This is a genomic window from Akkermansiaceae bacterium (assembly GCA_024233115.1).
In the GTDB taxonomy this organism is placed as follows: Bacteria; Verrucomicrobiota; Verrucomicrobiia; order Verrucomicrobiales; family Akkermansiaceae; genus Oceaniferula.
In genome coordinates this window covers 230,686-346,028 of sequence record JACKQB010000005.1, presented here as the reverse complement: position 1 = coordinate 346,028, position 115,343 = coordinate 230,686, and the positions used below count along the sequence as shown (strand labels likewise).

The following is a 115,343-nucleotide window of genomic DNA, read 5'->3' as shown; positions in this document are numbered from 1 at the left end:
GTGATTTGGCGATAAGGAGATCATTATGTGTTCATGAGAACATTGGAAGTGCAGTTCGTCAAACCATTTTATAGGTCACAGTGGCACTAGTCTAGACATTCCCTGATCTATATCTATTAAAGCGGAGAGAGGAGGAGTAAATTACGATTCATGAGGAACAATGTTCCCGCACGGCAACAAATAAAGCGTTCGTAAAGGGGACCGGGAAAGGGCCAGGTCAAAGAAATGGATCATTCACATTGTGCCTCTCCTTGCTTCCTCCGGTAGCCATTTTGGCTGGCTTCCCAAAGAGGATGGATACTCATACCCTGCCGCCAGTTGAAAACTGGCACTCCAAAAATTCACAGCTCACGCATGATTTGGTGCACGGCGGTGGCGGCAGGGAGGGTGTTGTCAGCGACTTGTTGCTCAATGCCAGGGAGCAGGGCCTGGATGTGTTTGCTGCGGAGGAAACGGTTGCGGAGTTCTTCCTCGATCATGGCGTGCATCCACTCGATGGATTGCTGTTTGCGGCGCGCAAAAAAGGCACCGGATTGCTGGGTGGTGGCGCGGAACTCTTCGATGGTGTCCCAAAGAGTTTCTAGAGTCGGTGGTTCAAAGGCGGAGCAGGTGACGGCACGGGTCTTCCAGCCTTGGGTGGCGGGTTGGAGAAATTCCAGCACCCTGCCGTATTCGGCGGCGGCGAGTCGGGCCGGGTGCAGGTTGTTGCCATCGGCTTTATTGACGGCTAACAGGTCGGCGATTTCGATGACACCTTTTTTCATCCCCTGGAGCTCGTCCCCCGCCCCGGCGAGCATGACGAGGAAAAAGAAATCCACCATCGAGCGCACGGTGATCTCGTTTTGGCCGACGCCTACGGTTTCGACCAGGATGACATCGTAGCCCGCGGCTTCGCAAAGCAGCATGGTCTCACGGCTTTTGCGTCCGACCCCGCCGAGCGAACCACTTGAGGGAGACGGCCGGATGTAGGCGTTGGGTTCGCGGACCAGGTTTTCCATCCGGGTTTTGTCACCGAGGATACTACCGCCGGTGACCGAACTGCTGGGATCGACGGCTAGAATGGCAACGCGGTGGCCTTTTTCACAAAGCATGCAGCCGAGCGACTCGATCAGCGTGCTTTTGCCGACACCGGGAACGCCGGTGATACCGACACGGATGGAGTTTCCAGACTTGGGAAGGACGCGCTGGAGTAACGACTGGGCAAGCTCCTCATGCTCGGGATGGTTACTCTCCACCAGAGTGATCGCGCGGGAGAGGATGGTTTTATCCGAGCTAAGGATGCCGCGCTCGTAATCGTCGAGGGTGAGCTTGCGGCGCTTTTTCAAAGGCGGCTTAAAGTCACCGGAATCATCGACCCCGGGGGAGACAAACCCGGCGTAGCAGCCGTGGTGGTCATCACCGTCTTCAGGTTGCCATTCTGGTTTGATCTTCTTGGGCATGGATAACGTAAATAGGTCTTATAGGACATATAAGACCTATTTGTTAAATTCCAAGCTAGTCCTCAAGCTGCTCAAGCAGAAGGTTGAGTACCTTGCGGGCTGAATCCGGAACGACGGTTCCAGGGCCAAAGATGGCGGCGGCTCCGTTTTGATAAAGGTAATCGTAGTCCTGGGCGGGGATCACACCGCCGCAGACGACCATGATGTCCTCCCGGTCAAGCTTCGCGAGTTCCCCGATGAGTTGGGGAAGGAGTGTTTTGTGTCCGGCAGCCAGGGAACTCATGGCGATGACATGCACGTCGTTTTCAACGGCTTGTTTCGCTGTTTCCTCAGGTGTCTGGAAGAGCGGTCCTATATCGACATCAAATCCCATGTCCGCGTAGGCGGTGGACACCACCTTGGCGCCGCGGTCGTGGCCGTCCTGCCCCATTTTCGCGATCATGATGCGTGGGCGGCGTCCTTCCTTGGACTCGAATTTCTTGATCAGGTCGGGGATGTCTTTCATGTCACCTTGGTTGCTGAATTCGTTTCCGTACACTCCGGAGATCGAGCGGATGGTTGCTTTATAGCGACCAAAGTGGTCTTCGCAAGCATCGGAAATCTCACCGAGTGAAGCTCGGGCCTGGGCTGCCTTGACGGCGAGGTCCAGGAGGTTGCCTTCGCCGCCCCCAGCGCAATCGCGCAGGGCGTTGAGACTGGCCTGGCACTCTTGCTCGTTGCGGTTGGCGCGGAGTTTCTTGAGGCGTTCTATCTGGGAAAGCCGGACCGCCGTGTTGTCGACATCGAGGATGTCGAGCGGATCTTCTTTTTCCAAGCGGTACTTGTTGACGCCGACGATGGTTTCCGCACCGGAGTCGATGCGGGCCTGACGGCGGGCGGCGGCTTCCTCGATTCGCATCTTGGGTATACCCGCTTCCACGGCCTTCGACATACCGCCGAGCTCCTGGGCTTCCATGATGTGGGCCCAGGCTTTTTTGATCAGCGCGTCGGTGAGAGCCTCGAGGTAATACGAGCCGCCCCACGGGTCGATGACACGGCAGATCGACGTTTCGTCCTGCAGGAAGAGCTGGGTGTTGCGGGCGATACGGGCGGAGAAATCCGTCGGCAGGGCAATGGCTTCGTCGAGCGCGTTGGTGTGCAGCGACTGGGTGTGGCCGAGCGTCGCGGCCATGGCCTCGATGCAGGTGCGGGAAATGTTGTTAAACGGATCCTGCTCTGTTAGACTCCAGCCGGATGTCTGTGAGTGGGTGCGGAGTGCGAGCGACTTGGGATTCTTCGGATTGAAGGTCTTGACGATCTTCGCCCAGAGCACACGTGCGGCGCGCATCTTGGCGACCTCCATGAAGTGGTTTTTTCCCTGGGCCCAGAAGAAGGAGAGCCGGGGAGCGAAGGCATCGATGTCAATGCCCGCCTCGATCCCGGTTTTCAAATACTCCCAGCCGTCGGCCAGGGTGTAGGCCATTTCCAGGTCGGCGGTCGCCCCGGCCTCCTGCATGTGGTAGCCGGAGATCGAGATCGAGTTGAACTTCGGCATTTTCTGGGAGGTGAACTCAAAGATGTCGGCGATGATTTTCATCGATGGCCCGGGCGGGTAGATGTAGGTGTTACGCACCATGTACTCCTTGAGAATATCGTTCTGGATCGTGCCCGCGAGCTGATCGAGGGTGGCCCCCTGCTCCAGTGCCGCGGTGATGTAGAAGGCGAGGATCGGCAGCACCGCACCGTTCATGGTCATGGAAACAGAGACCTTGTCCAACGGAATATTGCCAAACAGCACCTCCATATCGAGGATGGAGTCGATGGCGACACCGGCCTTGCCGACATCCCCGACCACACGCGGGTGGTCCGAGTCGTAGCCACGGTGGGTGGCGAGGTCGAAGGCGACGGAGAGCCCCTTTTGACCCGCTGCCAGGTTGCGGCGGTAAAAGGCGTTGGACTCCTCGGCGGTGGAGAAGCCGGCGTATTGGCGGATCGTCCACGGGCGGAAACAATACATGGTGGCGTAGGGGCCGCGCAGGAAGGGCGCGATGCCCGCCTGGTAATCGAGGTGTTCCACCTCTTCCATGTCGTCCTCAGTGTAGAGTGGCTTGACCGGGATTTGCTCCATGGTGTTCCATACGATTTCATCGATGGGTTTACCTTGCTCCTTCTCGAGTTTGGCGCACCAGGCTTCGTAGCTCAGTTTTTTCTGAGTCGAGTTATACGGGATGTCTTTAAATGATGGGCTGCTCATGAGATTACTCCTGCTCCTTTCAAAAGTTGTTGGTTCATTTCGTAGTTATTGACGCGGACGTTAACGAAGTCATCGACACCAGCCTCACGCCAGGCGGCTTCGTTATCACCGGGTGCTCCGGCGACTAACAGAGTGACACCAGGCTTGGCAGCCTTGACGGCTTTGGCGAGTGGGGCGACACATTCATCGTAACTGGCATCGTCCGAGGTGATCACGGCGATGGTTGCCGGTGATGCTTGCAGGGCGGCAACGGCGGACTCGGTATCCTCGAAGTCGGTGGCACCGTCGACCTTGAAGCCGCCGGCCTCGAAGAAGGAGGCTGTCCAGTCGGCCCGCAGGCGGTAGCGGCGGGACGGCCCCATGTTGAGCTGAAGGATCACCGGTGGTGAGCCGGTTTTTTCCTCGTAGGCGGCGGAGGCATCGCGCAGGGCTTCGTATTCCTCCGCAGCTCGGCGCTGCGGAACCAGGTGGATGTTAAAGGTGCGTCCTTCGTGGACCCCGGTGGCTTCGCCGATCTGGCCAACGGTCGCCCCCTGCTCAGCGGCGGCGATGGCTTGCTCGACCATTTCGGCCTCTGTGGAGGGTGTGATGGCGGCGAGAGCGGGGACATCGATGCGTTTGTTAGGCTTGTCAGCGCCACAATGGCCCTTGGATTTGTCAGAGGTAGTGAGCCTGCCTCCCTTGAGATCGGGATACATGTTAGCACCTACGATGCTGTCTTTACGGCGACGGACGTTCTGGCGTTTCTGCTGATAGGTAACCTCGATTTGTTTTTGGATCGAGCCGTCCTCCAACATCGATATGATGCCGCCAGCTTGGTCAATCCCCTGGAAAATCTCCCAGGATTTACCGGCAATCTGGTCGGTGAGCCACTCGATGTAGTTCGAGCCGCCTGCGGGGTCGATGACCTGGTCGAGACCACATTCCTCGCGCAGGATGATGTGGATGTTGCGCGCGATGCGGCGCGAGAACTCATCGGTTTTGCCAGCGACCTCGTTATACGGGCCGATGTGCATACCATCGACACCGGCGACGACGGCGGCGAAGGCCTCCGAGGTGACACGCAGCATGTTGGTGTGGGCATCGTAACAGGTTTTGTTCCAGAGCGAGGTGCGGGCGTGGATGTAGACGCTGGCATCCTCCACGCCGTAAGCCTCGGCCATTTTACTCCAGAGCCAGCGGGTGGCACGGATCTTGGCGATCTCCATGAAGTAATCGGAGCCCACGGAAAGGCTGACGCGCATGTGGGGCAGCAGGTCAGCGGGTTCGATACCGCGTTTTTTCATCTTCTCGATGTAGCAAACGGCGGTGGCAATGATGTAGGCGAGCTCCTGGGTGGCACTGGCTCCACTGTCGTGGTAAAGATTTCCCTGCACGCAAATCGTCTGCATCTGCGGAGCATGTTTGATGGCGAACTTGGTGAGTGCCGCCATGTGGTCGAGGCGTGTTTTCAGGTTTTGCCGAAGGTGACCGTGCAGCCCCAGCTCGGCGAGCGGATCGATATCGAAGCATCCGCGCAAGTCCTTGAGCGCGATGCCTTGTTTCTTGGCGGCGGCAAAAAAGAGAGCCGCTACAGAAACTGAGCCGGCGCCCGATCGCCAGAAGGTGGAGATGGAATCGAGTGCCACCCCATCGAGGGCGACTTCCATGTCCTCAAGATTCTCCAGGTCAAGACCGCGGACTTTTTTCTCCGTCTGATCCTTGTCGTAACCATTCGCGGTGACATCACTGAGAACGATGTTGAGTTCCGTCTGGCCACCGTTCAAACCTTGGTGGATGAGGGCGTTTACCTTTTCAGGTTTGCACTTGCAAAGCTCCTGGGACACTTCCCATCCGGCTTTGAGAAATCCACCGGGCCGGCTTCCCCTGACCAGGGTTCCAGCGCCGGGCATATCCTTCCGGTGTTCGAGATCGGCGATATCCTCGCGGCGATAGATCGGCTGGATGGTGATATCCTCGTAGGTTTTGCTAACAAGGAGTTTTTCAAAGGGTGCTCCCTTCAGGAGGGCTTCCGCAGCCTCATGCCACTGGTCGTAGGTATGAGGTGGAAACTCTGCAAGCAAGCCATCGGTTTGTGGTTCGGTGCTCATGGATTTATTGGATGAATAATGTTGATTACAGAATGAGTGGTTATTTCTAACAATACCAATGACGGACTACAACTTCGCGTCCTGCATGTTGCCGGTTTCGATAAATGCCTTGTGGAAGGCAAAGGCGGAATCGAGCGACTGGTGGGTATGGCCGGATTTGGCACTGTTGTAATACTGGTTGAGCAGGCCCTGGTATTCGGGAGCCGCACAATTGTTGATGATGAGGTGGGCGCGCTCTTCAGGGTTTTTGCCACGAAGGTCTGCAACTCCATGCTCGGTAATGAGGACCTGCACAGAATGCTCGCTGTGATCCATGTGCGAACAAAGGGGGACAATCGCCGAGATGGCGCCACCTTTGGCTGTGGACGGGCAGGTGAAGATGGAGATGTAGGCGTTGCGGGTAAAGTCGCCGGAGCCACCGATGCCGTTCATCATTTTCTGTCCCAGCACGTGGGTGCTGTTGACGTTGCCGAAGATGTCGGTTTCGAGCGCGGTGTTGATGGAAATGATGCCCAGGCGACGGGCAATCTCCGGATTGTTGGAAATCTCCTGGGGTCGAAGCAAGAGCTTGCCCTGGAAATCCTCAAGGCTTGCATAGATCTCCAGCAACACCTCGGGGGAAACGGTCAGTGACGAGCCGGAGGCGAATCCGATGGTCCCTTCTTTCATCCCCGCGATAACGGAGTCCTGAATCACCTCGGTGTAGAGCTGGAAAACCGGGATATCCGGGTGGGCGCCCATGGCGCCCAGGACGGCGTTGGCGACGTTGCCGACACCGGACTGGATGGGCAGGAAGGACTTGGGCACGCGACCAGCGGCCATCTCAGCAGCTAGGAATTCCGCGACATTTTCACCGATTTTCTGGGTGATGTCCGAGGTCGGGGTGAAGCCTCCAATTTCATCAGCCAGGTTGGTTTCGACGACGCCGACGATTTTTTTAGGGTCCACCCATACCCGCTGGCTCCCGATGCGGTCTTCCGCGTTGCAAATGGGGATGGGGCGCCGGAAAGGAGGGTCACGGGGTTCGTAGATATCATGGAAACCGAGCAGCTGTTTGGGGTGGTAGCTATTGAGTTCGATGATCACCTTGTCGGCTTTATTCAGGTAGGTCGGTGTGGCGCCGACGCTGGAGGTCAGCAGGACTTTCCCGTCGGCCGCAACATCGGCGGCCTCCACCACGGCGAAGTCGATGTTTCCAAGAAACCCGTAGCGAACATTCTGTTGGATTTGCGACAGGTGCATATCGAAGAAGCGGGTCTCTCCATCGTTGATGCTTTTCCGCATATCCGGGTTGGATTGATAGGGAGTGCGGAACTTGACGGCCTTGGCTTTGGCAAGCTCCCCGTCGAGGGAGGCACCGGTGGAGGCACCGGTCAACACACCTATTTTGAAGTCGCGGCCTGCGTCGTGTTCGCGGATCGCTTTGCGTGCGAGGGCGGTAGGAACCGCTTTGGCGGCACCAGCGGGGGTAAATCCGCTGAAGCCAACATTTTGATCGTGTTGAATGAGTTCGGCTGCTTCATCTGCAGTGAGTGTTGGGAATGGATAGCTCATGGTCGGTCTTCGGTTTAAAAAAAGTGAAAGTGGGAGCGTGGACCGGATCACAAAAAATCCGGATTCTCGAATATGGTTAAGGTGTAGGGGTGATTAGTTTCCAAACATGGCAAGGAAGTAACCTGCCGCCAGGGCACTACCGATGACACCAGCGACGTTGGGGCCCATGGCATGCATGAGGAGGTAGTTCGAGGAGTCCGCCTTCTGCCCTTCAGCGTGCGAGACGCGCGCTGCCATGGGGACAGCCGAGACACCTGCCGAGCCAATCAGCGGGTTGATCTTATTTTTGCTGAACAGGTTCATCAACTTGGCCATCAGGACACCGGATGCGGTGGCGATGCCAAAGGCTGCAATGCCCAGGGCGAGGATACTCAGGGTTTGTCCATTGAGGAACATGTGCTGGCCTTCGGCGTTATGCCCGCCCATTTTCAAGCCGACGCAGAGGCCGAGGAAGATGGTGACGATATTGATGATCTCGTTTTGGGAAGCCTTGACCAAACGCTCGGTGACCTTACATTCACGAAGCACATTGCCGAGGAAAAACATGGCGATCAGCGGGGCTGCGGCAGGGATGACCAGGAGGCAGAAAATCATCACAACCACCGCGAAAATCATTTTTTCCAACTGGCTGACCTTGCGCATGGTTTTCATCTTGATCTTGCGCTCCTCGACGGTGGTCAGGGCACGCATGATCGGAGGTTGGATCAAGGGGACCATGGCCATGTAGCTGTATGCGGCAACGGCGATGGCACCCAGCAAATCCGGTGCAAGCTTGGATGCGACGTAGATTGAAGTAGGCCCGTCAGCTCCCCCGATGATGCCGATGGCCGCCGCTTCAGCAAGATTGAAGCCCAGCAGAGGCGCGGCAAGGAAGGTGAAAAAGATGCCAAACTGAGCCGCAGCGCCTAGCAGCAGGGTGCGGGGGTTGGCGATGAGCGGACCAAAATCGGTCAGAGCCCCGACTCCCATGAAGATGAGCGGCGGAAAGATCTGGAGTTTGATCCCCAGATTGAAGTAGTAGAACAACCCACCGGCCTCCTCCAAATGACCATCAACATAGACCGGCTCGTTCATCAGAAAACCCTCGATGGGAAGATTGATGATCAAAGCACCCATGGCGATGGGAACCAGTAGAAGGGGTTCAAATTGTTTGGCGATCGCCAGGTAAAGCAGAACGACAACAATGAGCCACATGACCAACATTTGCCATTCGAGATTTACGAAACCTGTAGTTTGCCACAGTTCTTGTAGTGCTTGCATGAGAGTGAGTGTAGTTTTCTACTGATGGCAGGGATGATTGCCCGTATTAGTTAGGTTGTTAGGGGAGTAATGGACTCGTTTATCCAATCGTGTAAAGCGGCTGACCTTCGTCAACAGCATCGCCTGCCTTGCAGTGAATGGCTGTCACAGTACCATCGCTGGGAGCGTTGATCTCGGTGAACATTTTCATGGCTTCAAGGGTGATGATCAAATCGCCGGCTTTGACGGATGCCCCTGCGGCAACAGCCACGGACTGCACAACGCCTGCCAAGGGGCTGGTGATGTCACCATCGGCCGCGGCCGGTGCCTGGGCAGGAGCAGGAGCAGCCACCGGAGCGGCGGCAGCGGCCACGGGAGCCACTGGTTGGATGGTCGGGGAACCGGCGCCCTCATCGAGCACTTCTACTTGGACATCATAGGCTTTGCCTTCTACTGTGATACGGAGTTGTTTCATGGTATTAAAATGGATAAATGGATGGATGAATGATTGTTGGGAATCGAGAATAAGAGCGTGTTATCGGATATTGTGAGATGTCTGGATTTGCTGACGACCCGCCTGGCTCCAGGAGGAGTTTTTAGGCCGGATGGACAAAATCCTTGGCTTACCGCCCAGTGTGGTCGACACAGCTGCCGCGATCACTGCGACCACTTCTGGCGGAACCGTATCATCGGCGACGGGTGCGATGGGGGCGGCCGATTTGGCGACGGGGGCGGGGGCGGCCGGTGCGGGGGTCAGCGCCTGCAGGATTTTGCTCACCGCCATACAGACACCCATCAGAGCGGCCAGGGTGACGAGCACCACCAGGAAGCCCGCAAGGTAGGGAGCCGCCTCTGATACGCTGGTACTTTCTGCGGCGGCGGATGCGAGGATGGATGAAGCTAGACTCATCATGGTAGTGGGTGGGGGTGGTATGTTGGCATTATGGCGATAACAGCGATGGTGGCAGATGGACGATGTGGCATTTTAGAGCGGAATGTTACCGTGTTTCTTCGGTGGGCGGCTCTCCCGTTTATCGAGCATGCCACGGAAGGCCACGGCGAGCGTAGAGCGGGATGCGCTTGGATCGATCACGTCGGTGATCATACCATTACTGGCCGCCTGATAGGGAGAGGCGAATTTCTCCGAATAAGCCACGCGAAGCTCATGCTCCAGGGCTTCCGGGTCTTCGGCTGCCTCGAGTTCACGGCGGTAGAGCACCTTCATGGCACCCTGGGCACCCATCACGGCGATCTCAGCGGTGGGCCATGCAAAGACGAAGTCGGCCCCGAGGTCACTGGGGCACATGGCGAGGTAGGCACCACCGTATGCCTTGCGGCAGATCAGGGTGATCTTGGGTACCGTGCCGGATGCCCAGGCAAAGAGCATTTTAGCTCCGTGACGAATTATTCCTCCACGCTCCTGGGCCAGCCCGGGCATAAAGCCGGGAACATCCACCAGGGAGAGGATAGGAATCGAGTAAATGTTACAGACGCGGATAAACCGGGCGGACTTGTCGGATGCATCGATATCGATGCAGCCAGCTTTCACTGTCGGCTGGTTAGCCACGATTCCGATGACCATACCTTCGATACGGGCAAACCCGATCAGCATGTTAGGTGCAAAATCAGGCATGATTTCAAACCAGCTGCCAGGATCGGTGATGCGGGCGATGACCTGCTGCATGTCCAGCGGGCTCCTGGAATCGGCGGGGATGATCTCCCTCATGCCGGGATCCTCGCTGAGGGCAATCTGCTCCGTCAAACAGTGGGGCGGATCGGCCGCATTGTTAGAAGGCAGATAGGAGAGCAACCGTTTGCCAAGGTCAAGCGCGTGCTGGTCGTCATTGGCGATGAGGTGGATATTACCGCTGACCTGCGCATGCGCATCGGCACTGGCAAACTGGTCAAGTGAGGCGGTTTGCCCCGTGGCGGCCTTGATCACGTCGGGACCGCAGATAAACATATTCGCGTTCTGACGGGTCATGATGAGAAAGTCCGTCAGCGCGGGAGAGTAGGCAGCGCCACCGGCGCAGGGGCCAGCGATAATGGAAACCTGCGGCACTACACCGGATAGAAGCACGTTGCGAAAGAATACCTGGCCGTATCCGGAAAGGGCATCGATCCCTTCCTGGATCCGGGCTCCACCAGAGTCGTTGATGCCGACGACGGGCATACCCGCCTTGACCGCGAAGTCGAGCAAGTCACAGATTTTCTTGGCGTGAATACGTCCCACGGCACCACCACCGACAGTGAAATCCTGGGCGAACGCGGCCACACTCCGGCCATCAACCGTCCCAGTGGCACAGACGACACCATCACCGGGCATCTTGCGTTTTTCCAACCCGAAGTTGGTGCAGGAGTGGTGGGCGTGCATGCCGAATTCAATGTAGTTGCCCCCGTCAAAAAACGCGTCGAGCCGCTCACGCGCGGTGAGTTGACCTTTTTCGTGCCGTTTGTCGATTCGGTCCTGCCCCCCGCCTAACAGAGCTTCTTCTCTGCGGTCGTGGAGTTTTTCTAGTAATGCTGGTTCAATGGCCATGGTGGTGATTGTTGATGAGTTAAAATGGAAAGCAAGTGGTATTATTTGGCATCCTGGCAGAACTCGGTGAGAACTCCGAAAGTGGATTTAGGGTGAAGGAAGGCGACGAGTTTGTCCCCTGCCCCGGCGAATGGCACTTCGTGGATCAGGCGGGCGCCCTTTTCCTTGGCCTGGTCAAGCTGGCCGGTGATATCGTCCGTGGCAAATGCTATGTGGTGGATGCCCTCACCGTTTTTCTCGATGAATTTGGCAATCGGGCTTTCTTCAGAGGTAGGCTCAAGAAGTTCGATATGGACATCACCAGCGGCGAAAAAGGCGGTGCGGACTTTCTGGGATTCGACTTCCTCCCTTCCTTCACACGTTAATCCCAATACATCCTCGTAGTATGGAATAACGGCTTCCAACGACTTCACGGCGACTCCCAAGTGGTCTATTTTTGTAATCATGTCAGATAGGCAGTGGTGTGCTGCTGGACTGAACATATACCTATCTCAGTCCACTTGGCAATGCCCCCCCTGTTTCATACTCCGCATATTTTGCGCAAATGGCTCAACCCGTCCTACTACACAAATTCCCCCTCCATGGGAAGGATATTTTTGGCGCAACACGAGGGTACCCTGATCGTTAGCGAGGATTGGGCTGGATTAATTTTTGTGTGATATTCATGCTGAGGGGTTGTAAATCCATCGCGTTGATCGCTTACGGTGATGGAGCAACGATGTTCTGGCGTTTTTACCTGCTCATTCTCAGGCTGGATTGCTCCCAACTCCCAGTCGACGGCGTTGTCCTTCCTCCTCCCCGGCACGGGAGGTCTTCAACCGGAACTTTTTGCGCAAGGCGGCTTCAGGCCTTTGGATACATCAGCCGGTGATCCGGCATCCATTCCTCAAAGATCTGCCGCCAAGCTTTCATCCTCTCATGACAGATGTAAACCACCGCCTTGAGTTGGCGGGCATGACGCTTGATTTCCATGGGCAATAACAACAGCCGCTGCATCACCGTGCGCGGACGCTTGGCCAGGTCTTTTTCAGGCAACACCAACAGCTTGAGGGCCCCGAGGATGTTGTAGGCCAACGCCCCGAGGCTATACCATCCGTCGTTGGCGCTGAGACTGTGGCAGGGCGGCCTGTGAAGCCCTAGATCACTGAGCACTTCGCCAAAGCGGCGTTCACACTCACCCTTGAGCCGGTGACGTTCAAAGGCTGCCCTGGATTGGGCCGCTGTGTGACCCCGTCCTTCTTCAACTTCGACGAAGCAGTAGCTCCAGAACATGTCGTCTTCCCGTTTGTGACGCAGGGCCGCAAAGTTATGCGCTTGCCTACAGCCCGAGGGCTGGTGTCTTACCCAGCTGTAGGATACGAGATGTTTGATTCCTCCACGCCAGTGGGTAAGTTCGGACTCGCCCCAACTTTCCTCGGGAAGTCCTCCGGCCATGCGTTCCAGGGGACTTGTCCATTTGTTGTAGCTGATGCTGTGGCGGGTGAAGTGTTTGGCCGCGTGTTCAAGATCCTCCCCGTCACTGCTGCCGCTGTCGGCGTAGAGATAGTGTTTTCCTTTTTTACGCAGCTTACCGCTGTTAGCGCAGAACCTGCCGAAACACTCGCTTACTCCGCGCTGTCCCCCGAGTTCGCATTCGAGGATGAGAGGCCCGGCCCACAACGTCTGCCAACCAAGCGATACATCCCCCTTGTAGTTGATTGCGGCACCTTCAAATTTTTTACCGCTGACTTCGATCTGGGTATCATCGAAAAACCATTCGAGTTCGTTGCCACCGTAGCTGTATGTATTGGCCGGAGCCGTCTTGAGCACCCATGTGCAAAACCGGCGGTTGATCGCCTTGAGGGCATCAAGGCCCGCGGGGTCCAGAGCCCGGAGCCATTCGCCCAGGGCGCTCTGGTCGGGCAGTTTTTTTATTCCTAACAGCCTTAGCAGTGCCTTGTCTTCATTGAGAGCCTCCGCATCCGCCAGGCTGCTTCCTCCTGTGCAGAAGTTGTAGAGAAAGGTGCTGATGTAGACTTCGGGATCAAAGCCCCGGTTGCGGTTCTTGCGGTGCTCGAGCTGCGGGTAATCACTGATCCAGCCCATTAGTCCGCTTTGCCGGATCAAGCCGACAATGGCCAGTTGCCCTCCATGCACCGAGCATGATTCCGAGGTTCTTAGCTCCATTGCAAACTTGCGCGGCTTCAGGGAGTAGTGTCGTGACATGCCCCCTTATACACAATATCAGTCAAAGTTGCAAAATCACCTTCAGGGTGAATCATCCCCAGCGTCGCTAATGATTAGGGCGAGGGTAGTCTGAACGACTTTATCAGGACGACCTTGCTTAAACCTGGATGGAGGAAATGTGATAGAGTGCTAACAAACTATTTTTCAAACTGACAACATCATGGTCACTGGTCCCATTGATCCTGCAGGCCCTACTCGTCTCACTGGCGGGGATTGCATCTATTCATGATACGATCCCTCCTAGTGGAGCTACCGGCTTTCGACATGCACGGCGTTGAACCCGATGGTGAAACCCTCCTTGGGGCCGGACGCAACTGCGAGTATTTTAAAACTGTAGAAGCCACCCGCCTTGGGTGCTGTTATTTCCAAGGGGATTTGAACAACCCCGGGGGCTTGTTGAGGAACAGAGAACTTGATGACCTCTTTGCCATCGGGCATGGCTACGGCGATATCAAAGTCATTTTTCCTCTGGGTCATATAAAGGGTGACAACGACCGGCCCCTTGTGCTTGGGGGGGATACGCAGTATGACCTCCCATCCATCGCCGGGTTTGGCTTTATGGCCTTTGAGCGTATCAGTCGCGGCCTTGGGAATCAGCTCGATCTCGCCGGACGCAAATTTGACCGGCACATCCTTCATCGCGAACTCCTTGAAATTACCTACCGCAAAAATACTCTGAATGTAGTGCCCGGCCTCTTTTTCCTTTCTGTTCGTCGCGGCCGGGGCACCGGTGGCCACTATCCAGTCGAGCGTTTTTTCCGTATCGAGTGCCACGGTTACAGGATTTTTCCGATTGGCCATTGTGTTCACCAACCCGACCTCGTGTAGATGGACCTTCACTCCTGCCGGGACAGCGGGAAGGACTCCATCAGCAACCGACGGGACCGCCGAATCCTTAGCCGGATTCTTGAAGACCACTAACAACAGCCCCAGCAGAATAAGTGCACACAAGGACGCGATGACTATGATTGTTTTTTTAGGCTGTTTCTTTCCCTGACCGGCCCGCTGCAGGACGGGAACATCTGCGTCAGCAACAACGACCTGGGCGGTCGTCCGCATGGAGGGAGTAGGCAGGGTTGTTTCCACGGCATGCGTCTTTCCGGGCACATTGGGCTCGGGCTCGTCAATGGCGATCTTCTGCAGCGACTCCATAGCCTCCTTGATCGAGCCCGGTCGCTGGCTCCGGTCACCCGCTGACAAGTGCATCACCCATGCTTCAAAATCAGGCTGTATATCCGGGGCGAATTCACTCAACGGCGGCAGCTCGCCGGCCAGATGGGCACGGGCACACTCCGCAGGAGATTGCCCCGCAAACGGGTGACCACCAGCCAGCGCGGTGTAACAAAGCTGACCTAACATAAAAAGGTCCGCCGCGACATCGGGCGAACTCTCATCATCATGCAGCTCGGGTGCCAACAACACAGGGTCAGCGATATGGATATCCTCACCCTTGACCATCGTCGCCAGTGTATTCAGCCCGAGGTCAACCAGCAGATAGCGATGGCCACCGGTCGCCTTGGGCAATCTTTTCACCGAGCCCGTGTGCAGGGCACCATGATATACACCCGATTCGTGAGCCGCATGCAAACCCTCCAGAAGATCCGAGGCCATGCGATAGGCTCCCATTTGTTTTAATGGCCCTTGTTCAAGGCGTTCGGCCAGCGACTGCCCCTCGACGTACTGGGTAACGATGGAGACGCCGTCATCATCCACACTAACGTCATAGATCGTGAGCAAATTTGGATGTTGCAAGGCACACAACTTCCCTGAAAAAGTGGCGAATTCCTTCGCCCACGACCTTGGTCGATCATCGTTGTGATCCGCATCAATATGCCGGAATACCACCTTGCGCTCCAACGTGGTGTCCTGGGCAAGGTACATCCCACCCGCAGGATCCTTGCTGATAAGTTTGATGATTTCGTATCGGTCCGTCATTGTCGTCGTTTGATCAGTAACCTTGAACGTTGCCCACGCTAACAAAGGAAACGGCCTATGGCACGAATAAATGTGGCTATGATTACTTCTTGGCAGGAAGTGCGGAGTATTCGAGTCCGTCAGGCTCACTGACGCACGACCTTCCGGCGTTCGGACTGATCATCTGTGTGGCCGGGGAGGCTGGTGGTGGCCGATGTGGTGGTCGCTCATCCATCGACACTGCACACAAGCGGGGTGGATCGCTGGGTGGGGTTATTTTGTAACCACTTCAGGATGCACGCATGTGATTTTTTATCATCCACAACAAGTTTTTGGTTGAAACATTGTTTGAATTGTGTACATTGCAATCAGTTGTCGGGTGAACGTCTCGATGTTTACTGCGATGGCTATGGTGCTTGAGGATATTCATGCCGCTTATCCAAGGGCCTCATTTTTTCATTATTCTTGTGTTTCGTTTGGCCCTTCTGGAGTTCGCTCCAGAAGGGTTTGCGCTTTCGGCCCTTTCGCGCCTTTCGGAGTGCGGAGATGCATTCTCCGCTTTGGATACTCCATTCGATGTTGCTGCGGCTGATGTCTGTGGACCACCTCTGCCACTTTACCAAATCATTCAACCCATCGAGGAGGAACGGGGAATGGTGTCCAGCAGGTACGGGGAGGAGTCGCACGCCAGGGAGAAGACAAAGCGGAGAATGTATCTCCGCATTCCGAAAGCCCTCTACTTGCGGCGCTCATTTTCGATGTCGTTATCACGCACTTCCTTGAGCTTGTTAGCCAGACGGGTTTGGAACTTTTTTACCAGCTCCTTGTATTCGGGGTTCTTTGCCAGGTTGGTAAACTGTTTCGGGTCTTTCTCCATATCAAAGAGCTGGATTCCCTTGGAGGCATTTTCCGCATGCTGGATGTAGGCCCATTTTTTGGTACGCAGTAGAAAGGAGTTCTGGTTCACACAGAAGGCGGCATCCCTAACACTGTAGGAGGGCTCATCGAGGGTTTTCACCAGACTCTTTCCCTGCAAACGGGATGGGACCTCCAGACCGCAGAGTTCGGAAATGGTGGGATACAGGTCCACCAGCTCGGTGAAGCTATCACAGACGGCTGGTTTTTTACCGGGCACTTTGATGATCATCGGTACGCGGGACGACTCTTCCATCAGCCCCACCTTCATCCAGAAATCATGTTCACCGAGGTGGAAGCCGTGGTCACTGGTGAAGATCACGATGGTGTTATCCTCCAGGCCCTCGGACTTGAGAGTTTTCAGCACCTTGCCCACCTGCGCGTCCATGTAGGAAACGGAGGCGTAGTAGGCGGCGACGGCCTTACGCTCCTGGGTGACGTTGAGCTTCAGGTTTTTGCTGGTCTTGTAGTTGATACCCGCCTTCGGGATGTCGTCCCAGTCGTCTTTTACCTTCTCCGGCATGGTGATGGACTGATGGTCGTAGGGTTCGTAGTAGGCCCGGGGAGCCACGAAAGGGACGTGCGGTCTGACAAAACCCACCGCCAGGAAAAAGGGTTTGTCTTTGTGCAGCTTGAGGAGTTCGCAGGCTTTCTTCGCTGTTTTCCCATCGGCATGCACCAGGTCATCACCATCGGCCTTGACCAGCTCAAGGGTGTTACCGGCTTTGACGGGTTTGGTGCCACCGGGGTTGTTTTCCAACAACTCCCCATCACCCGGAGCCATCCACTCCGGCCCCTGGCTGTTGAATTTCTCCGTCCATGACGCGGGATCGTCGGTGCCATCTGATCCTTTGACGATATCGCCCGGCACGCCCATGTGGTAGATTTTACTGACGCGTGCGGTGTAGTAACCGTTGTTCTTGAAGTGCTGCGACCAGGTAACGCGGTTGCCAATCTGCTTTCGACCGCTGGCGTAGCCAAACGCACGGGAGCCATGCGGGTAATATCCCGACATGAATGAAGCGCGTGATGGCCCGCAAACTGGGAACTGGCAATAGCTGCGCGTGTACCGCACACCCTGTGCGGCCAGGGCATCGATATGAGGTGTCTTGCAGGCTTTGTTCTCGTAACAGGACAGCGCTGTCGCAGTCAGGTCATCGGAGATAATAAAAAGCACATTGTATTTCCCAGCGGCGAATCCGCTATCCAATGACAGCAGCAGCATGACTAACAGACAGAGGCGGGATTTCATCATCATTTTTTCTTTTGACGTGCCCTGGGAGCATATTGCTCATAACTGGGGGCATCGTATTCCTTACGAAGCCGGTCATACTCAGCGGTGAGTTCTTTTCTGATCGTTGCGTATTCAGGATTCTCGGCAACGTTGGTCATTTCCTGTGGGTCCTTTTTCAGGTCAAACATCTGCCATTCCTGGGTGGATGGAATGTAAAACAGCTTGTGTGTTGCTGTTCTAACACCAAAATGCTGCGGCACGGCATGCTCTCCGACCTCGTAGTATGCGTAGTAGAGTGACTCCCTGACTGACTTCGAAGGGTCCTTGAGTATGGGGAGAATGGATTTGCCCTGAACTTCATCCGGAGCGGACAGGCCAGCGGCGGCCAGAAAGGTCGGTGCATAGTCGATATTCTGAATCATCGCCTCGGGGCGGGAGCCGGCTTTGACAACACCCGGCCAGCGGATCAGGAAGGGCATTTTAAATGACTCTTCAAACATCCAACGTTTATCAAACCAGCCATGTTCGCCGAGATAGAACCCTTGATCGGATGAATAGATGACAATGGTGTTTTTTGCTAGATCGTGTTCATCGAGGTACTTGAGCATACGACCTACACTCTCATCGACCGCTTTGACCGTGCCCAGGTAGTTGCGCATGTAGCGTTGGTATTTCCAGCGCACGATGTCTTTGTGGCTGAGTTTTCCTGCTTTGAAATCCTTGAGAAACGCCTGGTTCTCTGGTCCGAAGTGGTCATTCCATTGTTTTTTTTGGGTGTCGTTCATCCGACCGTACTCAACCGTGCCGTGTTGGTCGGGGCCGGGAAGATCAACTCCCTTGCGCTCGTCTTTTCTCAGTTTCAGGTCGTAGGTCCAATGAAAGTGACGATCAATCTCCATCTCGTTTTTGGGGAGGGTCTTACTTCGGTTAGCGTAATCATCGAACAAATTCCCTGGCTCGGGTATGTTCACCCCGTCAAATGATTTCAAGTGACGGAGGGCGGGTGAAAACGTGCGGTGGGGTGCCTTGTGCTGGCACATCAGGAAAAAGGGTTTGGTTTTATCACGCTGATCTAACCACGCGATCGCCTTGTCGGTGGTAAGGTCTGTAGCATAGCCTTGAAACCGCTTCGACTTCCCATCCATCTGGATAAATACCGGGTTATAGTAGTTCCCTTGTCCGGGGAAGATCTCCCAGTAGTCGAATCCGACGGGATTTGTTTTGAGATGCCATTTCCCAATCACGGCGGTGGTGTAACCTTCCTTTTGCAGGGCTTTGGAAACTGTCCACTGGTTTTGGTCAAGCCCCTTGCCCGAATTACGTAAAAAACCGTTTTTATGACTATGCTTTCCAGTAAGAATACAGGCACGGGATGGACCACAGATTGAGTTGGCGCAGAACGAGTTTGTAAAAATCGCCCCCTCATTGGCGAGCCGGTCAATGTTGGGGGTGGGTGCCACTTTTTCCAACCGGCCACCATAGGCGGAAATCGAATTGAGTGCGTGGTCATCGGAAAAGATGAAAAGGATGTTAGGCTTCGCCTGATCCGCAGCATGGGCAGCCAAGGTCAGCGATGCAGCAAGGGCAAGGGTGGGTAGCTTGGATTTTTTCATGTGCATTGTAGTTTATAATTATTGCATGACTGCTTGATAGTGATTTTTTTGCTCGTTGTAGGTGTTTTTCATCATCCTGCGCACTTCCGCATATTCCGGATCGTTATAGACGCTACGCATCTCGTCGGGATCTTTGACAAGGTCGAACATTTGCCATTCCTTGCTCTGGGGAAGGTAAAAAAGCTTATACCGCTCCGTCCTGACACCGTCATGTCTCGGCACATTGTGCGTGCCTGGGTTCATGTAGTAGGCGTAGTAAATGCTTTGGCGCCAGTCCTTGTCCTGCACTTCTCCCTTGAATAGGGGAACCATGCTTTTGCCCTGGATCGACCCGGGTATTTTGACACCGGCAACCTCGAGCAATGTCGGTGCATAATCGATGTTCTGAATCATCGCCATGGGTCTTTGTTTGGCTTGGATCACACCTGGCCAGCGGATGACAAAAGGCATTTTAAGCGACTGCTCGAACATCCAGCGTTTGTCATACCAGCCATGCTCGCCGAGGTAAAACCCCTGGTCGGAGGAATAGATCACGATGGTGTTGTCAGCCAGACCATTGTCATCGAGATAATCCAACATCCGTCCGACATTTTCATCCACGGCCCGGATCGTGCGCAGGTAGTCTTTCATGTAACGCTGGTATTTCCACTTCAGGATCTGCCCGTCACTCAAATTGTTAGATCTGAGCTGGGCCAGGAAGAAGTCATTCTTCGGCCCATAGGCAGCGTCCCAGGCTTTTTTCTGTTGATCATCCATACGCATGTATTCGTCATTTTTCATGCCATCCATGATTTTTCCAGGCACGATGGATTTCCCATGCAACTTGAGATCGTGCTCCCAGTGGAAGTGATGCTTGAGCGTCATCTCGTTTTTCTTCAGCCACGACGAGCGACCCGAGTAGTCGTCGTTCAGCGTCTTCGGCTCGGGGATTTCGATATCGTCAAACAGCGTCAGGTGGCGCGGTGCAGGCGCCCAGTTCCGGTGGGGTGCCTTGTGCTGGCACATCAGGATGAAGGGTTTGGTTTTATCCCGCCTTTCAAGCCAGGCAATCGAGTGATCCGTGATGATATCCGTGGCGTATCCGTGGAAACGCTTTGTCTTGCCATCCATCTGGATGAAGTCGGGGTTGTAATAACTTCCTTGTCCGGGGAGCACTTCCCAAAAATCAAAACCCTGGGGGTCAGACGACAGGTGCCATTTCCCGATGAGGGCAGTCTGGTAGCCGGATGCTTTCAGCAACTTGGGAAACGTCATCTGGTCGCCGTCAAACAGGTCACCATTGCGCATGAAGCCGTTTTTATGTGAGTGTTTACCCGTGAGGATACAGGCGCGTGACGGCCCGCAGATCGAGTTGGCACAGAAGGAGTTCTCAAAAATGGCACCCTCGTCGGCAATCCGGTCGATGTTCGGGGTCGGGGCGATCTTCTCCAACCTACCCCCGTAGGCCGAAATCGACTGCAGGGCGTGGTCGTCCGAGAAAATAAACAGAATATTCGGACGCTCCGTTGCAAAAACCTGCAACGTGCAGAGCACTAGCAGTGGAATCCTGGACACGAAATGCATGGGGAACAACTATCATACTAATTATTGGTCGACTAGATCAATCGAGCTATGCATTGTCAGGAACCTTGTAGTATGCGCGCAGTCTCTGCAGTTCTTTTTTAAGGCGCCTCACCTCGGCTTCATACTCTGGATTGGTATATTCGCTTTTCATTTCCGACGGGTCTTTTTCCAGGTCGAAAAACTCCCACTCTTCGTCATCAGGGACACCCTTTCCGTAGTAGCGGATCAGCTTGAAGCGTTTTTCTGAAACCCCCTCGTGTTTTCTAACACTATGCGCACCAGGATACTCGTAGTAATGATAGTAGAGTGACTTCCGCCAGTTGTCCGAGGTCTTTCCTTTCATCAATGGCACAATACTCTCGCCCTGCATTTCCTCAGGAGCCTGGACACCGGCCATATCGAGGAATGTTTCCGCAAAATCAATATTCTGAACGAGATCATCATTGGCCGAACCCGCTTTTACGTGGTCGGGCCAGCGCACTAACAGCGGTGTGCGGAATGACTCCTCATACATGAAGCGTTTGTCAAACCAGCCATGCTCACCCATATAAAAACCTTGATCCGAGCAGTACATGACGATGGTGTTTTTACTGAGACCCGACTCGTCGAGGTAGTCGAGCAAACGGCCCACGCTCTCGTCGACCGCCCAAATGCAACGGAGGTAATCCTTCATGTAGAGCTGGTATTTCCACTTCACCAATGCCTTGCCCGTGGGTTTGTTTTTTGCGTAGTATGCATTGCGCGCCTTGAACTGCTCGCTGGTGGCGAATTTGCCACCCACTTTAAGATCCTGCACCATGCGCATGGTTTTATCGATCGTCATGTCCTGTTTGTGAGCCGCCGTGCCGCGACCCGTGTAATCGTCAAATAGAGTCGGTGGTTCAGGAATGGTTACGTCGGCGTATTTGTCCATGTGACGTTTGGCGGGCGTCCAGTTCCGATGAGGGGCCTTGTGATGCATCATCAGCATAAATGGCTTCGACCTGTCACGCTGGCCTTTCAACCACGCCAGGGTCTTATCGGTGATGACATCACTGACGTAACCGGTGTTTTTCTCTTTGCCCTTTTGAGATATAAAATCGGGATCATTGTATTTTCCCTGCCCTGGCAAAACGTCCCAGTAATCGAAGCCCTGCATCGCTCCGTTGAGGTGGATTTTACCAATCAGCGCCGTTTGATAACCGTTTTTCTGGAGAAGCTTGGCAAAGTTCATCTGGTCGTGGTTAAAGCCGCCATGGTTATCCAATTTGCCATTCAGATGACTGTGTTTGCCCGTAAGTAGAACCGCCCGGCTCGGACCACAGATCGAGTTCGAGACGTAACACCGGTCGAATCGCATCCCCTCATTGGCCAGCCGGTCAATATTGGGCGTCATGTTCAGCTGCTGCAATCGCCCCCCATAGGCACCGATCGTCTGATAGGAATGGTCATCCGAAAAAATCCAGATGATGTTCGGTTTTTCTACTGCGGATGCATAGTGGGACCCCAACAACGTGAAGAGGAGAGAGATGAGGAAAAATCGACTGGTCTGTTTGATCATGATATTAAAAATGCTGCATTCCAATGCTCCCTACTAATAAGGCCGAAGGATGGATATCTTGCAGAAAAAAGACCCGGCCTTAAAAAATCCACGCGATATCACTTGCAAATTTATCAAACCGGGGCAGCTTGCAGCATCTCCTCGGAGAGAAATACTGAGGGGGGCGTAATGGTTTCGACTGGATATTGAAAGCATAGGCCGCATGTAGAGGTTGATCGGTTGGCCTCTTTAAAAAGCCGTTCAAACAAATTAATTGCAGACTCTAACGAGCTCGCACTTGCTGCTTAATTGACGGCAACGTCTATCTTCCTGACGTCCACTAGGGGAGAAGGCGACCAAACAGTGGGCTGGCCGGAGACCGGGTGACCGGGTCAAAGGTAAGACTCAACAGGTCAATCGGAGTGCCCAAGCCGCTGGTGAGCGACTGCCCTCCTAAAACCCTTATCACCAGCTAAACATGTAGACGCTTAAGTAGCAGGTATCCAGGACAGGGGTTCGACTCCCCTCGCCTCCACCAATTTAAAAAGGCTCAGGATCACTCCTGAGCCTTTTGTTTTATAGGTTTGTGGCGTTTTTGTGCGAGCTGGAAAAAATCTTGTCCCGCTTCAGGAATGCACAAAAATGCACGTTTTTGCGCTGTTTGAAGCGGCACACGAAACGGGACAAATATTCTGTCAGTTTACCCCTCGTCGTTTGCGCTGCCGTCATAAAGGACTTCCCCGCTCGACTTGGAAACCATGATGATGCGTGATGAGCGCAATACTTCTCTGTCTCTTCCGTCAAGCCAGGGAGCATAGATCAGCCAGCACGGCTCGGTCGGCTTGCAATAGATATTGAGTTGGTCGATGGATGCGCTGCAATGCTTGAAACTTTCCAGCTCCGGCTGGCAGTGTCTCATGGCGATCCTCATAGCTCTGCGTTTACCTAGGGGCGGGAATAGTCGGTGTAGGATATTCATGGAAATAGAATCAATCTGATTATCAGGTGAAAAAAACACTAGTTATCTGAGTGCACTTTGTGCGAATATGATATGCAAAGATGAGCTTGGGTAGAATATCCGTCATGGCTATGGAGTCGAGGTTTCGAGGAGTTGAATACATATTCGATGACTCAGAAACAGCTCTTCGCTACCGGAGGCACATTGTAGCGAAAGCTCGTAGCATAGGAAAAGAGGTGTTTGATGGTGGGTATGTACCTTTCAAGGAATTAGAATGCGCATTGATTGACTGTTTGCAGGTGATTCCTGAATGGGATTTTAACCTATTTAACGATACTTATCATGATGGGGACTTCTTTACCCTGCTGAGCAAAAACCGACACAGTTCAAAATTTATTTTTCAAACACTGGTCAACTTGCATGATGCCGAAATTACAATTCTCAAGAAGGGTTATCATTGGAAGGGTTTTTGGCAGAAGATGGATGAGATTAAGAAAGAACAAGATGCGGAAAAGCTAATCAAGAGAAACCTGTTCATTCGCAATTGTAAGCTAGCTGTCCAGAGTTACGGCTGGCATTGCGCCATCGCGATGACACTAATAGCTGCGATCCTTGGAAATATACTTGGCATAAATTTTCACTCAGCCTTCTTCATGTTGCTTCGTTTTTGTGTTGCTTCGGCCTTCGGATTATGGGCGTGGAAAGCGCATGAAGAAAAAAGCTCAACTTGGCGTAACGCCTTTATGTTGCTGGCATTGTTGTATAATCCATTCTTACCCGTCGAGTTGGGAAACCCTGCTGTGTGGAGTGTAATCAATACAGTCACTTTGGCAGTCGTTATTGCGAGTGCGCTGGTGTTGGTAAAAAATCCAGCAGCAAAAAGCAGAACCAGTTTACCCCGCAAAGACCAACCCGCTAAGCCCTCAAGAGACAAAGGCAATACAAAGCCAACCAAAAACACAGCTGCTAACAATACAGTTCAAACGATAAAACTTGAACTAGAGAAGCTGCGCAACCTACTTGATACAGACTATGCCAAGAAACATCTTGAAAGTGTTAATCCCATATTATTCAAAAAGGCTAACTGGTTGGTTCAAGCTGAATTAGAAAATCACGATGCCAACACCCTCTTGAAGATTGTAAACATCAAGAGCAGTATCATCCGTGAGTTAAGGATGGCATCTCAGACAGAAACGTTCACAGTCCCTTTGTTAGATGGCGGCGGCAGCATGCGAATTGCTCCTACTGCTGAATTTTGTAAAGAGCTGTTCCGTGAGTATGTATTTCGCCCTGATAAGCAGGCTGAAAACAGGTCTAGGAAGGGTAGCGGCCTTTGAAGTAGTTCTGGATTTGTTCAAGATAGGTGGCTGTGATGCATGGGTCTTGCTTACCTTCTGAGCGTTTGGTGAGTGCTACCAGCATTGGCGAGGCAGGGCTGTTGAAGCGGTCGAAATCCTCGAAGCTGACGCCAAGCGTATCGAGCCATGTATTTCTGGCCTCGATGATGGATGCACATTCTGTGAGTGACTGCCTGATGACCTGGTCAACCACCTCGAATGTGCGATCTGATGCAAAATCCGTATTATCCAAGGTTTGCGCCAAGAGCCACTTCGCAAGGCAGTTCATAAGATCGAGGTTAATGGTCATGCTGATGGTGAAGAAATCTGATAGACGCGCATTGAGCTTGTCGATGGTGTATTCACCTTCTTGTGATGTCTCGGCAAGACGGTTGACTTCTTCCATGTCATCCCTGCCAAAAGCGGCAACTGCGGCGCGTAGGCGTTGGCGCATGGTGAGGTTGTTGTAGGCGGTATCTGTAATGGTTTTCATGGTGCGGATGTCATTGTTTCTTCAAGGCGCGTTCGAGGGCTTCGAGGCGGGGCTTTATTTCTTCGAGTTCGATGATTCGTGTCAGATTGGCGGTGGCAGTGATGAGTTGGGCGGCGGTGTCTGCGGGAATGTACCCCTGGGCGGCGGCTGTGAGGATGGCTTGGGCTGTGTCGGTCTGGCTGGCTCCATGTGGCAGAGGGACGGTTACAGGGGCAACTGTGGGGCGTAGCGGGGGCAGGATGCGGTCGAGGATGATTTTGGCGGCGGTCATGTCGCCTTCCATGGCTTGATCGATGACGGCTTGAATGATCTTTTCCCCGTCCTTGGCTAGCCTTTGGCGTAGCTCGGCGTTGGCTGATTTGGGTCTGCCCGATGGGTTGCCAGATGTGCCGGGTGGATAGGTTCCGTCCTTGCGGCGGGGTGGGGTGTCTTTTATGCGGGTGGGCATGGCTTTGATGATGTGGGTGTTTCTATTTTGGAGATTTTGGAAACGGTGCTACCTCCTGTCGTTTCCATGATTCTGATTGCTCGTTTCCTTCATGTTTCTGGGAAACTATTGATTTAGATAGGTTTGAGTCTGTCGGTTTCCGTATCCGTTTCCATCGGTTTCCCGTTTCCCGCCCTAAAGGGGGGAAACAGGAAACGGGGTGTTAATTGCTCGGTAAATAGCGGCCATTTTTGATCATGATTTTCGCGTCAGCTTGCGCTTTGTGCGCCCATTTTGAGATAGTCCCCTTCCCCTTTCCTAATTCACTAGCAATCTCTGATGCGGAAGTGCCCCCCCCGGCTACAAGCTCAAGGAACTGGTCGTAGAGGTCGATTGCTCTGGTTTCCGCTATGATGCCTTGCTCGGTATGAATGAGCTTCCATGCCAGCGAGGGGGCGTAGGATGGGGCGCAATTACGGCACTTGGTAAACTTGGTTTTGAACTGGTGGCACCCATCTTCATCAAGGCCGTCCATATCTTCCAGACTCAGTATCCAGTGCGCGGGATCTTCCCGCTTGCTTGTGCCTCTAATTTGTCCGTTACGTCCTGCATGGCAAACCAGGATGACGGCAATCCCCCTGCGGCGGAGGTCAAGAATCCAAGGGCTGACCTGCTCCCATGAATCGCTTTCGTTTTCTTTCAATCCTCTGAATGCCGTGGATAAGTTATCAAGGATAAGCACATTAGTTTCCATTTCTTCGCAGTAATTCAGAATCGCTTGCTGTTGGGCGGGTTCCGTTAGGTTTAGCGACAAGCTATCACCCGAGGCACTGAACAGCACTTCATGGCTTAGGATACTGAAGTTGTCGCTGGTAATGGCGAGCATTCGGCAACGCTCTTGCAGGTCATACAGATTCATTTCTGAATCAAGATAAAGTATGCGCTGAGCCTCCTTGCCCTTCCAGTGTGTGCCCATCATAGAGCTTTCTGATAGAGCTTTGCCCATGAGTAGGGATAGCCAGCTCTTACCTACGCCTCGCGGGGCGAAAATGATGCCATAGTCGCCTTGTTTGAAAAATGGGTCTAGCAGTGTCGGACGTTCTGGTATGTCCATGCCTAGAAACGCGGACGATGAAAGAACCGAAGCGACAAGGGTTTGCTTGATCAATGGTAACGGGTTTTTGATTTCCTCGCTGATACCCTGGAGTTCTTTTTCTGCGGGGTGAAGTTCTTTGATTTGTTTTGGTGAAGTCTGGTTCATTGGGTGATAGGATTGAGGTAAAGAAGGCGTGCGGGGTGGTTTGTTTTTTCATGGATGCAGTGGGGCATACGTAGGGGGGCTGCTTGGCAGCTATCGAGCACAGCTTTGTCTATGCGGAGTCCTGCGGCCATTTTGTGGATGGCGTTCATGGCTGGTTCCGGTGGGCGGTCATACCATGCGTGAAGCGAGCGATTCCCTGTGTCGATGACTGCGCGGAGTGTCAGTCCTAGCTTGTCCTTCGCGTAGCCTATCAGGGCACTACTCAGGGCTTTGTTCCTCTCCCGTTCTTCCGGCGTGCTTGGTTTGCGGCCTATCAGTTCATCGCTTTCCAGCAGGATGAAGGGGGATGATTTCACGTATTCCTTGCATCGGCTGATGGTTCCGGGGTGGAATGTCCCAGCGGCGATGCGGTGCGGCAGGCGGGCGATTGTGAGCCAGTCACGGCACGTTTTGAAGTTGGCCGCGTGTTCTGGCTTCCCGGTGTCGTAGGTGTCGCCTAACCATAAAACATCATCGGGCTTGAATAGCGAGGCGATGAAGTCGTGCGGTGCGGCTTCCGAGTGGTCAAAGCGTATGGGTGATGCATGCCATAGATCGGCCTGCCAGTCGTTTGAGAGATACGGGGATAGTTTACCTTCCAGAATCTCCTGGATGCGCTCTGTGAGCTTCTCTTGCTTGGTGATGCGGAGTTTCTCCCTGCGGCGTTGCTCTGCCCACTGGCGTTTTGCCTCCGGTGTCAGTTCCTGCTTTTCGAGGATTCCAGCCAAGGCGAATATCTCCTTGCGGTGTGCGCTATCGCCGTCATGAGCTGCGCATCCAAATTTTCCGTTGTCGTAGATGACCAGATGATTGCCTTGCTTGTCGCCACCTGCGGCGCGGCAGGCGGGACAAGCGGCGATGGTCTTGCCTCCGCGCTGTTGGACGTTTGGGAGCTTGGAAAGATCTAGCATGGCTGCGCCTCCTTTCCGTGTTCAAGCTCGCTGAGAGAGTCGGCAAGTATTTGCATGGCTTCCCTGATGAAGCCTTCCATCATTTCATCCGTGAGGGGTGCTGATGGGTTTTGGTAGATGCTTGGAACGTCGATGCGTTCCGGTCGGTCTTCGATGTGGTGATGCATAATCGTTTGTTGGATTATGCCCTTGATGAAAACAGTGATTGGAGTAGTCTTGTGTTGTCCAGCTAAGACAATTTTTGAGCCGTTCCGTGTTTCCATACGCGGGCGGTTCTTTTGTTAAATGGCTTCGATGGTGAAGCGGGCTTCTAGTGCCTTGCGGGCTTGCACGGGGTCTATCCATACCCTTTTGCCAATTTTGACATAGGGGTAAAAATTCTTCGATCTCCAACTATTCCAGGCTCTAATGCTTGGACGGGTGGCGGGATCGGGAAACACGGCGTTGCGTGCTGGTTCAATGCCTAACAATGTCGGCTCGTTATGCTGCTCTGCAAATGCAGTCGCTGAGTATTTGTTGCTCATGGCAGCAAATACATGCCAGAAAGTACAAAAGCGCGGATGGGTCGAAGGTTAGTTCACTTCCATACCACCTTTTTCAAAATCTAATTCCAAGCCTTTTCCTTGCCTCGTTTACCTTGAGGCAACCACGAAAATCCTAGCCTATTACGGACATCTCTGAAGACATCGTAATCGTTGTAATCCTCACCGTCCTCCCATAGATCAAAAACCGTTTTCTGTGTTGGCACACCACGAAACGCTTCAGTTGCCAATTTCACAGAATCTATGAAATGCTTCTCGTTATCAGTCAGTTCTGACTTGTTTTTCTTTTGAGCGATTTTGATTACCTTGGTGACCGTTTCCAACTCAGGCAAACCACCTTCTCTGAAGGCTTTGGATAGTGCTTCCCCAACAATATTCTCGAAAAAATGAGTTGAGACGAGACTTCTGTCCAAACCAAAACTTAAACAGGCTGAATCAATCACATAATTAGAAATAGTCCTTAAACCTTCGCAATCTTGGCACAGCTTGTCAGTGTCCTTGAGGTGGCATATGAATGCTGCTTTCACTAATGGCTCTAGGTCTCCTTTACACCTAGCTACAAGCTCCTTGTCTCTTAGTCCCTGTGTTATCTTTGACAATGCGCTGTAAGCCGATTCAATCACTACAGCACCTCCATCATGCCCTAGGATGATCACGCCAGAGCCAACTCTGCCACTACTATAAATTGTGCAAATATCCGCCTCCTCTTTGGTGTAACTCATGACTAAACGACTTTAAATTTTTCCTCCTGCTCTTCCTCTTCGATTTCTAAGAACACAGCTTGCCCTTTGTCCATGTCTGGCACGATGGAAAAGAAGGCTTCGCCTTCGCCCTTGGGTCGGTGGTCGAGGTAGTGCTTTTTGATCATGCGCTCGCTGTTACCCGCTTCCTGTGCGGTGCCCCCAATAGAACGGTGCAAGGCGATGTGATAGGAAATGAAGCTGTGCCGTGTTTCATCGGGTTGAAGGTCAAATTTCTGCCTTACATGCCTGTAATGATTCTTGAGATTCGCTGGCATGATAGGCTTATCAGCATATGCTTCCAGCCATAGCTTAAGATTGTCACTAATCATTATCGGGCGGCTGTCCTTGGTCTTGGTCATGTCAGCCGGAAGCAATATTCTACCCGTAGTCAGGTTGATTAGATCGTCCTCACGCTCTGCCAGTTTAGCCAGCTCCCCCTGATCAGTCGAAGGGCGAATGCCAGCGAAATAAGCCAAAGCAAACCACTTCACCAAGCAGCCTTCCTTGTAGTTCATCACGTAGGTAAAAAGCTCCTTAAGAGTCTCTGGTGACGTTGTGGCGATGTCAGGTCGTTCCTCTGCAACTCTCTTGTTGGAATGCGCTGGAACGTTCTCCAAGGGATTCTGGAAAGTCCAAGGGCGATTGGTGGCGAGGTCTTTCTTTCCTGCCCACTTGAAAAAAGAGGCCAACTCGTTGCGGTGATTATTCCAAGTCTTCTTCTTGGCCATGCTCACTCCATCTTGCCCCCTGAGTGATTTCAGATAGGCGATGACCCGGCTTTCTGCCACGGTATGCACAAGAGGATTCTCCGCATAATCCGCAAACCGCTCGATGATAGTTCGCGTCTTCTTGCGTGTCGGCTCCCTCACTCCTTCCCTCTCCTTTTCATCGAGATAGTGCTTTAGACCATCGGTAATGGAAATAGTGAACTCAGGCGGGCGGTTGTGCTTGAGAAAGAACTCAACGGCTTCATCCATCGTGTACGCGTCACCAAGGGCATTGAATGCATTCTCAGCCTGTTTGATCTGTTCTTCCTTGAGTGAGGTCAATACGAGGGCTTGCCGTCTTCCTGCGTTCTTGAGATTCACATTGATGGAGTTCGCGTAGGCATCGGCTAGAGCTTTGTCCTTGAGCTTATATTGCTTTCTCTGCCACTTGCCGTTTTCCTTCCAACCCCTAACAATCCAACCGTGATACTCCTTGCCCCGCTTTTTGTAGGTGAAGGGATAGACCTTGGCTTCCTCATCCTCCCCCCTGGCATCTGGCTTCTTTTTCAGAGTAACACGCTTCTTGCTCATGGGTGCAATATAAGTGCATTTACATGCATAAAACAAGCTTTTAAAACGGGACAAGAGACAGGAAAATGTTTAACCCCTTTAATTTCAATAGACTTCTAGAGGTTCGACTCCCCTCGCCTCCACCACTTTAAAAAGGCTCGGATTCACATCCGGGCCTATTTAGATGTCTGGGTCAGGTGGACAGTCTGGCCAGTCAGGCGCGCCACTTCCGAAGCAAAGGCAATCCGGTGCCCTTCGATCGAATCCTTGAGCAGGGATGCCCGGCATTCGATGGCCCCGGTTTCCTTGAAGGTCGGGTAGAGCGTCTGTACCAAACCTTGGTCCCCGCCGCCGTGGCTTTCATATCCCGATTGCCCGGATCCATCATCGATGCTGAGGATGTCCGTATCACCGGTGAAATGATCGCGGATACAGAGTTTGTAGGGCACTCCGTCGATGTGTAAACCGCCTTGCAGATGGGCCTTGGTTCCCCGGATGTTGATCCGTCGACCTGCATCAAAGGCGGTCAACAGCAGGGATGCGGTCACACCGGATTCAAAGGTCATACTGGTATTCTGGTGATCGGGCGCATCGTTATCACACCGGAAGACACAGCGACCCCATTGATGGCCTGCCACCCAGTCCAGCACTTCCTCGGCCGTTGCTTCCTGAGGGGCCGGCATGATTTGTGGGAGCCATGGCTCGCGTTTATCCGAGGCATAGCGGCGGGCATCGTAAGGGCATTGTTGACTGTGCTCGCAGCCGTCCGTACAACGCTGCGGCGCATTGGCGGGGGCGTGGGCAAGATTAAAATAGCCCGTCTCCCCGCTGCTTGAGAGACTCGTGCAGCGACTTCCAACCAACCAGCTCATAATATCCGTGTCGTGACAACACTTGGCCACCATCAAGGGGGTTGAATCCGCGGATTTCGCCCAGTGACCACGGACAAAGGAATGCGCAAAATGCCATGGCTCCACCCCCTCGACCATCTGGATGTCGAGAATCTCACCCAGCCTGCCCGAATCGACGACCTCCTTGACCTTTTTGTAAAAGGGCGTGTACCGAAGGACAAAACAAAGGATCACCTTTCGGTTCAATGCCGAGGCGAGGCGGCTTAATTCCGCCACCTCTTCGATACTGCCGGCCGCAGGTTTTTCCAAAAGAACATCATAACCACTTTCCAAAGCCATGCGGGCTTGCCCGAAGTGATCCCTGTCCTGGGTCGAGATCAGAGCCACGTCCGCCAGCTTGGGACCCGCTAATAATTCCTCGCCATACTCGAAGGATTTCACCCCGCCGCGCTGCTCCAGGCTCGCGATGAACCCACTCCTCGCCGCCACCGGATCCGCTACGGCGGTAATCCGATGAAGCTCCGGTTGCTGCATCGCGAGTTCCATATAAGCACGCGCCCGCGCGCCGCATCCGATGACCGCAAATGTGAGTGGTGTCGTAGTAGCCGGTGACTGCATTCCTGACATTATGGTTACGTGACTACTCTGATTGTTGTATCTCCCAACAACAAGAACAAACTTAACATTTCTGATTGACCCAACCAGCGCGGTCGATCCTCTTGCCAAGCGTTTCCTGCGGATAATTTTCTAGCTAGATCACCCATGCTTGTGTATTACACCGCCTAGTTTCGTAGCTACATGGGTTCACACCCTGGGCGAGCTGCCCTCACCCTACCCTCCCTAGTACCATGAGTATCCAAGAAGTCCATCTTATCCACCACAGTCACTACGACATCGGCTACACCCACCCCCAGCCGATTTTACAAAACCTGACGTCGCGCTTTATTGACGATGCCATCGAGCTTTGTGAAATGACGGCTGACTACCCTGTGGAGGCGCAGGCGCGTTGGCTCTGTGAAGTGACCATGCCAGTAATGAACTGGTTGAAAACCGCCGCGCCCGGGCAGACCGGACGTTTTCGAAAACTGGTGCAGCAAGGGCGGATCAGCATTGGTGCCATGCCTTATCATGTGACGGCACTGCACAACCTCAACGACCTCACCGAGGGTTTGCAGGCGGTGAAATACCTGCGTGAAACACTCGGTGCCACCATGGACTTCGCGGTGCAGCACGATGTCAACGGCCTGCCCTGGCCGATTGTCGGTGTGCTCAAGGACATGGGCATCGACCACCTGTTCATGGGCATCAACGTCCACTTCGGCGGCGCGCCCTTCGCCCGCCCCGGTTGCTTTGATTGGCAGGGTCCCTGCGGCAAAACCCTGACCACCTGGAATGGACTCCATTACAACACCTTCAACCGGGAAACAGGTCGGGTGCACGGCGAAACCCGACTCGATGCCATGGTGGAAAAATTCGCCTGTTTCCTGAACACCCTGGAGAGCCAGGGGTATCCGCATGACTTTATCATGCTGACCGCCACCCACCCGGACTTTGATGACAACAATGCGCCCGACTTCGAGCTGCCGGAGATCATCCGCGCGTGGAATGACGCCGGTCACCGCCCCAGGCTCCGCTTTAGCAGTCCGCAGATGGTTGCGGAAAAACTGGCGGCGCTCGATACCCGCCCTGTCCACCAGGGTGATTGGAGCGACTACTGGACATTCGGCGTGGGGTGCAGCGCGGTGGAGACTTCCGTGGCGCGCATGGCCCGGGCCAAAACCGAAGCGGCGGACCGCCTGCAAGTGCTTGCCAACAACCATGCCCCGGGCACCCGACGGGAAGCCGTCCACCATCAGCACCTCTATCAGGAACACACCTTCGGCTCATGGGCGGCGGCGGGTGCCTTTTTTGCCCCCAAAGACATCGAACCCATACCGGTGCGCGAACAGACCGACCAGAAAAGCAACTTCGCCTGGGTCGCACACAGCCACGCCACGATGTATCTGCGCGATGCCCTGGAATGCACGGCATCCAACCCGAAACGCGCCCGGGGTTGCCAGGGACTGATGCTCTACAACCCGTCGGAAACCGCAGTCCATAAACCCCTATTCATCCCCAACGAACTCACCGGCGGGCAGTGGCCCCATTTCAGCAGCACGATACACCGGCTCGACATCTCCCGGTGGTTTCTTACCGATGAGACAGCCACATGGATGGACGTTGGCGAGCTACCACCTAACAGCATCACATTCATCCCCATCGACCAGCTCAAAACAAGCCTTACGGCGGATCATGTCACGGCGGATGAAACACAGCTGGAAACGGCATATTACCAACTTCAATACGATGGAAGAAGCGGCAGGGTCACCTCCCTCACCGACAAAGCATCGGGTCAACAACTGATCGACCGGGATTCGTCCTATGAATTCTTCGGAGGGATCCAGGAATCAATTGCACAACCCAGTGGATGGGCCGTCGAATCGGGTGACATCCGCCAGACATTTTCCGAGTTCCACTTCGACCGTGTGCATGCGGGCGACGACTGTTGGAATCCCGACTGGCAAGCCCGCCGGCGTGGTCCCTCGGCGCTGCTCAGCATCAGCGTCCACACCGATCCCGCCGGGGCGCACCTGACACGCGCGTATGACATGCCGGGTTTTGTTTCCTTCAGACAAACCATCACCCTCGCTGCCGACAAGGCCGCCGTGGAGTGCTCGCTCTACGCGGTAAAAACGGAAAACTCCGAGCCCGAGGGTATCTATCTGATGTTTCCGTTAGATATTGAAAACCCCATCGTCACCTTTGAATCCGCCGGGCAAGCTGTTGTCTACGACAAGGAACAACTGCCTGGAAGCTGTCGCGACCACATTGTGGCGGACTCGTGGATTGCCTGCCATAACGACAGCCAAAGTATCGTCCTGTCCTGCCCTGACGCGCCCCTGTTCCAGATCGGCGGATTCACCTTCGCGCGGCACCTTCAATCGGCGGTCCCCCAGGAAAAGGCCTTGTTGCTCGGCTGGCCGATGAACAACTACTGGAACACCAACTTCAAGGTATCCCAGCCCGGCCCCATCCGGCTCCGCTACACCCTGACATCGTCGCCAAAACTCGACCCCGCCAAAGCCACACGCGAGGCCAGGGAGCAGACGATCCACTACCACCCGGTGGTTTCTAACATCGATCAGGCCAGGACCGAAACTATCGTCCATCTCGAAGGCGAAAACCTGAGCCTGTTGCATCTCGGGCCACATCCCGAGGGGGGCGGCAAGTTTATTTGCCGTGTCATCAACCATGGGAAGCAAGCCAGCACAGCCATCCTGACTGTGCCGCAACTGACAATCCGTCGCGCCTGTTTCGCAAACCCGCTTAACGACCCCGGCGACGAGATACCGGTGCAAACGGATGGCTCACTGACCTTCGTGACTTCGCCTGCGGGGCTAACCCAATGCATCATCCATACCCAGCCGTAGGTCATCGCTTCCTCATCATTTCATCTACACATGTCCATACAACCACTCGTTGCCAATACCGGTATCCATCTGAACGGAACGGATTACGGGGTGATTGTCGTATATGTGTTAGTATTGTTAGGTGTTGGATTTTTTGTCAGCTGGCGGCAGCGGCATTCAGATGACTTGTTCCTTGCGTCCCGCTCCCTGGGCTGGGGTAATGTGGGACTCAGTATTTTTGGCACCAACGTTGGCCCGGCATTTTTAATAGCGAGCTGTGGCGCGGGCTACACAACCGGGATGGCAACGGCTAACTATGAGTGGATGGCGTTTGTTTTCCTCTTCTTTCTAGGGATGTTTTTTGTGCCCTACTACCTGCACACCAAGGTATCGACCATGCCCGAATTCATGCGCAAGCGCTTTGGCAATCGATGTTACAGCTTTATGAGTTGGTATGCGTTGTTTAGCACCGTTGTCATGTGGTTAGGTGGCACGCTTTTTGCGGGAGGAGCCCTGTTTAGCCAGCTCACCGGGTTGGAACTATACACGAGTATTGCATTACTGGCATTGATTGCCGCCAGCTTCACGGTGGCAGGCGGCCTCGCCGCCGTGGTATGGACGGACTCTTTTCAATCGCTGTTAATGATCGGCGGCGCATCCGCACTCGCCGTCATCGGCCTCGTCCAGGTGGGTGGGTTCGGGGAGGCGGCGACCATCGAGGTGGGTAGTAACCCTGAGATGACATGGAAGCTCTTCCATGGCAATGGCGCGGAGACCCCATGGTATGTCTATTTCCTGGGTTATCCCGTGCTTGGATTCTGGTTTTGGTGTACCGACCAAACCATCGTCCAGCGCGTGTTGGGAGCCAGGGATTTGAAACAGGGGCAGGCAGGCACCCTGTTTGCCGCTTTCCTGAAAATACTTCCACCGTTCATCTTCCTGATACCGGGGATTTTTGCCGCCAGACTGCTGCCGGGGATTGATGACGACAAAGCAGTCTTCACCACAATGGTCGCCACCTACCTCCCCCACGGGATGATCGGTTTGATCATGGCCGTGCTGGTGGCCGCAGTGATCAGCACCCTCGACTCGGGACTGAACTCCTTCAGCACCATTTTCACACTCGATATCTACAAACGTCATATCAACCCGGGAGCAAGTGATCATCTGCTGAAGAAAACCGGTCGGATCATCACTGTGTCAGCCGCCGTTCTTGCCGTGGGAATTGCTATCTTCCTCGCTAACAACAAAGGCGAGAGAAACCTCTTTGACCTCTTCCAAAGTCTGATCGGGTTCCTGGCTCCGCCCATTGCAGCGGTATTCCTGTTAGGTGTTTTCTGGCACCGGGCCACGTCGAAGGCTGCCTTCCTCACACTTGTCCTGGGAACACTGTGCTGCATCTCCGTGGGCATGCTGAACCTGCTCGAGGTCGACCAGCTCACTATCGGTGGAAAAACACTCGTCACGATCACGCCGTGGCCGCACTTCCTGATGATCTCGTTCTACTTGTTCGTTTTCAACCTTCTGCTCATGGTGATCTCCTCACTACTCACCCGCCACAGCAAGGAGGAAGCCAACTTCCCCAGTCTCCGGGAAGCCTACCAAAGTAACCATCCGCTTGGAAAACCAGGTTGGTATCTCTGGGGGGGGGTGTTTGCCCTCATGATCGCCATTTACTGTATTTTCAACTAACCCATCCCGCGAACCAATGCATACCCGATTATCCATCCCCATCCTGCTGCTCACACTGCTGATCTCCGGATGCCATCAAACCAAATCATCCGACGATTCTGGTGAAGGCAATCCAACAAACCGGCAGCGACCGGAAAACGTGACCCGGCTGGGCATGGTCGTGGGGATCAAGCCGGAGAAAATCGAGGAATACACCAAACTCCACGCCGAGTGCTGGCCGGGTGTGCTTGATGCAATGAAGGAATGCAACTTCCGTAATTTCTCCATCTACATCGCCGAGATCGAACCGGGGAAACACTACCTCTTTGGATACCTCGAATACTGGGGCAGCGATATGGCGGCCGACCAGAAAAAGGCGGAGTCCTACGAGATCAACCGCAAGTGGTGGAAACTCACGGACGCCTGCCAGGTCAAGGTGCCCAGCCACCAAGGCGACGGCCTCTGGATGTCCATGAAGGAGGTTTTCCACACGGATTAAACCCACGCAGCAACACATGATGTCCGGACGAGACGACGGCGGCAGGCAGTGCGATTTTTATGATCCCCTCGCAACTTGAAACCGGCTAAACTGTGACGGCCCGACCCGATCAAGAAATTTCCTATGACCAGCAACAACACAACACAATTGCTCATCGGCTCCATCAACATTGCCGGCGATTGGTTTCGCGCCACAGGCTGCGGGCTGACGCTGTGCACGCTGGACGAGATGTCGGGCCACCTTTCCGCGGTGGCGCAATTTCCTGAGGTAGAAAATGCCATCTGGATGGCAAGAACGCCCAGGCATCTCCTGGTAGCGCATGAACGTTTTATGGAGGATGGCGAGATCTCGGTCTATGGGCTGGAGGAAGGGCAGCCCCGCACCCTGGCCTTCCCGGCGCAAAAAAGCAGCGGGGGCGCGATCTGTCATCTGGAACTCTCTGCCGATGGCGCGACTCTCTATGCGGTGAGTTATTTGGCTGGTGTTTCGGTTCATGCGTTGCGTGCCGACGGAGAGATCCTGCCCGCCCATCAGGTGATCAGCTATCGCGGCTCGGGCCCTAACAAAGAGCGCCAGGAAAAACCCCACCCGCACCAGGCCACCCTTTCGCCCGATGGCAAGCAGGTGTTGGTTTGTGATCTGGGCAGTGATGCTGTCTGGGTTCATGCGATCGAAGGAAAGAGGCTTGGAGAAGCGCGTTCCCTTTCTCTCCCGGCGGGTTCCGGTCCGCGTCATCTGGTTTTCCATCCGCGTCTTCCGGTATTTTATCTCATCGGCGAGCTGGATGCGATGGTGCGCGTCTATGCGTCAGGGGGGAAAGAAGATTGGCAGCTGGTCGATTCGCTGTCTGCCCTTCCACCCGGTTTTGCAGGCGTTCCTGGGGGGGCGGCGATCCGCTTGCATCCATCAGGAAAATCCCTGGCCGTCTCGGTACGCGGGAGTGATACGGTTGCCGTATTTGTGATTGATGCATCGGGCTCCCTTTCCTTGCACAGCCACTTTTCAACCGGCGGCAAGAATCCGCGCGATGTTGTTTTCTCTCCTTCGGGGCGTTGGTTGATAGCACTCAACCAGGATTCCGATACGGTGATTTCCTTTGCCTTTGACCCTGCCACGGGTTTGCCAACGGGGGGCTCGGGCGCGACTCTTTCGCTGGGCAGCCCTGTTTGCGCCATATTCCAGCCCTAACATATTTATTCTCCAACCCAAACCACAATGTCAAACCCAGAAAGTAACATTCCCATCCCCAAGCCGTCCAAAAAAGAAGCGACGCTTTTCGAACAGGTCAAGCAGCTCTACACACCCGTCGTGGGAGACATCCTGGACGGCCTGGGTTGTTATCACCAGTTCCTGCCGCAGGAAATCCAGCCCATGCGCACGGAGATGAAGCTGGTGGGCCGCGCGATGCCGGTGCTGATGATCGATGTCTATGGCCCGCAGAAAAAGCCCTTCGGCTACCTGACCGAGGCACTCGACCAGCTCAAGGCGGGCGAGATTTATGTCTGCTCGGGCGGCGATATGCGCTGCGCCTATTGGGGCGAGCTACTCACTGCCACCGCGCGCACGCGGGGGGCCATGGGGGCGGTGGTCAACGGCTTTCATCGCGACACACCAAAAGTGCTTGAGCAAAATTGGCCGGTGTTTTCGCGCGGGCGCTGCGCGCGCGATTCCCGCGTCCGCACCCAGGTAGCCGACTATCGCTGCCCCATCGAGGTGGGCGAGGTATGGATCAACCCCGGTGATTTGATTTTCGCCGACCAGGATGGTATCGTCGTTATCCCTAAAAAACATGAAGAGGAAGTGATTGCCCAATCCCTTGAAAAAGCCATGGCGGAAAATGTCGTGCGCAAGGCCATTGAAGCGGGCATGAGTTCTACAGAAGCCCTGCGCAAATACAAAGTCCTTTAACCTTCCAACACATGATGACCATTGACCTCAAAGACAAAACCATTCTCATCACCGGCGGCTTGGGTGCGATTGCCGAATATGTATTGAAAGCGCTGCATGCAGCGGGAGCCACACTCATAGTGACCGACATCACCCCCCAAGCGCAGGCGCAAAAAACCCTGGCGCAATGGGAGGTGTCCGCCGACTACCATGAGCTCGATGTGACCGCCCCCGATGCCGTGGAGCGCGTGGCGGCGGCGGCCTTTGCTGCCCATCCGGATATCAACATCGCGCTCGGGCACGCGGGCGGCACGGGTATCTTTCCCTTTGCCACCTGTTCGCAGGAGGCATTTGATGAGCTGGTGCGATTTAACTTCCTGGCCCAGACTTACTTTGCGCGCGCGGTCTTGCAGCAATGGCGCGCACGGAATTGTCAGGGGCATTTGATTTTCACGTCGTCCTATGTTTCCAGCATCCCCATGGATGGCATCAGCGCCTACGTCGCATCCAAGGCCGCGCTGGAGATGTTCGCCAAAAACCTGGCACTGGAATACGCGCCGCATGGAATCAGGGTCAACTGCGTCAGCCCGGGCAATGTGGCCGCAGGAAGCTCGAAGCTGGTTTATGAAACCGATGCCAGCTACCGCGCATGGGTCGACCGCGTCTCCCCGCTCGGTAAACGCAATTCCCCCGAGGCCATCGCCAACGCCTTTCTCTACCTGTGCTCACCGCTGGCGGATGAGGTCGATGGTCTCACCCTGCGGGTGGACGCGGGCGTGGGACTTCCGAAACTGGGATAACCCCCGCTACATCGTGTCGGATGGTGGCATCCGCCGCCCCCTGAGACGCGCTTATTGCAGAACGAAACTGGCGGGAGCGTGGTGCGGGAGATCGATGGTGAAGGTTCCTGTGTTTATGGGAATCGCCGGGCCTTGTACCTCGCCGCGCAGATTGACGGGTTGGGCGTGAGTCCATGGCGCGTTGGGTGGCAGGGTGATGGTCATCGGACCCGAGAGTCCCGCCTGCTCCCAGAGGCGGAGGACGGTGCCCTCGCCATCGGGGTTGGGGCCGAAGGTGGTGACGAGCACGCCCGCGCGCGAGACGCTGATGCCGTTTTGGCTGGTGGGAAGTGGTCCTGCGGAGCCATCGGCGGCGGCGGCGAGCAGGGGCAGGCGCGCCTCCCATGAAGGCGTGCAGATGGCGTCCGTTTTGCTATTTGCTACGGGCCAGATTTTGACCTCCGAGCTGAGGTCGCCCTCGATCCAGTAAGGGAAGTTGGTGTTCCACATGTTGTTGTAGAGATGCACGAATACGGCAGGTTTGGTTGGCAGGTAAGTGAAATCGTATTTCCAGAGACCTGGCTCGCCAAAGCTCATCGTCGGCGCGTCCATAGCGCATACGCCCATGCCTTTGCCATCGGGGGCGAGCAGATTGACGCCCGACTCGATGCCGTAGAGGTAGCGGTTGCCGCCGGGCAGCTGATCCTTGGCGAGATCCATCACCCCTCCAATGCGCCCGAGCAAAAAGCGCGGGTCCTTCACGGCGAGGGGATAGCAGAGCCAGCCGCCTTCCGGCAGGGTGTCGGCGTGTTTGTCCGTCATTTTCCAAGCCGTCTGCATGGTCGCCTCGTGCTTGGGAAAGGTGAAACTCAGCGTGATGGTTTCGGCGAGTCCCTTGGTATCACCTGCACTCAGAATCACCCTGTCGCCCAGCGTGCTGCGGTGGACCTTGGCCTTCCACGCGCTCGGGCTGATGGCGGCGTAGGGCACATCGCGCGGCATGTCGGGCTTCACCGACGCATAGAACGAGTTGTTCATGGTGTTGTAGCAATTGTAGTAGTGCAGCGTCTGCTCGTAGCTGAATTGCTCGTGGAGAAATTGCCCCAGCGCGTAGGGACTGCTTGTGTCGACGAGCTCGCGGCCGGTGGATTTTTCAATGAGAGAAGTTATGCCGCCGCGGCTGAGATCGAAGGTGGCTTTGAAATGGACGGTTTCCAGGGTGTTGTTTTTTAGGTCGGTCAGATCGGTCGGATCGGTCGGATTTTTAATCGTGATATAGCCGCCGGCGGGGACGTCGTTGGCAAAGTAGCGCTTGCCGTCCAGCTCGACGATCCCCGAGCGTTTCCAAGGAAGCGCGTTGAATACGACGATGCGTTTGCCCTCGGTGTTCACGGATTTGGCGAGGGAACTGAGGCGGGCTTGCAGGTTGGTTTCCGTTATGTTTTTGAGATCGATAGCGAATTGGCGTTTGTCATTAAAGCTCGCTTCGAAGGAGGTGTAGAAGCCTTTTTTGCGCGCATCGCGGAAGGCGTCGCCGTAATGGTAGCGGCTGGGCAGCTTGTAATCGGTGATCCAAAAGCCGCGGCCCGGGGATAAGGGGCCGTAGGTGTGCTCGCCATAGAGCAGGCTTTTTTCATACGCCGCGCCGAGGGTGGGCGCGACGTCGGCGGTGGGGATGTTCCAAGTTTTCAACTCGGTATCAAGGATAGCCAAAGCAGAAAGCAGCGGGCGGGTGGCGCGTGCCATGCGGGCGGCATTGGGCATGGAACTGAGACCGTGAATCCAAGAATCCACCATGTCTCCGCGGACGACTTGCAGATCGGGTTTTTCGGCGAGCACGGCTTTGGCAAAATCATCCATCGTCGCCATGTGGAGCGTGACCCCGGGCATGCGCGCCACGGCATCGCGCACCGCCTTGACCTGCGCGGCGGAGGGAGGCCCCACGTTGTCGTGGGTCATGATAACAGCGAGGTAGTTTTTGGCGGGCCAGTCTTTGGGAGGAGTGATGTCCGAGCCGTATTTGGCGCTGTAATGGCAAAAAACGCGGGAGCCGTCAGGGCCCTCCCACCAGAAAAGTCCCGGCAGGCGCATGGAGTTACAGGCGTAGTTGCAACCGAGTTGGAGGAACTCCACCCCCGCGTGGTGGAGCAGGCTGGGCATAATCCAGGCGTGGCCTGGGACATCGGTCATTTTTCCCGAAATAGACAAGGGCAAGCCATAAGTGCGCGCGACGCGTGAGGAGTAGGAAAAGCCGCGCACAAGATCCTCGAGATCCATGGACTCGGGGTGGATGGTGGCGGGAAGGGCATGCACGGCAAAAGCGCCGTCGCGCAGGCCCTGCTCGATTTTCTCCTTGCGAGCGGGGTCTTGCAAGGGACCGAGGATATTGGCCTGCATCGGCCAGCCCGCAATGGTCCACTTGAAGCGCTGGTCGGCGGGTTTTTCGCGATCCGCTTCGTAGAGACGGATGGCGTTATCCATCATGGGGACGCGGTAGTCGGTGTTCACCGCTTCGGCACTCTTGGTGTAGCCGAGGTCGCAGTGGGTTTTAAACACCACCCAGATATCGGTGACCTGCGGCGCCTTCTGCCCCGGCTTCAGGCTGGAGGGCATGGGAGGGGCAACAAGAGGCGACTGCGGCTGGGGCGGCACGCCAAAGGCCAAGGGGGCGGCGAGAAAAAGCAGGAGCAAAAAGTGAAGAGATACGTATCTAGCTGTCATATCTCTATTACGCCAGTCGTTCACTCTTTCTTTCAGATTATGAGCCAACAAATACCGAAAATCATTCGCAATAAGAACATGAAGTCGCTTATAATACCCATCCTCCTCACCTTTTCCTTGGGTCTCAGCCACGCCGCTGAGCTGCGCATCCATAGTCCAGAAAAAAACTCACCCTCAGCCTGAGCATCACTCCGGAAGGGCAGCCGCAAGTTGCGCTCGCTCAAGATGGCGTGGCACTCTTAGCCCCTTCGCCCTTGGGGATTGTCGCCGATGGGATTACTTATGGCGCGGAGTCGGCAAGGGCGTGGTGAGGGAGATCGATGGTGGAGGTCCTTCCTTTATTAATGGAAAGAACCTTCATCTTGTAATTCGCTGCATGGGTAGAAGGCTCGGGTAAGAAGACCTCGACACGTCTTCCTGTGTGCGAGTGGGCGAGACTTATGCTTGCGTGCCGCGTATTTCCTCATGTGGGCTGCCGGTGCTGCAACGCATCCCGACAAACCGACGGGAAGCGATTTTCGCGGCCCAAACCCCAGCCGGCCACCGGTTAAACTCCGGCGGCCCGACCCACCCCACAAAACAACTCCATTTTCCTCTTGACCCCGGTTATGGACCTGTTAAGCGTGGCACGTATCTACTGCCATGTAGAAACGACCCTATGTGTATTCTGGGCTGACCCGACGATCGGGAACGGCCTGATAACCAGTAAAATCAAACCATAAAAACACCATGAAACCAAAAACAATCGTCACCATGCTCGCCTTGCCCAGCCTCCTCGCAACCGGGCACTTGTCTGCGGCTACTATTACCACGGATGTAACCTATTCGACGGATACGACCATCACGGACTATATCTTCATATCGTCCAGCACTCCCATCACCCTCACTGCGGAGAACAGCTCTACTGTCACCTTCACCAACGGTGGATCGGGTAACGACGGACGCTTTTTTGTCGCCATAGGAGATCAATTGGACAATTCATCCACCACCCTGAATCTCACCGGCAATGGTAGCTTCAATCTGGTCTCCCCTGCCTATGATCAGATTGCCCGCTTCGGCCACAGCACGGGAAGTGTGGTCGCAACCATCAACCTCGACGGAGGGGTAACGCTCAACATCGGCACAGGAACCACCCACCCCCTTTCCTATTCCGGAGGAACCAACACCATCAACATCAATGATGGCACCCTGAGTTTTGCGAATTTGGGTGGTTTTTGGAACCAGGGTGGCAGCATGTTGTATAATGTTGGCGCTGATGGCGCGTTTGTGGTCCCCGCAGCAATCACCTCGACAGCCGAATACGCTACCTGGGCGAACGGCATAGGAGGCGGCAGCCAAACGCTGGCATTGGCCAGTGGACTTACGGGTTATGAACTCGTATTCACCCCGGACGGTGGCAACACCATCGTTACCGCCAATCTGGTTCCCGAACCCAGCGGAGCAATGCTCGCCTCGCTGGGCGGACTCCTGATGTTCCTGCGCCGCAGACGCTAGGCCCGCTCTAATCCATGCCGGACTGACCATCTAGGCCAGAACTACGAACCACCTACCATAAAAACACCATGAAAATAAAAACAATCGTCACCATGCTCGCAACGGCATCCTTCGGGACGCTTGCCAATGCCGCCATTGTGGCGCAATACTCCTTCGAGGGTAACATAAACGATACCGCAGCGGGCGGCGGCACCGCCGACAATCTCACCTATGTCCAAGCCTCCTCGGGGAGCAGTGCCCCGACCTACACGGCCGGGCCCCTCGGACTCGGTGGACAGGCCGCCGTCTTCGACGGCAACTACTTCTCCGCAGCCGATTCGGCGGATCTGTCCATCTCTGGCAACACCTGGACGATCGAGGCCTTCGTGCACGTGGATGACCCAGCAAAGGACTGGAATCGCCTTGTCATGAAATGGGCGAACCCCTATGAATACCACTTTGCTTTGGCGGCGGGAAATCTCGATCTCTACGATAGCAGTGTCACCAACGCCGTGGATAGTGTGAATACAGCCCCTGCCACCGATTTCGCGGACGGCTGGCACCATCTCGCCATCACCAGCTCCGCCGCTGGTGCGGAGGCGTGGATCGATGGCACATCGGTTTGGACCGGCAGTGCGATCTCTCTCAACGACCAAGCCGCCACCTTTGGGCTGGGAGACAATCCACTTGAATCCTCTACTACTAGACGCCTCTTCGGCATGATGGACGAAGTCCTGATCCACGATAGCGCGGTGGACCAAACCTACATCAACGGTCGTGCGGCCCTCCTGGTTTCAGTTCCCGAACCCAGCGGAGCAATGCTCGCCTCGCTGGGCGGACTCCTGATGTTCCTGCGCCGCAGACGCTAGGCTGGCATCAACCGCTCCGATCAGCCCGGACGGTTTCTGCCGTACGGGCTTTTTCGCGGGGGCATGTAAAGTCATACTTACGCAAAAGAGGTCTTTACCATCCATGATGACTACACCGGCACCGCCATAGATGACAAAGGAACAGCATCCGCATATTCACCCTACCAACCCTACCAACCCAAACAATGACACGCTATGAAAGCATCAAAACAACTACAAGGAGTCCTCGCCGCCCTTACCCTGACCGCAACAAGCACCCAGGCTGTTAGCCTCGCCCTCATCAACCCCTCCTTTGAGGACAGCACCTTGACGGGTGGTTGGAACGGCACCACGCCCAACGGCTGGACCCTCGCCTCGGGAAGCTGCGGTGAAGAGTGGGACGGAGGAGTCAATGTCGATGGCAATATCTTTTGTTATCTCCAGGAAAGCGCTGGCAATCCCAGTATCATCGGTCAGGAAATCACCACCCTGCTCCCCGTTTCCGGCACGCTGGCGGTAGGCGACGTAATCGACTTGTCGTTTATTGCCCGCAACCAGAATGCCGCACCCACGGTTTTCTGGGATATCGTCGATGCTCCATCCGCGGTGGCCAACAGCCTCATTGGCGGCACGCGCTACGTTTCCATTTCGGACTGGTCCAACCCTCTGTTTGATTCGGTAACCATCACCAGTGCCTACTCTGGAAATGCCTACTTCGCGATCGGCACAGACGGTGCCCAGGCGCGGGTGGACAAGATTGGCCTCGACATCACCCAGGTTCCGGAGCCCTCGACCATTGCCCTTGTCTCACTCGCATGGTTAGCCCTCCTGCCCAGACGGCGCCGCAAGTAAAATGCCACAATGAAAAAACCCCACCTGGTTGCCCGGGTGGGATTTTTTTTGTGTTCTGAGAACCCTCTTCCTGTCCGGAGACCCCCATTAGGAAAGGGGATATGGCGGCGTTCATCAGCAGAAGGTCCTTATCTCGCGAGTCCCCACTTTTTGTTCGGTTTGGGCCCCAGTGTGAGTTCCAGCACACCGCCCCCGACCAGCTGTTTGTGGGCAAGCAGGGAGGTATTGAGGGGTTTGCCGTTCCATTGTGCCGACTGGATGTAGATGTTCTCCGGCCCCTGGTTCCTGGTGACCAGGGTGACGGTTTTACCATCGTAATACTCCGGGCTGAGCCTGATGGTCACCTCGTCAAAGACCGGTGCCGTGATGTCGTAGTGGGGATCGGGACCGGCGCCGCCGTCGAACTGGAAAAGACCGATCGCCATCAATGCGCTCAACGCCCCCATCTGCCCCTGGTCCTCATCGCCGTTGTAACCGCTGTAGGGATCGGTGCCGCTGAAGGTTGCGCGTTGCACGGCACGCACCCATTTCTGGCTGAGCCAGGGGTAGCCGATGCGGTTGAAATAGTGTGCGGCTCCGGTGCCGTCCTGGTTGGCGTAGTCGATCCAGGCACCGCCGTGCCCCCGGCCGCGCAGGTGGAATTTATCCTTAACGGCCTTTTCGAATTGTTTGTTCAGCTTGTCCGCCGCAGCTTCCGGACCGCCCAGCATCCCGGCAAGCCCGGTGGGATCATGCGGCACAAAAAAGGTGGTCACAGCCGCGCTGGTTTCACAGAATCCCTTCTGCTCAAAGGCGTTCTGATTCGGCTGGTAACCCGGCATCCAGCTGCCGTCTTTCATCCTGACCCAGGCCGACTGTTTTTCCGGCCAGATGACGTGTCGGTAGTTGCGTGCTCCGGGAATGAATTTCTGATAGATTTGTTCTTTGCCCATTTCTTTTGCCATCCGGGCGATACACCAGTCGTGATAAGCGTTGTAGAGTGTCAGGCTGGTGACGGCCTTGCCGTGGCCCCCGGAAAGGGGGGTCTCCCACGGCACAAACCCCCTGGTGGTGTATGGCTCGTAGGCGGCGGGCGTGGGTTTGCGCGCGTAGCCGCCGTAGTAACGGCCTCCCGTGGGGCCGGTGTTCCTCACCAGCCCTTCAAGCGCAAGCTCGCCATCAAAATCCCTGATACCCTTGGCGTAGGCGGAGGTGATGAAGGGAGCCGATGAATCGCCGATCATCACAAAGGTGTAGTTACCCCCGGATGGCCCGCGGGGAAGCAGCCCGCCGTCTTTGTACATCTGCACCATGGTCTTGCAGATATCGCTGTAGCGTTCGGGACAGAGAAGCGGCCACAGGATGTTGAGGCTCCAATGACTTCCCCAGAAGCCGTCGAAATTATGTATGGGAAAGAGCGGTCGCCCTTTTGCATCAAGAGGGACTCTACGGACAACGCGCTTTGCCCCGGTCATATCGCTATAACTGCCGTCAACATCACTGAATATCCGACGACCCAGCAGGGCATGCCAAATATCCGTGTAGAATTTCACCTGCTGCGCATCCGTTCCGCCCTTGACCGTGATTCGGGAAAGCTGCTCATTCCATTCGGCCTTCGATTCCCTGACAACGCGGTCAAATTCCCAGTGCGCCAGCTCCGCGTCCAGGTTCCGGCGGGCACCCTCGATGGAGGTGTAGCTGACCGCCACCTTCATCAAAAGCGGCTGGTCGGGAGCAAAGCCGACATACACGCCGGCGTTCCGACCGTTGATTTCCCCGGTGTTGTCCAGCACCTTTTTAGGTTCGTTTTTCCTCTGCGGCAACCAGCCGCCGAAGGATTTCATCGGGCGGTCAAAACGCGCCACAAAATAAACCGCGGTATCCTTGGGCCGACGGCTGCTCCGCCCCATCACGGTCATCCCTTCGATTTCCCTGTCGTTGACCTTGCGGCACTGCGTGTCCACGGTGGGCGAGTGCGCCAGGGTGGCACCGAGGTCGAAGAGGACATAGGCAGGCCTGGCCTTGTCATCAAAGCGGTAACGATGAAATCCTACGCGTGTGGTCGAAGTCAGTTCGACATTGACGGCATAGCGGTCCAGATAAACCTGGTGATAGCCGGGACGGACGACTTCCTTGTCGTGTGAAAACGCCGATTTGTAGGCATTCATACCCTGATGCCCGGTCATCTCACCTGTGATGGGCATGACCGGGATACCCGACAATTGCCAGGCGTGTATGTGGCTGAAGCAGCGAATCTCCTTGTCCCCATACAGGTAGCCCGAATGCCAGGAGCCCTCTGTCCGTGTATCCGGACTGAGATTGACCATGCCGAACGGACGCGACGCCGAGTTGAAATAAAACCAGCGCGAGTCATGTGTATCGATCAGCGGGTTCACCCAGTCCACGGGCTCCTTGGCCGTGAGGTTCTGCGATAGCCCCGGTAACAGGGCGGCGACCAGCGTTAATGTTGTCAGTTGTTTCGTGTTCATGTGTATTTCTTTTTGAGCCCGGCTGCTAGAAATTTATATTTTGTGTCAGCAGGGTATGAGCGTTGTATTGAAGTGGGAGCAAGGAGGGAGCCACCGATGGGTTTGGTTGATGTTATTCGAGCAGGAAACTTGCGGGGCTGTCGTGTTCGAGGTCGATGGTGATTTTACCAGCCACGACGGGAAAGGCGTTTCCGAGAGGCTCGCCACGCAGGTTGACGGGGGTTGCCTTGGTGCACTTCGCGCCTTGCGGCAAGGTGATCGTCAGCGGACCCGAAACGCCCGCACGCTCCCAGACGCGCAGGTTCACCCCCTTGGTATGCAGGTCGGGGGAAAAGTCCACCAAACGCACACCCGCGCGCGAGAAGCTGAGGCCCGCCTGGGTCTTGGGCAGCTTACCGCCCGCACCGTCAGCCGTTGCCACAAAGACGGGGAAGCGCGCTTCTATCGCGGGGTTGATGAGGTTTTCACTTTTGTTATTCTTCACCGGCCAGACACGCACGCGCGAGTCGATGTCGCCGCCAATCCAGTAAGGGAAGTTGGTTGTCCAGAGGTTGTTAAAGAGACTCAGCTCGGCGACGGGGGTCTGCGGGATGTAGTTCGGGTCGATGGTGAATATCCCTTTTTCGCCAAAACTCATCATGCCGTGATCCAGCGGGCAAATGGCGAGTCCCGCGCCCGCGCCCGCGGTGATCATCGCGCCGTTGACGACGTAGCCGTAAGTGCGGTTGCTGTGCACGGCGAAGTCGGTGACGGGGTTGACCACGCCTCCGTTGCGACCGATGCGGAACTGGGGCTGCCGGGCGTTGACGGGAAAGCGCAGCGTGCCCGACTCTGGCCAGTAGTTGGGCTTTTTGTCGGCGAGCTGCACCTGTATTTCAAACCACGGCGCGTCGTCGGGCAGCACAATGGTGGTGGTGACCTTGGACTCGACAAAACCTTCCGGCTCGGCGCGCAGGACGGCCAGCTGGCTCGCGCCTTCGCGTTGGGTGCTCAGGCTCATGTAAATCGGCTTGGTTTCGGAGTAGCTCGGGGTATTGGGCAGGTCGGCGCGCACATTCCAGCCAAAGCAGATCTGGGCGTTGGACTGATAGACGGTGTCGAGGTGGACGCAGCCGATTTGAAAATCCTCGCTCTGGGCGCGGTCGAATTTTTTGATCATATACGCGCCAAAGGCATCTTTGGAGTTCGTGTCGACCAGCTCGCGATTGCTGGCTTTTTCAATGATGGAAACAATGCCGCCGCGTTCCTTGTCGATGGTGATTTTCAGATGCTTGTTTTCGAGAACCGCTCGACCCTCGGCAGCTGCCTCCTGTGCGGCTGGGCTTGCGTCGGGCAGCGGGATGGTCGTGTAGCCCGAGGGCGGGAGATCCTTGACCCAGAAGGATTTGCCTTTGAGGCTCACCAGCGCATCGCGCTTCCACGGAAGGGGGTTGTAAATGACGGCGCGCGGACCGGAGGTGGCGACCTGCGCGGCGAGCAGTGCCATGTCCTTGCGCTGAATGTTGTCGGTGATCTCGGCGGCCTTGGCGATGTAGTCGGCGTGGTCCTTCCAGGTGCCTTCGAGATAGCGTGCGGTCTCATCACTCTTGATGTAGGCAGCAAGGTCAGTCATCGCGTAGGCATTGCGGCCTTCGAGGTTTTTTGCCGAGCCCCAGGTGTGCTCGCCATACATGAGGCTGCGCTCGTGGGCGTTGAAAAAATCCGCGCGGTGGTCAGCGGTGCGCAGACCCCAGATTTTGAGATGTGTGTCGAGCGACTCCACCCCGGTAATCGCGCCGCGCACTCGGTGCGCCAGCGCATCCGCCTGCGGCATCGACGCCGCACCGTGAATCCACGCGTCGGGCATATCGGCGCGCACCACGGGGATCTCGGCTCCCGCCTTTTGCTCGGCGCGGATAGTAGCGGCAAATTGATCCATGGTGCCCAGGGTCACTTTCACTCCCGGGAGATTTTTTTTGGCTTCTGCCAACAGGTTGCGCACGGCATCGGGGGAGGGCGGACCGGTGTTTTCACAACTCGTCATAACGGCCAGCCAGTGATCGTAGGGCCAGTCCTTGGGCGGATAGAGTCCGTGGCCAAACTCGTTGTCCGAGCCGTAACCCTGATTGTGCATGACCAGAATGTTAGAGCCGTCCGCTCCCTCCCATTGGTAGAGCAGCGGCAGGTCGGGCTTTTCATTGCCCGGGTTGGCGCCAATGTGCAGGAAGTCGATGCCCGCGTGGTGGAGCAGTGTCGGCAAGACCCACGAATGACTCGGCACATCGGTCATTTTCGCGGAGCGCGAGAGCGGGATGCCCACCTTGCGGCAGACCTCGGTGCCGATATTGAGTCCCGCCACGAGGTCGGGCAGATCGAGGGTCTCGGTGTGCACGGTGACGGGAAAGCCGTGGACGACGATACTGCCTTCCTTGATGGCTTTTTTCACACGCGTCAAGCGCACGGGGTCCTGCCCCTCCCAGAGGATCTGGTAGGCGACCCAACTCGGAATGGTCCAGGCAAAACGCTGCTCCTTGGGGAGCTTTGCCGAGTCGTCGATGAGTTGCAGGGCACTGTCGATCATGCTGGTGCGGTAGATATTGACAATCTCGGGCGCGGCGTGGGTGAAGCCGATGTCGAAGTGCTGCTTGTAGGAGACCAAAACCTCTTTGAGCTGCGTGCCCGCATAGATGAAGTCGCCCGCCTTGGGCAGGGTGGCCGGCGTGTGCACATCGAGTTCGGCATACCAGGTGTTGGACCACTCGGGGTTGGTTTGACCGACCTTGAGACGGTGGGTTTCCTTGGGGATGGGGATGGTGCAGCGCACTTTCCAGACGATCCAGCGGAAGTTGCCCAGGAGCTTGCCCTCGCTGTCGCGCACATTGACACCCCAGCGGCCCGTGCCATTTTCGGCACTGCGGGTATCGACCTCGGCGATTTTCAACCACTGCGAGAGATCGGTCAGCGAGGGATTTGCCTCCGAACTTCCGTAGAGGGTATAGACCTGCGGGCCGCGCACCCCGTTGAACTCGGACGCCCAGGTGGTGCCGCCGACCGGGCCATGCGCCGAGTAGGAGTTGACCTCGGCAATCGGCATGACCTTGCCCAAGTCCATGGCAATCACGCCTCCATCGGTGCCGTTGGCAAAGGTAAAGAAATCCCGACGCTGGCGCGTTTGCTGCGGCATGACACCATTGGTCAGCGCGGTGGCCGGCAGGCAGGAGTAATCCGACATGCCGACGGTTTTGACCAACGCGCCATGCGACGCCGCCGACTTCGAAGGCCGGTGGATGGTTTGAAAATCCCACGCCGGCCTGTTCCAATCGTCCCTGGTCTTACCGATATGCTCGACCTTGACTTCGGTTGCTGCGCCGAGGGAAAGCGGGGCGAGCATACCCAGCGAGAGAACGGCGGCCAATGCGTCTTTGATCGAAATACGGCTAGACTTTTGCTTATTATTCATGGTTGTCATTGTATGGATCCTATTCATTGATTTCAAGTAGTCAGGGTTGTAATTGTGAGGGGTATGGAGTGGCTGTTTGTTTTGTTAGGCGTGTTACCAGTTCTCCGCTGGGGGCGGCGGAAGCTGGGGGGTGGCACTGATGGTGCCGAAGCAGTTGGTGCCTCCGACGGGGGTGACTTTGCACACAACGACGAGTGGGGCGGCTCCGGGTTTCGGGGTGCGTCTGCTGAGATCGACGCGCCCCTTGTAAGTGGGGGCTTCCTTGCTGAGGGTGACGTTGGGGGTCAATGATGTTAGTAGTTTGTCACCTTCGAAAATCTCAATGGAAGTGATGGTGAGTCCGTTCGGGGATTTTTTATCGAGGGTAAACTGGATGTCGTGAGGTTCCGCCGTGTAAAACGCCTTGGCGGTATCGAGATCGATTTTCCAGGTGTTTTCACCTTCCTTCAGGTGCCGGGCTTTCCATCCGTAGGTAAAGGTAACGGGGCCCTCGTCGCCTTTCCACAGCAGCATGCCACGGGCACCGATACCCCGTCGGGTATGGGGGAATTCCGTGGCCAGTTGTCGTAACGCCTGCCAGGTGAGTTTCTTCACCTCCGCTGATTTGGAATTTTGGCAGATGCTGAATTTTTTCATCATGATGGTTTCACGCATCCCCGGAGTCAGGGATTTGGTCAGTTCAAAATCAAGGGTCGAGAGCGCCTTGGCCTCATTCCCCTCCCTAACGAGGTCGTTGACAAAGGTATCGACCGCCTTCCAGTTGTAAAAATACCGTGTGGTGATCGGGTGGGTGGCGGGTAGCGCCAGCTTTTTGATTTCGTCAAACACGGGTGCGTACCCGGCCCATGCTCCCTTGGTGGTGTGCTGGCTGCAGCCAATGGCATCGAGCCCCTGAGAGAGCAGTTCCGCTTTTTTCTCACCGGTCGCTTGTCGGGCCGCAGTCCATGCCGCGTCACGTGCGATACGTTGTTTGCGAAAACCCTCTATAAATCCGGCGAGATCACCGACGGTGTGTGATGTGCGCAGGGCGTCCTTTTTGCCGATGTAGCGGCCCTTGGAATCGACGTAGACGATGGCAGGGTAGTTGTTAGTCCCGGCGGGGATGCCTCTGTTTTCAGATAGAATCCTGTAGTAGTCGAAGATCCGCCGGGTCTCGGAGACCAGGGTATCGTATCCCTTTGCATTGGCCGCCAGCTCACTAACAGCCAAGCGGGTGCCCATCTGACACCATGGTTTGCCCTTGAAATCGAGTTCGATGGTAAGCTCCGTGTTGGCGGGGATGGTTTTCTCCGGCATCACCAAGATGTGCAGAGCCTCACCCCGGTGCTGGATGTAGCTTGCGTAGCCGCCGGAGCCGTCAAAGGCGAGCATCAGCCTGTCCATTGATTTGTTGGAACTGGCGGCCACCACCTTGACCGGCTGGTCCGCCGTTTTCAATCGCAGCCCGGAAACGGCGTAAACGGCATCGGGCTGGCGTGGGTCCTTGAGCACACTGACAAATACACCTCTCACCGGACTGGCCATCGTGGTCAGCTTGATAACGGCTGTTTCCCGGCGCGGTTTGCGCTTGAGATCGATGCCCCAGCTCTCGTCATCGAGCTTGCTGTAAGTGGTCCCCTTCATCGTCACCGAGCTGAGCCGGGACATCGGCGGCAGTTTTTCGAAACCGGGTGCCAGCTGGTTGTCCGCTATGGCTGCCGGCATGCCGTCGGGGTGGTCAACGGCGGTGAGGATGACCCCCTCGCCTATGGCGGCGGCCAGTTCCTTGTTGTCCCAAAGCTGTTGTTTGACGAGGTTACCGACGCGGTTCCAGTTGCTTCCGTAGAGGTAGCAGCAGATATCCTGACCGGATTCTTTAGCAACTTCGAGTGCCTGTTGGTAGCTGGGCACGCTTGTCTGGGCCATGGCGGCCACGCTAGCAAGGGTGAGGAAAAACAGAGGGGTGATCGATTTCATTTTGTAAAGTGTTATAATTTCGCGCGTCCTTTAAAATGGGCAGCGGCGGTATCAGTAGTTGGTTTTTCCGAAGACGAGGAACTGCCTCAAGACGATCTGTTTTTTGGCCGCCTTGTCGACGCAGGGCGACTGGAGCCGCAGGTATCTGGCCTCGATGTTTTTGCCTTGCAGATCGATGCGATGGCTTGGCTTGGCCTCGTCCGACCGATAGATCTCCGTCCAGGTTTTCAGGTCGTTGGATGCGGAGAGAACAACGGGATTCATCGCCTTGATCCAGTTAGGGTGTTCATAACCCGATGTGATGATCACGCCGGAGAGGTGGCATTTTTCCGGCAGGGAGAAATCAATGGTCGGGTTGTTGACATTGCCGGTCTGGCAGGTGCCGCCGCCTTCGATACCGTTCAGAATGCCGGGGTAGGAAAGCACGGCGTTGCCCTTGCCGGCATTGGTCGGCCAGATCATGCCGCCCTTGGAGATCATTTTACCGGGGAACGGCTCATGTTTCGGGCACTTGGTGATCCAGTTGCCGACGTGACGCTCCTTGGCGGAGTTGAGGTCTACGATGTTGCCGATGAGTTTGACGCTGTTTTTGTAGCCGGCGAAATCACGTTTTTTGATGTTATCCACCAGGCAGTTGGTGATTACGGCCTTGAGTTCGTTGCCTTGTGCCGATGATGATTTTGTATAACGGGCCAGCAGCTCGTTAAAGGGTTTGATGAAGTCCTTCTTTGCCGAGAAACGTTTGCGTGCCGTTTCAAACACAGTGAGAAAATCCCGGTTGGATTTGTTAGCCATCGCGAGCTTCAGCAGACCGGAGTAGAGCTCGAAGACGCTTTTGTCATTGTTGTCTAGCAGCTTTTCAAACATGGCGATATCCGCCGACAAGTTCTGTCCGGTCCGGGGTTTTTCCAGGGTGTAAATAAATGCCTGATAGGCCAGGACCTCCCTGAGCCGACCGTCGAGCGGGGTTGTTTTTTTGAGGTTCGGATAGAGGTATTTTCCGTGGAGGTAGGAAATGACGTCGGGGAATGCCCGGTAGGACTCCATGCATCCCTTTGAAAATGCATGCCATTGGCTGGTGGTCTGGTCCGGCCTAGCAGCCAGCCAATCTCCATACTCCTGCCAGATTCCCAGATTGAGTGGGTTGGCGCGGATGGCGGATTGAAACAGTGGCTCGAGATTAGCCCTTTCGTGTCGGGTCCGGGCGATCCAGGTATAATGATAGCCCGTCCTAACAGCCTCTTTATTCCTAAAGGCCTGTTCCATGAGGTGTAGATCGGAGTAGACAAACCCCCGCCAGAAACATCCGTGGGGGCGGGTGTGGCCGGTCACACTGTATGCCGTGCGCCAATCGTCAGGCTTGATGCGGAGGACATAAGCACAGTGACCCGGCTCGCCGGCGGTATAGGACGGGTAGCCATGGACTTTGCTGGAATAGGAGCCGTAAGTGGAGCAGGAGCCACAGACCCCACCAACCAGTGCAAGACTCTGGAATCGGTGCCCATACCACTCCCACGGCGTGTAATAACCATGCGCATGGATGGAGTGGTTGAAGTCGTTTCTCAAGCGATACGCCACAGCCCAACAGGCGCCGAAATAGGTGCTGCCCTTGTTGTTGCGCTCATTGAGTATGAAGTCCCAGTCTTGTTGCGGAATCCTGGCGATGACATGACGCAGCTCCCACACTTCGAGCTTGTCGAAGTCCCACTGCAGCAGCCCGTGCTCGTAGGCGTTACGATAGTTTCTGAACGCATGCACGAGCTGGTAGTCCGAGCCGCCGGCGATGGCGCCGGCGGTGGCGATTTTCCGGTAAAGGGGGGTGTTGATCGATTTCCTTTCGTAGCGCCAGACGGAGTAGAGGCCTTTCAGCGCATTGGACACATTGACGGGGCCGGAGCAGAGCAGGTCTTGCATCCACTCGGCATTGGCTAACAGCTCAAGCATGAACTGGCCCGCCTGGTCCTTTCCCCGGATCGATTCGGCATCGTTGCTGGCGAGCAGGAGTTCATGCTGGCAGCACAGCAGCACCAACCCGGCGCTGAGCGACTCGCCAGCGGTGCCGGGCTTTACCCTGCTGATCTTTTTTTTCAGTTCCGCCCTCAGCTCCGTGTATTTTCCCTCCCCGACGCACCGGACCACATCACGGTCCAGGGTTTGCAACGATACCGCGCCCGGCACGGGACTGCAGGGCACATTGTCGCGCGTGCGAGCCAGCAGGGAGTCCTGGAAGGCGAGCGCCGCCAGGATGACCGCAGCAAGGTTCAGGCATACTACAGGATGTTGTGGTGATATTATCTTCATAAGGCGACCATTATTTAAAGGACCATTGCTTACCAACCCCCGTATCACTGATCTCCTTAAAATCAATTTTCATGTTGCGCTGGTTTGCTGCGTAGATACGTTGCCAATAAGACTGGTTTTACAAACAAATCGTCCAATCTCACAAGACCATGGACGGTTTGGCTCTTCCCAGTATTCAAGTCATACCACTTACCTGCACGATACTATGAAAAACAATGCTCTCATGAAAATGACCACCCTGGCTCTCGCCTCAACTCTGTTGATGACGCTGCCTCTTCCGGGTAAGGAAAAGGATCTCTTTGAAGAAATCGCGAAACAGAAAAACGCGGTGGTCCCCGGTCTGGCACCCAACCCGGCGCCAAAACTTCCAGACATCACACTACCGTGGAGCGCACGGCCTGCGATCGGTTTCAAACCGGAAAACAAGATCGACACGCAGGAGGAACTCGATGCCGAGCTGCAGAGGATGCGTGAGAAATTCGCCCCATTCATGGCTGAACTCGCCCCCGCGTTGCCGGTGGTACGCCAGCGGACGGAGATTCAACAATTTCAATGGAAACTCATCAATTCCGAGATGCGCGAGGATGAAAAGGGAAACCTTTACACCATCCCCAAGGTGGAACCCATCCCCGAACCCAACCCATGGAAAACCGTCACCATCCCCCACTACAGCGGCCCCATCAATAAAGCCGAGGCGCATTACCGGACGGAGATCACCCTCACCGAAGACCAGCTCAAGGCGGAAAAGTGCTTCCTCCACTTCAATGGTGCCGACTACATTGTGGAAATTTTTCTCAACGGCAAAAAAGTAGGCTCGCACGAGGGGCTCATCGGTTCCTTTGAGTTCGATATCAAACCCTATGCCAAGCCGGGGAAAAACGAACTTTTCATCAAGGCTTTCAACGACTCCCCGATGATGGGTGACAACCTGTTCCTGACCAACCGCAAGTTCGGCAAAAAACTCGCCGCCTGCGGTGGCATGGGCTGGGACGAGCCGGGACTCGGCATGGGCTGGCACATGTGCCCGATCGGATTCGGCCTCAACCAGCGCTGCTACATTGAAACCCGCAACGCCGCCTACATCAACGACCTGTTCGCCCGTCCCATGCTGGAAAAATCCATGGCCGAAATCTCTGTCGAAGTCCCCGCCGCGCTCATGGAGGACAAAAATACCACCCTCAGATACTCGCTTTACGGCCAGAATTTCAAAGAAGCAATCACCGTGGATCAGTCGCCCTATCGAGTCGTGAAATCCTCCGCACCCGGCGCACCCGGTTTCACCCAGGTCAAGTTCCTGGTGAAAATCCCCCGGGATAAACTCCGTGTCTGGTCGCTTGACGAACCATGGCTCTATCAGGTGCAGGTCAAGGTCCTGCGCGCCGGCAGCGTGGTTGATGCCGCAAAACGCCAGTTCGGCATGCGCAGCTTCGTGCAATCGGCCACCAGCAAACCCAAGGGGCGCTTCTACCTCAACAACAAGGAAATCAAACTCCGCGGTGCCAACATGATGGGCAACATCATGCAGTGCGTCAAACGCGGCGACTTCGATCAGCTGCGCGACGACATCCTGCTCGCCAAAATCGCCAACATGAATTTCTGGCGCATGACCCAGCAACCTTGCCAGGAAGAGGCTTACGAGTATTTTGACAAACTGGGACTACTCGCCCAGACCGACATGCCGCTGTTTGTGAACATCCGTTACGACCAGGCGAAGGAGTCCGGCCGCCAGCTCGTGGAAATGATGCGCCTCATCCGCAGCCACCCCTGCAATGCCGTCATTTCCTACATGAACGAACCCGGCTACCGCGACGCTTCCCAGAACGCCGGACAGATGATCGAGACATTCCACCAATGGGATCACGCCGTCGGCATTCTCAACCCCGGTCAGGTCATCAAGTGGTGCGATGGTGACTATCTTAACCTGAGCCGAAAATATTCCGATCACCACTGCTACGCCGGATGGTATTTCAACCACGGCACATCCTTCAAAAACCTCTACCGGGGGGGCTGGATGGGCACCCGCGCAGGATGGATGCACGGCTGCGGCGAGTATGGCGCGGAAGGGCTGGAATCCATCGCCACCATGAAGAAAAACTACCCGGCTGAATGGGTCAAGGAAAGACCCGACGGCACCTGGGACCCGCGCCCCATCCCCCGCAACCAGAACTGGGGGCACAGCGATCTCGGCGTGCGCTGGTATGGGCGACAGAAAACCATGAAGGAATGGGTCGATGCCAGCCAGAATCACCAGAAGCAGGCAGTCCGGCTGCAAACCGAAGCCTTCCGCCGCGACTACAAAATGAACTCCACCGCCCTGCACCTCCTCATCGACGCATGGCCCGCATGCTGGATGAAAAGCGTGATGGACTGCGACCGACAAGCAAAACCCGCCTACTTCGCCTTCCGCGATGCGCTGACTCCGCTGTCGGTCAACCTCCAGCTCGAACAATCCTACGCACACGGCGGCGATACCATCCGTCTCTGCGCCTGGGTCTGCAATGACACCACGGAAGTCCCCGCTCAGGCCACCCTCCGCTTCCAGACGGTGCTTGATGGAAAAGTTCTGCAAACCGGAAGCGCACCCGCAAAGGTGGAAGCGTCCACCCCCACCTTCCAAGGCCGCATTGTCATCACCACCCCCGACGTTTCCCATCGCCAACCACTCACCGTCCGGCTCGGCCTTTTCGATAGGAACGGCAAACTCCTGCACGACACCGCCTTCGACATCGATCTCTTCCCCGCGGCCGACAAAGGCAAAAAACTCGACAATCCCGGCGGCCAGATCCGCAAACTGATCGGCAGCTAAACCCACGAAGCCCACCCACCCTTGGGCCTGTGCGCCGGGAACAACACTTTTGCTAAAAAAACATGGCGCTCCCCGGCGCACCTTAATCATTGCACCATCCCCGACAAGACCACTATGCTGCAGAAAAAATTCCGCCCATTCGAAAGATTGCCAAAAGCAGATGCGTAGACACGCGTCTACTCATCTGCTCGACTACTGACTCAAGCTATCGACCATCATCTCGATCACCCGATTACCTTTCCAACCACCACCACCGACCATGACCAAGCTCGCACTTCTACCCTGCCTACTGCTCACCACGTTTCTCCCCGCCCAGGGAGAAGTCCAACCCGTCGCGCACTACAACCTCAAGGGGCAGGGGGGCATCCGGGACACGCTCGCACCTGAAAAAATCGATAGCCAGGCCGAGGGCGCGCCGGCCCTGACACGTCAGGGCCGACCGAAAATCACCACTAACAGCCCGGAACCCCGCCATACCGAATATGACTCCGTGGTCAAATTTGAAAAACCGGACGAATGCTACCGTACGCCCAAAAACCTCGTCGGTGGCGACAACTTTGTCATCGAGACCTGGGTTTACGCCAGCAAGGCCGACGATCCCGGATACCACGCCGCCATCGCCAACGGTGACGGGGGGCGCGGCTTCATCCTGGGTCAGAAAAACGGCGACTGGATGGTGCTGGTCGGCGGTGTCGGCGACCGCAGCATCGGCAAGGTCGAGGCCAAAAAGTGGACCCACCTCGCGCTGGTGAAGGCCTCCGGCATGGTTTCCGCATGGATCAACGGCAAACGTGTCGCCAACCAGCTCCCCGGCATCGGCGGGGGCAGTGCCAACTTCTCCATCGGCGCCACCGCTCCCAACCGCGAACCCTTCAACGGCTGGGTCGGTGAGGTCCGCTACTCCACCTTCAAGCCGGGCAAATTCGACCCCGGCTCCGATTTCCTCATGGACAGCAACAAACTCAAGGTCATCCAGGCCGCCGAGCTCGCCAAACGCGGCAAGCTGATCCGGAAAATCCTCAAGACACCCAGCATCAAAGTCGTCAAGGGCTTCGATGAAAAACCCGCCAAGGAAGACTGGTTGCTCAGCCCGCCGCGCACCGTGGCATCGGTCCAGGTTGTGCCGTCCGCAGATCAGCAAAGTGCCCAGATCATGCTTTCCAACGGCCTGGTCAGCCGCACCTTCCTGGTCACCGACAACAACCTCGGCTGCATCAGCCTGCGGCGCAGCGACAAGGACATCGAGTTTGTCCGCGCGATCAAACCGGAGGTCCGGGTCAGCATCGACGGCAAATGGGTCAACGTCGGCGGACTCACCGGCGCACCCGACAAGGCCTTCATCACCCCCGCCTGGTTCGACCGGCTCCAGTCCATCCCCGGCGCATTCAAGCTCTCCGGCATGACGGTCGGCCCCTGTGTCAAACCCTACGAGTGGAATCCCAAGTGCAACGCCCCCAAGGACATCGCCTGGCCCGCCAACGGCCTGCGCGCCACCTTCCAGTTCACCGGCTCGGACCATTACAAGGGCATCGGCGTGGCTGTTAGTTATGAAATCTACAACGGCATTCCCGTGATGATGAAAACCTTCCAGTTGATCAACAAGTCCGGAAAAGACCTGACCGTCACCAGGTTCGAGGGTGAATATCTCGCGGTCCAGCCCTCGACCTCGCGCAACATCCACGTCGAGAGCGACTACTCGTTCGCCCTGGCCAACTTCAGACCTCAAAGCAGTGGCCTCGGCATCCACGCCAACGGGGGCCGTGCCGCTTACAAGGACTACTACCTCGGCGGCGGTACCACCCGTTTCATCCGCGATCCCGACTGGGGCTCCATGGCCACACTCAACCCCGCCGAGGACATCTTTCTCGATGACCCCGAGAACGCCCTGCTGCTCAGCACCCCGCCCACCGGACCTAACTGGTTGGTCAAAACAGGCGACCACTTTGACGCCTTCCGCACCTTCGAGATCCTCAACGACGTCCCCACCGGCACCGAGCGCGCCTTCCTCGCCCAGCGCCGCTTCTACCGCGTGTTGGCACCGCAGTCCAACGAGAAATTGTTGGAAGTCCACGCCCCATACAGCCGCGACATGAAAACCCTCGGACCACTGCTCGACCAGATGCATGAGATCGGCTTCGAACAACTCCAGGCACCCGAGCACCCCGGCTCGTTTAACTACGCCGACCTTTCGGCTGGCAATGTCAGCTCGATGAAGGCCGTCTGCGACTACGCCAAAAAATACAACATCCGCGTCGGCGCCTATCAGCTCGTCATCGCCTCCCAAGGCGGCTGGGGCTCCAAGTTCAACTGCATCGACCCCGTTTCCAAAAAACCCGGCAGCGCCTTCGGCCAAAGCGTCTGCGCCGCCAGCGCGTGGGCGGACATGTATTATGAAAACATGTGGAAAATGTTCGATCAGACCGGCATGGGCGCCTACAAGCCGGACGGTCCTTTCCACGGCGATGCCTGCGCATCCACCGAGCACGCCCACCACAGAGGCCTCGAGGATTCGCAGTGGGCGCAGTGGAAGTGGCAGTGCAAAGTCCTCGCCGAGGGACAGCGCCGCAACCTCTACCTGACCATCCCCGACTGGTATGTGCTCAACGGCCAGACCTGTACCGGCATGGGCTACCGCGAGGCCACCGACAACATCGATGTCTCACTCCAGACCGTGATCCTGCGCCAGTATATCTTTGACGCCACCTACCACAAAACCGCCCAAATGGGATGGATCAACCTCAACACCGAGAAGCTGCACGGCGGCATGGAAAAGAACCTCGACAAGTACGAGCGCTTCTTCTTCATGCAGCTCGCCTCCGGTGCGCAGGTCTGGGTCCGCGGCCACCGACTCTACGACGGCCCCAAGTCCAAGGCCATGCTGCTCAAGTGGATGGCGTGGTATAAAAAATACTACGACATCATCCACGGCGACATCATCCACCTCAAGCGCCCGGACGGTCGGGACATCGATTATTACCTGCATGTGAATTCCAAACCCGGAGCCAAGGAAAAGGGTATGCTGCTGGTCTTCAACCCGCTGGACGAGGAAGTGACCCGCAGCATCAACGTGCCCCTTTACTACACCGGCCTGACCGATACCGCATCCATCCGCAGGGAAGAGGGAAAAGCCACCCGCCACACACTCAAGCGGGACTACTCCGTCGATATCAAAGTGACCCTCCCCGCCAACGGCTACACCTGGCTGATCATCGAGTAACCCCCTTGGAGTACGGACGGCGGGATTACTTGATGCGCTTGTTGGTTTTCGGGTCGATGGTGATTGGCCAGCCCGGGTAGGGCTGATTGTCCACCTTGTTTTCCGGGCCGGAGTAGTAGGGCCAGTTGGCGAGGGTGATGCTGCCGTCCCCGCGGTGCAGGGTGAGGATCGAGTAGCCCACCGCCTTGTCGTAGAGACGGGACGGTTCGCGGTCGATGTCGTACGGGTTGGACGCGGCGTGCAGGGTCATTTTGTTGCCGAACCCGTCCTCGAACTCGCCGGTGTACTTCGGGTCGCCCTCGCGGCGGTTGGCGCCTCCGTCCCTGGGGAACCAGCGGCGTGGCCAGAGGTTGGCGATGGCGGGCGAGGAGATCCACCAGGCGGAGTTGTTGAACCGGTCCGTGCCGTACTGGCCGGTGGAGCCAAGGTGCTGGTCGCCGGTGACGTGAACCGCATGCGCCCTGGTGATGAGATCGACGGCGAGGTCGCGCTTGCCCTGCGGCCAGCCGTTGGAGTCGTAGTCGAGCTTGGGGATGTCGTTGGCCGGGTAGTCGCCCGGGCGGGGGCGTTTGAGCGAGGGCACCACGCCGTCGGAGAATTTGTCCTCGGGGATGGACTGCAGGGTCATCAGCGGGGTGGCGGAAATGACCAGACTCCAGTCGGACCGCTTGTCTTTTCCGGTCGCCCATGTTTCGAGGAATGCCTCCTGCCGCTTTCCTAACAACTCAGCCTGCGGGTGGTCGAGCACGCGTGGGTTTTTCAGGGCCGGTCGCTGGAAGTCGAAGTTCTGCGGCCAGCCGTTGCGGATTTTGGAATCGGGCAGAAGTGCCTTGGGGGCGGACTTGAATTGTCGGTCGGCGAGAATCGCCAAATCGATGCCAGCGTATTTCCAGTTGGTGAAATAGACGGAGATACCGGTCGCGGTGGGTGCCGGATCAACGGGTTTCGGCAGTGAGCCGGTCTGTGTCTGGTGCACGGCGTTGACAAAGCCGACGGACATCTTGTAGCCGCCGCTGTCCTGGGCCTCGGCGTAGATGCCGCCCGAGCGGTCCGCCAGTTTACCGCCAGCCCCCCAGAGGTTGCCGTGGAAGACATCGTGGTCGTCGGGCAGGGCGAAGGCCGGGGTGTCGCGCAGCAGCTCGCGCCAGGCCCATCCGTGCATGGCGTACTTGCGCAGGTAGCAGAGCACGGTGCGGTCGTCGTACTGGGTGTTGTTCTCCCCGAAAAGCAGTCCGTACCCGCCGATCGGTTCGTAGATTTGGTCGCCCATGAAGGCGAGCAGGTCGGGCTGGTGCTGCCTGACGTTGTCAACCAGCAGGTTGTGCGGGAAACCGGTGGAGTCGTTGCAGGAGAGGGCGGCCACGGTCAGGTCGGGTTTTTCGAGGGGCTCCTTTCTGATGGTTCCCGAGTAGCTGTGCCCCTGCCAGGTGACGGTGTAGGGGTGCTCCCTGGTGGTGTCGATGCCGTCGAGGCGGAAGCTGGCCACCCGGGAGCGGGGGTCGAAACGGACGGTGGATGTTTTGCCGTCGATGCTCAGACTGACCTCGGGCCGGGTCGGCGAGACGGGCGCCAGCTGGGCTGTCAGGTTGAGTTTGCCGCTGTGCTCGAGGGTGTGTTGTGTCCAGTAGATCGGGCCGAACGAACGCTCGGGCCGGGCTGTGATTTTGTCCCCGGAGAGTGACATCCCGCTGATGGCGGCGAGCCATTTCCCGCCGCGGTTCTGACGGATGCCGGGGGCGTTTTGCGGACGAGGCCGGCGGAGGGAGGTCATGGCGGGGGCCTGGGTGGAAACCGTGTAGGAGGCCAGGCCGGGGAGCCAGGAGGCGTGCACCCCGGGGTGGCTGAAGCGGGCGTCTCCGGCGGTGAGCGTGAGGGTGTAGGTGCCGTCCGCGGCCGGAGTCGCGCTGAGCTTCATGTCGAGCGCCCGGTCGAAGGATTGGACCGCCGCCTGCCCGGCGGTCATCCCGCCGATGAAAAGCCGTCCGTCGGCCTTGATGCCGGCGGCAAAACCGGTGCCGTAGATGGCGGAGTCCCGGTAATCGTCAAACTGCCCTTGCAGGCCGATCTGGAAGCCGATGAAGCCTTTTGCGTTCCCGGCCGGTGCCCGGGTGGTTCTGAAGGTGGCGGATAGTTCCAGCGGCGCTTTTTTATCCGTGATTTCCGCGGTCAGGACGACCAGTTCCCGGTCGCCGCCGGGGTGGTCACAGGTGGCGGCCGGTGTGCCGTCGGTGACTTCCGTGTGCCAGTCTTCCATGGGGTTGGCCCAGAGCGCGGCACCGGTCCAGGCCTGCTTGCCGGAATCCGGCAGGGAGGGTGTGACGGTGTCTCCCCGGGCGACCAGGGGGCTGAGCAAAACGAGAGCTGCTAGAGTGCGGTAATGGGTGGTCATGTTTGGCCAAAGACTGGATGACCACCGCTGGTTTGTAAAAGAATAATATCGCTCGCAAAACGTCAATTTTCCCTCGGCAGAGGAGCCGGTGGGGCGACCGAGCCAAGCCTACGATGTCGCAACGCTCCCCTGCTTCATGCGACTGCATGAACGGACAAAACACAGCGGGAAGAACAACAGAAGGGTCTCCATAGAGGCCAATCCCCCTTCACGTTGCTACTTGCGGCGGCCCAAGACCGTGTGCTCCTTAGCCTTTGCGGCGACGGAGTATCAGCGCGAGTCCGCCGAGGCCGAGCAAAGCAGCGCTGGATGGCTCGGGGACACCGGCCAAGCTCGCAATTTCTGATGCGGAGAGGGCGGTGTCGTAGATCCGGGTGTCATCGAACAGGCCGTTCAGTTGGTCTTGGGTGGCGCCAGTATTGCCACTGAATAGACGCTGATAGGCACCAATGCCATCGTTAGTCAGACTGATTTTTCCTTTTCCAGTGAGTGTCTTGGTTGTCGCACCTCCACCCCAGTCGATAGCCGTGCCGTCAACGTAGATGGTGGCGGTAGCATCCGTGCCATCGTGACTCCAGACAAAGGCGATGTGATGCCACTCATCATCCGCAATGATCGAGGTGCTGACTCCGGAGTCATACCACGTGCCACCTCGCCAAACGGCAAAGCTGGCGGTATTGCGCGCTACGGAGGAAACAAAGCGGTCTTGCCCTTGATCGAAGAAGTATCCTGATGAGTCGGTGCCCTTATACCATGAGGCGATGGTCGCTTCATTGCTGGTTGAATCCAAGGGACCTTTATTTATCGCAATGGATGTTGTGTTGTTCAGCGACTGCGTTCCCTCGATGGCTGTTGTTGACACTGCAAAACTACCTCCACCTGAGCGGACACCGTCTGCGGTGCCCCCAGGGGACTGGTCATTTACTGTGCCTCCACTAATTGTTCCGCTTTCATAAGTATAGTGCAGCAGGAGGGCAGCGTTGGCCGACGCGGGCATGAGAACGGAGCAGGCGACGGCTGTGAGTAGGTGGGTTCTGATTTTCATTCTTTTCATTGTGTGTATTTTGCCGGGACGGGATTTGGGTAAATCCAGTCTTCATTATTGTGCAATTATCAGAACTGTCAGTCTCAGGTCAAAGTGTATTTTCCGGGAGGCTGGTAGTTTGTCCATATTTGAAACAAAGCAGTCAAAACATGCAAATTTGTTCTTTCGCTGTCATAAAACGGGGTGGCATGCCGTAGCTTGCGATGGAAGACCCTACCCATATAACCTTGGCCCTGAAACCCGAATTCAGTGGTTTCGACCGCCGAAAAAAACTCTCCCACGCCATCCATTTAGCTCTATGAAAATCCAGTCCTCCCTCCCCACACGCATCCATCGTTTCTCGCGGACCTTGTTGCTTCATTCCAGCCTCGGCCTTGCCGCGCTCAGTGCCCACGGTGGCGAAAGCCTGACACCCGCGCCGCAGGTATTTGTCGATTACGCCAAGGATGACGTGGTGCAGTCGTGGCTGAAGCGGAGCAATGTCTCGCTGTCCGTGGAGCGGCAGTTTTTCAAACAAGCCACGGTCAAGTGGGACTGGACCGCGGAGGAAACGCTCGACTACACCCGGGAGTTTGCCATCACCCGCTCCGCCTCCCAGGTCGGCATTCTCTACTCGCCGATCTTTCTGCTTTATACCGACAACGCATCGCCGAGTGACGGCGTGTTGCGTGTCGAGCTGACCGATACCGAAGGGCGGCAGGCGCATTTCGACGTCTCGCTCAAGCACCGGGGCCACCGCGCGACCTGGGTGCGATACACGGACATGACCGGCGACCAGCTTGGCACGCAGATCAAGAGTTTCCGCCTGCGCGCGCCGCAACAAGGCAAAGGCACGCTCTACCTCGGCACGCTCGTTCCCAACGGCAACACCTACGAGGCGCTGGTGATGCCCAGCGATCACGTGCCCTACGTCATGGACGGTGAAGACGAACACCGCGGAGCCGGCGTGCACCGCAGCCATCTGGATGCGATCAAACTCAGTGTTCCGGTCGAGCCTGCCACGGCGGCGGCGATCCAGGAGCTTGAGAAAATCGAGAGCCGACTCGAAACCGCGCTGCTGCACCAAAAACACGCCAAGTTTGCCCAGGTGAAAAAATTCTACGACGCATGCGGCATCGCGCAGGGCGAGCAGGGCAAGGAAATCTGCTTCGGTCGCGAGTTCGCCCCGTTTTCCGCCGAGGTGCAAAAACAATACATCGCCCCGAACACGGTGCGCTTCGCCTTCATCGGCAACATGCTCAACGACCTGGCGTTGATTATCCGGGAAAATAAAAACCCGGCCGAAGTCGCCGAGGCCAAAACCATGGTCGCCGCCACCTTCAAACAACTCCAGGCCCAGGGCTGGGTCAGCGGTCACTCCAGGGGGTCGATCCACAACGTTGGATACAACATCAAGACCTTCATGAGCGCGCTCTATCTGCTCAGGGACGAGCTCGATACCCTCGGCGTCCGCGAGCATTTCACCCAGCTCACCCAGTTCATCACCAACGCGCGCGAAGTGCTGATGCTGCCGCCGAACGATGCCAACATGGATCATTTCCACACCCTCGCCCGCGAGCAACTGGTGTCGCTGCTGCTCACCAAGGACAGCAACGAACGCGTCGCCTGGGTCAAGGCCTACGCCCACTACACCTCGGTGATGTTGGAAATGCGCACCAACGACGACCGCGACGGGTTCAAATACGACGGCACCGCCTTCCACCACTACGGCCACTACCCGGACTACGCGATGGGTGCCATCGGTCACGCCGCGGAGTTGCTCTACATTTTCCACAACACCACCTTCGCATTCAGCCCGGCGGCCAAGGCCAACCTCAAGCAAGCCACGATGATGATGCGCGTTTACGCCAACAAATATGACCTGCCTAACAACTTGCAGGGTCGCCACCCGTTCTCCGATTTTTCCCTGCACCACAAGGATGTGAAGGAAGCCTACTATTATCTAACAAAGACCGGCGACAAGGGGCGGCAGTTCGATCCGGAAGCCGCCGCCGCCTACCTGCGCCTCTACGGCAAGGACGGCGATCAAAAACTGATCTCAGCTTTGGAAAAAGCGGGCATCCAACCGGAGTCCGACCCGCACGGCCACTGGGTGATGAACAATGCCGCCAACTCGATTCACCGTCGCGACGACTGGATGGTGGCGGTCAAGGGTTACAGCAAATACGTCTGGTGTGGCGAGACCTGGGACGTCGCCAACCGCTACGGCGGTTTTGCCAGCCACGGCGCGGTGGATATTTTCACCGGTGCCGGCAAGGCCGCCAGCGGCTGTGTCCAGGACGGCTGGGACTGGACCAAACTGCCGGGCACCACCAGCCTGGAGGTGCCCTTGGAAATCCTGCTGCAAAGCATCGAGATGCACAAAAACAAACGCTCGCAGGAAACCTTCGCCGGCGGCGTCAAGCTCGGCGAACAAGGGATCTTCGGCATGGTGCTCAACGATCCGTTTCACGACCTCTACGCACGCAAATCGGTGTTCTGTTTCGACAACCGCATCGTCTGCCTGGGCAGCAACATTTCTAACATCAAACAGAACTACCACACCACCACCACCTTGTTCCAAAACGCGCTCAACAAAGTGAGCCGGCCGAACTGGATCGACTCGCCTACGCATGCCCTCAGCGAGCTGCCGCTGACCGTCACCCGCGAGGCGAAACCCGACAGCTGTCAGGTGCTGGGCGATACCATCGGCAACAGCTACTTCGTGCGCCAAGGCAAGCTGGTGGTCAGTCGTCGCTTGCAGCACTCGCTCACCCAGGACAAGGGGCTGCCGACTCAAAACCACTTCGCCACCGCCTGGCTCGACCATGGCAAGTCGCCGAAAAATGCGCAATACGAATACAGCGTCCTGGTGCAGGGCAGCGCGGAGGAAATCGACGCCCAGAGCAAGCAGTCGCCCTACACCGTGCTGCAACACGACTCACGCGCCCACGTTGTTTACGACAAGGCGAGCAAGATCACCGGCGCTGTCCTCTTCGAGGAAGGAAGTTTCGATCTCGAGCTGATCAAGGAAGTCTCGCAGCCGGTGCTGGTCATGCACGCCCGCCAGGACGACGGCAGCATCAAGCTCAGCCTCTGCGACCCCGACCTGAAATGGCGCGACGCCCAACCGGAGAGCGTCATCTACGTCAGCGTCGCCGGGTCCTGGAAAATCGCCAGCGGCGAAGGAGTCAGCGTGGTGAAATCCGACAAGGACAGCACCTTGATCAAGGTCAAAACCAAGGAAGGCCGCACCGTGCCCTTCACGCTCCAGCCCAAAGCGTGATAACTTGCAGACACAGGAATCCGCTCCCCGTAGCGAAGGGTTTGCACCCTTCGTTAGATTCAAGGTCATCAACGCGCTAACCGACGAAGGGTGCAAACCCTTCGCTACGGGAGAGGGTGACGCCTCATACGTTGTTAGTCTCAATCCAGGCGGATCACCGTGGCCACGGGGTCGGGTAGTTTGGCGGGGAGCTTGATGGTGGTTTCCTTGGGTCCCGCCATGATTTCGAGTTTCGAGCCGCCGGCTAACAGGGTTGCGGAACTTGCGCTGACCGGCACGGTGATGCTGCCTGAGTCGGGGCGGGAAAAAACGTGCAGGTAGTGGGAGTTTCCCTTGGTGGTGATGCGTCCGTCGAAGCCGGGTTTCTCGACGGGGGAGGCCGTCGTGCCGCGGATGGCCTCCGCATTGACCGCCATCCATTTGCCGACGCCGGTCATGCAGTCGATGCTTTCCTGCGGGACCTCCCCGTTGCCTTTGGGGCCGATGTTGAGCAGGTAGTTGCCGCCCTTGCTGGAGATGTCAATGAGGTTGCGGATGATCTGGCGGCTGTCCTTCCATTTGTGGTCGTGCTGGTTGTACCCCCATCCGGTGTTCATGGTCATGCAGGTTTCCCAGTCGACCCCCGGCAGACCCGTCGCCGGGATGTGGTTTTCCGGGGTGACGAAGTCGCCGTACTGGGGGTCCATGCGGTTGGTGACGTTACCCGTGCCCATGCCGGCAAACCCGGCCTCCGGAATGCGGAACAGGCGGTTGTTCATGATGATGCCCGGCTGCTTCGCACGCACCATCTTGATCAGGTCCTTCGCCCGCCATGCCCGGTCGCCCTGGAAATCCACCGAGCTGTAGTCCCACCAGAGCACATCCACCGTGCCATAGTTGGACACCAGTTCATTCGCCTGGCCGTGGAGGAAATCGATGTAACGCGCGTGGTTTCTCGGTGTCACGGCGAGCGCCTTGGCCCGTTTCGGGTAGGGAAGTCCCTTCGCCGCCTTGAAGTCATATTGCGGATGATGCCAGTCGATGACCGAATGATAGAATCCGACTTTCAGCCCCTCGGCGCGCAGGGCCTCGGTGATTTCGCGGACGAGGTCGCGGTTGAGCACGTCGCCGGCGTCGTAGTTGGTGAGTTTTGAATCATGCAGGGCGAAGCCGTCGTGGTGTTTGGTTGTGAAGACGACGTACTGGCAGCCGGCTTGTTTCGCCAGTTTTGCCCATGCGGTGGCGAAGCCGGGTTTCGGCTGGAACTTCGGGATGGCCTGGGTGGCATACTGATAGGTGTCGGCACCGACCCTCTGCTGGATCCACTCCATGCCGCCGGTGTTGGAAACCATTTTCCCGTTCCAACTGCCCGCCAGCCCCGAGTAGAGCCCCCAGTGGACAAACATACCGAAACGGGCCTGCCGCCACCACTGCATGCGCGCATCGCGCTCGGCGGCGGACTCCGGCACGGCCTGGAGTGGTGAAACGAGGGTGGCGAGTGCGGCGAAGAGAAGCAGGACAGGTTTCATGATGATGGTTGTGTTGGTATGATGTCGGCAGATTAGGGAAGCTGCGCGATGAAGTCAACCGCCGGTGCATTTGGTGGTACTGAGGTGGATGCGTTTCAATCCCGGGGTCGGCTCCCCCAGTGACGGGGCCTGCCATTCCAGACGACTTTTACCATTGCGGGCCCGCGCGTGCATCCGGATATCGGATTCGGCCTCGCCGAAGGATTTCCACCCCCTGGCGCGAAACCCTCGTGGAACTACGCGGGATCAGTTGTCGTCACTAGGTTTGGGCAAGGGGTCCTGGATCGCCCGGAACGTCATTCTGCCACTACGTGGGTTTTTGAAAAAGAGCCAGAGCTCGCGTTTGCGTGTGTTGGGCATCACGGGGAAGGAGGTGAACGGTCGCTGACCCCACGCATTTTCCGCTACATTCCACTGATGGAAAACGGCCATCCGGGATGAGCCTGCGTCCTCCCTGAGAGGAGGGACGGTGGAAATCCCGTTTGCTTTCAGCACGAGTTTGTGTCTCCCCAACATACCGGCGATGGGTGTGCTGGTGGCGTTGACCATCAGGTAGGAGCCGCCCTTGAATTTCTCCGCGGGTGCCCGGATGGGGATCACCCGGTAGGCGGGCCCCTCCTTCTTGGCGAGTGGCACAAACAGCAGGATGTAGCTTTTTCCTGTGGGCGGCAGAGTGATACGGGACGCATCGGCGGCAACGCCATCACCCCACTCCGGGGTGCCTTCGCCGGGTGCCCGCAAAAAGACAAACGACCGACCGGGAAGCAGCACCGGGTCGCTGAGCTGGTGGACCGGCAGGGCGAGACTCTTGCCCCCGTTGAGCACCTTGCCCTCCGGGGAGTAGGCCGCCACCCGGGTTTCCTTGTAGCTGCGCTGGTAGCAGAGCAGGCGCAGCTCCACCTTGGGAGCGTCACCGGACTCCTGCGCAGGGGCCTGCGGAACCACCCCTAACAGGAAACAACATACAAAGCAGAAAATGACGGTGGTCTTCATGGAAAATGGGTTGGCTGCGAGGGGTTGGCCGACGGTCACTACACACTGTCCTTGGAGAGCCAGCGGAATCCGGTGATATGCAAGCGGCGGCCGAAGTTCTTGTTGACCTGGCTCTGCAGGTTCCCGAGCTCCGTCCACGCGGCGTCCGCCGGATCGAGGTAGTCGGTCGCACGCTGGACGGTAGCCTCGCACCAGGCTCTGGCAAGCACTTTGCCCGCGTTGTCCCGTGCTTCCCCGTAGGCCCTGACGGTGAAGCTGTCGGACCTAACCGTCATCACCGGTGCCAGCCCCTGCAGTAGGTCCGCCTGGGTCACATAGCCGGGCGCCCCTTGCAGCAGGGGGCCGAGCGCGGCGTCCATATAGGGGTATTGGCAGTCTTTGATGGTGTTTTTGGTGATTTCCCCCCAGTCCTGCAGATCTTTGTTGATCGAGGTGTCATCAGATTCCAGGGCTTCGGCCAGTGGTCCCCGCAGGGAGAGTTCGGAGCCGTATTCCAGCCGTCGGTTGACAAACTCGGAGAGCGAGCGGAACGGGCCGTAGCGACGCACTTGTTTGACAATGGATTGCGCCAGCTTATGGATGTCATCGTCGCTGAGTTCGCGGTAGCCCGACCAGGCTTCCGGCTCATTGCCGCCGCCGTCGTAGGCACCCGCGTTGGCCATGGGAAAGCGGCTGACGACATAGCGACCGGTCGTCGCGGATGTGGTGGTGGCCCTGCCGTTGCCGTTGGGGTCCGCGACCACGGTCGGTCGCTGATAGAGGCCGGAGAGCAGCAGTTCCCACGCCTGCACCGAGGTCGAGTTGACGTTGAAGCCACCTTGGACCACGAGATCCGCCGCCAGTTTCCGGTAGGCATCGGACGCCGGTTGGTTGCCGGGGAACAGGGAGGTCATGACGTCCTGGCCGGACACGCCGGAAGCCAACGCGTAACGGGGGTTGGGCAGGCTTTTGCCATTGACCAGGAAGTCCTCGGCCACCTGGCGCAGACTGAGGTCGCTGCCCTCGCTTTTACTGAGTGCGGAGTCCTGGTGGGCGATCGAGGAAAAGTACCAGCCGTCGAACAAGTGGGCGTTGGCGAGGTAGGAGTAGTCCCTGACCTCGTGGCTGCGTTTGCTCAGGCTGCCGAAGCCCTGGCCGGCGCTGTAGCCGAACATTTTCCACCAGTGATCCCAGCCGGCGTGGGTCACGGCCTGGGCCGGCACACCCGGGTTGGCAAAGGAGTTGCCGATGGCGTGGTTCTGGCCGACCTCCAGCGGTCTCTCGTCGAAGGAGCTGTTATCGTAAACCGGGAGGTGCTGGAGCTGGCCGAGCGAGTGGAGCGGAGCCAGCGGGATCGACTGCGAGGTGACGCGCTCCTGGCCTTCCGCAGCGGTGTAGCTGGGACCGATGAAGGCGGAGTTCTGGTCTACCGGGGAAACATTCAGCAACTGCCACGCCTCGTTCACCGAGTTGATCGTGCGTACGTCGAACGCGACCGACTGCGCATACCAGGGCGTCACCAGATCGCCACCACTCCAGTCGGAGCGCGTGATCGAGTTGAACTGGTGTGCGGGCAGACTCTGCACCCAGTGCTTCTGGGGAAACTGCTCGCCGTCCGCTGATTTCACATGGTATTCAAACAGGGCGAAGGCGGTCGGGTTGTCCTCGAGGGCGCCAAAGGTGTAGCTGGGAGCCTCGGCGGCACTCACCAGCTTGACGTTGGGGCTCGTTTTTTCGATCACAAAGGCCGAGAACTGCTTGGAATTGAATTCATTGTTCCAGATCCCCCAGTTTTGGCTGGTGCTGAGATAATAACTCTGGGCGTGGATGTCCCAGGCATACTGGCGTTTGTAGTTGCTGCTTGAGTCGCCGTAGGTGTCGCAGTCGATGACCACCTGGACTTTGTCGCTCTTCTGGCCGATGATTTCCTGACTCTGCACCCCGTTCTGATAAAGGCTCCTGCCGTTGGCGCGCAGGTTGCGGTAGGTGGCGCCCGGGAGGTTAGGGCCGTAGTCGAAGTTTTTGTAAGCGAACTGGCCGAGGTAGTGCTCGCCGGTCTGGGAGGCTTTTCCACCCGAATTATAGTAAAGCACCATGTTCCCCCCGGCCGGGATGGTGGCGTGCTCCTTGAGGTTCTCACTGACGTTACCCCTGGACTGGGACGTGGACCACCACGAGGTCGTGGATTTTGCCCGCCAGTCGAAGTTATACACGCTCGCTCCGTTGATCCTGACGTCAAAGTTCAGCGGCAGCTTCTCGGTGGCCACTGTCAACGAGTCGATCTCCAGGGCCACGTTGTAGGGATTCCAGAGGACCACCACGGGATAGAGCGAGAAGTGCAGGCCATACTTGTCGAGCGCCGCCGAACTACCGCTGTATTTCTGGGTTGAGTAGCTGATGAGCATCATGCACTTGACCACCACGGGGCTGAGCCGCAGGCGCTTGTCGGTGGCCGCCGGGTTGGCGTCGGCGTGGACATTCTCGTGGTCTGAGCCGGACTTCACCATCGGACGTCCGCTGCTGTCGAGCCTGACGATGGGGGCGCCCGTGCCGTCGCTCAAGCGGTAGAGGCGGCAGTAGTGGCGCAGGTACTCCCAGGGGATGTAGTTTTCCAGCGTGTATTCCGGTGGTGTGGCGGAGGACTCCATCGCCAGGTTGAGGCACTTGCGCAGTCCGCCACGCGAGGCGTCCACCAGCAGCGATTCGCCGGTGGTGGCGATATCGTGGAACTTGTCGTCCGCAGCGGTACCCGATCCACTCCCGGTAGATGTCAACCCGAGTGTCGGCAGGGTGATGCTTTTATCCCATTCCTCTCGCGAGGTCGGCAGGGTGTCGTCCACCTGGTTCTGGCCCTGTGTGGCTCCGTCCATGGCATGGGCCCGGGTCAGCAGGGCACCCGGCTTCGTCACGTCCTCGCGGTGGCCTGCGTTCACCCGGCATTTCACCGCGTTACCGGAGGTCCACCAGGCCATGGCGCCACCCTCCGTTTTGACATCCGGCGCATAGACCCAGTCGGAGGGGTCGGGGCAGGTTCCCTCGCCCAGCAGCCTGACCCCCGAGCTGGTGAGGTCGACTGTTGCCGCGTCATTTTTCCCCAACTCCCAGGCACCCGAGACCAGCCATGCGCGGAACGACTGGTCCTTGTCGTAATCGGCGGGGAGTGTCAAGTTGCCAGTATCGGTTAGGTCCTGGCGGGAGTCCCACACGCCGGTGAAGTGGGCGTTTTTCAAAGTCGACGCATCCTGTGCCAGGATGTCGGCGCGGGCACTGATCCGCCTGTCGGGCCCCAGCTCGCTCTGCAACTGGCCGATCGCCAGCATCAACGCCAGGCGTGCATTGGCCCTGGCGGTCATCTCCGCCTCCTGGCTGCCGCGGCTCCGCAACTCGATGGCGGAAAGACTGAGCATCGCCAGCGCGATCATGACAAGCAGGACCATGACGCTGATCGTGGCCACCAAGGCAAATCCACGCCGCCCCCGCTCTTTACCGGCGCACATAGGTGGTGTTTGAAGATTCATGTATTCACAAATAGACTACACTTTGTGTTTATCCATCTATAAAAATTTCATATTTGTCCCAAAAAGCCGCTCCCGCAACCTTGTGGATTGGGACAAATAGACAATACTTTTAAATGGCCGTCCAGGCTTACTCCGTGCATTTTACCGAAGTCATTGTTGGTGTGTGCGGGCATTTCTCCCTGCGCAGCACTCAACCCTACCAAACTACATAACAACCAAAAACTACCATGAAATACAAATCCCTGTTACTTCTAACCGCCCTGGCCACCGCTTCGTCACAAGCGGCGGTCACGGTCACCGACAACGGCCTCACCGCCCCAACGCTCGGTGTCAACGACACCGGCTACATCGGCGCTCCCAACGCCCGCTTCGGTTGGGGAGATGGCGTGAACGAAACGGTGGGCCAGACCTTCACGCTCGCCTCCCCGATCACCCTCGGGTCGATCTGGATTTCCTACAACGACTTCGATGCAGGCACCGTCACCCTCACTCTTACTGTGGACGCAGGGAACAACGGCAGCAATGAGATCACCGAAACCGGAGTGGTGCTCGACAACAGCAACTTCAGCGGCAGTTCCGACGACGGAGGTGCCAGTCCTTACTACTGGATGCAGTTTGACCTGTCCTCACACAACCTGGTGCTACCGTCCGGAGTCAGCAAGTTCTCCATCGTCGCGACAGCGGCAACCTCGGGTGGTTCTGACTCCTGGCCTCTTGGCTCCATGTACAACAACACGGATGTCTATGCAGGCGGCTCGGAGCAGGGGCTTCCCAACGGTGGAGACTTCCTCTTCGCGGTCACAGAGGTGCCTGAGCCTTCGTCATCCCTACTGCTCGCCCTTGGCACCGGTGCGCTGGCATGGCGTCGCCGCCGTTGCTGATTTTCATGCGGGTTAAAACACGCCCCGACGCGGAACCCGGTCTTGTCCGGCAAGCTCGCGTCGGGGCTTTTTCTTTTTCCAGCAATCATTTTCCGGGAATATCCAGGGAGAGTAACCGTAATCCTTGCAAGCCATGGACGATATGAAAACATCGCGCGTTCCCGCCTGGTGCATGGTGGCATGGGGACTGCTGTCAGCCAGCGCCGTCGACGGCCAGGTGGTGGTCCGCGATCACGGGGCGCTGGCACCCGGCCTCGGCACGGGCGGCACCGGCTACACGGCAGTGCCCGACAGCCGCTTCGGCTGGGATATCGGCGAACGCGTCGGCCAGAGTTTCACCCTGGATTCACCGGCAAGCCTCGGCTCGATCTGGATCGCCTACAACGACTTCGAGGCCGGTGACGCCAGCTTCCGCATCCGGGTCGATGCGGGCAACGACGGCAGTTTCGAGATCGATGAATCGGGCGTATTGTTAGACAGTGCCAACTTCAGCGGCGCGGCAAGCGACGCGAGGACGTCGCCCGTGTATTGGATGGAGTTCGATCTCTCCGCCCACGGCCTGACCCTGCCCGCAGGCGCCAGCCGCTTCTGGATCGACCTGACCGCCTCCAACTCCGGCGGTGCCGACAGTTGGCCGCTCGCCGTCCTCTACCAAAGCAATGCCACCGCCTACGCGGGTGGCGCGGAGGAAGGCACTCCCGGTGGAGGTGATTTCCTGTTTGCTGTGACAGCTCTCGTTGCCGACGCCGATGAGGACGGCATTTCCGACACCTACGAGCTGGCCAACACGAATCCGCCGTCGGCGACCGGACTGGATCCGGCCCTCGACGACGACAACGACGGGATCAGCAACGTGCGGGAGTTTCTCGGCCAGGATGCCGCTGGAAATACACACGGCTACGGCCAGACCCGCGCCATGCTTCAGGATACCGACGGCGACGGTCTGAACGACGCTGTGGAGATTACCGGCTCGGCGAATGCTGCGTTTGGAAACGAGGGCACCGACCCGACCAAGGCCGACACCGATGGCGACGGCATCGCGGATGGCGAGGAGGTGATGCCCGGCCTCGATGGTCTTGTGATGAATCCAAACCAGGCGCAGGCCGTCACCCACCTGTTCGGGATCGATTTCAACCGCAACGACGAGCTGGGCTCACCCAGCCAGACTTTTCACCGGGTCATCGCGGGCTCGGCAAACGATGCCTCCGCCAACCCATCGGTCTTCACCAAAACCATCGGCGCGGTGCAGGTCGAGGTGTCCCGGCCGGATGCCCAGCCCTTTGAGTTTCGCGGCGGCAATGGCGATGCGTCCCGGGCGATCCCCGGCGGAGACACCTCGCTTTCCTTCCTGGTGGCCGACTTCATCGGCACCCGCACGGGCCGGATCGACCTGACCTTCACCGGCCTGCCGGCGGGGAGCTATCTGTTCCGCTCCTCCCACCTCGAACCCCTCACCGGTGCCACTCTCGGCTTCGCGCAGGGGGCCACAACGACAGAGCCTAACACCTTCGAGCTGCGCCACGGTGGATCCGTCCGTGCCTCCGTCCAGCCGACTGCGCTCGGCTCCGCCGGCCTCAACACCACCTTCATCAATGACAGTCAGATCCCGCAGGCCGCCTTCGCCTTCAGCCACGATGGCACCGGCCCGTTGACGATCGAACTCCATGCCACGGAATCCAACGGCGCAGACCGCTATCTCTTTCTCAACGGCTTTGAAATGCTCCAACTCAACCCGTGATGTCCCGCCTCCTATTTTTCCTTCTTCTCGCCGCCGCCGGACTCCGGGCCGCGCCTAACGTCCTGTTCATCGCCGTCGATGACCTGCGGCCCGAGCTGGGCTGCTACGGTGAGGCGCACATGCACACGCCTAACATCGACAGCCTCGCCTCGCAGGGCCGGCTGTTCCGCAATCACTACGTCGCCGTGCCGACCTGCGGCGCCTCCCGCTACGCGCTGATGTCGGGTCTGCGGCCGACCGCTTCCACCGACGGCAACGATGCCTTCAACCAGATGCCGAGCAGCCCGACTAGCAACCCGGAGAGCTGGGTGGAGCTGCTGCGCCGCAACGGTTGGCGGACCGTCTCGATCGGCAAGGTGGCCCACGAGCCGGACGGCTACCGCTGGAACTACCCGTCCACCTATGACATCGGCAGAAGCTCCGCGACCCACGCCGAAATGCGTTTCTCCTGGGACGAGATCCTCTACGGCCACGACAAGTGGGGTGCCCAACGCTATCCCCTGTTTGCCTATGCCGATGGAAACGGCCGGGTTTCCGGAAGCAGTCCGGCGTATGAAGTAGGGGTCGATGCCCAGGGGCAGTCGCTGCCCGATGACGCCTACCCGGACGGGCAGACCGCGCAGGCCGCGATCGCCAAGCTGCGCGAGTTCGCCGACGATGGCGACCGCTTCTGCCTCGCGGTCGGATTTTTCAAACCCCACCTACCCTTCAACGCGCCCAAGGCCTACTACGACCTCTACGATCCGGCCGGGCTGCCCGCGCCCTTTCCGGCGGCCAAACCCGTGGGTGCCACGGCCGCCACCGTCGCCCAGTCCGGGGAGCCCAATGCCTACACCTCGACCGGCGACCGCGCCGCGCTGCGCCGTGCCTACTTCGCCTGCGTCTCCTACGTTGATGCCCAGATCGGCAAAGTACTCGCGGAACTCGACGCCCTCGGCCTGCGCGACAACACCCTGGTGATCCTGTGGGGCGACCACGGGTGGTGTCTCGACGACTACAGCCTGCTCGGCAAGCACATCGTGCTGGAACGGGGGGTCCACTCGCCGCTGATCGTCCGCGCCCCCGCCGGGTTCGCGCCGCAAACCTTCGCCGGGGTCGCCGCGGACGGACTTGTGGAAACCATCGACCTCTATCCGACCATCGCCGAGCTGTGCGGCCTCGACCTCCCCGCCGGCCCCGAGGGACGCTCCTTTGCGCCGTTGGTGTTCAATCCATTCGCGCCGGGAAAAAACCATGCCTACTCGAGAATCGGCAGCACCCGCTCGGTCCGCACCCCCGACTGGCGCCTGGTCGAAACCGGCGGCACCAGCGACCTCTACGACCTTTCGACCGTCCGCTATGAACTGGAGGATGTGGCGGCATCGAACCCGGGGGTGGTCGGCGAACTGAACGCCGCGCTGTCGGTGGCCGGGACACGGCCGACGACGACCTATGACAGCTGGTCCGCCGGGAAGCCGCTGCTGGCCGATCCCGGGGGAGACGCCGACCACGACGGCTGCCCGAACCGCATGGAGTACGCCGCCGGCTCGGATGCCCTCGACCCTGGCTCGAAACCCAGCCAGGGGATCGACTTCGAGGACCTGAGCCACCTCGGACTCTCAGACCGCGAACCCGTGTTCACCTTCACCGCCCTCGCAGCCGACGACCTGCTGACCACCCCCCTCACCTCGACCGACCTGATCAACTGGGCCTTCGATCCACTCCTCTTCCTTGATGCGACGGAAGTGGATGGTGCACTGCGGCGGCTCCGTTTCCGGGTGCCGGAAGACACGGCGGAAAGGCGTTTCTTCCGGTTCGAGATCTCCCCCAGGTGACTGCACTCATTCGAATGGCCTATGGGGTGTTTGTCGTTCGTTTTCCCGTCGGAAAAGACTCACTTTTTGCGCCGGAGCGTGACTTCGATCTCATGGATCGAGTAACCCCACTGCGTTTTGGGTTGGCTCATGTGTACGCGGAGGTAGCGGGCTTTTTGCGCGCTCAAACTTGCACGGATCTTACCCGGCTTGGCTTCTCCCACGTACACCTTTTTCCAGGTCTTCGCATCGGTGGAGACCTCGAGCTGATAGATTTTCGGCACGGCGGTTTCCCAGGTCACGTCCACCGAGTTGAACGCCACGTCCTTGCCGAGGTCCAGGGCGAGCCATTGCTTGTCGCGGGTCGGGCCGGACGACCAGCGGCTGCGCGGGTCCTCATCCGTGACATTCGCCGGGTGAAGTCCGTGCGCGGCGTCGGATGCCGAGGCGGTCACCATGCAGGCGGCGGCCAGGTTGTCCGGGATATCCAGCCCGGCGGCGCGTCCGATCTCCTTGGCGCTGAGCGTGCGGTTGACCACCCGGAGCTTACGGATTTTCCCGACAAACGACTCGCCGTCCCGGGTGCCGATGCGGCGCAGAGGACAGACCATCTGGTTGTTCGACTCGGCGATCTTCACGCCGTCCAGCCAGATCGAGTTGCGCCCGGGCATTCCCACCACCGTCAGCGTGGCCCATTGGTTGAGCGGCAGCAGGACATCGGACGACTGGCTGACATCGCCCACTTTGAACGACTTCACCGGAGCCGCGCCCTGCTCGAGATAACCCGCCGCACGCAGCGTGCCGATGCCTCGCTTGGTGATTTTTTCCTTGATTTCCTTACCGTCGGCACCCTTGCGCTTCCTCACCTCGTCACGGCTGTAGTTGACGCAGATCTCGGCCATGGATGATGAGAGAAGCACGCCCCGGCCCTTCGTGTCCGCCGTGCGTTTCACCTCCATCGTCAGGGTCCACGGGTATTCCAGATCCGCCCGCGCCGCGTCCGCCCGCGGCAGCGGCACCGATGCCGACTCGTCCTTGAGGGTGATTTCACCCGGGTGGTCGAGCACCACGCCGTCTTTGGCCGGCAAGCGGTCGAAGACGCTCACGTTGGGAATCGGCAGGGTGCCGGTGGCCCGTGCCACAAACTCCTGATAGCTCGCCTCTCCCTTGTGACCCCACAGTTTCTCGGCAAAGGAATGCACACCTGTCAGGGTTGTCTCCGCCGTTTCGGTGAGGGTGTATCCGGTCGGCCCCTGGTCGAACCACACATGCAGCTTGCCGCCGAGCAGCTTGGGATCGTCCTTGGCGGGGTTTTTCGCCATGTCGCCGCTGACCATCCACGGCTCCCAGTTTCCATAAATCGCGGCGCGGTTGATGCCGTAGTAGTGACACCCGGGCACGATGTAGGTTCTGCCGTGGTTGGAGTTGATGATCGAGTGACCCTTGGCAATCTGGCCCTTCGCGTCATCGGTCTCCCACATGTCGATGATGACCGTGGGATCGATCCGGGTGGTGCCGCCCATGTGCTCGAAGCCGGACCAGATCCGGCAGTTTTTCCCCCGCGAGCGGATGTGTGTGTTCATCGTGTTGATGAAAACGCGGAAGGCCTCGTGCAGCTCCTCCTTGCGCGGTCCGCCGACGCGGTATTCATCGGTGCCGATGTGGAAATCCGGGGCGTCAAACAGGGGGATCATTTCATCGAGCAGTTGTTTCATCAACGCGATCGTCCTAGGGTTGGTGACATCGATGTAGTTGGGGTAGCCCTTGAGGGTGATGTCCGGCCAGTAGTTGGTGAAACAGCGGGCGTGTCCCGGCATGTCGATCTCCGGCGTGATGGTGATGCCGCGCGCCCGGGCAAAGTCCTGAAGCTCGCGCAGGTCCTGCTTCGTGTAGTGCAGGTCCTTCGATGCCAGACCGGGGAAAACCTTGCTTTCCACCCGGAACGCCGCGTATTTCCCGCCGAAGGCCTCGTCGCTGAGGTGCAGGTGGAGCTCGTTCATCTTATACCACCCCATCATCCGGATGAAGTCCTTGAGCACCGGCAGCGGGTAGGGTTTGCGCCCGACGTCGAGCATCAGCATGCGCCCCTTGTAAACCGGGTGGTCGACAACCCGCCCCTTCGGCAAAACCGGGGACTTGCCGAGCATCTGCAAGAGGGTTCTGGAGCCGTAGTAAACCCCGGCGGGAGAGGCACCGCGAATCACGATCCGCTCACCAATGTGCAGCGAGTAGGCTTCCGGCGAACTGCCCTCCACGGCCTTGATCTCCAGCACGACCTTCACCTTCGACTTTTCCCGGCCCGCGCAGACCGCGGCCAAATCCTCCGCGATGACTTTGGCTGTTTCCTGCAACTGCGCCGCACCGGCGGGGGCCAGCTCCATCAACGGCCACCCGACGTCAATCGTGCCCTCTTCCGGCGACCAGGATTGCACAGTGGGCACCACTCCCGGGACCGGACCCGCGGCATGGATAAACGAACTCACGGACATGACAACAGCTAGGCAGGTGATTAATTTCATAGGTTTCAATGGTTGGTGTGGATGCATTATCAGCCGCTTCCGGACTTATTCAAGCCCGGGTGCAAACGATCACGCAGCCACTTGTTAGAGATCATTCTTTTTCCTCATGGTCAACAAATCCGTCGTCGGTGTGGTCGCGTTCAATATGGCGGATGGCATGATAGAAATCCTTCAGGTCCCTGACGCCCCCGAGGGTAAACCAGACGGTGGTAACCACCGCCAGCCCGCCAAGGCACCAGAGGTAGACATACCAGAACGCGAGCCATTGCTGGTCCGAGGGGTCGGCTACAAAACCGTAGAGGGTACCGACGACAAAAACCAACAACCACGCCACAAACCACCCCACGATCGCGTAGGCGATGAGTCGGTCACGAAAGGTGAACTCCGAGGTGATACCGAAGCATTTCTGGAGGGTGGAGGCGTCACCGTGGTGGGCGACCTGGTCGCCTTCAATCCCGTATTTTCCACGGTGGAGCATTTTGTCCATGTTGTGCTCCTTGTTTTCTATCAGGGAGATACAAACATAGAGGATGGTGCAGCTCACAATGTTGACGAAGAACAGAACCTGCGGGTTCAGCGGGAAATCTTCCAGTGACGAGCCAAGGAGCGGTGCGACATCCGTCCACATCTCGGTGACAACGTAACTGAAGGCACCGATCACCACGCCGGTGATGAGGGCGGCCCAGGCGGCTTTGCTGGTGCCCCTTTTCCAGTAGAGTCCGCCAATGATGATGGCACCCGCGCCACCGAGCCAGATACTGTTCACCAGCGCGAAATACATCAGGATCTTCTCCATGCTGCCGACGTAGTAGCTCCACAAAAAGGCGAACACACACACCAGGATGATCGAGCCGCGCAGCGCCCACATGTGCGACCTGGGTGTGAACCGCTTTTTCCGGAACGGCATCACCACGTCCTGCAGGAAAACGGCGCCCCAGGTGTGCATGAAGCTGTCGTAGGTCGAGATCAGTGCCGCCAGCATGATGGTGCAAAACAGCCCCGCGATACCGATCGGCATGATCTGGGTCAGAGCCACGGTGATGACCCGCTGGCCGCGATCCGCCTCGGAAAGGTGGCTCAGCTTTTCCTGGATGATGCCGGCCTGCTCGGCATGGGCCGGGTTGTGCATCACGTTCATCGCACAAAGCACCAGCACCATGTAAAACAGACACTGCCCGAGCCAGCGCCACTGGTTGAGCACGCTCCCCATGCGGAACTCATGACCGCTTTTTGCCGAGGCGACGTACGCCTGGTTCTGCAGGTTGGACATGACCCCGTAATACGCGCCGACGATCCCGATGACAAAGTACCAGACGTTGAAATCCTCCACCGCACCGGCCTTGAACGGGCTGACCAGCGACTTGCCTTCCTCCGGCAGCTCCAGCAGGATCTTGCTGATCGCCGTCCAGTCGAACCAGAGGTACGCCACCACCACCAGGATAATGAGGGAGGCAACCTGGGTGAACATCCCCTGCAGGCAGTCGGTCACCAATACCGCAATATGGCCGCCAAAGAATACAAAGAAAAGCGAGGCAGCAAGCAAGGTAATCATTGCCACCGGAAAAGTTTCCAGGCTCAGCCCCAGGCATTGAAAATGGTTGGGGAAACCACAGAAGCTGATGAAAAACTTCGCTCCCACCGCGGGGAAAATCCCGAAGTTGATCAGCCCGGCAATCCACGCAATCACCCCGGAGGTGATGCGCAAACCCTTGCTGTAGCGCGACTCGACAAACTGCGCGACTGTTAGAGCGCGGGTTTCACGGAAGCGGCACACTCCAAACCCCGAGATATTGAGCGCCAGGTAAAAGGGCGTGGTCAGCATCACCATCCACATCGCCACAAATCCGGCGCCGTGGTAGAGCTCGAACATCGCGATGATGTTGATCGCCCCGATCCACACCATGCCGCTGCCCGCGCTCATCATGTATCGGCCGCCCGACCGGCCACCGGCCAGGAAGTCGGAGACACTCTGGGTGTGTTTGTTGGTGCGCACCACGGTGACCACCAAAAAGAGAAGGAATGCGGCTACGATGAGCCAGTCGATTGTTGTGAAGTTCATAATGTTAGAAATGTAGTTTCAAAAAGACGCTCTCGCCAAAAGCCACGGGCCGGTTCAGGCGCAGCAGGCACCGGCCCTGCCGGTGATCGATCGTCAGGTCCGTTGCCGGCAGCCAACGCCCGTCCACGGCAAGGCAGCTCACGGATGCGGGAGGCTGTGGTGCGTAAAATTCCCAGGTCACCTGCGGCCAGGCATCGAAGCCGAGGTTCGCCATGCCGAGGATGGATGCGGTGCCGAGGTCCCGGTACATCGCCAGCGGGTAGGCGCCACCGGTGGTGATCAATGGCGGCCGGTCCCCGGATATCCAGCGGACGGCCGCTTGCAGTTGGGTGGCGCGCTTGGCATGTTTGAAACCCGCGCCCCACGCCGACGACAGCTTCCACAGGTGGGTGACAACACGCCCGCCGCGCTCATTTTCAAAAGCAATCATACACGCCTGCCGCACCCTGCGCTCGTTATCGACAAGCCGACTAACCACCTCCGCCCCGTCCAACAGCTCCGCCGGGTAGAACCGCGCGTCATGACTGAAGCTCGGCAGCAAACAGGTGAGGTAATTGTTTTCCGCGCCATCAAACCCGGGATGCATATGCTCTTCGGCCGCGAGCGGCGCCAGCAGCGGATCGTTGATACCCACGTCCGCCGACAAGCCGGCCACCCCGATCTCCGCACCAAATCCACGCTCGACGAGTATCGACGCCGCCTCGCCATCGAGGAAAAGCCCGCCGCCTAACAGACGCAGTATCGTATCATCGGAAAGCGCCCGCGGAATCTGTCCCGTGAGTGCCGACACCGGTGATTCGTCGTACGTCGTCGCAAGCCCGTGCGTTTCAAACATCTCAACGGCCTCCTGGCCGTGGCTCTGCAGACTGGCCAGGGACTCGCCCTGCCGCAGCTGTTTGTGGCAGGCGAGATCGGTCGGAAAATGAAGCCGCACCCCGCGATACGCACCCGCTTTCGTGGTTTCCCGTCCCAGCGACAGCATCCGGGCCTTGCTGCCGGAGAGCGCCTGGACGGCGGCCTCGTCCTCACGCATGGGAGTGCCCATGTGGTCAAAGGTGTTCATGGTCACACCGGCGGCCCCATACGCGATGCTCGTCATTATTTTAAGCTCGCTGAAAAGCCTGCTGTTCGCATAGGCCGAGAAGTGGACGTTTTCCACCTCGGTTAGATCAATGGTCGCGGGCGGGCAGACATGCCGGGTCAGCTTCACCGAGTCCTGTGAGAAATATAGTCCGCGCGGACTCGCCCAGCCCTCGTCGTAACAGCCCATGGTAGGACGACTGTAAACGGGCTGCCCACCGCCGAGCGCCTCGCAGAAACGCGACCAGTCGCGTCCTTCCACGGCGTGGTTCCTCGGTCCGCTGGACATCAGGCCCAGACGGGTCCCCGGCGACACCTCGCGCACACAATCTCCTAACAAAGCGGCGGTATCCACCATGACATCGCCCTGCAGCCGCATCCACAGCGCCCGCCACGGGTGGGGTGGGCCGGGTCTTTCCAAGGCATCCACCAGCGATTGACGGTCGACCTTTTCCCCGGCGAACTCCGAGAACCGCTCCAGGTGCGCGTCACAGAAACAGCCGAACTGCACAGGCGCGTGATTAAAGCTGCGGATGTCATCCTCCACCCAGATCACCGCGGGCTCCGTACCCGCCAGCTTGCGCCAGTAGCTCCGCATGTAGGCCCGCCATTCGGGGCAGAGTGGGCATGCGGTGCTGCGCGCAACCCTGCCGTCGTGGCCAACCATACACCGCGCGCCGTCAATCATCGGCCGTCCGCGGTCCGCGTGCCCGAGGGTGGTCCAGGGGTTCAGCGAATAAACGACACCCGCTTGCCGCAGTGCATCCCGCGCCCGGCACAGCCTCGGTAAATAGTCATCCACCCACGCCAGGGGCGTGTGCCCGTGGTTGAACTCCTCGGGGTCCACGATGACAATCACCTCGTCGAGCCCCATCGGTCCGGCCAGCTCCACCAACTCAGACAGACCGGCCTCAAACGCATGCGGCGGCAGGGTGCGGCGCAGCGCATACCAGCCATGCTGGGATGCAGACAATTTTTCTTCCGGGTATTGCATGGGCGCAGACGGTGGTGGTTATCCGTGTCAGTAGTGGCTGTGTAGATGCCCCGGGTTATAGTGTCGAGACTATTAGTCTGCTCAACGGGCGATTGCCGGGATGAGGTGGCCATGAAGCCAGCCCGCCGCAAGCATGCGGACCCTCATATCATGCCGACGGCGGACAGGTCGACTCCCGATGGGCAAGGATGGGTTTGACGGTCTGGCTGGCAACGTCCTCGCCGTCCAGCTTCGCCAGAAGCGTCCTACCGGCGGTAAGCCCTATCTCGTAGTAGTGGGGTGACACCGATGTCAGTGCGGGATTGATGATACCCGACAGGGCGAGGTCTCCCTGTCCGATGATCGAGATCTCCTCCGGCACCACCATCTTCTTTTTCCTGCAAGCGTGGATCACCCCGTAGGCCAACAAATCGTTGTAACAAACCAGGGCGCTGGGTCGGTTCGGATGCTCGAGCACGAGGTCGAGTGCCCCTTTTCCAGCCTCCAAAAACGCGGGGTCCATCTCCAGCGACTCACTCAGCTCCTGGGCCAGGACCATGGAGTCCAAGCCATGTGCACGCATGGCATCCTCATACCCGAGGAAATGCTGCCACGCATCATGGTGAAGCAACTGGTCGTCGTAATGCTTATGGGTAAGAAGACCGATGTTGCGATGTCCCTGTGCGATCAGATACTCAGTGGCATCACGACCTCCAATCCTGTTATCGTGATCGACATTGGTAATATCCGGGAGGATGTTACCAAAGATCTCCACCACCGGAATCTTTGACTGCTTCAATTTTTCCGCAAACCTGCTACGGGCGGTTCTTCCGGGCACCGCCGTACAGTTGACAACCATGGCATCCACCTGCCGGTCCAGACAACGCTCGAGGCTGAGGTTTTCATCATCCGGGTGACCTGAGAAAAAGACCAGCGGTGAGTAATCCGTGTCTTTCAATACCGATTGCAAGCCCTGCAAAAAGGAAGCCGAGAAATGGGAGTTCACCTCGTTGAGCAACACCCCGATCAGCAGCGACCGGTTGAGCTTCATGGCCCGGGCGTTGATGTCGACACGGTAGCCGAGGTCATCGGCACACTTCAGCACCTTCGCTTGGGTCGTCTTGCTGTAACGCTCACCCTGGCCGCTCAGGATCATACCTACTGTAGAAACAGATACCCCAGCTTTCTCCGCGATCGTTTTTCTTGTAATTTTCAATGGATTGGGAGTCTGTTATATGAGCCACAACATATGTGACACGTTTCTTTCTAAAAAGCATGGTCTAAATCTCAAGTAAAAAATGACGGCTAAAAACCCAGTGCGAGCAAGCTCGGGATTTTCGAACCGCGAATGGACGCGCATTTACCCGAATGAGTATCTTGTCTCATCGAAACTGGCTTGATTTGATTTTCATCGGGTCCATCTCCACCACTTGGGGTGCTTGGAATATAAAAAATGCGTGTCCATGCCCGTCCATTCGCGGTTGATCAGACAACATTATTGCCATTTCGCCCCTGGCTTGAGCGCCCTGGCAAAAAACCGCAGGCAGGACTTTGCCGAAAATCCAGGTGGCCGGCTTCTTCTTTGCGATCCCGTCCTCCCACCCGTCAATCGGCCTGGAAAATATGACGGGCCAAAAATAGGATTGGCCATTGCCTGATGGTGAAATTACGCTACACAAGTCGCGTATCATTCCACTATGACCATGCCAACGGAACCGGAGCACACCTTCACCCCAGGAACCCACATCGGGGACTACCTCATGGGGGAGTTGATTTCCAAGGGCACCAACACCTCCACCTGGACCGCCACCCAGATATCGGTCCAGCGTGAAGTCTCCCTTTGTGCCCTCGACGACGGGATCAAAAAAGACCCCGCATCCAGGGAAGGTTTTATCAGCGATGTCCGGACCAAGGCCTCGGTCGACCACCCCTTGATCGCCTCCGTGCTTGAGGCTGTCAACGAGGGGGACCAGTGCTTTTTTGCCATGGAAAAGCTCCACGGTAAAAACCTGGCAAGCTGCCACGACGAGGGCACGAGCATCAGCCCTATCCAGACGGCACGCATCATCCGCAATATTGCCGGAGCCTGCAATTACCTGGAAGCACACGGCATCGCCTCGCTGCCGCTGTCGCCCCACGACATCTACATCGATGACAAGTACCACTGCCGCATCGCCAACATGGCCATCAGTGGGGCGCCCGACCCATCCGTCGGCACCCAGGACAAGGAAATGGTTGGTCGGCTGATGCAGGACCTGCTCGAGCCGGGCCAGCCGGGCTCGACGAGAACCAGTTCACTCTGTGATTATATGGCGGACCGCGAGCGTGAACAGGCACTCACCTGGATGCAAATCCACGATCTGGCCGACAAGGTGGAGCGCCAGCTCGCGGAACCGAATGCGCGCGACCAAATCCAAAGCCCGACCATGCGTATGCGGCCGGACGTTTCCCATGCCGCGATCGGTCAATTTCTGTCGATCCTTGCCATCCTGTTGATCATTGGTGGTTTGGTCTATTATTTCTCCACCCGCAAAACCCCGCCGGCCAAACGCCAGATGCGGGACATGGTGCATATTCCGGCTGGAAAATACCCGGGTCCCGACGGATTCCAGGTCAAGATGCGGGACTTCTGGATTGATGCGCACGAAGTCACCATCGGTGAGTATGCCGAGTTCCTCGAGGTGCTTGACCAGTTGGCCGACGATATGAAAACCGTCTACCAGCACGAGGAACAACCGAAGGATAAAACGTCCCACGAGCCCGACGACTGGGCCAATCTCCTCGCTGCGGCCAAGGAGGGGGAAACATGGAATACGCTCCATGTCGACCTGAACTATCCCGTGGTCGGGGTCGACTGGTGGGATGCCTACGCCTATGCCGTGTGGAAGGGGCGCCGACTGCCCACCCGCGAGGAGTGGTATGCCGCATGCTCAGCCGGTAGTGATCCGAGCAAGTTGGAGGCTTCGGGCTGGAGCCCGGTTGACCAGACCGAGCAAACCAGCCACGGGATCTGCGGTATGGCGGGCAATGTCAGTGAGTGGATGCGCAAGAAATGCCTCAATCCGGCGGACCCCTCACTGCCACCCAGGTATGTCATTTGTGGTGCGTCCTACCTGCGGCCCAAGTATGGTGCCCGCGCCCGTGAGTGGGTGGATGACCGGAGCCTCCGCAGGAACGACCTTGGATTCCGGACCTTGAGTAACTCTCCACAGGAAGATTGACGCACGATCGAATACAGCCTAGAAAGGAAATCACCTATGAGCCACCACACCCGACTCCACACCCCATCCATGCCTGCCCGCCCCAACCTGGCCGGCAACAACCGGATGCGCAGACCAACCGGCCTGACCGGCCTGCTGCTGGCCTTTTTTGTCATCCTGTCCACCCTCCCGCAAGCCGGTGCCCAGGTGGCCGTCCGCCTGCAGATGAACAAGTCGAACTACATCCTCAACGAGCCGGTAACAGCGACGGTCCACATCACCAACCATTCCGGCAGGCAGCTTGTCCTGCGTACTGAAAACAGCCGACCCTGGCTCAATTTCCACATCACCTCCAGCGGTCGGGTCATCCCCATCGCCCGCCAGGTCAACTACGGCAACGTGGTGATTCCCTCGGGTCAGACCGTGGCCCGCAACGTCTCACTCAACGTATCGTATGCACTCGGCAGCATGGGTAACTACACCTGCCAGGCGGTGGTCAACATGCCTGGATTGACACGCAACGGCTTCACCTCGAACCGGGCACATTTCACCGTTACCAATGGCCGGACGGTCTGGGTCCAGCGGGCCGGCATCCCCAAGGCACCCGGGGAGATCCGCGAGTATCAACTGATGACCTTTACCGGCAATCGCGCCATGGAACTCTTCGCCCATGTATCCTCATCCAACAGGGGACAGAACATCGCCACCATCCCCCTGGGCAAAATCCTCACCTTCCACCGGCCGACGGGCACGCTGGATCGCGACAACAATATGCACGCGATCTACCAGGTCAAACCCGACCTCTTCGGGCACACCTGCATCACCCCCAACGGTCAGGTCAAATTCACCTCATACCACAAACGGGGCGCATCGGGTGATCCACGCCTGGTCGACCTCGGTGATGGTGTAGTCAGGGTGGCCGGCGGTGTCCCCTACTCTGCCGAGGCCGAGGCCGAGCAAGAAAGGAAAATCCACAACATTTCCGAGCGTCCTCCGTTTATCTACAAGTAGGCCGACCTGCTTGAACAAGCATTTCAAACCACTTCCGTCATCCCCATTTCCTTTTCCAACGAATGTCCATCCCAACAACGCGCACCCTCATTCTCACCATCCTCGCCATGCTAACCGTCCTACCCGGCGGGCTGATGGCGAAAAGTTTCCGCTACGTGATCATTGATGCGGGTCACGGCGGGCACGACAAGGGCGCAAGCCACGGTCAGGTCTATGAGAAACATCTCGCCCTGGATACCGCGCTGCGTCTTGAGTATTACCTGAAACAAAAAGGTATCCGCACCAAAACAACGCGCCGCAGTGATGTGTTTATCTCACTGCCCGGGCGGGTCAGCTTCGGCAACCGGTACAGCAACTCCATTTTTGTGAGTGTGCATTACAACCACACCTGGAAACGTGACCCCAGCGGGCTGGAAACCTACTACTACGGCGCCGAGGGGAAAAAACTCGCCACCTATGTGCAACACGGCATTTCCAGCAAACTGCGCACACCTAACCGCGGTGTCAAATACGCCCGCTTCTACGTCATCCGCCACTCCAAGCACCCGGCCATCCTGGTCGAATGTGGTTTTGTCAGTAACAACAATGAGCGTTCGCGGATGAAAAAGGCATGGTATCGCCAGTCGCTCGCCGAGGGGATTGGCGAGGGGATTCTGAGATACAGGCGGAGCTGGTAGCGGTGTTAAACATTAAGTTGTAAACTCCAAATACCAAGTTTCAAAATCCAAGCTGGACGCACGGGATTCATGCCGGCCTACAGCGGGCGACCGCTAGGGAGGGCAAGCTTCTAAGACCGCTGCATCAGCCCTTTGCGCGATGCGTGGCGGGCCGAGTGGAGCAACATCTTGGCGACATCGGTCCATGTCGTCTTGTCCGCGGCGGCCAGGGCTTCCGCGATGTTGCCGCCACTGCGGAAGAGCAGGTGGTAGGCGCGTTTGATATCCGCCCTTTCCTCGGGAGTAAACCCGCCGCGTCGGAGGCCGATGACGTTGAGGCCCGCCAACTCGTTCCGACCGTGGGCCATACAGAACGGCGGCACGTCACGGCTGACCACGGCATTGCCCTGGACGATTGCGTAGGAGCCAATATGAAGGTACTGGTGAAACCCGCCGCCGCCGCCAAGGAAGATGTGGTCACCCATCTTGATATGCCCCGCAAGCATCACATTGTTAGCCAGCACATTGTTGCTTCCCATCTGCACGTCGTGCGCGAGATGCACACCGGTCATCAGGAAATTCCTATTGCCCACCGTGGTACTGCCGCCGGCTTGCGTGCTCCGGTGAATCGTGACATACTCGCGGATATTGTTGTTTTCACCAAGGGTAACGCTGCTGTCGATGGAGGCGTCGAAACCCACCGCCTGGGGATCGGCACCGATGATCGAGCCATAACCTATGTGATTACCCGCACCCATCCGGGTATTTCCCGTGATCCACGACTGCGCGCCAATAACACAACCCGGCCCTATCTCCACGCCGGCATCAACGATGCAGAAAGGTCCGACGGTCACATCTTCTGCTAGACGTGCTTGCTCACTGACAATGGCACTTGGATGAATCTCAGGCATGGCGGCAGCTTATTTCCAACTTGAGAATTTTCCAATGATAAATGCCGCAATCTCACCGACAAAAAACCAGCCCGTCCCGGAAAAACCGGGAAGGGCTGGGTGATGGTCAGTGGGATTCAGTTCCGGTGGAGCCTTACTTACGACGACGCAGGATCAACGCCAGGCCACCGAGGCCAAGGAGGGCTGCGGATGATGGCTCTGGAACGATGTTAACGGACAGATTGTCGACTATGAGATCGCCGGTAGTTACGCCTCCTGGTCTAAGCTCGGTCAAACGAATCCAAACCTCATCACCAGCAGTCAACCCGCTGATGTCAAATGTGCCAACGGCCACGCCATTGTGACGCGCATTGTCACCGGCAGCGGCTGTCGACCCCTGACCCACAGCATCCAATGCGATGGTCGCTTGACTGGTAAGGTTTGCGTCAATGTCCACACCAGTGGCGGCACCACCAAAAGCACCCACATAGAAATCGAAAACAGCGGTGTTGGTGCTGCCGTCGCTCTTCTCGGCAAAATCAGCAGTCACAGCAAGGGTTCCCAGAGCTATTTCCCCTGCGTCAACCGTTCCAAGGCTTTGATAGATGTAGCCGATCGAGCCAGAGCCATCCATAAGCAGGAGAGCGGTGTCCCCACTTGACGTTGCATCGACGTTAGCTCCGTTCACCCACGTCCAGGTTCCGTCGACCCAGTTGTCGGTGCCGCTTTCAAACCAACCGCCACCATCGACGGTTCCTCCGTTTTGGTTGTTAGTTCCAAAGCCTCCGTTGGTAACGCTGAGGGCCGCGCTGGAGCTTGCCGTGATGGCGCCTGAAAGGGCGAGCACAGCTGCAATTTTGTGTTTTAGTTTCATCATGATAAATGTTGTTGGGTTATGCGGGAGGCAAGAACACCAAGCCTCCATAACCTGCTATTTCCCCAATCACACACATCTGACATTTTTCTCCAAAAAAAATGCCTTTTTTGTGCACATTGGCCATTTTAGCCCAAAACAAGGGGAGGTGGAGTGATTTATTCGGCGTTTTTTGCCCTGGTTTGGGGCACAATCTCCACGCTCAGGTCATCCAGGAAGAAGACGCCACCTCCCCGGTTATCCGCAGTCAATGTCAAGGGATGGCCGGTGATATCCAGCGGAGGCCGGTCGCGAACGCCGGGATCGGCGTCACTGGGCGACAGAACAAGCCCTTCGGCCGGTAAAACGAGGTCAACCTGGAACTTTTTCCACGCACTCCCCTTGAGCTTCAGGATCTGGTAACACGGCTCATACTGCAGCATCTCCGGCTTGATGTTTTTGACCACACGCAGGGCGAAACGCAGCGGGAACTCGTGTTCGACATCCCCGGCCAGAACCCAGCCCCTGACACGCAGGTGCAGGCCTTTCCGGGCCAGCAGGTCGCTGCCGTCCGAGTATTTCAAACGCTGGGTGACATAACCCCGCCATTTGATCACCGCGACATTGTTACCGGAGTGGGCTTGATACTTGCCATCGGAAAAACGGGACAGATCACACGTCCCCGTGTCCTGGCTCAGAAAGTAATCCTGCCAGTCCGGTAGTGTGAAAGTAAACGCGTCATCGTCATCGGCAAGATCGACCGCCTCAAACCCCGGGTTCCTGAAAACCAGGGTCGGCGGCTTAGGCGGCGGCACGGGTTGCGTGCGTTGCCCCCGGAAAATGAAGAATGCCGACAGCAAAACCGCCATCAATCCCAGCCCGACCGTGACGTAAAACAGGGGATGGATCTTATAACCTCCCGCATCGGGGGGAAGCTCGATGAATTTACGGGTCAGTCGATCCCCGATACGGATCACATGGGTTTGCCGGGCGGACACGCTGGGCAGCCCGCGTTTATAATCTAACAATATATGCCGTTTCTGGACGATTTCCACCAGGGCGGGCTGGAGGATCTCATGGAGCTCGGCATGAAGCCTGAGCCGGTCCACGAAGTAGTCGCGCACGGCGCTTTCATTTTCCAGTCGCTGCTCCAGCTCCCTTTTCCGGTCCGCATCCAGGTGGTCCTCAAGATAGGCATCGACCAGGCTGACCAGATCCGGATCCGCCGCCGGAAGTTCTGCGTGGGAAAGTTCGTTTTTCATGATCTGCGGTCGAGCTTGCGGTGGATACACTTTCGGAGTTTTGTGCGCACACGTTCAAGTTGTTTGTAAACGGTATTCATGGAAAGCGATTGTTTGATGGCAACGACTTCGAGTGCCTCGGCATGTTTTTTAGCATAGCGGGCCTCGATAAGCTCCCTCTGTTTTGTCGGCAGGGATCCGATGCATTCCCGCAGGGCGTCGACGCGCTCGGTTTGGATGTTATTGTTTGAGGTGTCAGCACTCGTGATCAGCATTGATATTTTCTCCGAAAGCTCAGGCGAGAGGTGTAAGTGTGCCGCCGGCTTGTTCTTCTTTAACCAACTGAGTGCCTTGAACCGGGCGTAGGTAAATGCGAGTTTGCGGAAGTCTAACAAACTCCAGTCGGCCTGCCGTTTTTTCCACATTTCCAGGGCCGCCTCCTGCATGCAGTCCTCACAGGCAGCGGCATCTTTCAGGATAGTGAACAGGTAGGCCCTGATAGAGGCACGGGACGCCATGTAGTAACTGGCAAACACCGAGGCCTCGCTGTTTTCGCAACCTGCTGGACCCAGTCCCCCGGGAGAACACTCCGACCAATCCCTGCCGGAAATAGAGAGTTCACCGGATTCTGTGGGAGCTGGCACGGAGGTGTCCTCGTTCATCTCACTTGTGGGTTTTCCGGGAGAATTTCCACCCGCACATTGTCAATTTGCGCCTGCTGCCACCCGCCCAGGTCACTAGCATAGGAAAATCTTAACATCACCCGCAAATCTTGCCCAATCAACGGATCACCGACAGCGGGTGAAGTCCAGTCGAAACTAATATCGGTAAAACCGGCAGCCAAGCTACTCGCGTCGATCACGGTAGGTGAGCTAAGTTCCGTGCTTCCCACCATCAAACCCAGCGTGCCGTCCGGGCTGCGGTCGCCGCTGACCCTGGTGCCATAAGCAACGGTGACACGGTAAGTGGTCTCGGGCAGCACCGTCGTGACGGCAGCCGACACCGCGCTGGCCGAGGATGAGCCACCACTGCCCAGGTTCAAGTAACCCAGTTGATCCCCCCGCCCACCCAACGCGTCCAGGCGGGTGCCCTCGCTGCCGGAGACGCCAAAGCGGTCATCCCGGATTTCCTCCACTCCACCATTGACCGATGCGGTAAACACCCATCCAACAGGAGCTTCTGTTGAATACGCAGGATCGGCTCCGGTGCGGTCAGGGGATTCAAAACTTCCATTGGTTACAGTCAAAACTGAAACCATTTCAGCTCTTAGCCGAAAAAAAATGCGCTCGTCGATTTCATCCGGGACAACGGCCATCACATCCCCTTCTATCCATGAAAACCCCGGTGTGGTCTCGTCCAGCGGCAACCAACCATCGGAAGCCAAGCCTCCAATCTGATATTCCGCCATCAACGTCACATCCGGTCTAACCGAGGGCATAAAATGGAATGCCTCACCACCACCTTCGGCAGGTGCCGCCCAAGCCAGCTGAGAAAACTCCGCAGTCATGGGGTCCCTGCCACCCACGGCATACTCAATGAGCAGTGGCATTCGGTCGCCATCGGAATCCGAATCGTAGGCAGTCTCGCCCGGGGGCACATTTTCATCGATCAACCACTGGGCAAGCCCTACCTGTTGGGAAAAGTTAGCAACCACACCCAGAAAATCATCCACCGTGACATCCTGTGCGGCCGCCTTGATGGCGACCCATATTTCGGCACCAGCTTCGAGCCCGTCCATCACCAGGCTTCCGCGCGCCAGCCTGCTTAACCGGCCAGAGCCAAGAGCCGATAGTGACACGACATTTCCGACACGGGCAAGGGAGTCCAGGGTTCCTGTTTCCGGAAATCTCCCGTCGCCTTGATAAAATGAAATTTCCGCCCCACCTGAGCCGACGATTCCAGAGCTGCGCGTCGTCTGTCTCAGCGACCAGTTGAGAACCGTTTGATCGACAGGATCGTAATACCCCAACTTTTGAAAAATGGCACCACCCGCAGGAATCAAAGCGGTCTGGGACGCGGTGTAGCCAACGGCGTTATCATCCTCGGTGAAACCGGAGCCGAGTAGCAGTTCCCCACCCGTGCCCGACCAGGAAGCAAGGCCGGGAGTCTGAGCGCCAGCCCCAATGCCAGGGAGTTCAAAGGCCCCATTCACTGGCTTCAGCGAGGGACTCGCGGAGGAAACCGAGATGTTACCGTCGAAGGTAATATTGGTAACATGACTCTGGCTGGTCAGGCTCTGGGCCGTCGGCGAACTGCCGTTTCTCATGCGAAATTTGTTGTTACGAATCATGATATCGCTGGACGACTTGAAGCTGAATGCCTTGTTGCTGTTCATCACAAACTCGTTGCCTTCAAAAAGAAAGTTCTGATGCACCGCGCCGCCATGGCTGGAGTTCTCCGGGTTCACCGTGACCACGCCACCGCCGCCGCATTCGTAAAACACGTTGCCCTTGGCGGTGAAATCCAGCACCCTACCCGATTCAAACCAGCCGTTGGCATCGTCCTCGATGAGGATGGCTGCCATCTGGGTGCGGAAAAACCGGTTCCCCTGGATCAGCACCGGCCTGCGTGTGGTCACCAGGATTCCGCGCGTCGGGATCTGTTTGATATCACAGTTGATGAGTTGGAACGACGGCGTCCAGGTGACGTTCTCGACCGCGTCACTGCCCACCGAAACCGCCGCCGGGACGGCTTGATCGAGAGTCAGAAGCTGTTCAGTCTCGTTTTCCACCACCACCGCCGTCACCTTGGCGGAGCCGATGGGAAGCAGCGTGGTCCGACTGATAAACTTGATGTCATCGCCTGGGAAAAACGCCTGGAACCCGTATGTCTGGTGGTGCATGAACTTCACCCGCACCTGGCTGGCGGCCGGCTTGGCCACCACCCGCAGGTGGGTGCCGTGCACGTTGAGCGCATCGTCGTGGGCCGCGCTTAACACGCTGTCTACAATGCGCACCAGCCCCTTGCAACCGGAGAAATGGGTGACATCGGCCGCCGAGGCATTGGTGCGACCGCTTGCCGGGTCCGGCGCCACGGTCAATCGCTCGTAAGTGATGTTTTCCGTGAACTGGCCGAGGATGCCGAAGCCGTGCATCGCCCGCACGGTGACATCCTGCATCAGCACATCCTTGCAGTGATTGAACCACATGCCGATCTGGTCACGCGTGGTATTGCGGAACTGATAGGTGCGGCCAACCACCGCATTGCCCAAGCCTCCTCCCGTGACGTTAAACTTCAGCCGGTTGCCGCCCAGATCCTGAATCGACGAAACACCGGACGTCGGGTCGCCCCCGCGCCAGGTGGTTTTCTGCACCGGATCATAGTGCTGCACCATGTTGTGGTAGTCGGCCCACCCCTCGCCAAGCCATTGCACCCTGCTACCGATGATGCTGTAGTCCGAATCCGGATGCACTTTGCCGATCCAGTAATCGCCGCCTTTTTCGGTGACTGTCAGCTCGGACATCGTCGGACGTCTGGTATCAAAGGTCATTCCGCGCAGTGTCAGGTTCTCACATTGCTCGGCCACAAACATCGTCATCTTTCCGCGCATCATAAAAGTGGCACCCACGGCGGAAATGGTTAGATCATCCACGTCCACCACATCAATCGCCAGGGTCTTCATGCCATGCGATCCCGTTTCCGTGCTGTTACTGGTAAAACAGGCACGCTGGGTGGCGTCATCGGGATAAAAATCATACACCCCCGGCGGCACGAACAGGGTGACGGGACCGGCCGCCGCCTTGGCCGCGGCAATGGCTTGCTTGAACGCCGCGGTGTCGTCACCCGCACGCGCCGCGCCTTTCGCCCCGCCATCATTGGGCAAGGCACCATGATCATTCACGTTGATGATCGTCTGGGCTGCCAAAAAAGGAGCTGTAAAAAACGAGACGGCAATAATAAGTGTCGGTTTCATAGGTGCGATAGGTGCGATAGGTGCAATAGGTATAGGTGCGGTAAAATACCGCTATTATATTTCGGTTCTAAGGCAAACCTGACATCTGTTTTACACGATGTGGCTCAGGGATGCGGTATCTTGTCCGGCCAAACCGGCTGGTCGATGAGCCCCTTGAGTTCGTCCGGCAGCTCACTCCATAAATGACCATGCGCTTCAACCAACCTGACGATGTCTTTCAATGATCCTGTCTTTCCCCCTCTCGCAGCAGATGGATTCACCTGCGTTTGTTCCTTGCGGCGACGGTTGCGTGGATGCTTTTTGCGTAGGACTTTTTGAGCTTCAGCATTTTCATGACGACCTGGGGGTGTGCGGCGGCGACATTTTTCGATTCGCCGATGTCCTCCGCCAGGTTGACCAGGAAAAGGCGGCGGTCGTCCCTGGTGAGTTCCGCCACGCCCTTGGGTCGGACGATTTCCGTGGTGTTGCCAAGCAGTTTCCAGTCGCCGTCACGCACCACCCACCTTGCATGCTCCGGATTTCCCCCGAGCTGCCAGTAGAACGTCTCGTGCGGCGACTTCGCGTCCGCGTCGCGGATGACGTCCACGATGGATGCTCCGTCGAGATGATGCCCCTGGGGAATCGCTGCACCCGTCAACTCCGCGATCGTCGCCCACCAGTCGCAACCGGTCACAAGCTGGTCCCGCACTACCCCCTCAGGCAGGCTCCCGGGCAGGCTGACCACCGAGGGGACCCGGATGCCACCCTCAAAGAGGTTTCCCTTGTGCCCGCGGTAGGGGCCGGCCGATCCGCCGCCGGAAAAGGCACGCTGCTCGACCGAGTGACCGTGGTCGCTCTGGAAAATCACCAGCGTCTTCTCCCGAAGGCCCGCCGCTTCGAGGTGGTCGAGGACCATACCGACCAGCTCATCGGTGGTGGAAACGGAGGTCGCATACTTGTCGCGAGGATGCGGCAGGTCCTGGTAATAGTTCCGCCATTTCGAGGTGCCCTGCAGCGGGTAGTGCGGCCAGTTGATCGCCCAGTAGATGAAAAACGGCACCTCCTTCTGCCTGTCGATGAACGCCTTCACCTCGGCCACCATCAGGTCGCCGAAATACTCGCCGTCGCGCCGGATTTCCCTGCCATTTTCCCACAGGTCATGCCGGTTTGGGCCGTTCCAGTAGAAGAAGTGGGAGTAGTTGTCGATGCAGCCGCCCATGTGGCCGAAGGAGTGATCGAACCCCTGCGCGTTCGGCATCGTCTCCGGGGTGTAGCCGAGGTGCCACTTGCCCACATGCCCGGTGGCGTAGCCGTTCGCCTTGAGCAGCTCCGCGATCGTCACTTCGCTTGTCGGCATGCCGGCTTTTCCCTGCTCCGACGACACATTGTCAGGCACCCCGGCCCGCGCCGGGAAGCGACCAGTCAACATCCCGGCCCGGGACGCGGAGCAGATCGCCGACGGCGCCAGCATCTGGGTAAAGCGGACACCCGTCTCCGCGAGCCTGTCAATGTTAGGCGTCTTCAGGTCCTTGGAACCGTAACAATGTGCATCAACCGATCCCTGGTCGTCGGTGTAGATGATGATGACGTTCGGTTTTCCCACCGCTGCGCCGACCACCGGTGCAACGAGAGCCAGGGTGAGTCCAAACAAGTAAACATGGGAGAGTAGTTTCATGACCCGAGCCTGGGTGAAAAACCGCAGCGAAGGAAGCACCGATTCAGCTCACTGCCAGGAGATTGCTGTCCTGCCAAAAGATCTGTCCCGTTGTCCTGTTCTGGTGAGTTCAACTGCGTGAAGTTCTGCCTGACAGGCATCCATTCCCTTGTCAGTTTCAGCTTCAAAACCTTTAAGTATGGCTGTGACTTGTTGCGTTAATACGGGGGCGGCTCTCATCGCTTCAAGTAACTCTAACTCCGCTTGGGAGACTTCGGTGGTATGTGATTTGTTTGTATTCATCACTGCCTGATTCTACACACCCGTTCAATCGCACAGGCTTTAAGTTCACTTTTTTCAAAGTACCACAAAAACACCGAAAAAAACCACACCCTATTCAACTTATTTTCTAGACAAATTTTCCAAGAAACCATAGGCTCATTCTCGCTATGAAACCATAGAGTCCCTCTCGCTTGGAAGGAACAATCTCCGATAACACAATGAAAATCACAACAGGTATATTGGCAACGATTGCTTTGACCTTAGCTACGTCTCAGGCAGCGGTTTTATATAACATTGCGTCATTTAACAGCGATGCCACTACGTCTGGAAGCATCAACTGGATAACCGGCAAAACAACCATTACCACGGCTGCTGGCTACACGGGCACCACCGATCCCGAGCTCAGAACAAACGCAAATACGGGAGGCCTAAACCCCGATGGATTTGGGGGATACCGCTTTAGAAACAGTGAGTCCCATAACGCAAATTATGGAACCGTCACCGCGGATCCGGGATCGGGAGGCACTGCTTACTTCAGCTTCGGTGTCTCAGCAAACTCTGGAACCTTCGACCTCGCTAGCCTCACGTTTGAAGCACGCGCCTCTACTGGCAACAATGGTGTCGGCCGGGGCTACAGCGTTGTGTATGCCATCAATGGCAGCGGGGTCTATAACCCAGCCGGTGCAGCCACCGTGTTCAACGGGCGCAACAGCGGTAATTTTGATTCCATCGACCTCACCCTAACGGATACAGGAATCACCAGCGTCGATTTCCGTATTACTTCTACGAGCGGTGGAATTGAATACAGAAACTTCACGATCAATGCCGTGCCGGAACCCTCTTCCGCCGCACTGCTAGGACTCGGCGGACTTGCCCTGGTTCTGCGCCGCCGCAGGTAGATTACACCGCCAATTTATTGTTTCATCCCATCCAGCCCGCTCAACGGGTTGGAATGGGATTTTTTATGCATCGCCCTTACGTTGTACAGGCCCCCCAACACCGGCTTCTCCAACAACTGACGCCTCCCCTCAGGGGACCGGCTTGAGTGATGCGACCACACCACTCTTTTTTCCCCGGTAAAGTGTGCGAAAAGGTCCGTAGGAATGTTCTATCACACTGCCTGATCATGCCTCTCCCAGGCGCCAGGAGCTTGAAAATAATTCTTGCCACCGGGACAATCATCAGGCTAGGTTGCTTCATTACTTGGACACGACTCTACCTCTAAGATTCACACAAATAACCACACCCAACCAAGAGACCCCGGTCCGCCAGTCGGGCCGGGGTTTTCTCCGTTTGATCGTTTTAGCGGCATCTCATGAAAGCAAGGCGTTTCTGTGATGTATGTTGAAGTGAACAGATGGAAGTACATGCCAACCCATTAATACCATGATGAAAAAACCATCATTCAAAAAGATCATCCTATGCGCCTGCGCACTGTCGTTTTTTGGCGGCGGTTTGCGGACGATTGCCGCTGGGAACCATCCCTTCCCCACATGCATTCGCGCCGAAGACAGCGGGGTCTATCGCCACCGCGCCGACGGACAGGCCGGACGCGAGTTGATTGTGCGCTTTGAGCAAAGCAAGCTCTTTGATGCCGCCGATGTCCATGTTGCCGCCGATGGCGGCAAGGCGGAGGTGTTTCACTTTGAGGCCTCGGCCGAGGGACGGGAGCAGGTGGCGGTTTTGCTTCCGGCAGGGGTTTCCGTCGAGAAGGCCGCGCAGGTAAAGCTCCGCCTCCAATCAGGTGGAAACAAGCGCGACGCCTCCATTGAGGTCGCCGCCAAACGACAGTGGACGGTGTATATCTTACCCCACTCCCACGTGGACATCGGCTACACCAACACCCATGCCAACGTCGAGTATATCCACCGCAACAACATCCAGCAGGCCATCAAGCTGGCGCGTGCCACGGCGCATTACCCCAAGGACGCCCGCTTCAAGTGGGACACCGAGGTCGCTTGGCCCGCCGAGCGCACACTGGCCAATGGCACGCGGGAGGAAAAAGACGCGATGCTCAAAGCCATTGCCGAAGGAATCATTCACGTGGGGGCGGGCTACATCAACGACAACACCTCGGTTTCCGCCGACGAGGAGTTTGATGCCTTTTTTGGGCCCGCGCAAGAAATAGGCAGGATGACGGGCAGAAAATTCAAGACCCTCATGCAAGTCGATGTGCCGGGCATGAGCTGGGGAACGGTCACGGCGGCGGCGCAGCACGACATTCCCTATGTGCTGATGTTTATCAACTGGGGCGACCGCATCGGCCGCACCAACGACCTTTCCTTTTACCCGTTCTGGTGGCAGGGCCCCGATGGCAAGTCCAAGGTGCTCTGCATCCAACCGGGCGGATATGGCCCGGGGGCAGATATCAAAGGGAAACATTTCTGGCCGCAGATGATGGGACAGACCGACCGCAGCAAGCTGCCCGTCATCATCAAAACAGACAATCCACGCGAGAAATTCATCGATGCCTATCTCTGGCCAACACTCGCCGCCTTGGAAAGGAATCCCAAATACCCCTACGACATTTTCCCCATGTCCTGGGCAATGGCGGACAACATGCCCATCGACGCGGATCTGCCCGACGCGGTAAAAAGCTGGAACGAGGAATACGCCTATCCGCATCTGGTCATTGCCACCTCCGACGAAATCATGGAGACCTTTGACAAGAAATATGGCGCAGTCATTCCTACGCGGCGCGGCGAGTTCACCGAATGCTGGACCGATGGCCTAGGCACCGCTGCCAAGCAGACGGCTATGAACCGCAACAGCAAGGAGCTGCTCATTCAAAACGAAGTGCTCTGGGCGATGCTGCAACCCGGCACCCCCGCTCCCCGCGACGCGTTCGATGCCGCGTGGCGCAATGTGCTCATGGGCTCGGAGCACACCTGGTGCTATTCCCGACCCGATCAGCAACCCATCAGCGGCGACATTCTGCGCGAGAAGTTTGCCTTTTTTGAAAACGCGCGGCGCGACAGCGAAACACTTCTCAAGCGTGCCCTGGCACCTGTCAGCGATCCGCAAGGGAAATTCCTCACCGTCTTTAACACGCTCTCCTGGGATCGCCCGGGACTCGTGACCTTGCCCGACGGGGTGGAGGGCATCACCGATGAAAAAGGAAATCCCCTGCCGACCCAAAAACTCTCCGATGGCTCGCGGGTCTTTTGGGCGGACTCCGTACCGGCGATGGGAGCAAAGTCCTACCGTCTGGGCAAGGAAGCGCCGCAGCCAGGCTCCGCGCTCAAAGTCACTGAGACGACACTCGACAATGGCATCGTCCGCGTCTCCTTGAATCCCGGGACCGGAGACATCGCAAGTATCACCCACGCGGGCAAGGAGTTTGTAAAAGAAGGCGCCAACAGCTTTTCCTACCTGCGCGGCGGACAAAAACCCGAGCAAGCGGAACACCCGCAAGCGGTCAAAATCCGTATTTTAGAAAAAGGACCCTCGGTCATTTCGCTCATGGTCGAGAGCCAGGCGCCGGGCTGCGTTTGGCTCAAACGCGAAATCCGCCTGCTGGCCAATAACCCCCGGGTGGAAATCATCGACACCCTCGACAAGCTCGACGTGAGAGAAAAAGAAGGCGTGCATTTTGGCTTTGCCTTTGATGTCGCCAACCCCGTCATCCGCATGGATATCCCCTGGGGCGTGGTGCAGGTGGACAAGGACTTTTTCCCCGAAGCCAACCGCAACTGGATCTGCTTCCAACGCTGGCTCGACATCTCGGGTCCGCAGGGAGGAGTCACCTGGGTGAGCCCCGACGCACCCCTCTTCCAGGTGGGTACGATGACTGCCAACATACTTGGCCCCGCGTCGGGCTCTCCCGAATGGCTGCGCGAGCTTCCCCAAACCGCCACCATTTACTCCTGGGCACTCAACAACCACTGGCACACCAACTTCCAGCTGAGCCAGTCGGGAGTCCTCCGCTTCCGCTACGCCATCCTGCCGCATGTCGGGGATTACAACGCAGCCGACGCCAACCGCTTCGGCACCGAACAGGCGCGCCCCCTACTTGCCACCACCACCCAAAACGCCCTCAACATCACCCCACCTGTGCGCATCGACAACCCGCAAGTGGTCATCGCGGGCGTCAAGGCCCAAGCCGACGGTCTGCGCGTTTCGCTGCGCTCGCTCTCCGACCAGCCGGAGAAAGTCACGTTAACGCGCCCCAACAAGGAGGACAAAACCATCACCCTGCCCCCACACGGGGTAGAGACCCTCACTCTCCCTCGTTAAAGAGCCGACAAACCACCTACCCCGCTTCCACCCGGAATGTGCAGTTCATTTCCGGGAAAAGCCGTGAAACCAGCATCATCCGGGTTCAATTTCCGACATCGACTTATACGCTATATCGACTTCCTCCGGTGGATGAACAGAGCCGATTACCACCGTTAAAGGCTGTCTCCTAATACCGGAAAGAAGGGAGCAGGAAAAGGGGCTATTTGCGACGACGCAGGATCAAGGCAAGTCCGCCGAGCCCGAGCAGCGCTATGGAAGACGGCTCGGGAACAGCGGTGAAGGTAAGGACGCTTTTGTGATCATTGCTGCACCGCCTGGCACACTATCAATGTTTTTGACGACATCTCCATATCCTCCCGCCGTAAATGCATAACTTACCTCCCACTTGTCACCATTTGAATCGGTGAAAGATTTAGTGATTCCCTGGGCAACGGTAAGTCTCTCGATGCTGCTGTCGGTTTTATGAATATCAAATTCAGCGAAAATACTAGTAGGATCCGCTATAGAGAAGCCTTCGATTGCAAAGTTATATGAACTGCCATCCGTAATATTGATGGTAAAACCGAGTGTTCCAACAGCGTTGCCAGAATTTTCACTGATGGCTGTTTCGCCAAAAATGTCATCAGCATCGGCATCCCAGTAGACATTCGCAAAAGCTCCAGCGGGGACTGTATTCCATTTACTTGTGGTGGTGTTGCCAATAAACATGTGTGGCCCGGCAGTTGCCCCTGCAACAAGCGATATGGCTGCTGATGACGAGGGGGCAATGACAGAACTTATGAGAGCGGCGGCAAGAATTGGTTTTTTCATATCTGATGTGTTTTTGCTATCAGTTCGGTTTCGGGAAAACCATTGCCTTAAATTCAGTCAGAGTAGATCTCCTATGTCAATCTCAAGTTCGATATTGCTGTGATTTTTCCAGTGTGTTTTAGGTCGGTCTATCGTTAAAGGCCCACACCGACCATGAGGCAGGGTGCAGAGAATGTAGAGGAGAGAGTCATGCTTCGTCATGACGAACTTACAACCTGGGACAAATAGACAGCATTTTGAGATTGCTTTTCTCGTTTCTTATTGACATATTGCCAACTCCTCTGGTAGGGACATGTGCATATAAACGTTCGTTTTTTTACGAGAACCGCGCCCCTGTTGCCTACGTAAAACCCCGTCAAACAAAACCATTCCCATGAAAAAAACAATAACGACCCTCTCTTTCCTCGCGCTTGCCGCGACATCGCAGGCTGCTGTCACGGCATCCTCGACACTCGCCGTAACCGATGCCAACCTGACTCCAAACGCGCTCTACACCTCTGTCGTGCATGCCTGGAACGCGAATGGCACGGCGTCAGCCACCGTGGGTGGTGTGCTTTACAGCACCTCCCAACCCACGGACATCGTCATCGCGGAATTCCCTAACGCAATGAGCAGCTCCGCTACCGCAGCCCATTACACGGGTGGCCTGGCTACCCTGATGGAGAACGGAATGAATACTGACTTCAATGGTGCCGGTGGTGTGATTACGTTGAACAACCTAATCGTGGGTCGGCAGTACCAGCTGTTGATGACTTCCCAGCATGACATAGGCAACAACCCCCTGCGTGGCCACTCCCTTTACTTTAATCCAAATGGCGTGAGCACCCAGCTCCACACCGGCGTGAACTACGGTGACGACACTGGTGTGGTTGAAGAGGTTTACTTCACGGCGGATCTGACAAGTCATACAGTGAAGATGTTTCGCCCCTCAGGTGCCCAACGTGCCACCTTCAACTCCATTCTGCTCGTCGCGGTGCCCGAGCCGTCGTCCGCAGCGCTTCTCGGCCTGGGCGGGCTTGCCCTGATACTCCGCCGCCGTAAAGGCTAAGGAGCACACGGTCCCGCGCCGCAGGAAAGTCATCGCGGCTGGTTTTCACCTGTCCCAGCCGCCTGCCCCGGAATCATACTGTCCTACCATCCCCGCATCCCGCGCCTTGGGGAGAAGGCCATCTCCCCCAGGCCGGGCACCGGGATCAAAGAAAAAAGCACTTACTGCGCGGGGCAGATTGTCACGTCTTTGCGGCGTGATTCCGGGGTGACTTTGAGTTTAACGACTTTCCCGTTTCTAACTTCGCCTTCGACAATGGTTTTTCCGGGGGCGTGGAGTTTGAAGGATGTGTCCCAGTCCCTGGGCCATGCAGGCAAGAGGATGATTTTTTCTCCTTCGCACTGCATCAGCATGTATTGAAGGCCGATTTGGAAAACGCCGATCTGATCCTGGTCGGGCGTCCAATCGTAGTTCGGGCCGTAGAAGCCGGGGAAACGATAGCCGCCGGCTTTTCCTCTGGCGCGTTGGGAGACGAGTTGCTGTGATTCCTTGCCGAGACCCAGGAGGGCGGATTGAATGGGTTGCTGTTGCCAGCCGCCATTGTCGCGGTTGCGGCGCACGCTGAATGTATTGCGTCCGATCTCCACTTTCTCATCGCCGTGGGCGAGGGTGTAAAGCCGGTATGGAAAGACGGCGTAGAGCTCCGGGTTTTCGGAGTTTTTACAGTTGCTGAACTTGTCCGCCGGCAGCACATAGGTCTTCCCGTCTATGACTTGCGTCGGGATGTTTGGCTGGTCGGCGAGTTGTTTTTTCCACCTCTCCTTCGTTTGCGCATCTGCGGGGAGTTCTAGCAAGCGCGGGATCAAGTAGCGCATGCCGGCAATTTCTGGCGTCGGGTTTTCCGCTGACCACCAAGTCTCGAGAGACTGCGCAGGTGAGTAGAAAATCTTTCCGTCGTCGCCACGTTTCCAATGTTGGTCAAAAAACAGAGTGACCGATTTTGCCAGCGGCAACAATGTCTTTTCGAGAAATGCTTTGTCTTGCGTGCCGTCGTAGTAATCGAGCGCCATACCGACCAGCTCTATCCCGCCTTGCCAGTAGCGGCGGATGTATTCATTGTCGGTCAGGCCGTCCGGTTTGTTCGTGCGGTCTATGCCGTAATTATCGTCGGTGTAGTTGCCCCAGAAATAGAGGGTTTCTGGGAAAAACGCGCCTTCGTGATTGTAGTATTTTTTCGTCGCTGCTTCGCGCAAGGGCAGCATGGCGGTATACATGTCAAACATGGAAGTCATGAGGTCGTAGTCGCCGGAATACAGCATGCTCCAATACGGCAGACGGGTATTCTGCCACCAGTACGCACCACCCCAGCGGCGGAAGTCGGCGTCGAATACTTGATCTACGGTGAAGATCGTGCCGTTAAACTTGATGGGCAGAGCGCCGCGACCGCCACAGGCGTTGACGTATCTTTGCAAGATGTAGGCCTCGGAAACGACTTTGGCGTCCGCTCCGGATGTGATGTAAATGTGACTGCGATTCCAAAATGATTTCCACCAGGCACTGTGCGCGGCGAAGCGTTTCGTCGTGTCCGAATCCATTTTGCTTGCCATGGCGTCCGTCGCATTTTTCCATGATTGCGGCGAATCGGAAATGTTGGTGAGGGCGAAACATTGCAGGCTGAATCGCTTGGTCGGCTTTGTTGTTTTCAACTCGGTGCCGGAGGCGGCGGAAAAGCCGTCGCCGCGCATGACCACGCCGAATGTGCGGTGCAGAACGGGATCCGTCATCTTGTCCACCTGATCGCCGAGGGCGGTGAGTTCGAGGTTGGCGCGCCATTGGGATTCGAGATTGTGGTGGCACCAGGTGATTTCGTTTTTGCCGTGAGGGAGAATAATGTCCGGATTGACGAGTTTTTTTTCTGGGCGATTGTAAGCGCAGGATGTTTCTTCTCTCTCGCCACCTTCTCGGCGGTCGAGCTTTCTTTTTTCCGTGCGCCAGATTTCAGTTGTTGCCTTTACGGAAATCGGCGTCTCGCTTACCACGTCCACCTGCACCACGGGATTATTGGCATCGATCCAGACGCGGATTTTCGTCTTGCCGTCGGTGATGTAAATGTGCCCTTCAGCCAGGTTCAGCCGCCATTTGAACGATGCCTTGTCCAGGTTGATTTTGGGCGATAGGCTAATGCGGACGCGACCCAGCTTGAGCAAGCGATTAAACTCGTCAAAGGAATCTGTTTTTGAAAGCAGAAGCACGATGTCTCCAGATGGCTCAACCCAGACGTTGGCGCCGATGTCACCATTGCCGATCGGCATGGAGCCGCGTGAGTTGTCGCTCGGGGAGTCCCAAATGACGTCGTAGGCGTCCGGCATTTGTGCGGCGGAAGCCGGTAAGGTGAACGCGAGGAGGAAGGAGCCTAGAATCGAGGCACAGGGGAATGGTTTTCGAGAATTTTTCATGATGGATTTGCGTGAATATGTGGGCGGTATTTTTTGAACAATGCGCGGGTCACGGCGACGGGGTCGCCATGGGCTGCTGCCGGCAGGTCGCGCGGAGGATGGGCGGCGAAGGCGATCTCCCAGGTGGCGAGCTCGGCGTAGAAGGCATTGGCGCGAAGCGACTCGCGGCCGTGGACTTGTTTGCCGGGGTCTTGGTAGTTGCCTTGCTCGATGGAGCTTTCCAGCATCGTGTAAAACTTTTGCCAGCGCGGCAGGTAGTAGCGGCTGATGAGGCCGGACCACTCGCGCCAGGAGTAATCGAAAATCTGAGCCTCACCTCCGTTTTTCCCCTCGTCGGGCCCCCAGAGGGTCACCAGCATCGCGGCGTTGTGGGCGTAGAGTGCTTTTTCTTCGGGAGAAGTTCCGCAGGCGCGGGCGTCTGCCAGCCATTTGCCAAAAAGAAATTCCGAGCGCGTCGCCAAGAGGCGGTCGGCGTCTTCCAAGAGCGCGTAGAAGGCGGCGGTCTTGGTTTTGAAAAGTGCCTTGTCTTTCTTTTGATACGCCTCGCGGATTTCGCGATGCAGGACTTGGGCGTAGTTGGAGAGAATCTGGCGCATGATGTCCACCACATCGTAGCGGTAGGTGTCGGTGTTTCCGAGTTTGTCGGCGTCCTTGAGCAACAAGTCGAGTGCCGCTACCAGATCCTGCGGCTCGTAAGGAATGGCAAAGCCGTTGTTGGGTCCGGATTTCTTCGCGCTGAGTGCGGGACGCGCGGCGATCATCGAGCTATTTTCGACTCCACTGGTGCCGCGACGGTAAGGACCATCCGACAAAATTTTCCAAGCGGCCTTGGCGTTTGCCGAGTCGCTTCCGTAGCGGCGCTGCGTGTAGGCGTCGAGCCAGTTTTCCAGCTCGGCGGGGGCATCGCGCCAAATCATATCAAAGACGCAGTCATAGAAAACGGGGTTCTGCATGATGGCTTCGGGGAACAAACCCATGCCCTTGCATTGCGGAATTTCTTTGGCGGCGGCGGCAAAGCGGTTGCTGCAAATGTCGCGCAAGTCGCCGTGCAGGTTGATGCGGCCGCCGAAGTTGTGCAACTGCCCCTTCACAAAGTCGTGCCCCCAAAAGTTATTCCTGCCACCGCCGAGGTCAAGCACTAGCAGCTTTCCCTTCGGCACAGCACAGGCGATGTGCTCGCGGATTGACCACGCCTGCATCGCCCAAATCGCTTGCGGATCGACTTCCTGCATGAGGGCAAAGATCGTCTTGCCCACGGCGTCGAGATACTCCGACCCTCCCTGCGGTGGCTCGGATTCGTGAAAGGGATCCGCCGCCCAGAGGTGATCCTCGGCACCGAAGAGGCGGATGTTTTCCTCCAGAAAAGTTTTGCCGATTTTTTTGAAAAAGGGATCCGTCGGGTCGAGTTGCGCCGAACCCGTGAACCCGCACCAAGGCGGCTGCAGGGCGATTGAGGCCTTGGGCATTTTTTCCTTCAGCAAGCGCGGCACATTGCCAGAGAAGCCTTGCCGAATCGGGGTCATGCCGAGTGCGCGCGCGCGGGCGAACCAAAGTTTCCCGAGCTGCACGCGGGCGTCGATCCAGCTTTTGGGCAGCGGCCCGCAGTGGCCTTCGATGTTGGTCATCCACTGCCACGCAAAGTAAGCGGGCCCCACCAAAAACGCCCGCGCCTCCGCGTCGCTGAAGCCGTGTTTGAGCAGGGTGTTATACCAGACAGCCTCGATGCCGAGCACACCCAGCGGCGTGTTGATGCCGTTCATGGCGAGAAAGTCCAGCTCGCGTTCCCAGCGTTCCCAGCCCCACCACGAGCAGGTGTAATTGTAGGTGCAGTAGTTGAACATCACGCGGTAGCGATGCGGATTGACCACGCGCTCTTTGGCGGGCACGGTCGGCAAGGGGTCGGGCAGGTCCAGCTGATCCCCGCACCAGGAAAGATGGCATTGGGCGTATTTTTTCAAATAGTAATTGAGTGCCGAAGCGATACTGACCCCGTTGTCGCCACGCAAAACGATCTTGCCGTCCTTGGACTCCACCTCAAAAACATTCTTGCCGGCGTCAGCGGGAATGACCTCGACGACAAATCCCCCCGCGCACTCAGCGACAACGCGCTTGACCAGCCCTTCCGCCGCCGACTGAATCGCGCTTGCCTCAGGCACTTGATGATTCTCCGCCGCGCCGAGATGGCTCAAGGTCGCCGCGGCGGATACGATGGTGATGAGGCAATGCCTGAACATACGGTTGACGCTTGTTGAAAGGAATTCCGATTGGTTAAACGTCGTTAAAGGTCTGTCCCATGGTGCTGCTCGTCCCATAGTGCTGCTAAAACCCGCTGCCAGAACCCCGGTTCACTTCCATGAACCGGGGCTATTTGTGAATCAACGTGTCATGCGGTTCTTGCAAACCCCACGTAGCGGACATACTACCCACGCCGACGGCGCAGGAGGGCGAGGCCGCCCAGGGCGAGCAGGGCCGCAGAGGAGGGTTCCGGGATGATGGTGACCGAGAAGTTGTCGCCAACGGACCCGCCCGTTGTTCCATAGCTCCCGCCGAAGAAAATGCGGGAAGTGGTTGGGGTCAGGTTCGTGTTGCTTTGGGAATAGGTGGGATCCGACCCGTCAAACCCGTTTCCATCGGTGTCCAGGACGAAGGTCGCGGTGCCGGTGGCCGCCACGTAGGTCATCTGGATCGAAAGAGGGGTGTCGGCTGCCACGGCGTTGTTGGGGTCCGTAAAACCGGTTGCCGAGTAGTTCTGGTAAATATCACCGAGTCTGCTGCTCCAGCCATTGGTGTTGAGCCGGATGAGGATGGCTTCTCCCGAGGTGGGCTCGCCCCAGTAGGGAGGAGCGGAAGCCGTTCCCTCGCCATTGCCGATGCCAAAGAAGGAGCAGCCCGAGCCGCCGCTACCGTTGCCGCGGGTCAGATCGATTGTGGCGACGAAATCGACGGTGTTGTAGTCGGCGGCCGTCGTGCGAAGGTAGGTGCGGTTATTTCCATCAGCGCCCTGGAACGCGGCATCGTTGTTTGTATAATCGGCGGCAGCGGGGTTATCCCAGTTGGCGGAAGCACCGCCGGTGAAGGCATCGGTAAAACTCGTGGCGCCGAATGCCGCGCCAGACGCGGCTACGGAACACGCCAGAAGCATGGATTGTGTGCGGGATGTTGTTTTCATGGTTGGTTTGGTTTGGTTTGGTTTGGTTTATGGGTGTGTGCCATCGTATGCGACACAATTCAAACCTTCAGAGACGTTTCTAAAACATAGACACGTTTCCAGTCAAGGTTTTTTTTGGGGGGGTCAAGGCCAGGCGATCGGAGGTTTTTTTTACCGCGAAATACGCCAAATACGCGAAAAAGAGGATGTTTTCAGGTGCATTTCTACAGATCTTACCGAAACCCTCATCGAGAGTCGCTCTGTGTAAGGTATCAGGATAGGAAAATTTCGCGTATTTCGCGTATTTCGCGGTCTCATCAAAACTCTCTTTGTTAACATCTCCCGAGCTTGATCGCCCAGGGGTAGGGGTCAAGGTGTTCGGAGGGGGGAAAGCTACAGTGGCCGGGGAGCTTCCGGATGGCAGGAAAACATCAAACGGGTGATTAGATAAACTCCGCCGGCGGTTTAAAGCCATCGCGGTAGCTGCGCCTTAGAATTGTTTTGTTCGGTGGGTCGTCTTTGAAGCGGCACTCCTTCGAGTTCCACACCAGCTCACGGTTCGGGTAGCGGGTTGCCTTGACCGCGAGCTGCCCCGCTTCGGTCACGCGGACCCCGAGGTCAAGTCGACCGAGCAGTTCCTTTTTAGCTCCCAGGCAGTTGTCCACCCAGTCATGCCAATGGCTGTGGCCAGCCACCTCAGGGCGCGGCAGGTCCACCTTTTTACCATTCTGGAAAATGCTGATATCGCCGTCGGCACTGACCACAAGGGTCCCGTTCTCGCAGGCGAAGAGGGTGTAACAATTGCCGAATCTGGTTCCGGGTGGCAGGCCGGTTTGCGCGCACGGCGGGTGGGCGGCATCGCTGTAGTGGACGATGAAATTTCCAGCTGTTGTGTAGGCGGTTGGGTTGAAGGTGATGCGGGAATGGTTATAGGTCGAGTGCCCGACCGCGTTGGATGCCATGGGGGTATCCGTCTGCACGGCAATCGGCACATCGAGATCCAGGGCGAGGTAGATGATGTCCAGCAGGTGACAACACCAGTCGCCTAAATCCCCGCTGCCGAACTCCCAGTAACTGCGCCACTTGATGTGGGTTAAGTCATCGCTGTAGGGGACATTCTCCTTGCAGCCGTTTTTCCAGAGATCCCAGCTCATGTGTTTGGGAATGGGGTTGGTAACAGGGTATTTTTCGATCCATGCCTGATCGAAACGGGATCGCTCCATCGTGTGATTGATCCAGGCCCATGCTGATTTGACCTTGCCCAGGGTGCCGGATTTCAAGATCGCGATTGCCTGGTTTCTACCGGTATGGGCCGAGCGCTGGTTGCCCATCTGGGTGACCAGGCCGGGTTTGGCAGCGAGCGCTTTTTTCAGCATGCCGACTTCCTCCAGCTGGTGCACGACGGGTTTTTGCAGGAAGAGATGTTTGTCATTGGCCAGTGCGTGCAGGGCAAACAGCGCGTGGGCGTGGTCCGGGGTGCAAATCAGGACGGCATCGTAGTCGTCAAGATCCTTTTCGTAGGCGTCCCGGCAGTCGGAGTAGGTTTTTGCCTTCGGGATCTGCCTGCTGACGGCATCGAGATTGTTTTTATTGATGTCACAGAGACCGGCGAACTCCACTTTGGGATGTCCTATCAGGCCTTGCCTGTCCACCCCCCCCATCATGCCACCAACCCCTACTTGAAGGATACGGAGCTTACTGTTCTTATGGGCGGATGCCCCGAGTGTTGGCACCACGCCACTTGCTGCGGCCAGCCCCATTGTGCCGATGAATTTTCGGCGGTTTAAATGACCTCTCATACGCTTGGTATCTATAGACACGATTAGCAGCAGCTCAAGTTTTTTCTGAAAAATGATTTCCACACGCGGTCCATCATGACCACGGCCATTGAACGGTGCAGAACCCATTGTATGAAAGCGACCTTCAGACATGTCTCTGATTGCATCGTAAAAGGACCATGGTGAAATGGTGAAAGGTCTGTGCTGTAGTGCGACCAATGCGATCATCTCAGTTTTCCCGGGGGGTCCCCGACCTCAAGGGGCAGACGGACTATTACCACCGCCATCTGAGGATCGAGGGCAATCGCTTTGATACCTTCGACGTGCCGCTCGTCTTCGCCATCTCCACGCGGGGGCTTGTTTTTTCTAACAACACCATTCGTTATAACAACGACTACAAGGCGTGGAAGCAACCGCCCTTCATCCTCCGCCGCTGCACGGACGTTAAAGTGACAGGTAACCGGGTGATCAACGCACCACGGCCATGGAGCCGGGACAAGGTGTTCGACCTCCAACTCACCCCGGAGGACGGGGTGGAGTATCGAAAGTAGGACGGCTTTGCAAGCTGTCGGCTGGCCATATCACTCATCCTTTGCCCCTATCCTGCCGACAGCTTGCAAAGCTGTCCTACTTTTTGACCTGCTTCTTCAGGGATACGACTACAAAAAAACACCACCGGTTTCCCGGTAGTGTTTTGTGATCGGTAAAGGTTTTCCTGTTAGCGACGGCGGCGCATGAGGAAGGCACCGGCGAGCAGAAGCAGCGTGCCGGAGGCGGGCTCGGGCACTACCGTATTGTCAAACACGAGCAGGTTGTCAAACACAGCCGTTCCAGAACCTCCGCGCAGATACACACCTGTCACATTGGACTCATCTCCTGTGAAGTTCGTATTGATGGTGGTAATGGCAGCCCAGCCCGAGCCGTCGGCACCATCGTCGAATGACGCAGCCATCGTGCCAGCAGTGAAATCATAGACAAGCCGGAAACGATCCGTGCGGTTCGTACCACCCGTGGTCAGGCCATGGGCGACAAGCGTCGACGCACCCGTAAAATCGCGCAGTCTCCAATCGGAGTTTTGTATCCCTATTTGGCCGGGGACGAAGTTAGTGCGGCTGGTGTCGTTCTCCAAGCCCCCGTAAAAGTTGGGGCTTCCATCCGCCTGATAGGTGACATCAAACTCCAAGGTGATGACATCGCCCCCCGGAACGCCAGGATTGGGCGTGACAACCTGCGCGTTATACTGGTCAGCAGTAGAGTATTGGCCGCCGGACACCGACCCTCCATTAAAAGGGTTGAGGCCGTCTGTAAAATCGGCCGTGTAGAGAACGGCACCCTGGGCGGCCACGGCAAGGGAGAAGCTCGCGGCCAGGGTGAACAAATGGGTATGTGTTGTTTTTTTCATCATATTGGTTTGGCTTGTTATTGGTTTGGCTTGTGGTTCTCAGATGCATGCCATCACACGCAACACAATCCGAACCTGTAGTGTCGTTCCTAAATAAAAAAACCACCAGGTCAAGGGTTTTTTTGATTTTTTTATACCACGGTATTCGGGGAGGGAAAACTCCCCGGTTTACCATCTAGGCTCACTTCCGGGAGGCGGGGTGGAATTCCGGCGGTAGGACAGCTTTGCAAGCTGTCGGCTGGCCATGTCACTGATCCTTTGCTCTCATCCTGCCGACAGCTTGCAAAGCTGTCCTACTTTAGTCCTACTTTTTGTCGATTAGCGGGACGGGGAAGTCTGGCTCGGGGATGCGGGTCTTGAGCCAGATTTTTTCCAGACGCTGCACCACCTCGGGATGGCTGTTGGCGAGGTTGCTTTTTTCGTTTGGATCAGCATCAATATCGTAAAGCTCCCAGTTACCCGGACCTTTTTTCGCTAACAGCCCGCGGCGGAGCGCTTTCCATTTTCCTTCACGAATCGCGATGATACCGCCGTAGTCGTGGAAATCCCAGATCATCGGCTCGTGACGCTTGGGCATTTCCCCGCCCTTGATGAGTTCTGTCAGGCTGACACCGTCGGTTTTTTCAGCAGGCATCCTGCCCCCGCCGATTTCTGCAAGGGTAGGAAACCAGTCGGGGAAATAGCTGGCGGCGTCGGTGCTGCTTCCGGCGGCGACCTGGCCAGGCCACCGCACGATGCAGGGAACCCGGATTCCACCTTCGTAGCAACTGCCCTTGAGTCCGCGCAGACCTGCCACGGAGTTGAAAAAGGTGGTGTCCACCCCGCCGACATCATGGGTAGCGCCGTTGTCGGAGGTGAAAATGACGAGGGTGTTTTTCTCCAGGTGATACTTTTTCAGTCGGTCCATGACAGCACCAACATGCTCATCGAGATCGGAGATCATCGCGGCATAACCTGCCCGTGGGCGTGGGTGGGGAATGTATCCGCGTGTGCCCCGGTAGGGTTTTTTATCCCACTCTTTGGGATAACGGTCGACCCATTCCTGCGGCGGATGCATGGAGACGTGGGGTTCGATAAACGGAAGGTAGAGGAAAAAGGGACGGTCCTTGTTGGCGTCGATGAACTTGAGCGCTTCGGCCAGCACCAGATCGCCGGCGTAGTTCTCGGCGCGGTAGTCGTCGGCGATGATTTCACCCGTCGGCTTTTTCTGGTGACCGGGAACCGGGTTTTTGTTGATGGTGATTTCCTTGCCATCACTGTCCAGATAGGGCGGGTAATAACTGTGGGCGTTGCGCTGGCAAATAAAGCCGTAATAGCGGTCGAAGCCCTGTTTGTTAGGGTCGCCACTGGAGCCTGCGGGACCAAGACCCCATTTTCCAAAAGCACCGGTCGTGTAACCGGCTGCTTGCAAAACTTCAGCGATGGTCAGCGCCTGGTCGGTAATCGGCCACTGGCCGGGGAATTTCTTCCCGTTTCCCGAGTCCTTGTTGCCGCGGATCTCGGCGTGGGCGAGGTGCTTGCCGGTCATCAGCACACAGCGGGCCGGGGCACAGACAGGGGCTCCGGTGTAGTGCTGGGTGAACTTCATGCCCTCCTTGCAGAGCTGGTCGACGTGCGGGGTCTTGATTTTTTCCTGCCCGTAACAACCAAGCTCCCCATAGCCGAGGTCGTCGGCGAGGATGAAGACGATGTTGGGTCTTTTCGAAGCTTGCGCTCCCTTGGGGTCGCCCGCTGCCCCGGAGGGAAGCATCGTGAGACCCGAGAGAAGAGTCGTTAAATAGATGGTTAAACTTTTCATGGTCGTATGCTGGTGAATATAC

At 57.2% G+C, this 115,343-nt stretch carries 77 protein-coding genes, 1 other RNA gene and 2 pseudogenes (1 of these 80 running past the window's edge); 25 read left to right on the top strand and 55 right to left on the bottom strand.

Annotated elements, in window-relative coordinates; genetic code table 11:
* The 12 genes and pseudogenes from H7A51_15180 to H7A51_15125 form a co-directional block, all read right to left on the bottom strand.
* Window positions 1–24 (bottom strand): annotated as a pseudogene (locus tag H7A51_15180) (Eco57I restriction-modification methylase domain-containing protein) (it extends 2,437 nt beyond the left edge of the window).
* A 317-nt stretch (window positions 25–341) separates the two neighbouring features.
* On the bottom strand, window positions 342–1,439 hold the full coding sequence (meaB, locus tag H7A51_15175; protein ID MCP5537561.1) for a methylmalonyl Co-A mutase-associated GTPase MeaB: 1,098 nt from the start codon (window positions 1,437–1,439) through the stop codon (window positions 342–344).
* Between the two features lie 55 nt (window positions 1,440–1,494).
* Window positions 1,495–3,672 (bottom strand): methylmalonyl-CoA mutase, encoded by a 2,178-nt coding sequence (gene scpA, locus H7A51_15170; protein ID MCP5537560.1) that lies wholly within the window; start codon window positions 3,670–3,672, stop codon window positions 1,495–1,497.
* A complete protein-coding gene (locus H7A51_15165; protein MCP5537559.1) occupies window positions 3,669–5,762 on the bottom strand; it encodes a methylmalonyl-CoA mutase small subunit in 2,094 nt (697 codons plus the stop codon). Before H7A51_15165 ends, scpA begins: the two co-directional genes overlap by 4 nt.
* A 66-nt stretch (window positions 5,763–5,828) precedes the next feature.
* Window positions 5,829–7,316: a succinate CoA transferase gene (locus tag H7A51_15160; GenBank protein MCP5537558.1), complete on the bottom strand. Its 1,488-nt coding sequence runs from the start codon at window positions 7,314–7,316 to the stop codon at window positions 5,829–5,831.
* 93 nt (window positions 7,317–7,409) lie between these two features.
* The gene (locus tag H7A51_15155; protein MCP5537557.1) at window positions 7,410–8,576 is read right to left on the bottom strand and encodes a sodium ion-translocating decarboxylase subunit beta; all 1,167 of its coding nucleotides are present in this window, start codon (window positions 8,574–8,576) and stop codon (window positions 7,410–7,412) included.
* A gap of 79 nt (window positions 8,577–8,655) precedes the next feature.
* Window positions 8,656–9,030, bottom strand: a complete 375-nt coding sequence (locus tag H7A51_15150; GenBank protein MCP5537556.1) for an acetyl-CoA carboxylase biotin carboxyl carrier protein subunit — start codon at window positions 9,028–9,030, stop codon at window positions 8,656–8,658.
* 60 nt (window positions 9,031–9,090) lie between these two features.
* Window positions 9,091–9,468, bottom strand: coding sequence for an OadG family protein (locus H7A51_15145; protein MCP5537555.1), 378 nt, complete (start codon window positions 9,466–9,468; stop codon window positions 9,091–9,093).
* Between the two features lie 72 nt (window positions 9,469–9,540).
* A complete protein-coding gene (locus H7A51_15140) occupies window positions 9,541–11,094 on the bottom strand; it encodes an acyl-CoA carboxylase subunit beta (protein MCP5537554.1) in 1,554 nt (517 codons plus the stop codon).
* A 41-nt stretch (window positions 11,095–11,135) separates the two neighbouring features.
* Window positions 11,136–11,540, bottom strand: coding sequence for a methylmalonyl-CoA epimerase (gene mce / locus H7A51_15135; GenBank protein MCP5537553.1), 405 nt, complete (start codon window positions 11,538–11,540; stop codon window positions 11,136–11,138).
* A gap of 397 nt (window positions 11,541–11,937) precedes the next feature.
* Entirely contained in the window at window positions 11,938–13,299 is a 1,362-nt protein-coding gene (locus H7A51_15130; protein ID MCP5537552.1) for a transposase, read from the bottom strand.
* A 270-nt stretch (window positions 13,300–13,569) separates the two neighbouring features.
* Window positions 13,570–15,255, bottom strand: a complete 1,686-nt coding sequence (locus tag H7A51_15125; GenBank protein ID MCP5537551.1) for a serine/threonine protein kinase — start codon at window positions 15,253–15,255, stop codon at window positions 13,570–13,572.
* Window positions 15,256–15,284: 29 nt separating this feature from the next.
* Here H7A51_15125 and H7A51_15120 point away from each other — a divergent pair, with 29 nt between their 5' ends.
* Window positions 15,285–15,518, top strand: coding sequence for a hypothetical protein (locus H7A51_15120; protein ID MCP5537550.1), 234 nt, complete (start codon window positions 15,285–15,287; stop codon window positions 15,516–15,518).
* Between the two features lie 452 nt (window positions 15,519–15,970).
* Here the strand turns inward: H7A51_15120 and H7A51_15115 are convergent, their stop codons facing one another.
* The 4 genes from H7A51_15115 to H7A51_15100 are packed head-to-tail and all read right to left on the bottom strand — an operon-like array spanning window position 15,971 to window position 22,099.
* Window positions 15,971–17,407: a sulfatase gene (locus H7A51_15115; GenBank protein MCP5537549.1), complete on the bottom strand. Its 1,437-nt coding sequence runs from the start codon at window positions 17,405–17,407 to the stop codon at window positions 15,971–15,973.
* Entirely contained in the window at window positions 17,404–19,002 is a 1,599-nt protein-coding gene (locus H7A51_15110; GenBank protein MCP5537548.1) for a sulfatase, read from the bottom strand. Before H7A51_15110 ends, H7A51_15115 begins: the two co-directional genes overlap by 4 nt.
* Before the next feature lie 12 nt (window positions 19,003–19,014).
* Complete coding sequence (locus tag H7A51_15105) at window positions 19,015–20,559, bottom strand: sulfatase (protein MCP5537547.1); 1,545 nt, start codon at window positions 20,557–20,559, stop codon at window positions 19,015–19,017.
* A 46-nt stretch (window positions 20,560–20,605) separates the two neighbouring features.
* Complete coding sequence (locus H7A51_15100; protein MCP5537546.1) at window positions 20,606–22,099, bottom strand: sulfatase; 1,494 nt, start codon at window positions 22,097–22,099, stop codon at window positions 20,606–20,608.
* Between the two features lie 159 nt (window positions 22,100–22,258).
* Here H7A51_15100 and ssrA point away from each other — a divergent pair.
* Window positions 22,259–22,616, top strand: a transfer-messenger RNA (tmRNA) gene (gene ssrA, locus H7A51_15095).
* A gap of 162 nt (window positions 22,617–22,778) precedes the next feature.
* Here the strand turns inward: ssrA and H7A51_15090 are convergent.
* The gene (locus H7A51_15090; protein ID MCP5537545.1) at window positions 22,779–23,057 is read right to left on the bottom strand and encodes a hypothetical protein; all 279 of its coding nucleotides are present in this window, start codon (window positions 23,055–23,057) and stop codon (window positions 22,779–22,781) included.
* A gap of 104 nt (window positions 23,058–23,161) precedes the next feature.
* Between H7A51_15090 and H7A51_15085 the strand changes: the two genes are divergently transcribed.
* Window positions 23,162–24,373, top strand: coding sequence for a hypothetical protein (locus tag H7A51_15085; protein MCP5537544.1), 1,212 nt, complete (start codon window positions 23,162–23,164; stop codon window positions 24,371–24,373).
* Here the strand turns inward: H7A51_15085 and H7A51_15080 are convergent.
* From H7A51_15080 to H7A51_15040, 9 genes are all read right to left on the bottom strand, one after another.
* Window positions 24,351–24,866, bottom strand: coding sequence for a hypothetical protein (locus H7A51_15080; GenBank protein MCP5537543.1), 516 nt, complete (start codon window positions 24,864–24,866; stop codon window positions 24,351–24,353). The genes H7A51_15085 and H7A51_15080 overlap by 23 nt on opposite strands.
* Before the next feature lie 10 nt (window positions 24,867–24,876).
* Window positions 24,877–25,314: a hypothetical protein gene (locus H7A51_15075; GenBank protein MCP5537542.1), complete on the bottom strand. Its 438-nt coding sequence runs from the start codon at window positions 25,312–25,314 to the stop codon at window positions 24,877–24,879.
* 202 nt (window positions 25,315–25,516) lie between these two features.
* On the bottom strand, window positions 25,517–26,554 hold the full coding sequence (locus tag H7A51_15070) for an AAA family ATPase (GenBank protein ID MCP5537541.1): 1,038 nt from the start codon (window positions 26,552–26,554) through the stop codon (window positions 25,517–25,519).
* Entirely contained in the window at window positions 26,551–27,504 is a 954-nt protein-coding gene (locus tag H7A51_15065) for a hypothetical protein (protein ID MCP5537540.1), read from the bottom strand. The genes H7A51_15070 and H7A51_15065 overlap by 4 nt, the downstream gene beginning before the upstream one ends.
* Window positions 27,498–27,671 (bottom strand): hypothetical protein, encoded by a 174-nt coding sequence (locus H7A51_15060; GenBank protein ID MCP5537539.1) that lies wholly within the window; start codon window positions 27,669–27,671, stop codon window positions 27,498–27,500. Before H7A51_15060 ends, H7A51_15065 begins: the two co-directional genes overlap by 7 nt.
* Window positions 27,672–27,785: 114 nt before the next feature.
* Complete coding sequence (locus H7A51_15055) at window positions 27,786–28,028, bottom strand: hypothetical protein (protein MCP5537538.1); 243 nt, start codon at window positions 28,026–28,028, stop codon at window positions 27,786–27,788.
* A gap of 80 nt (window positions 28,029–28,108) precedes the next feature.
* Window positions 28,109–28,768 carry a hypothetical protein gene (locus H7A51_15050; protein MCP5537537.1) on the bottom strand — a complete coding sequence of 220 codons (660 nt, stop codon included), beginning with the start codon at window positions 28,766–28,768 and terminating at the stop codon, window positions 28,109–28,111.
* Window positions 28,769–28,770: 2 nt separating this feature from the next.
* Window positions 28,771–30,087, bottom strand: coding sequence for a phage integrase N-terminal SAM-like domain-containing protein (locus H7A51_15045; GenBank protein MCP5537536.1), 1,317 nt, complete (start codon window positions 30,085–30,087; stop codon window positions 28,771–28,773).
* Window positions 30,088–30,242: 155 nt separating this feature from the next.
* Window positions 30,243–31,544: a Gfo/Idh/MocA family oxidoreductase gene (locus H7A51_15040; GenBank protein ID MCP5537535.1), complete on the bottom strand. Its 1,302-nt coding sequence runs from the start codon at window positions 31,542–31,544 to the stop codon at window positions 30,243–30,245.
* Between the two features lie 221 nt (window positions 31,545–31,765).
* Here H7A51_15040 and H7A51_15035 point away from each other — a divergent pair, with 221 nt between their 5' ends.
* From H7A51_15035 to H7A51_15010, 6 genes are all read left to right on the top strand, one after another.
* On the top strand, window positions 31,766–34,387 hold the full coding sequence (locus H7A51_15035) for a hypothetical protein (protein ID MCP5537534.1): 2,622 nt from the start codon (window positions 31,766–31,768) through the stop codon (window positions 34,385–34,387).
* Between the two features lie 30 nt (window positions 34,388–34,417).
* Window positions 34,418–36,058, top strand: coding sequence for a sodium/solute symporter (locus H7A51_15030; GenBank protein MCP5537533.1), 1,641 nt, complete (start codon window positions 34,418–34,420; stop codon window positions 36,056–36,058).
* Between the two features lie 16 nt (window positions 36,059–36,074).
* Window positions 36,075–36,536, top strand: a complete 462-nt coding sequence (locus tag H7A51_15025) for an L-rhamnose mutarotase (GenBank protein MCP5537532.1) — start codon at window positions 36,075–36,077, stop codon at window positions 36,534–36,536.
* Between the two features lie 123 nt (window positions 36,537–36,659).
* Window positions 36,660–37,724, top strand: a complete 1,065-nt coding sequence (locus H7A51_15020; GenBank protein ID MCP5537531.1) for a lactonase family protein — start codon at window positions 36,660–36,662, stop codon at window positions 37,722–37,724.
* A 27-nt stretch (window positions 37,725–37,751) separates the two neighbouring features.
* A complete protein-coding gene (locus tag H7A51_15015) occupies window positions 37,752–38,444 on the top strand; it encodes an RraA family protein (GenBank protein MCP5537530.1) in 693 nt (230 codons plus the stop codon).
* 11 nt (window positions 38,445–38,455) lie between these two features.
* Complete coding sequence (locus tag H7A51_15010; protein ID MCP5537529.1) at window positions 38,456–39,223, top strand: SDR family oxidoreductase; 768 nt, start codon at window positions 38,456–38,458, stop codon at window positions 39,221–39,223.
* Between the two features lie 51 nt (window positions 39,224–39,274).
* Here H7A51_15010 and H7A51_15005 read toward each other — a convergent pair whose 3' ends face one another.
* Window positions 39,275–41,923, bottom strand: coding sequence for a hypothetical protein (locus H7A51_15005; protein MCP5537528.1), 2,649 nt, complete (start codon window positions 41,921–41,923; stop codon window positions 39,275–39,277).
* 729 nt (window positions 41,924–42,652) lie between these two features.
* On the opposite strand from H7A51_15005, the gene H7A51_15000 reads away from it, so the two are divergent.
* The 3 genes from H7A51_15000 to H7A51_14990 all read left to right on the top strand — a co-directional run bounded on the left by H7A51_15000 (window position 42,653) and on the right by H7A51_14990 (window position 45,096).
* Window positions 42,653–43,417: a hypothetical protein gene (locus H7A51_15000; protein ID MCP5537527.1), complete on the top strand. Its 765-nt coding sequence runs from the start codon at window positions 42,653–42,655 to the stop codon at window positions 43,415–43,417.
* A gap of 68 nt (window positions 43,418–43,485) precedes the next feature.
* Window positions 43,486–44,265, top strand: coding sequence for a hypothetical protein (locus H7A51_14995; GenBank protein MCP5537526.1), 780 nt, complete (start codon window positions 43,486–43,488; stop codon window positions 44,263–44,265).
* Between the two features lie 195 nt (window positions 44,266–44,460).
* Window positions 44,461–45,096 (top strand): PEP-CTERM sorting domain-containing protein, encoded by a 636-nt coding sequence (locus H7A51_14990; GenBank protein MCP5537525.1) that lies wholly within the window; start codon window positions 44,461–44,463, stop codon window positions 45,094–45,096.
* A gap of 128 nt (window positions 45,097–45,224) precedes the next feature.
* On the opposite strand, the gene H7A51_14985 is transcribed toward H7A51_14990, so the two are convergent.
* From H7A51_14985 to H7A51_14970, 4 genes are all read right to left on the bottom strand, one after another.
* Window positions 45,225–47,564, bottom strand: coding sequence for a glycoside hydrolase family 92 protein (locus tag H7A51_14985; GenBank protein MCP5537524.1), 2,340 nt, complete (start codon window positions 47,562–47,564; stop codon window positions 45,225–45,227).
* A 112-nt stretch (window positions 47,565–47,676) separates the two neighbouring features.
* Window positions 47,677–51,003: a hypothetical protein gene (locus H7A51_14980; GenBank protein MCP5537523.1), complete on the bottom strand. Its 3,327-nt coding sequence runs from the start codon at window positions 51,001–51,003 to the stop codon at window positions 47,677–47,679.
* Between the two features lie 93 nt (window positions 51,004–51,096).
* Window positions 51,097–52,959 (bottom strand): hypothetical protein, encoded by a 1,863-nt coding sequence (locus H7A51_14975; GenBank protein MCP5537522.1) that lies wholly within the window; start codon window positions 52,957–52,959, stop codon window positions 51,097–51,099.
* Between the two features lie 51 nt (window positions 52,960–53,010).
* The gene (locus tag H7A51_14970) at window positions 53,011–55,260 is read right to left on the bottom strand and encodes a hypothetical protein (GenBank protein MCP5537521.1); all 2,250 of its coding nucleotides are present in this window, start codon (window positions 55,258–55,260) and stop codon (window positions 53,011–53,013) included.
* Window positions 55,261–55,465: 205 nt separating this feature from the next.
* Between H7A51_14970 and H7A51_14965 the strand changes: the two genes are divergently transcribed.
* The gene (locus tag H7A51_14965; protein ID MCP5537520.1) at window positions 55,466–58,066 is read left to right on the top strand and encodes a hypothetical protein; all 2,601 of its coding nucleotides are present in this window, start codon (window positions 55,466–55,468) and stop codon (window positions 58,064–58,066) included.
* A 259-nt stretch (window positions 58,067–58,325) separates the two neighbouring features.
* Window positions 58,326–61,283: a LamG domain-containing protein gene (locus H7A51_14960; protein ID MCP5537519.1), complete on the top strand. Its 2,958-nt coding sequence runs from the start codon at window positions 58,326–58,328 to the stop codon at window positions 61,281–61,283.
* A 25-nt stretch (window positions 61,284–61,308) separates the two neighbouring features.
* On the opposite strand, the gene H7A51_14955 is transcribed toward H7A51_14960, so the two are convergent.
* Both H7A51_14955 and H7A51_14950 read right to left on the bottom strand, forming a co-directional pair.
* On the bottom strand, window positions 61,309–63,672 hold the full coding sequence (locus tag H7A51_14955; protein MCP5537518.1) for an alkaline phosphatase D family protein: 2,364 nt from the start codon (window positions 63,670–63,672) through the stop codon (window positions 61,309–61,311).
* A gap of 247 nt (window positions 63,673–63,919) precedes the next feature.
* Window positions 63,920–64,717: a LamG domain-containing protein gene (locus H7A51_14950; protein MCP5537517.1), complete on the bottom strand. Its 798-nt coding sequence runs from the start codon at window positions 64,715–64,717 to the stop codon at window positions 63,920–63,922.
* A 298-nt stretch (window positions 64,718–65,015) separates the two neighbouring features.
* On the opposite strand from H7A51_14950, the gene H7A51_14945 reads away from it, so the two are divergent.
* On the top strand, window positions 65,016–67,982 hold the full coding sequence (locus H7A51_14945) for a hypothetical protein (protein ID MCP5537516.1): 2,967 nt from the start codon (window positions 65,016–65,018) through the stop codon (window positions 67,980–67,982).
* Between the two features lie 140 nt (window positions 67,983–68,122).
* Here H7A51_14945 and H7A51_14940 read toward each other — a convergent pair whose 3' ends face one another.
* From H7A51_14940 to H7A51_14930, 3 genes are all read right to left on the bottom strand, one after another.
* Entirely contained in the window at window positions 68,123–69,490 is a 1,368-nt protein-coding gene (locus H7A51_14940; GenBank protein MCP5537515.1) for an alpha-L-fucosidase, read from the bottom strand.
* 246 nt (window positions 69,491–69,736) lie between these two features.
* Window positions 69,737–70,483, bottom strand: a complete 747-nt coding sequence (locus H7A51_14935) for a hypothetical protein (protein MCP5537514.1) — start codon at window positions 70,481–70,483, stop codon at window positions 69,737–69,739.
* 38 nt (window positions 70,484–70,521) lie between these two features.
* Entirely contained in the window at window positions 70,522–73,959 is a 3,438-nt protein-coding gene (locus H7A51_14930) for a hypothetical protein (GenBank protein ID MCP5537513.1), read from the bottom strand.
* Window positions 73,960–74,207: 248 nt separating this feature from the next.
* Between H7A51_14930 and H7A51_14925 the strand changes: the two genes are divergently transcribed.
* The 3 genes from H7A51_14925 to H7A51_14915 all read left to right on the top strand — a co-directional run bounded on the left by H7A51_14925 (window position 74,208) and on the right by H7A51_14915 (window position 78,413).
* Entirely contained in the window at window positions 74,208–74,861 is a 654-nt protein-coding gene (locus tag H7A51_14925; GenBank protein MCP5537512.1) for a PEP-CTERM sorting domain-containing protein, read from the top strand.
* A 133-nt stretch (window positions 74,862–74,994) separates the two neighbouring features.
* Window positions 74,995–76,599, top strand: a complete 1,605-nt coding sequence (locus H7A51_14920; protein MCP5537511.1) for a hypothetical protein — start codon at window positions 74,995–74,997, stop codon at window positions 76,597–76,599.
* On the top strand, window positions 76,599–78,413 hold the full coding sequence (locus tag H7A51_14915) for a sulfatase (protein MCP5537510.1): 1,815 nt from the start codon (window positions 76,599–76,601) through the stop codon (window positions 78,411–78,413). The genes H7A51_14920 and H7A51_14915 overlap by 1 nt, the downstream gene beginning before the upstream one ends.
* 59 nt (window positions 78,414–78,472) lie before the next feature.
* On the opposite strand, the gene H7A51_14910 is transcribed toward H7A51_14915, so the two are convergent.
* The 4 genes from H7A51_14910 to H7A51_14895 all read right to left on the bottom strand — a co-directional run bounded on the left by H7A51_14910 (window position 78,473) and on the right by H7A51_14895 (window position 86,239).
* On the bottom strand, window positions 78,473–80,911 hold the full coding sequence (locus H7A51_14910; GenBank protein MCP5537509.1) for a family 20 glycosylhydrolase: 2,439 nt from the start codon (window positions 80,909–80,911) through the stop codon (window positions 78,473–78,475).
* Window positions 80,912–81,002: 91 nt separating this feature from the next.
* On the bottom strand, window positions 81,003–82,970 hold the full coding sequence (locus tag H7A51_14905) for a hypothetical protein (GenBank protein ID MCP5537508.1): 1,968 nt from the start codon (window positions 82,968–82,970) through the stop codon (window positions 81,003–81,005).
* A 4-nt stretch (window positions 82,971–82,974) separates the two neighbouring features.
* A complete protein-coding gene (locus tag H7A51_14900; protein MCP5537507.1) occupies window positions 82,975–84,852 on the bottom strand; it encodes a hypothetical protein in 1,878 nt (625 codons plus the stop codon).
* A gap of 340 nt (window positions 84,853–85,192) precedes the next feature.
* Window positions 85,193–86,239: a LacI family DNA-binding transcriptional regulator gene (locus H7A51_14895; protein MCP5537506.1), complete on the bottom strand. Its 1,047-nt coding sequence runs from the start codon at window positions 86,237–86,239 to the stop codon at window positions 85,193–85,195.
* A 487-nt stretch (window positions 86,240–86,726) separates the two neighbouring features.
* Here H7A51_14895 and H7A51_14890 point away from each other — a divergent pair, with 487 nt between their 5' ends.
* The 3 genes from H7A51_14890 (at window position 86,727) to H7A51_14880 (ending at window position 89,911) form a co-directional block, all read left to right on the top strand.
* The gene (locus H7A51_14890; GenBank protein MCP5537505.1) at window positions 86,727–88,244 is read left to right on the top strand and encodes an SUMF1/EgtB/PvdO family nonheme iron enzyme; all 1,518 of its coding nucleotides are present in this window, start codon (window positions 86,727–86,729) and stop codon (window positions 88,242–88,244) included.
* A 36-nt stretch (window positions 88,245–88,280) separates the two neighbouring features.
* Window positions 88,281–89,234: a hypothetical protein gene (locus H7A51_14885; protein MCP5537504.1), complete on the top strand. Its 954-nt coding sequence runs from the start codon at window positions 88,281–88,283 to the stop codon at window positions 89,232–89,234.
* A gap of 62 nt (window positions 89,235–89,296) precedes the next feature.
* Window positions 89,297–89,911 carry an N-acetylmuramoyl-L-alanine amidase gene (locus tag H7A51_14880; protein ID MCP5537503.1) on the top strand — a complete coding sequence of 205 codons (615 nt, stop codon included), beginning with the start codon at window positions 89,297–89,299 and terminating at the stop codon, window positions 89,909–89,911.
* 110 nt (window positions 89,912–90,021) lie between these two features.
* Here H7A51_14880 and lpxA read toward each other — a convergent pair whose 3' ends face one another.
* The 7 genes from lpxA to H7A51_14845 form a co-directional block, all read right to left on the bottom strand.
* Window positions 90,022–90,801 carry an acyl-ACP--UDP-N-acetylglucosamine O-acyltransferase gene (gene lpxA, locus H7A51_14875; protein ID MCP5537502.1) on the bottom strand — a complete coding sequence of 260 codons (780 nt, stop codon included), beginning with the start codon at window positions 90,799–90,801 and terminating at the stop codon, window positions 90,022–90,024.
* A gap of 133 nt (window positions 90,802–90,934) precedes the next feature.
* Window positions 90,935–91,657 carry a PEP-CTERM sorting domain-containing protein gene (locus tag H7A51_14870; GenBank protein MCP5537501.1) on the bottom strand — a complete coding sequence of 241 codons (723 nt, stop codon included), beginning with the start codon at window positions 91,655–91,657 and terminating at the stop codon, window positions 90,935–90,937.
* Between the two features lie 155 nt (window positions 91,658–91,812).
* Window positions 91,813–92,895 (bottom strand): hypothetical protein, encoded by a 1,083-nt coding sequence (locus H7A51_14865; GenBank protein ID MCP5537500.1) that lies wholly within the window; start codon window positions 92,893–92,895, stop codon window positions 91,813–91,815.
* The gene (locus H7A51_14860) at window positions 92,892–93,536 is read right to left on the bottom strand and encodes a sigma-70 family RNA polymerase sigma factor (protein ID MCP5537499.1); all 645 of its coding nucleotides are present in this window, start codon (window positions 93,534–93,536) and stop codon (window positions 92,892–92,894) included. Before H7A51_14860 ends, H7A51_14865 begins: the two co-directional genes overlap by 4 nt.
* Window positions 93,533–96,787 (bottom strand): right-handed parallel beta-helix repeat-containing protein, encoded by a 3,255-nt coding sequence (locus H7A51_14855; protein MCP5537498.1) that lies wholly within the window; start codon window positions 96,785–96,787, stop codon window positions 93,533–93,535. The genes H7A51_14860 and H7A51_14855 overlap by 4 nt, the downstream gene beginning before the upstream one ends.
* Window positions 96,788–97,043: 256 nt before the next feature.
* Entirely contained in the window at window positions 97,044–98,441 is a 1,398-nt protein-coding gene (locus H7A51_14850; GenBank protein ID MCP5537497.1) for a sulfatase-like hydrolase/transferase, read from the bottom strand.
* A 48-nt stretch (window positions 98,442–98,489) separates the two neighbouring features.
* Window positions 98,490–98,726, bottom strand: coding sequence for a hypothetical protein (locus tag H7A51_14845; protein MCP5537496.1), 237 nt, complete (start codon window positions 98,724–98,726; stop codon window positions 98,490–98,492).
* Between the two features lie 194 nt (window positions 98,727–98,920).
* Between H7A51_14845 and H7A51_14840 the strand changes: the two genes are divergently transcribed.
* Both H7A51_14840 and H7A51_14835 read left to right on the top strand, forming a co-directional pair.
* A complete protein-coding gene (locus tag H7A51_14840; GenBank protein MCP5537495.1) occupies window positions 98,921–99,601 on the top strand; it encodes a PEP-CTERM sorting domain-containing protein in 681 nt (226 codons plus the stop codon).
* 487 nt (window positions 99,602–100,088) lie between these two features.
* Window positions 100,089–102,938, top strand: coding sequence for a glycosyl hydrolase (locus H7A51_14835; protein ID MCP5537494.1), 2,850 nt, complete (start codon window positions 100,089–100,091; stop codon window positions 102,936–102,938).
* Between the two features lie 202 nt (window positions 102,939–103,140).
* Here the strand turns inward: H7A51_14835 and H7A51_14830 are convergent.
* Window positions 103,141–103,215 (bottom strand): annotated as a pseudogene (locus H7A51_14830) (PEP-CTERM sorting domain-containing protein).
* Entirely contained in the window at window positions 103,191–103,751 is a 561-nt protein-coding gene (locus H7A51_14825; GenBank protein ID MCP5537493.1) for a hypothetical protein, read from the bottom strand. The pseudogene H7A51_14830 and the gene H7A51_14825 overlap by 25 nt, the downstream one beginning before the upstream one ends.
* Window positions 103,752–104,124: 373 nt before the next feature.
* On the opposite strand from H7A51_14825, the gene H7A51_14820 reads away from it, so the two are divergent.
* On the top strand, window positions 104,125–104,799 hold the full coding sequence (locus H7A51_14820) for a PEP-CTERM sorting domain-containing protein (GenBank protein MCP5537492.1): 675 nt from the start codon (window positions 104,125–104,127) through the stop codon (window positions 104,797–104,799).
* A gap of 161 nt (window positions 104,800–104,960) precedes the next feature.
* Here H7A51_14820 and H7A51_14815 read toward each other — a convergent pair whose 3' ends face one another.
* From H7A51_14815 to H7A51_14800, 4 genes are all read right to left on the bottom strand, one after another.
* Complete coding sequence (locus H7A51_14815; GenBank protein MCP5537491.1) at window positions 104,961–107,195, bottom strand: hypothetical protein; 2,235 nt, start codon at window positions 107,193–107,195, stop codon at window positions 104,961–104,963.
* Window positions 107,192–109,429, bottom strand: a complete 2,238-nt coding sequence (locus tag H7A51_14810; protein MCP5537490.1) for an alpha-N-acetylglucosaminidase — start codon at window positions 109,427–109,429, stop codon at window positions 107,192–107,194. Before H7A51_14810 ends, H7A51_14815 begins: the two co-directional genes overlap by 4 nt.
* A 185-nt stretch (window positions 109,430–109,614) precedes the next feature.
* Window positions 109,615–110,364 carry a PEP-CTERM sorting domain-containing protein gene (locus tag H7A51_14805; protein MCP5537489.1) on the bottom strand — a complete coding sequence of 250 codons (750 nt, stop codon included), beginning with the start codon at window positions 110,362–110,364 and terminating at the stop codon, window positions 109,615–109,617.
* 422 nt (window positions 110,365–110,786) lie between these two features.
* Complete coding sequence (locus H7A51_14800) at window positions 110,787–112,142, bottom strand: Gfo/Idh/MocA family oxidoreductase (GenBank protein ID MCP5537488.1); 1,356 nt, start codon at window positions 112,140–112,142, stop codon at window positions 110,787–110,789.
* Window positions 112,143–112,339: 197 nt separating this feature from the next.
* Between H7A51_14800 and H7A51_14795 the strand changes: the two genes are divergently transcribed.
* The gene (locus H7A51_14795; protein MCP5537487.1) at window positions 112,340–112,672 is read left to right on the top strand and encodes a hypothetical protein; all 333 of its coding nucleotides are present in this window, start codon (window positions 112,340–112,342) and stop codon (window positions 112,670–112,672) included.
* 167 nt (window positions 112,673–112,839) lie between these two features.
* Here the strand turns inward: H7A51_14795 and H7A51_14790 are convergent, their stop codons facing one another.
* Both H7A51_14790 and H7A51_14785 read right to left on the bottom strand, forming a co-directional pair.
* Window positions 112,840–113,523: a PEP-CTERM sorting domain-containing protein gene (locus H7A51_14790; GenBank protein MCP5537486.1), complete on the bottom strand. Its 684-nt coding sequence runs from the start codon at window positions 113,521–113,523 to the stop codon at window positions 112,840–112,842.
* 304 nt (window positions 113,524–113,827) lie between these two features.
* A complete protein-coding gene (locus tag H7A51_14785) occupies window positions 113,828–115,273 on the bottom strand; it encodes an arylsulfatase (GenBank protein MCP5537485.1) in 1,446 nt (481 codons plus the stop codon).
* Window positions 115,274–115,343: the final 70 nt, after the last annotated feature.

Coding starts and splice junctions, on each gene's coding strand:
- meaB (MCP5537561.1), bottom strand. CDS start 1,439: ATGCCCAAGAAGATCAAACCAGAATGGCAACCTGAAGACGGTGATGAC.
- scpA (MCP5537560.1), bottom strand. CDS start 3,672: ATGAGCAGCCCATCATTTAAAGACATCCCGTATAACTCGACTCAGAAA.
- H7A51_15165 (MCP5537559.1), bottom strand. CDS start 5,762: ATGAGCACCGAACCACAAACCGATGGCTTGCTTGCAGAGTTTCCACCT.
- H7A51_15160 (MCP5537558.1), bottom strand. CDS start 7,316: ATGAGCTATCCATTCCCAACACTCACTGCAGATGAAGCAGCCGAACTC.
- H7A51_15155 (MCP5537557.1), bottom strand. CDS start 8,576: ATGCAAGCACTACAAGAACTGTGGCAAACTACAGGTTTCGTAAATCTC.
- H7A51_15150 (MCP5537556.1), bottom strand. CDS start 9,030: ATGAAACAACTCCGTATCACAGTAGAAGGCAAAGCCTATGATGTCCAA.
- H7A51_15145 (MCP5537555.1), bottom strand. CDS start 9,468: ATGATGAGTCTAGCTTCATCCATCCTCGCATCCGCCGCCGCAGAAAGT.
- H7A51_15140 (MCP5537554.1), bottom strand. CDS start 11,094: ATGGCCATTGAACCAGCATTACTAGAAAAACTCCACGACCGCAGAGAA.
- mce (MCP5537553.1), bottom strand. CDS start 11,540: ATGATTACAAAAATAGACCACTTGGGAGTCGCCGTGAAGTCGTTGGAA.
- H7A51_15130 (MCP5537552.1), bottom strand. CDS start 13,299: ATGTCACGACACTACTCCCTGAAGCCGCGCAAGTTTGCAATGGAGCTA.
- H7A51_15125 (MCP5537551.1), bottom strand. CDS start 15,255: ATGACGGACCGATACGAAATCATCAAACTTATCAGCAAGGATCCTGCG.
- H7A51_15115 (MCP5537549.1), bottom strand. CDS start 17,407: ATGATGATGAAATCCCGCCTCTGTCTGTTAGTCATGCTGCTGCTGTCA.
- H7A51_15110 (MCP5537548.1), bottom strand. CDS start 19,002: ATGCACATGAAAAAATCCAAGCTACCCACCCTTGCCCTTGCTGCATCG.
- H7A51_15105 (MCP5537547.1), bottom strand. CDS start 20,559: ATGCATTTCGTGTCCAGGATTCCACTGCTAGTGCTCTGCACGTTGCAG.
- H7A51_15100 (MCP5537546.1), bottom strand. CDS start 22,099: ATGATCAAACAGACCAGTCGATTTTTCCTCATCTCTCTCCTCTTCACG.
- H7A51_15090 (MCP5537545.1), bottom strand. CDS start 23,057: ATGAATATCCTACACCGACTATTCCCGCCCCTAGGTAAACGCAGAGCT.
- H7A51_15085 (MCP5537544.1), top strand. CDS start 23,162: ATGGCTATGGAGTCGAGGTTTCGAGGAGTTGAATACATATTCGATGAC.
- H7A51_15080 (MCP5537543.1), bottom strand. CDS start 24,866: ATGAAAACCATTACAGATACCGCCTACAACAACCTCACCATGCGCCAA.
- H7A51_15075 (MCP5537542.1), bottom strand. CDS start 25,314: ATGCCCACCCGCATAAAAGACACCCCACCCCGCCGCAAGGACGGAACC.
- H7A51_15070 (MCP5537541.1), bottom strand. CDS start 26,554: ATGAACCAGACTTCACCAAAACAAATCAAAGAACTTCACCCCGCAGAA.
- H7A51_15065 (MCP5537540.1), bottom strand. CDS start 27,504: ATGCTAGATCTTTCCAAGCTCCCAAACGTCCAACAGCGCGGAGGCAAG.
- H7A51_15060 (MCP5537539.1), bottom strand. CDS start 27,671: ATGCATCACCACATCGAAGACCGACCGGAACGCATCGACGTTCCAAGC.
- H7A51_15055 (MCP5537538.1), bottom strand. CDS start 28,028: ATGAGCAACAAATACTCAGCGACTGCATTTGCAGAGCAGCATAACGAG.
- H7A51_15050 (MCP5537537.1), bottom strand. CDS start 28,768: ATGAGTTACACCAAAGAGGAGGCGGATATTTGCACAATTTATAGTAGT.
- H7A51_15045 (MCP5537536.1), bottom strand. CDS start 30,087: ATGAGCAAGAAGCGTGTTACTCTGAAAAAGAAGCCAGATGCCAGGGGG.
- H7A51_15040 (MCP5537535.1), bottom strand. CDS start 31,544: ATGTCAGGAATGCAGTCACCGGCTACTACGACACCACTCACATTTGCG.
- H7A51_15035 (MCP5537534.1), top strand. CDS start 31,766: ATGAGTATCCAAGAAGTCCATCTTATCCACCACAGTCACTACGACATC.
- H7A51_15030 (MCP5537533.1), top strand. CDS start 34,418: ATGTCCATACAACCACTCGTTGCCAATACCGGTATCCATCTGAACGGA.
- H7A51_15025 (MCP5537532.1), top strand. CDS start 36,075: ATGCATACCCGATTATCCATCCCCATCCTGCTGCTCACACTGCTGATC.
- H7A51_15020 (MCP5537531.1), top strand. CDS start 36,660: ATGACCAGCAACAACACAACACAATTGCTCATCGGCTCCATCAACATT.
- H7A51_15015 (MCP5537530.1), top strand. CDS start 37,752: ATGTCAAACCCAGAAAGTAACATTCCCATCCCCAAGCCGTCCAAAAAA.
- H7A51_15010 (MCP5537529.1), top strand. CDS start 38,456: ATGATGACCATTGACCTCAAAGACAAAACCATTCTCATCACCGGCGGC.
- H7A51_15005 (MCP5537528.1), bottom strand. CDS start 41,923: ATGACAGCTAGATACGTATCTCTTCACTTTTTGCTCCTGCTTTTTCTC.
- H7A51_15000 (MCP5537527.1), top strand. CDS start 42,653: ATGAAACCAAAAACAATCGTCACCATGCTCGCCTTGCCCAGCCTCCTC.
- H7A51_14995 (MCP5537526.1), top strand. CDS start 43,486: ATGAAAATAAAAACAATCGTCACCATGCTCGCAACGGCATCCTTCGGG.
- H7A51_14990 (MCP5537525.1), top strand. CDS start 44,461: ATGAAAGCATCAAAACAACTACAAGGAGTCCTCGCCGCCCTTACCCTG.
- H7A51_14985 (MCP5537524.1), bottom strand. CDS start 47,564: ATGAACACGAAACAACTGACAACATTAACGCTGGTCGCCGCCCTGTTA.
- H7A51_14980 (MCP5537523.1), bottom strand. CDS start 51,003: ATGAATAATAAGCAAAAGTCTAGCCGTATTTCGATCAAAGACGCATTG.
- H7A51_14975 (MCP5537522.1), bottom strand. CDS start 52,959: ATGAAATCGATCACCCCTCTGTTTTTCCTCACCCTTGCTAGCGTGGCC.
- H7A51_14970 (MCP5537521.1), bottom strand. CDS start 55,260: ATGAAGATAATATCACCACAACATCCTGTAGTATGCCTGAACCTTGCT.
- H7A51_14965 (MCP5537520.1), top strand. CDS start 55,466: ATGAAAAACAATGCTCTCATGAAAATGACCACCCTGGCTCTCGCCTCA.
- H7A51_14960 (MCP5537519.1), top strand. CDS start 58,326: ATGACCAAGCTCGCACTTCTACCCTGCCTACTGCTCACCACGTTTCTC.
- H7A51_14955 (MCP5537518.1), bottom strand. CDS start 63,672: ATGACCACCCATTACCGCACTCTAGCAGCTCTCGTTTTGCTCAGCCCC.
- H7A51_14950 (MCP5537517.1), bottom strand. CDS start 64,717: ATGAAAATCAGAACCCACCTACTCACAGCCGTCGCCTGCTCCGTTCTC.
- H7A51_14945 (MCP5537516.1), top strand. CDS start 65,016: ATGAAAATCCAGTCCTCCCTCCCCACACGCATCCATCGTTTCTCGCGG.
- H7A51_14940 (MCP5537515.1), bottom strand. CDS start 69,490: ATGAAACCTGTCCTGCTTCTCTTCGCCGCACTCGCCACCCTCGTTTCA.
- H7A51_14935 (MCP5537514.1), bottom strand. CDS start 70,483: ATGAAGACCACCGTCATTTTCTGCTTTGTATGTTGTTTCCTGTTAGGG.
- H7A51_14930 (MCP5537513.1), bottom strand. CDS start 73,959: ATGTGCGCCGGTAAAGAGCGGGGGCGGCGTGGATTTGCCTTGGTGGCC.
- H7A51_14925 (MCP5537512.1), top strand. CDS start 74,208: ATGAAATACAAATCCCTGTTACTTCTAACCGCCCTGGCCACCGCTTCG.
- H7A51_14920 (MCP5537511.1), top strand. CDS start 74,995: ATGGACGATATGAAAACATCGCGCGTTCCCGCCTGGTGCATGGTGGCA.
- H7A51_14915 (MCP5537510.1), top strand. CDS start 76,599: ATGTCCCGCCTCCTATTTTTCCTTCTTCTCGCCGCCGCCGGACTCCGG.
- H7A51_14910 (MCP5537509.1), bottom strand. CDS start 80,911: ATGAAATTAATCACCTGCCTAGCTGTTGTCATGTCCGTGAGTTCGTTT.
- H7A51_14905 (MCP5537508.1), bottom strand. CDS start 82,970: ATGAACTTCACAACAATCGACTGGCTCATCGTAGCCGCATTCCTTCTC.
- H7A51_14890 (MCP5537505.1), top strand. CDS start 86,727: ATGCCAACGGAACCGGAGCACACCTTCACCCCAGGAACCCACATCGGG.
- H7A51_14885 (MCP5537504.1), top strand. CDS start 88,281: ATGAGCCACCACACCCGACTCCACACCCCATCCATGCCTGCCCGCCCC.
- H7A51_14880 (MCP5537503.1), top strand. CDS start 89,297: ATGTCCATCCCAACAACGCGCACCCTCATTCTCACCATCCTCGCCATG.
- lpxA (MCP5537502.1), bottom strand. CDS start 90,801: ATGCCTGAGATTCATCCAAGTGCCATTGTCAGTGAGCAAGCACGTCTA.
- H7A51_14870 (MCP5537501.1), bottom strand. CDS start 91,657: ATGATGAAACTAAAACACAAAATTGCAGCTGTGCTCGCCCTTTCAGGC.
- H7A51_14865 (MCP5537500.1), bottom strand. CDS start 92,895: ATGAAAAACGAACTTTCCCACGCAGAACTTCCGGCGGCGGATCCGGAT.
- H7A51_14860 (MCP5537499.1), bottom strand. CDS start 93,536: ATGAACGAGGACACCTCCGTGCCAGCTCCCACAGAATCCGGTGAACTC.
- H7A51_14855 (MCP5537498.1), bottom strand. CDS start 96,787: ATGAAACCGACACTTATTATTGCCGTCTCGTTTTTTACAGCTCCTTTT.
- H7A51_14850 (MCP5537497.1), bottom strand. CDS start 98,441: ATGAAACTACTCTCCCATGTTTACTTGTTTGGACTCACCCTGGCTCTC.
- H7A51_14840 (MCP5537495.1), top strand. CDS start 98,921: ATGAAAATCACAACAGGTATATTGGCAACGATTGCTTTGACCTTAGCT.
- H7A51_14835 (MCP5537494.1), top strand. CDS start 100,089: ATGATGAAAAAACCATCATTCAAAAAGATCATCCTATGCGCCTGCGCA.
- H7A51_14825 (MCP5537493.1), bottom strand. CDS start 103,751: ATGAAAAAACCAATTCTTGCCGCCGCTCTCATAAGTTCTGTCATTGCC.
- H7A51_14820 (MCP5537492.1), top strand. CDS start 104,125: ATGAAAAAAACAATAACGACCCTCTCTTTCCTCGCGCTTGCCGCGACA.
- H7A51_14815 (MCP5537491.1), bottom strand. CDS start 107,195: ATGAAAAATTCTCGAAAACCATTCCCCTGTGCCTCGATTCTAGGCTCC.
- H7A51_14810 (MCP5537490.1), bottom strand. CDS start 109,429: ATGTTCAGGCATTGCCTCATCACCATCGTATCCGCCGCGGCGACCTTG.
- H7A51_14805 (MCP5537489.1), bottom strand. CDS start 110,364: ATGAAAACAACATCCCGCACACAATCCATGCTTCTGGCGTGTTCCGTA.
- H7A51_14800 (MCP5537488.1), bottom strand. CDS start 112,142: ATGAGAGGTCATTTAAACCGCCGAAAATTCATCGGCACAATGGGGCTG.
- H7A51_14795 (MCP5537487.1), top strand. CDS start 112,340: ATGCGATCATCTCAGTTTTCCCGGGGGGTCCCCGACCTCAAGGGGCAG.
- H7A51_14790 (MCP5537486.1), bottom strand. CDS start 113,523: ATGAAAAAAACAACACATACCCATTTGTTCACCCTGGCCGCGAGCTTC.
- H7A51_14785 (MCP5537485.1), bottom strand. CDS start 115,273: ATGCTTCCCTCCGGGGCAGCGGGCGACCCCAAGGGAGCGCAAGCTTCG.